Consider the following 89068-nt stretch of genomic DNA (forward strand, 5'->3'; position numbering starts at 1 on the left):
AGTTTACGCCCAGTTACGGCATGGTACTCAACTTGCTGCAAACGCATACCCTAGAGCAAACCAGGGAACTCATAGAGCGCAGTTTTGGGCAGTACATGGCGACCTTGCATTTAAGACCGGAATATGATGAGATTGCGGAACTACAAACACAATTAGCTCAACTACATGAACAAATCGCCGCAGTTGATGAAAATGAACTGGCTGTTTATGAGAAATTGCGGCAACGGCTGAAAGTGGAACGCCAGATATTGAAAACCTTGCAAGAGCAAGCACAAGAAGATCGACAAGAAGAATTGGTGATGATGTTGGGCTTTGCGGTGTCAGGAACTCTGTTGAGTCTCAAGGGTAAAAATATCACCGTGTCTTCACCCGTAACCGCAGTGTTAGTCGGAAAATCGCCTGGTTCTGGTCAAGCTCCTTACTTGGTATGCTTAGGGCATGATAACCGTTGGTATGTGGCAACTACAGGGGATGTAGTCGATTTGTATGCCGAACTGCCGCGAATTGAAGTGCCGCCTGATATGCTACCACCGCCAGAGATGCCCTTGAAACCAGGACAATCGCGCCGTGGTAATCAAGAAACATTTGCGATCGCATCGCGTATTCCCAATCCAATAGAATCTTTGCATCTGGCCCCAGAAGTAGCAGAACAACTCAGTCGCACTACCGCCGTCCAAGAGCAATTAGAAGCTCATCCCCTACATCAATCAGGCAATGCAGCAACGCTTTTCAAGCGTCGGGCCCGCTATGTCGAACTAGAAGCTGAACTCGAACAGTTGCAAGGGCAAGTCGAGCAACAGTCACAACGTCATTGGGAAGAGTTTATGAATTTAATCGCAATTCTGCAACACTTTGGCGCTTTAGATAACTTAGTTCCCACAGTATTAGGGCGAATCGCTGCCGCCATTCGGGGCGAGAATGAATTGTGGTTGGGTTTAGTATTCGCTAGTGGTGAATTGGACAACTTAGATCCACATCATTTAGCAGCAGCAGCAGCGGCTCTAGTGATGGAAACGCCCCGCCCAGATAGTAAGGTTAACTTTGACCTTAGCAATGAAGTGGCAGAAGCCTTAGCAAAATTGCGGGGAATTCGCCGCCAAATGTTCCAACTACAACGGCGGTATAACGTAGCGCTGCCTATATGGTTGGAATTTGAGTTAATTGCCATAGTAGAACAATGGGCATTAGGCATCGAGTGGACAGAACTTTGCGAGAACACCACTTTAGATGAAGGCGATGTGGTGAGAATTTTACGCCGGACATTGGATTTATTGTCGCAGATACCCCATGTCCCCCATTTGCCAGACTCTTTCCAGCGTAATGCCCATCGCGCGATGCAGCTGATTGATCGATTCCCTGTGAATGAAGTGGTTGAATAAACAGTACGCTCTTACGCACACAGAGTACTTGATAATTTCTGCGTCTTTTTCTCTCAGGACTTAAGCAAAACTAGACGCTGTAGAGGCAATTCATGAATTGCCCCTACAATGAATTTACATTTAACCAAATAATAGTAGTGGTACTTCGTTAAAAATGCTTTTTTGGTTTCGTATATCTTCTATACGTGATTAATCACGCGTATCTAAGCAAAAGTTATAGTCGCTATCAACGCTATTCAATCTTAGTACACCAAGTTTCCAGTACCCTGCAACTGACGCAAAGAATTTATACATAATGGACAGTCGCAGCCAAATAATTGAATTGCACGATCGCTTTCTGCTTCAGTAAAGTTCAACATGGCAACATTCTGATTTGATACTGATGTCACAATAGTTGAAGCACTTGTAGAGGTATACGGACGTTTTCTCTCTGAATCTCGAATGCACACAAAATCTTTTCCTCCATGTGGGTTAGTGATACAGGTACGACCGTCTTGTGTGTGCATTAATCGCTGTGTAATACTACCACTAGCATGGGCAGGATGAAATGCCACTAGCGTAGACATCATCGACACGAAAATTGAGGAAGTGGAAAGCAAATTCAGGAGAATTTTTTTGTTCATAGATTTCCTTGAGAAAATTGTCTACTAGCTTAGGGTATTCGATTCACTTTCAAACTTCAAGTGAATTTTTCCTGAGAATAGTTTTATTGACACTTATTACCTAAGAAAGTTCCATATTTACACAGTTGGATTGCTAATTAGGTAGGTATAAATAAACAATAATACTCAGAAGCAAGACCTTTCGCCAGAGGCCACGCTTGTATGTACTCAGCGATTACCTTTATGAAGCTAGCAGGTACTTAATCGATAAACTGGTCTAGCTAAATATTAGTACGTTAGTTATTGGCAAAAATGATAAATGGAAGCAAGAAATTGCTATATTTGATGGGAATAATCGAAGTTTTGTATAAGTACCTGCGGCAACCAGGGAAGGGGATGTTCTTGTTAGGTATGTATTGAAATTAACTAAGAACTGCTATTATAAACAAATTTACTGGAACATTAAGATTTTTTTACATAAACAATAGGAATATTGTTTATATAGATAGCCTCATCCCAATTATTAACTGGGTTTCAGCCATATCGCCTCCCCGAAAACCCGCAACAAACCTTATTTTTTCTTAGCCAGTAGGTTTGAGAAAATCAGAAACGATTTAATAATCAAGCACTTATAAGTAGATGGGCTGAATTAAATATAATAAGACCCCCTCCCTTTGCAATACTGCTCGGATAAGCAGGGGAGGCAGGGGAAGCAGGGGAGGCAAAACTCTTCCCCTGCCTCCATTTCTCCCCTGCTCCTCCTGCTTGCCTCAACTAAGAAATTCCAAAACCTACGCAGTATTGCCTCCCCTTGGCTTTAGTTTTACTCCCCTTCTCTGCCAACAGCACGGGGTGCGATGCCTACGGCGGTAAACTACGCACCGAAGGGGTTGGCGATCGGGTCTATCTTATATTTTTACGCCCACTTACTTAGTTATTTGAGTTGACAAGGGAAAACACAAACATGAAATTGGCTTACTGGATGTATGCTGGCCCAGCCCACATCGGCACTCTCCGAATCGCTAGTTCTTTTAAAAATGTTCATGCGATCATGCACGCTCCCATTGGCGATGACTACTTTAACGTCATGCGCTCCATGTTATCGCGGGAGAGAGATTTCACTCCAGTGACAACCAGCGTTGTCGATCGCAACGTTTTGGCACGCGGTTCTCAAGAGAAGGTAGTAGATAACATCACCCGTAAGGATGCCGAGGAACACCCAGATTTGATTGTGTTAACTCCCACCTGCACCTCTAGCATTTTGCAAGAGGATCTGCACAACTTTGTCGAACGGGCACAGTTGGAAGCAAAAGGAGATGTAATGCTGGCGGATGTAAACCACTACCGCTACAACGAATTGCAAGCCGCCGATCGCACTTTGGATCAAATTGTCCAATATTATATTGAAAAAGCCCGTAAGCGCGGCGAATTGCCTGAGGGCAAAACAGCAAAACCCTCAGTTAACATTATCGGTACTACCACCCTTGGTTTCCACAATAATCACGACTGCACCGAACTCAAACGGCTGATGGCTGACTTGGGGATTGAAGTAAATACTTTAATTCCCGAAGGTGCTTCGGTGAATGACTTGAAAAAGATGTCCCAAGCCTGGTTTAACCTGGTGCCTTACCGTGAACTCGGTTTGACTACAGCCCGTTACCTGGAAGAACAATTTGGCACACCTTATATAGACATTACTCCAATGGGTGTAGTGGAAACTGCCCGTTGTATTCGCAAGATTCAACAGGTAATTAACGCTCAAGGTGCAGAAGTTGACTATGAAAACTTCATCAATGAGCAAACCCTGTATGTATCTCAGGCTGCTTGGTTCTCCCGTTCCATTGACTGTCAAAACTTGACTGGCAAAAAAGCTGTGGTCTTTGGTGATAACACGCACGCCGCCGCCATTACCAAGATTCTGGCGCGAGAAATGGGGATTCACGTTGTTTGGGCTGGTACTTACTGTAAATATGATGCAGACTGGTTCCGCGAACAGGTGAGCGAGTATTGCGATGAAGTGCTAATCTCCGAAGATCATGGTGCAATTGGGGATGCGATCGCTCGTGTCGAACCCTCCGCGATTTTTGGCACTCAAATGGAACGCCATGTTGGTAAGCGCTTAGATATTCCTTGCGGTGTAATTGCTGCACCAATCCACGTCCAAAACTTCCCCATCGGTTACAAACCATTTATGGGTTATGAAGGAACGAATCAGATTACAGATTTGATCTACAATTCCTTCACTTTGGGAATGGAAGATCACCTGTTAGAAATCTTCGGTGGTCATGATACCAAAGAAGTGATTACTAGGGGGATTTCTGCTGATTCTGACCTCAACTGGACAAAAGATGGTCAAGCAGAATTGAATAAGATTCCGGGATTTGTTCGCGGTAAAGTGAAGCGGAATACTGAGAAATTTGCCCGCGATCGCGGTTTCAAGGAAATTAACGCTGAAGTGTTGTACGCCGCCAAGGAAGCTGTCGGGGCTTAGTTTAGAGTTGAATTGAGAAGATTGAGGGGTGAAGAGTCATGTATACTCTTTACCCCCATTTTTTGGAAATAATCCCGCCTCGTTACCATATTACGCAGGGAGATGCTACGCGAGCGATCGCAATGACGAAAATACCTTACCTTTACGTAAGTAAATCCTGAATGCTTTAAGAAAATCCCACAGAAATATATGAAGTTTTGTAACAAAATGCGTAATTATTACTAGCCAAGCTGATCTCATAATTATGAGAGTTCGCAAGAGCGTTAGAAACCTAATGTTTTCGTGCCACTCTAGACTCTGCATCATTGATTTCTTCGGTGCCAAACTGTACTAATCGAAGTCAGTTGAAATTAGTACATCACAAGATACGTTCACACATTTACCAGTCTGCAAGGAAAGTAAAATTCATGGAACCTCAAACTTCACAGCAAGCAGTTCTTGATTCTCAAAAACTAGAGCAGTTAAAAGATGAGATTAAGCAAGAAATAAGTGAGCTTTTGAACAAATCAAATCTTAGAAATATACTCGATAAACATGGTGTCTTAATAGAGAACATCCTGACAATTCAGTACACTATAGACCTATCTAAAGTTGAATCTAGTGATGTTGTTGTAGAGCCGCAACATCAGGGATTATTGCCAGAAGCTTTAGGTCAAAATCAATATAAATTGGAGTGCTGGGTGGTTAACGGAGGTTGTGTTACTTTTCCCTAGAAAGTCTATTCTCATGTCAGTAATTTCAGTAAATTTGTTTTTCATTTTCAATCAGCAAGCAAATGAGAGTATAAAAATACTGAATTTTGCACTTACTCGCACTGCTTTGCAGAAGTAAGAATTCAAAAGATTTTTATACTGTATCTATTGCTTTGTTTTGAATAGTATCCATATTTCTGCTGTGCTTTACTAGTTAGGTTATCTCTGGAACCTAACTAGTATCATTATCCTAATAGGGTTTTTGAATTTTTCGAGATAGATAGTGAAAGAATTGTCAGACACCGATTTTTCATAAAGCGACAAGTCTAGTAAACTATTGTTTTTTAGGGTGCAAATTCTCTAATGCTTCAAAGCCGAAGTGATTGGTACTGGAATTTAAGACTAGTGAGTGCTTTAGCAATTGTTGGAACACTTGCCTTTTCTGAAAGTTATGCCTTTGCCCAGATTATAGAAGATCGCACTCTCGGATCTGAAAGTTCAGTTGTTACACGTCAGCTAATAAATGGACAACCTACTGACAAAATTGATGGTGGAGCAATTCGTGGTACTAACTTATTCCACAGTTTTGAACAGTTTTCCATACTCACTGGAAGAACAGCGTACTTTAATAATGCGACAGATATTCAAAATATTATCAGTCGGGTAACAGGTCAGTCTGTTTCTAACATTGACGGCATTATTAAAGCTAATGGCCAAGCCAACCTATTTTTGATTAATCCCAATGGGATTATTTTTGGTCGCAATGCTTCTTTAAACATCAGGGGTTCATTTGTAGCGAGTACGGCGGCTAGTCTTAACTTTGCTGATGGTACTAAATTTAGCGCCACAGATCCCCAAACTACACCCCTGCTGAGAGTAAGTGTTCCCATTGGGTTACAATTCGGGGCAGATGCGAAGTCTATCCGCAATCAATCTCAAGCACCTAGTCCAGATGGCAAAACAACTAATGTCTTGGGGCAACCCCCAGGTTTACAAGTTTTGCAAGGCAAAACCTTGGCCCTTGTAGGTGGTGACATAATTTTAGAGGATGGAAATTTAACAGCACCGTCGGGAAGAATTGAGTTAGGAAGTGTTGCTGCCAATAGTTTGGTCAGTCTAAACTCAACAGACCAAGATTGGGTCTTGGGATATAAAGATGTCCAGGATTTCCAGAACATTCAACTGATCGCGCGAACTGTTGGTTCTGACCCTCCATCTATAGTAGATGTTAGTGGCGATCTTAGTGCTAATAATGGTAGCGATCGACATGGCGGTAGTATCCAGGTACAGGGGAAAACCGTGGAACTAATTCGTTCTCGCTTGGTAAGTCAAACTCAGGGTGAGGGAGATGGTGGTGACATAAACATTAACTCTAGAAAATTAATTCTTAGTGATGGCGCACAAGTACTAACTTCTACTCAGGGTAAGGGTGCGGCGGGGAATTTGAACGTATATGCCTCTGAGTCTGTGGATTTGACAGGTAGCTTTTTTACTACGCAAAATGGGACTTTTCATAGTGGATTAGTTAGTACAACTGGTGCTGCTGGAAAAGCGGGTGACATAACGATCAACACTAGTAAGTTGCGTATCCAAAATGGGGCACAGGTATCAACCGAGTCTACTGGAAGATTAGATATAGATAACTTCCAAGTGATACCAGCCACAGGAAAAGGAGGGAATTTAACTGTGAACGCCTCCGAATCGGTAGAGCTAACTGGAACTCTAGCAAAGGGTGTTTCTACTGGCTTGTTTGCCTCGACTAATGGTTCCGGGGATGCCGGACAAATAACAATCGCCACAGGACAATTGATTGTCAACGATGAAGCTCAAATCACAGTGAGCAGTGAAGTTGAGCCACTTCCACCGTTTTTAAGCTACCAAGGGGGGATACCCAATTTAGGATCGGCAGGCGCCCTCAAAGTAACCGCTAACTCTATACTTCTGGATCAAGGGACACTCACATCTAATAGTGAGTCAGGTAGGGGTGGTAACATTACGCTACAGGTACGGGACTTATTACTGATGCTCCACGACAGCCAAATATCCACTAATGCTGGGGGCGATAAAACTGGCGGTAATATCACCATCTATGCACCCAATGGCTTCCTTGTGGCCACTCCCTTTGGAAATAACGATATCACCGCCAACGCCAACCTTGGCTCTGGTGGTAAAATCACAATCACTGCTAAGAACATATTTGGTTTTGTGCCGCGCACCCGTACAGACCTAGAGAGGCTGTTAAACCCTAAAGATCCACTAGACCCAAGTAGGTTGCCAACAAGTGATATCACTGCATTCTCTCAGGAAAACCCTTCATTAAATGGTACTGTACAAATCAACTCACCAGATGCCGACCCCAGTAAAGGATTGGTAGAATTGCCCGTAAATCTGGTTGATGCTTCGCAGCAAATTGTTGCTAGTTGTAATTCTAGTGGAAGAATAGGAAGGAGTTCATTTATTACTACTGGGCGTGGAGGACTAGTAGCCGATCCCACGGAGCCATTGATCGCTGATGATGCGGTGCTGGCAGATTGGATCACAGTCTCTCCAGAACCTCAGAATCGTGCTGAGGGGATTCAGAAAAAAGTGGTTGCTCAGGTGCAACAAAATATAGAAGAAAAATCACAAAAAGTAAATTCTGTCAATGAACCTACTCAAATTGTGGAAGCCCAAGGGTGGATTATAGATGCTAATGGGAACGTAGTTCTGGTTTCTCAAGTACCCACGGCAATACCCCATAACTCATCGCCGACTGCTACATCTTGTGTTGCTCGTTAGAAGATGCTATGAGATGTGAGAGTCATCACCACTTTAGGGACTTCCAAAAGAACGTACTAAATAGACATCTCCGAAAATGAATGTAGAGACGTAGCACTGCTACGTCTCTACAAGGATTCTGGATAACGCATATTTAATTTCTGGAGATGTCTAATTTATCAAGAAAGGCTCCAGCGCTGAGGGCAGTCCCAATGAAAAAATTTCATTGGGACTGCCCTCAGCATAGATGCCTTCTTCAACCTTCCAACTTCTTTCGAGGCGATCGCCTGCCTGCCTATCTGACTTTTCACGGTAAGTGTTCAAGCCCCGAAAAAGCGTGGCTTTTTCCATAGTATAATTATCAATAGCTCTGAGCTAATGATAATGGTTAACAGAAAAATCAGGGCTTGGAAACCCTCAAAATGACCTTTCCCACATACCGTGAAAAGTCAGGCCTGCCTATAGACTAATCAAATCCACAAAATTAATGAACCAAACTACTATAATCTGTAGGATAGCAGTTGGGCAATTTGCTGATTAATAGTTGCAATATCAAAACGCAGACTAGCCGTAATCCTGGCATTATTAGCTATAGTTGCAGCTATTTCCGTCTCTTGAAGACAGGTAATAATTACTTGTGCAAGTTCTTCGGGTTCTCCTGGTGTGACTAGAAAACCATTAAGTCCATGTTCTACCAATTCCATTACACCCCCAGCTTTTGCTGCAACCACAGGTTTTCCGCATAGCATCGCCTCAACAATTACTCTACCAAAGGGTTCTGGGGAAGTGGAGGTATGTGCTACTAAGTTACAAGCTGCCATTAGCTGGGGAATATCAGAACGAAATCCTAAAAATTTGACGCGGTTTTCTAGTCCCATTTGGGCAACTTGTTGGTGTAACTTTTGGACATAATCTTGTTCGCCAAACAGTGCATCACCAACTAAAATCACTGTCACCTCTGGCGGACATTTAGCAAGGGCATCAATTAAAATATGCTGCCCTTTCCAAGGTGCAAGACGGCTAAAGTGTCCGACGATAAATTTTCCTTGCAATCCTAACTGTTGCTGTAATTTATTAATATCAGATTCATCAGTCTGATAAGTTTTTGGATTAAAGCCGTTATAGACAACTTCGATGAGATTTTGCCTTCCTCCTGCTTGCACAAAGGCTGTTTTACTAGCTTGAGAATTAGCAATTACTAATGATGCAAAACCATTAGCTAAGTTAACAGCAATGCCAAGATTAGTTTGGCTAAAATGTTCTTTGGAAAGAATATCATGTAAATGATAAACTAGAGGACGACGACTAAAAAAACTTGCTAATGCTCCTACAACTAATGCTTTTTGGGTGTTGGCATAGATTAAATCGTATTCACGCGCTTTTTTAACTACCTTAGTAATTAGAGGTGCAAGTTGTCCGAGACTCTTGAATCCTTGTAGAAAACTGCTTGATTTGCGAACTTGGATTGCTTGATTTGCGAGAACTTCTACCGGAATATGATTTTGCTGTAGTAAATCTTTAAATGGTCCATCTGCAAATAAACCAACTAAAGCGCGATTACCATAGGGTTTCGCAATATCTATTAAACATAATTCGGCACCGCCTGGCTTACCACTTTGATCTAAAAAAAGAATTTTCATAAAATATCCTTATAATATAATACGATTCAGTAAAATGTGAAATTTATCGGGAATTCGCCCCGTTGTACTAACACGTTTCTACAACAAAATACCGTCTCTACTTCTTTAATGTAATAAAACATTCCGTACTTGCTGGGCAATTTGATTCCAATCATAGTGTTTAGTAGCATACTGGCGACAGGCTTCTCGTGATGGTATGGGGATATTTCCCAAAAGTACTTGCTCTAATTTTTCTGCAATAGCTAAAGCTTCTGTTGAAGCAGTAATTAAATCAGGTGAAAATTCTGATAAAATTTCTGGCATTCCCCCAATTGGAGTACATAAAATAGGAGTACCACAGGCTAGAGACTCAACTATTACTAATCCGAATCCTTCAAAAGATTGACTAGGCATTATAGTCAATTCAGCAGCTTGGTAAGCTATAGGTAATTGCTCATCAGGGAGAAAACCTAAAAATTTAACGTTGTCGTCTAGTCCTAATTCTGTAGCCTGTTGTTGTAGTGCAGCTTGGATGTGACCACGACCTGCGATCGCTAGCCAAACATCTGGTATTCTGGGCTTAATTATAGCTAGTGCTTGCAATAATTTGTCAACTCCGGTTCGATGTACTAAGCGACGTGATGTAAATATAATCCGGCGATTAGTAGGCCAGCCTAGTTTTACACAAGCTTCCTGGGGTGATAAATTTGGTTGAAACCAATTAATATCAACTCCACCAGGAATAACATTAATTTTGCTCCACGGTACTTGATATTTTTGATGTAATATTTTACCAAATGCTTTACTCAAAACAATAAAGCGATCGCAGCGATTATAAGTGTTTTGTTCTATTAACCAGTGCTTGATCAAAAGACTAAGATTTTTATTAACTACTTCCTGCTGACTCTCAGAAGCCCAAGGTCCATGAAAGTTAAAAGTAACTGGCACTCCCTTTGGTAAAATATCTAAAAGAGGAAAGCTATATAATGCAAAGTGTAAATTAATCGCATCTGGTTTGCTAGTTCTTGTTTTCTGAAAATTAGTACGGATTGACCATAATCTTTGCCAAATAGCACTATCAGGAGAAGCCAAGTTAGTCAGCTTAATTGGTGAATTTAGTTCATCCTCTGGTAGACCAACTCCACATAATTCAACCTGGTCTTGATTTGCTGCTAATTTATGAGTTAGTTCATAAATATATCTTTCTAGTCCTCCAGGACTTTTGGGAAACCAACCTAATCCAAGGGTGAGAATAGATGCAGATGTTGAATTAAAACTTTTTTCTTTATTAATTTCCATCGAGATGTCTCCTATAAAATATATTAAAACATTAGAGGCAATTCATGAGTTACCAAACAAGGCAAAAGTAAAAAGTTAAAAGGCACTCATAAAGAAGTAATATCTATAGGGTAACAAGCCCCTTAATTTATTAATGAAAAAAAGCGTCCGCTTCAAATCCCCTAATTTTAATTATGGGGATTATCTTTTTACTTTTTACTTTTCACTTCTTAACCTTAGAGGATGTTTGAAAAGTTTTGGGCGAATATAATTCGCTACTACACTGGCGTTGTCCGCCTCCGCAGACTAACACAAAATCAAGTTCTTCAACCCACAGAGGTGGGTTTTGTCTGTATAGCCGCGATTTCTAATCGCCAGGGCTGGTATTAAATTAGACTTTTCAAACAGCCTCTTACAGTCTGTTGTATCTCAATCTCAACTACTAGAATTTACGAATACATATTAATAATAAAAGTTTTTTGTAGAACACCAATTTATAAACTATTTATATGTCAACGTCAACAAGGAACTAATATCTGTGTTCTTATTAACTAGATAACACTGACTATGGTAAATATTATACTTACTAATCAAGGAAGGTGAATGCTAGACAGTGAGAAGGATAAACCATTATAACTTAATATTTGTATTATTTTTGACTATCTTTGTTTAGAAATAAGTAACTATTAATACATTAGGAACTATTCTATATATTAAATAATCATGTTGTCTTTATAAATTTTATATAAATATTGCCTTTTAATCGTATTTATTTTTGATTCATGCATTATTCAGATTTTGTGTCTATATTTTATCCAGTTAAAAATAGTTATATTCCGTACTGATTTTATAAAAATTGATTGTATATAAATAATTAAAAGCTTAAAACCTATATGAAAAATAAATTATTGATCCAGTTAGGAAAGTTAAGTCAGCAGATCAAGAAATTATCTAAGACTAGATATTTACAAAGAAGTAAAACTTTCAATTTTTTACTCAGTCTGACTGTTGGAGTCATTGTTGCTACCCTGGGAATTACAACAGACTGGGCCACGACTAGAACACCCACGCTTACATACAAAACATCATGGATAAATAATATTACTGATAATAGAAATTTACTGGTACAAAACAATACTGCAACACCCACGCCTGCATACAAAACATCGTGGATAGGTAATACTTTTGGTAGCGGCAATCTGCGGGTACAAAACAATATTGAGGCAATGTATGTTGCTCCTGATGGCACAGTTTATACTAACAGTCATTGGGATGAGGCGGGAACAGAGGCAGGAATATATCAGGATGGTAAAGTTATTGGTGCCCTTGGTGATACTCATGGCTGGAGTCGTGGCGGTGGCATAGCTGTAACAGCAAATAGTAAATATGTTTACATGGCCATGACTCAAGGTTCTAGGGGTAAAACAAATGAAGATTACCCACCGGAAGGAACAACTTGGCATTGCGTTAGACGCTATGACTTGTCGGGAAAACCTACGCCGTTTCCTAATGGACGTGGTTGGGATAAAAGTATGTTGATTACCAGTACTAAAAGTGAAGTCACTGGATTAGCAACTGTGGAAAGCGAGTTATATGTGAGTGATGATGCTGCTAACCGGATTCGTGTCTATGATACTGATACGATGAAGGAACTCCGCAGCTTTACCGTTGCTAATCCAGGAGCAATAACTATTGATCCACAAAAAAATCTGTGGATTATCCAAAGTAAAAATGGTGGTAATTCTGCCAAAATTTTACATTATTCCCAGAGTGGAAAGCAATTACCCCAACAGATTGCAGACATTGTTGAACCAACAGCGCTCGCAATTGATCGTGAAGGTAAGCTGTTAGTGGCAGAAAATGGGCCACGTCAGCAAATGTTGATTTATGACATCAAAAGCCAGCCGGTGCAGGTGGGTAGTTTTGGCAGTAAAGGTGGTGTCTATGCAGGAGTTCCTGGTGAAGTTCGAGATTTGAAACTTTATGGACTTACTGGAGTCGGTACAGATACTTCAGGTAATATCTATATAAATAGTAATGGTTTCAACAAATCAGGAACAGATTTACGGAAATTTTCGCCATCGGGTAAGTTGATGTGGCGATCGCTGGGATTGATATTCGTTGATAATGCAGATGCCGATCCGAAAACTGATGGTGTAGATTTATTCACCAAACAAGAACACTATCTGATGGACTACAGTAAGCCTGCTGGTAAGCAATGGACTTACAAAGCCTACACCTTAAATGCTTTCAAATATCCTCAAGATCCACGGCTGCATACATCCCCAGATGGCACATTTGTTCGCCGCATTCAAGGGAAGCCATTTTTGTTCCTTACAGATATGTATAGCAGCTTTCTGCAAATATATCGTTTTAATCCAGCCAAAGATGGCCAAGTTGCCATACCAGCCGGAATGTTTGTCGGTACTAATGGCGCAGATAAACCATTTCTTAGCGGAAATTGGCCACCGCATCAGCCAGAACAAGGGGAATGGATCTGGCGCGATCGCAACGGTAATGGCACATTTGAAAAGAACGAATACGATCGCAGCAAAGATTATCCTTATATCGGCGGCTGGTGGGTAGACAGCAAAGGAGATGTTTGGAAAGCTTTGCGAACAAAAGATGGCATTCGACACTATCCTTTGCAGGGAATAGATCCTCAAGGCAACCCCATCTACAGCTATAGTTCGATGGAAAAGCAAACTACTCCCAGCATATTTAACGACTTGCGGCGGCTTGAATATTTCCCTCAAACAGATACGATGTATTTGTCAGGTTTTACAGTAGATCATCCCGCCTCTGGTGACGATACAGGAGTTGCGGGATCTGAGATTGCCCGTTTTGATCATTGGAGTCAAGGGAATCGTACTCCCAAGTGGCGAATTGTGATTCCTTACGACAGCACTGGTAAGCGGGAAGTATCTACGGCTGCAATCAGTGTGGCGGAAGATCGCGTATTTGCCGTGACAGTTAAAACCGCAGAGGTATATGTCTACAATGCCACGACGGGAGTGCAAGTACAAAAGTTAAAACCAGGCCCAGAAGTTGGCAGCGAAAGTGGCTGGATTGATATACCCTATGGTATCCGTGCTTTTCGGCGTTCCAATGGTGAGTATTTGGTATTTGTGGAAGAAAATTGGAAAGGAAAAGTGATTATCTATCGGCTAGCGAGTTGAGCGTTTACAGCAATTACGATACAACACAGTTTTGACTTTTTTAATTAAAAATTAAGAATAATTTTTAATTGGAGCGATCCCCACTCCCTTATCCCGGTTTATGATCCAAACGAGTCGCTTGCTCTAGGGCGGCTTTTTCTTTGGCTCGGCGCACATAAGGTTGTAATTGGGTGCGATCGCAACCTGTTAAAATACTCAGGTTTTCCAAGGTGATCCCCCGCATTAACATTTCGACGCGCCAGGTTTGTTGTGCCTGGGCGATCGCTGGCGTTTGTCCTTGGGGAGTTAATAGCCCCTCACTCCATACTTGCCAACGTGTCTCAAGCTCTGATTCTGAGATGGGTGTGCCTGTATCATTCAGAAACATGGCTGTTTGAGCATCTTTACGACTTTTCAGCCATTTGATTAAGGGATTATTGGTAAAAGAACCGTAGCGTTTGCCCAAAATCCACTGATTTACAGGCACTTGACGGACAAATCCTGGTATTGTAATTTGCAAGAAGTGCCCTTGAGGATCGTATATTTGGTGCGATCGCTCCAAGCTAATTATTTCTGTGGTAGATAATCCAGCCCCAAATAACACGTAAGCCAAGGCATGATCTCGGATTCCAAATTTCCGGGCTTGTTGTAGAATTTCGTTAACTAAACTAGCTGGTAAATCAGCTACTTCTGTGGTGATGAACCCTCCTTGTAAACAGTTGGTTGTTGATTCTGCTGAAGATGACATCGCTCCATGTAAAAACAACTCCACCAAATTTTCTAGAAAATCATCCCGATCTTCCCAAAGTTCGTGAAATTCGCTGGTGAACTCAATTACGGCATATCCCAAGATCATCCCATTCAGCAAACTGGCTAATTTTTCTGCGGGTAAATAGGTATTTAGGTGTCCTTGCTGGATTACAGTAGCTAAATACTGAGCTACATAGCGGTTTGCTTCTGTTACTCCCCTGCCTAGAGCGCGGCGATTTTCTGCCGGAAATTGGTCGGCCTCACCCACCACAGACCGGACGAACTCTGGCACTCGTTCTAATGCATGTAAGCTATCACTTGCATAATCTTTAAGAGCTTGGTAAACATTGCCGGGAGGCGTTGCCCGCCGCACCAGCGACTCACCTAAATCCTTGAAGGCTGCGGACTCTTCCAGCACAGCCAAAAGTAGTCCATGCTTATTGCCAAAATTCCGAAATAGAGTCACTTCGTTGACTTCGGCTTTTTCAGCAATTTGGCGGGTTGTCGTAGCGCTAACTCCCTGAGCAGAAAACAACTCAAGTGCAGCTTGAATCAGGCGTTGACGAGTGGAAATGAGTTGAGATGACATAGAGAAATGCAAGTGGCACTTGCACGGATATCAGAGTTCTGCTAGCATAACAAATGTAAGTGATACTTGCTTTACTCTACTGTAACTAACTGGTGACAGCGTGGGTAAATCCTTAGTGGGATTATGCCCAATAAAAAGTAAATCACTTCATCATCCATTAACAGGAATTTTTATGACCGCAAATTTTGGGGCGATCGCCCCTGAGAGAGGCAACTCACCTCAACTCAGTTGGACAAATGTGGTATTTTTTGCTGCATTTCATGCTTTAGCACTTCTGGCTCCTTGGTTTTTTTCCTGGTCAGCATTAGGTTTGCTAGTATTTCTGCACTGGTTATTCGGGAGCATTGGTATTTGCCTGGGATATCATCGGCTACTGAGCCATAAAAGTTTTCAGGTTCCTAAGTGGTTAGAGTATGCGATCGCCCTCATTGGAGCGCTGGCTTTGCAAGGCGGGCCAATTTTTTGGGTAGGTGGACATCGCCAGCATCACGCCCACACAGAAGATATCAATTTAGACCCCTACTCTGCTCAAAGAGGATTTTGGTGGAGCCATATATTGTGGATTTTCTACCCGCGTCCAGAATTTTTTGACTATGAAACCTATAAAAAATATGCCCCTGACTTAGCCAGACAACCCTTTTATTGCTGGCTAGATCGCTACTTCTTGCTGTTGCAGATACCCTTCGGGCTGCTGCTTTATGCCTTAGGAGGATGGTCTTTTGTATTCTACGGAGTGTTTCTCAGATGCGTCTTGCTTTGGCACTCAACCTGGTTTGTCAACTCAGCATCACACCTGTGGGGTTATCGCACCTTTGATGCCAATGATGGCGCTCGTAATCTTTGGTGGGTATCCCTCGTCACCTATGGAGAAGGATGGCACAACAACCATCATACTTATCCCCACATGGCGAAATCTGGGTTATCTTGGTGGGAAATTGATGTTACTTGGTGGAGCATCTTAGCTTTGCAGACTTTGGGTTTAGCCAAAAAAGTTGTCTCGCGTCCCCCTCAAGGTGCAACTCACGGCTAAATTGCAACTAAATTATCAGGAATTTGTTATGCCGATTGCTTCCCGCAGTCGGCTTACTATATGTATGCTGGGCACCAAAGATGCGTTGGTTTTGCAATTCTTGTTCTCAAATCCTATTGGTATTACTTTTATTTTGCACCTAGATGGAGTGAGTAGAGTCGATGGGGGCTATTAAGCCCCGCATCTCTCTGTTAGATCCGTGCGTACCCATTAGACATCTCCAGAAATTAAATATGCGTTATCCAGAATCCTTGTAGAGACGTAGCACTGCTACGTCTCTACATTCATTTTCACCAGATGTCTATTTCTGTGTACACGGCTCCCGATATTCTTGGCTTTCGCTTTTGCTCATGTGGATATAATTGTGACAAGATTCATGCACAGCGATCAGGTTTTTGAATTTCCAGTTGTTGTGATTTCCATCTATGTGGTGTAAGTGTACTCTTTCCTCACTTGTACACATTAAGCCACAGTAACCACACGTATGGTTTTGCCTTTTAAGAGCTTTAGAGGTTTCCCCGTCATAGAGCTTACTATTACGTTCGCTCCAGTACGTTAAGTCTCCGTCGTATGGTGATTTATTACCTTTAACATTGACGTGTTTGCTTTCGGAGTAAGAAACTTTTGGGAACGCTTTGTCTAGTAATTTCTTGCTAGTATAGCGGTTTTGTTTTGCTTCCTTGTTATGCGATCGCTAGGTTTAAAACTGTATCAATTGAAGAAGAGCTAAGGGAGCAGGGGGGACAGTTCAGATGGGAATTCGACCCCAACTGAACGAGAACCACTTTTCTCCTAAATTAATTTCAAGGTTCATCCTGTCGCGTAAACCGATCTCGGTTTTTACACGTATCTGATACTGTTGGCGAATGTAATACATTATTGTCTTATTAAGTATTACGCAAGCTCAAACCTTCAATCTGTAGTTGCGGCTTTGAGTTGTAACACTTTTGTCCGTGCGTTTGTAACACTTTCGCCAACAGTATCCGTGTCGGGTAAGGAGGCATACGTCGCCGTATCCTCCTCCCCTAAGAACCGGACAAGATTGTTACCAATCATCCGGCTCAAGCCTCGGCTTACCAGAACGTCTGCAATAATGTGTGGCTCTACGCACAACTTTCACGTCGCGCATCTCGGCTCAATACCTATGTCAGACACAGAATTGGTATCTTCTTCGGAAATAGCCCTGAGTTTTGTATAGTCACTAATTTGGATGAGAAACAATTCAACCATTTAGGTGAGGCAATTCAGGAAGCTAAGTTTTATAAATAAGTAGTATCTGTTAGTAGAGAAAATTGATTCGCGTGCGAGTAGCAATGGAACAGGAATGTACGTTAAGCCCAAGATGTTTGCTGTAATTGAGTTTGAGCCGTTGCCCGAAAAACTGTCTATTCCTGTGATAACAATCTTTATCACAGAAAAAATACGCTCAAAGCCTGAATTATCGGTCAGAATGAGGCATTGAAGAAGGTAAAATTTTTATCGTTATCACAGGAATCAGTGGTTAGCGTACATTTTTGTTCCAATGCTATTCGCACGCGAGCTACTAGCCAAAAAAACTTTTTCCTCAAAATTTCTAGAGTTACTCATGAAATTAGTATCATTGACAAACCTTTTAGTTACGGGTGTCGTCACGCTCCTTGCATCTGCAAGTATCAGCCAGCCTAGTCAAGCTCAAAATGGGCAAGGATTTTATTGTGACACCTCAAGAAACAATCCCGTAACAGTGTACGAAAACTACAGAGGGGACACTGAGCCTTGGATTCGCTGGACTTCCAATTACTTTAGAAATGCCGGCTACGATTCTCTGACGCGTTGTCAAGAGGTGAGCGAACGCTTGGAAAACTACCGCCGCAACAGAGATCTGCGGTTTGTTACTATCGGCCACTTGAACGGACAAAACGTGATTTGCACCGCTAACCAATTTAATGGACGGTGTGACGGGTTGATATTGACTCTCAAACCCAATGAAGATCCTGAGCGGGCTATCTCCAATCTCTTTGCTTGGCGGTCTACAGGTGCGCCCTATGCACGTGGAAGAGATAGAACACCTTACATTGATGTCAGAGAACATTTAGGAATTCCCAGAGATAGAACACCTGACCCTGACATCGATGTCAGAGAACATTTAGGAATTCCCAGAGAATAAAAGTCAAAACTGTAAGGTAGATACGTTGTAGCCAGATACTACTCAAGCTCAGGGTAATAGTTAACAGCTAATCCCTGGCTGATGACTCCCTAGTAAGATAGTCAGCCAGGGTTTTCAATTAGCCGCGTCTTTCCCTGTGTCCGATTAATTGGTAATGATATTTAAGGATAATGCCCTGACGAATGTCTTTTAGTTGTGCGGAATCGGGTTTAGGAGAAACGTTTCTCCTAAATTAATTTTCATGTGTCTCCTGTCGCTGTTCGGGCAAGAATCAAAGCAGCTTTTCAACTGGCACTACGCTTTGGCTCCCTTAAGTACACCAAAGCCAAAGCCATTGCCCAAATTCCCAAGTTGAATGAGCGCGTTGCCGAATTAGAACAAGCTATTGCCCCAAACTGGTCTTTAAGCGAAATCAAACAACGTATCAGTGAGAAGAAAGCCTCAATCTCTACTCCAAATACCGAATCTAACAATTACAAAGAGCGCTTTACTGCTACGACTACCAAACTAAGAAAGTCGCGTATTTGGTCAGACCCGAAGAAGCGCAAACAGATAGAGAAACTACTTGCCCAATTGGAGACGCTGACAAGTGTTGAGTAATTTTCACTCTTTTAATCAGGCAATTTCCCCGTTATAATACAATGCAGTATAAAGCATTATTTGAGATAAAGGTATGAGTACTACAAGTTTCAGGCTTGATGATGACCTTGAAGATCAGCTCGAAGTGACCGCAACGAAACTGCAACGGACGAAAGGCTGGATAATCAACGACGCTCTACGGCAGTACATTGCACGGGAGGAGCAAAAGCTTAGGATGCTTGAAGAGACACAAGAGGCGATCGCCGACATTGAAGCACAAAGGGTCGTTTCTGGTGATGAAGTTATGAAGTGGCTTGAAACCTGGGGAACCACTGTCGAAACTATTGCACCGAAGATATGAAGCTTCAGTTTTCTCTAAGCGCGGTGCAGGACTTAGTACGACTAAGAGAGTTCATTGCTGAAAACAAGCCGCAGGCGGCAGAGCGAGTGTCGCTTAGGCTTAGGCAGGCCATAGGAAAACTTGTACTTTATCCAGACATAGGCCGTCCTGTCTCGGGGCTAGAAAATGTGCGTGATCTGATCGCCGGAAACTACGTGGTTCGTTACCTTCGTGAAGAAGATACTATATTTGTCTTACGGGTATGGCACGGCAAGGAATTTCGTGATTTTTAAGTAGGCGCAGAAAATCCAAAGCAGAGATAGCGTTTTGTTTCTGCTTTTCGGTTACACCCAGATATCGCTCCAAAGCCTGTCTAATGCCGATGAAATACTTCAGAAATTAATAGTGCGTTTGACCTCAGAATCCCCCGAATTTAGCGGAGCGCATTCAGGGGAGTATATCAATTACGTTTTGCTGGAATCCCCCAAATCTTGATTTGTTGATCAAATCCACCACTGGCAAGGATTTTACCATTGGGACTAAAAGCGATCGCACTTACCCAGTCTTTATGTCCAATCAGGGTATTTATTAACTCCCCTGTAGTTAAATTCCACAATTTAATTCCATCTCTGCCGGCACTAGCAAGGGTTTGTCCATCGGGATTAATGGCGATCGCATTTACCCAGTTATTATGTCCTGTAAAGGTGCGGACTAATTCTCCAGTATTAATATTCCACTGTTTTATGGTGCGATCGCGGCTAGCACTAACTAATGTTTCTCCATCTGGTGTAAAGATGACGGCACTAACAGCATTAGAATGAGCTACTGATTCACGGATTAATTTACCAGTACTCAAATTCCACAGCTTGATTACACCCTTATTATCACCACTGGCTAAGGTCTGGCCATCAGGACTAATCGCCAGAGTATAAATCAAATTATCAAAGCTTACTAGAGTCCCTAGAGGGCGCTGCTGTAGTAAATCCCAGAGACGAATCCCATCCAAAGCTCCACTGATGAGAATTTTACTATCAGGAGACACCGCTAAAGATAATACGTTACTGGTATGTCCAACAAAAGAGCGGCTAAATCTAAAATTTTTCAGGCTCCAGAGGTTAATTGTATTGTCATCACTACAGCTAGCGAGGGTTTGACCATCTGGCGAAATCACTAAAGATTCTATGGCGGCTTTGTGTGCTTTGTTAATATCCGCCAACTTTTTGCCGTTTGTTGGATTCCACAGACGAATTACACCCTCGTTTTCTGCACCTCCACTCACAAGAATTCTGCTATCTGGACTGAAAGCGAGGGATTTGACAGTTCCGTTATGTCCTCTAAGTGTGTAAAGCAATTGGGCATTAGCAAAGCTGTTAGTAGCTTGGGAGTTTGGCGTTACTTCAATGGCAGCATGAGCCTGATGAATGTAAAATCCTTTCCAGATAGTCACTGGAAGAGCAACAGCTGCCATAAATGCCAAGATAATATACGGTTGCAGAAAATTACCGCCACCTCTTCCCTCACTACTCACTCTTTTTCCTCACTTTTATAGATACAGTTAAACCCAACAAATTTTGCAGAGTTATTTGGTAATAACTCTGCAAATTCTTAAAGAGGCGGTTTTTTCTTAGAAACGCTTAACATTGGTAAAGGCGTACTAGAAGAAGAACGAGAGGGCAAATAATGTTGCACTACAGGTTCCTCTGGTAAAGGACGACGCTGCTGTAAACGCCACAACTTAAAGCCTAGCGCTATCCCTGCCGTTCCCAAACCAAAAGCAAACAAAGACCAGCTATCATTCAATCCGCCAATCAGAGCATCCATAACGCCCATCGTCATCAATACACTGATTAGTGGCTCTTTTCGGTAGGTTGACTTCAAAAAACGAGGTAATACAGCATTCATCACAGCTTGGTTGGTTCCAGTTCACCTTTTGTGTATATTTACCAAGAATACCTCACCCGTAATTCGCCTTTCTCATCCAAGGCAGACACTAATTTATGATTTTCTTTAGTAGGGGAGGAAGTTTACTCATTAATCGCCTTGTATCAGCTAGTTGCAAGTTTATGATATTTCCATCAAAAATAGGTATTTCGATTCCTCTCTTGCTTACATTCTAGGGCAATTATTTATGAATAAGGAATAAGAGTTAAATAACATACAATGTATGTCCTTGGTTTACCTCACCCTCAACCCCTCTCCTGATAAAGAAGAGAGAAGCTAGAGACAGAATGAAGTTTTGCATCTTATTTAATCCACGTTCCTAAGTCTAATTAAAGTATCTAGGGCGAAGTACTCCGCTATCAATTTATAGAAGTCAAAACCAACTGGTTGTTCCAGCTGGTTGAAACTCTTTTGATTACTAGCTTACAACTTCAAAATTGTGCTTGTTGATGGCACTACTTTAGACCCAGCCATGATAGCACCCCTTGATTACTTGTATATTCAATCACCAGCATCAAAGCAAAGCCAATCATTGCTGCTCGACCATTCAAGCGTTCGGCATATTCGTTAAAGCCAAACTTAGGCTCTTCTAGTTTAGGTGTAATCGTTGGTTGTGTTTGTGTCATTTTTTTAGAAACCTTTTTTCGGCAAACGGGAATTGATATCAGACTTCTGGCAGAAGTCGGGGAAAGTGGGGTAAAGGTTAAAGGAATAGACTTGTTCTTTTACCCTACACTTGGTAGCTTATAAGACCGATTGCAGTGCTTGAACGCCAAGATAACTTGAGAAATTCAGCAAAAGCTTCCTAATCGGGAGCTATACAATCGCTCTTTTAATAAATTGTTACTATTCTTTATATATTGTATAAATACTGGGGCAATAGTCAAGGGTAAGAGTTTGCGGCTACTCAGATTTAATTGAGAAACTTAGAACACAGATTAATTATCTCTAATCCAGCTATCTGTAATAGGTCAGCAGCAAGAGGAAAGTAGCAAGCTGGAAATTGGCAGGCTACAGTTAAACAAAAAAAATTATCAGAGGCGATATATGGAAATTGGTGTTCCTAAGGAAAATAAAGATCAAGAGTTTCGGGTAGGGTTAAGTCCTTCTAGTGTGCGGGTGCTGCGAGAAAATGGTCATAGCATCTTTGTGCAGACACAAGCAGGTAATGGCGCTGGTTTCTCCGATGACGACTACAGAAGTGCTGGAGCCGAAATTGTCCCCACATCAGAAACGGCTTGGAATCGGGAATTAGTTGTTAAAGTCAAAGAGCCACTGACCTCTGAGTATAATTTTTTGCAGAAAGGGCAGATATTATTTACTTATTTACATTTAGCAGCCGATCGCAAGTTGACAGAGCATTTAATTGATTGTGGCACTTGTGCGATCGCTTACGAAACTGTAGAACAACCAGGCCCTAACAGATTACCCTTGCTCACCCCCATGAGCGTGATTGCCGGTCGGCTAGCAGTACAATTTGGGGCCAGATTCTTAGAACGCCAACAAGGTGGTAGAGGTGTTCTTTTAGGCGGTGTCCCTGGAGTGCAACCGGGCAAAGTCGTAATTTTAGGTGGCGGTGTTGTCGGCACAGAAGCAGCTAAAATTGCAGTGGGCGTGGGTGCGATCGTGCAGATTTTAGATGTAAGTGTCGAACGCTTATCTTATTTAGAAACTCTTTTTGGCTCTAGAGTCGAATTACTTTACAGCAACTCTGCTCATATTGAAGCCGCAGTCAAAGAAGCCGATTTGCTCGTCGGTGCAGTTTTAGTGTTAGGACGTAGAGCGCCAATACTAGTATCTCGTGAATTGGTCAAACAAATGCGTCCTGGTTCAGTAATAGTTGATGTAGCCGTTGACCAAGGTGGTTGTATAGAAACCTTACACCCCACATCCCACACAAATCCGGTATACGTTGAAGAGGGTGTGGTGCATTATGGCGTTCCCAATATGCCAGGAGCAGTACCTTGGACAGCAACTCAGGCACTTAATAACAGTACATTACCTTATGTTGTCCAGTTGGCGAATTTGGGAATTAAGGCACTGGAAGTTAACCCAGCATTAGCTAAGGGTGTGAATGTGCAGAATCATCACTTAGTACATCCGGCTGTGCAAGAGGTATTCCCTGACTTAGTAAATTAAGGTGTGCAAGTGTCAGGCGATCGCTTATTTTAATGGTGGTAGCGATCGCTAATTAGACTAATTTCCTTGCCTTATGCGCGGATGGATAGGTGTACAAAATGAGAAGGAGCAAAAAAGGCTGTACGCTCCATCTATACAAGGCTTTGAGGGCAATCATACCTTTAAACCATCCGCGCACCTTATAGGGACTGTGTTTCAGCGATTTGCATCTTGTGCTATGACTATTCCTTGTGTTATGATTTTCTTATTCGCGCAACCGAACCTTGAAAACCAAATACAGCAGTGCTTTCAGACACCAGCGATTGCAATTAACCTAAATCCCTATTAGGGATTGAAACTATATCTGCAATGCTAGGCATTATGATTCATCCGTATTGCAATTAACCTAAATCCCTATTAGGGATTGAAACAAATTTCGATGGTGTTGATACTCCAGGTATTGGATTGCAATTAACCTAAATCCCTATTAGGGATTGAAACTAATACCAGTGCATCTAGACCTTAAAATTTTAGCATTGCAATTAACCTAAATCCCTATTAGGGATTGAAACTACGCATCTGGACAGGTAACTGTGGGCGGCGTATTGCAATTAACCTAAATCCCTATTAGGGATTGAAACCCAGCCAAAAGGTGGCGCACTCAGACAGACATATATTGCAATTAACCTAAATCCCTATTAGGGATTGAAACAGCGGTAACGGCTACGCCCTTCAGGCGTTTAGCCGCATTGCAATTAACCTAAATCCCTATTAGGGATTGAAACGCTTCAACGTTGAAATCCCCATAGTCATCCATTATTATTGCAATTAACCTAAATCCCTATTAGGGATTGAAACTGTGCGATCGCACCGGGAAACCGACTGAACGCGAACATTGCAATTAACCTAAATCCCTATTAGGGATTGAAACTCTAACAACATCTCCGTTGGCTTGGATATCCCATATTGCAATTAACCTAAATCCCTATTAGGGATTGAAACTTTGCAGCTTGCGCGAAATCAATCGGGTATTGAATTGCAATTAACCTAAATCCCTATTAGGGATTGAAACCAGATACCGTCAAAATGCCATCTGTCATATTTTCTTCATTGCAATTAACCTAAATCCCTATTAGGGATTGAAACTTCGCCATACTCACCAATATCCATTTTGAGTACAATTGCAATTAACCTAAATCCCTATTAGGGATTGAAACAATCTCGATGATTTTGAAATTTAACTTACACACATTGCAATTAACCTAAATCCCTATTAGGGATTGAAACAAGATTTCCGATGGAGAAGTTGGTAAAATTTACATTGCAATTAACCTAAATCCCTATTAGGGATTGAAACATCTAATGTATATATTCAACTTTTATCTGGTAAATATAATTGCAATTAACCTAAATCCCTATTAGGGATTGAAACGTACTTATTTACTTTTTTGGTATCAGCGATCGCCAATTGCAATTAACCTAAATCCCTATTAGGGATTGAAACCAACCTCCTCTGGTTTGTATGCAGGAGCCTGAAATCATTGCAATTAACCTAAATCCCTATTAGGGATTGAAACCTGTGGTGGTTGCGGTAATCAATTGTCCAGAGGCGTTGGATTGCAATTAACCTAAATCCCTATTAGGGATTGAAACGTTACTAGCAATGAATGCTAGCGAAAGGAATAAGAGAATTGCAATTAACCTAAATCCCTATTAGGGATTGAAACTACTGTGGATACTGAAGGCTTGGATAAGTATACGTCAGATTGCAATTAACCTAAATCCCTATTAGGGATTGAAACACGGAAAAACCGCAGCCAAGGCTAGATCAATTCTTCGATTGCAATTAACCTAAATCCCTATTAGGGATTGAAACAGGACTAGCCAACGAAGCTGGAGAAGTATCAGGGATTGCAATTAACCTAAATCCCTATTAGGGATTGAAACAAACTCAACGCAAAAAGATGCTTGGAAATGGGATTATTGCAATTAACCTAAATCCCTATTAGGGATTGAAACGATACTGAGCAAAAACAACTGGCGGATAAATTAGCATTGCAATTAACCTAAATCCCTATTAGGGATTGAAACGAAAATCCGATCACTGAAAAAACAGCAATCACGAATTGCAATTAACCTAAATCCCTATTAGGGATTGAAACCAAAAGCAAATTGCAGTTATCAGCCAGGACACGGCGAATTGCAATTAACCTAAATCCCTATTAGGGATTGAAACACTCATCAGTACAAGGATTTGAGCCACCTTGCAGACTAGCATTGCAATTAACCTAAATCCCTATTAGGGATTGAAATTGGGAAGAACTGGACGCTAACAACAAATGTTCAGAAAGCGACCAATACCGAATGGCACTAAGAAAAGGTGAAACCTCGCCAGGGCAGGGTGTTGGGGGTAGGGTGTAGGGTGTAGGGTGTAGTGTTTCAGACAATTTCAATGCCAGTACGTCAAGGAGTTCAACATCTTCTTAATTCCCCACACCCTACACCCTACACCCCACACCCAAAAGCTAGGAATAGCAGGGATTTACGCTTTTCTTAGTGCCATTCCGACCAATACCAATTCCCAGTCCCGAATCCCCAGTCCCCAGTCCCTTTCACACAGGTTGGGGTTTGAGTAAATCTGTTTTGGTAACAAATTCACTGAATGTACTTGCAACTTGCTGCGGTAATGTGATGCCTGCGGCGGGCGTAGCCAACGCTGGCGTTTGCACTGGTAAGCGAGGAAACAGTAATTCTGCGACTCGATAGGCTTCTTCGAGATGAGGATAACCTGAGAAAACGAAGGTATCAATTCCTAAATCGGCATATTCCAGCATCCGTGCTGCAACTGTGTCTGGATCTCCGACTAAGGTAGTACCAGCACCTCCACGCACTAAGCCAACACCTGCCCATAAGTTGGGGCTAATTTCTAAGTTTTGGCGATTGCCGTTATGCAGTTGAGCCATACGGCGTTGTCCTTCTGATTCAGATTGAGCAAACTGCTGATGTGCAGCGGCTATGGTTTCATCATCGACATACTGAATCAGTTCATTAGCTGCATCCCAAGCTTGTTGCGTAGTTTCGCGGACTATAACGTGCATCCGAATTCCAAAACGTACCGTTCTACCTTGTTCTGCTGCTAATTGACGTACCTTGGCAATTTTTTGAGCAACTTGATCTGGTGGTTCACCCCAAGTTAAATATACATCAATGTGTTTGGCAGCAACTTGGATAGCGGCATCCGAAGAACCACCAAAATATAAGGTGGGATAAGGCTTTTGTACGGGAGGAAATTGAAGTTTAGCGCCTTTAACTTTTAGATGACGACCATTAAAGGTTACTTCGTCACCTTGCATGAGCGATCGCCAAATTGTCAAAAACTCATCTGTGAGTTCATAACGCTGATCGTGATCTAAGAAAATTCCATCTTTAGCAAGTTCTTTGGTGTCGCCACCTGTCACCACATTCAGAATAATTCGACCGTTAGAAATCTGGTCAAAGGTAGCAGCCATCCTGACTGCTAATGAAGGCGACATAATTGCCGGACGAAAGGCGACAAGAAACCGCAAGCGTTCTGTAACTGAAATTAAGGAAGTCGCAACAATCCAAGTATCTTGTTTTTGTCCAGTACCAATCAACATTCCACCATAGCCCAATTTATCAACAGCTTGGGCGATTTGCTGCATGTAGGGATAAGTGGCTGCTCGTCTGCCAATTGTAGTACCTAAATAACGTTCATCTCCCTGTGTCGGCAAATACCAAAAAACTTCCATATTCCTATCTCCTGACGCTATTTCTGACTGATGGTTTCTGGTGTGATGGCTGCATATTGTTCGCTAGTCAGCATCGCTTCCTTAATACTGATGGGTTTAGGAATCACTTTTTCTTTGGCAAACAAATCTGCAATCTTCTGTTGATTTTCCATGATTTCTGGCGTAATTGGTCTTAACCCATAAGTTCGCCTTTCAACCATTGTTGTTAAAATATCTTCATCAATTTTGAGGTGAGGAATAGTCAGTTTTACAACTTCTGCTCGGTTTTGCTCACCCCATTTACCTGTGTTATCGATTTCCTCAAGAACTAATCGCACTAATTTCGGATTTTCTGTGGCAAATTTTCGTGCAGCCATGTAATATCCGCCCTGAGTAGCAATACCACTAGCATCTCGCAAAACGCGAGCATTTGCCTTTTTTTGGGCCACAGCTAAATAAGGGTCCCAAGTTACCCAAGCATCAATTTTTCCTTGAATAAAAGCATCGCGGGCTTCTGAAGGAGGCAGGCTAATGGCTTGAATATCACTATATTTCAAACCAGCCTCTTCTAAAGCTTTGATCAATAAGTAATGTGAAGCAGAACCCTTTTGAAAAACGACTTTTTTACCTTTGAGGTCGGCTAAAGTGCGAATTGGTGAATTGTTTTGGACAATAATTCCACTGCCTTTACCAGTGCTAGGTTTATTGCTAGCAACATAGACTAAAGATGTACCAGCCGCTTGGGCAAAAATTGGGGGAGTTTCGCCGACAGAACCAATATCAACCCTACCAACATTCATCGCTTCCATTAGTTGTGGCCCTGCGGCAAACTGTGCCCATTCCACGGAAACACCTAAAGGCTTTAGACGTTTTTCAATCAATCCTTTCAGTCTGACGATATCCCCAGAACTTTGATATCCCATCCGCACAACTTTGGCTTTCAAACCAGTGGTTTGATTTTCTGAGTTTGGGGTTTGGACTGAGCAACTGATTAAGGTTGTTGAGATTGTTAATAACCCAGGTAATAGGAATAGTGAAAAACGTTGGAAAATCTTAACCCGTGGCTGTTTGAAGGCGATAATCATGGATGTGATACTTTGTTTTTATTTGGTTTTGACTATTTGGTTAATACTTGCCGATTTTCAATCGTAGAGGCGCACATTTGTGCGCCTCTAGCGAATAGCCCTGGCGAATAGAATTCGCGGCTACACTGGCATTGTCCGCCTCCGCGGACTAAGGTCAAATCAAGGTTTTGAAACCCAGGATCGGTAGCTTTTGTTTGTGTAGACGCGGTTTCTAACCGTCCGTTTCGGGTTAAGTTGACACTTTTTGAAGCTGAAGGTTCTTTTGGAACAATTCTTGAACGTTTTTCCAAGCATCGGCAGCAGCTTCGGCATTGTAGCTGGCGCGATGGTTGCAGAAAAAGCCATGTCCTGCTCCCGAATAGCGGAAGATGGCATGGGGAATTTGATGTTTCTTCAATTCGGCCTCAATTTGTTCTGTTTGTTCCAAGGGGATTCCCTGATCGTCAAGGCCAAAGAAGGCGTAAATGGGGCCTTTAATATCGGCAGTGCGGGTGATGGTTGGTTCTCCACCGCCGGGAGTTGAGTTGGGAATACCACCACCATAGAAAGAAGCTGTAACTTTAATATCTGGTAAAGTAGCAGCGAGATAAACGACGTGGCCGCCAAAGCAGAAACCAATGGAGCCGATCGCATCTCCTTGCACATTTGGTAGAGTTCTTAAGTAAGCGATCGCAGCTTTAATATCACTCAATATTTCCTCTGCTGTTGTTTGTTCCTTATAACCTCTCCCTTGCTGGACATCCTCAGGGGTGTATCCACCCTCAAAACCGGGGGCGGTGCGTTGAAATAAAGTCGGTGCGTAGGCGAAGCCCGTCGAAGACATCGCCACATACCCCTCTTTGGCAAATTTCTCAGCAACTTCCCGAATGTGAATATTCACCCCAAAAATTTCCTGAATCACGATCACGGCTGGGAAGGTTCCCTTTTGGGCTGGTTCAGCTAAGTAAGCATCAATCTGCAAATCTCCGTTAGGAACTTTAACTTGAGCGGTGCGAATTTCTGTGTTTGTCATCTTAGGGATTAGCCTTTAATTGCTTTAAGGACGAAATGTTTTATGGTAAACTTTCTAGGATACTACTTAAATAATACCGATTTCCCGTAGTTTTAAGAGTAGTATTTCACAAACAATGTCCAAAGGCAAGTCATTTGATTTAGATGTAGATGAATATAAGACCGTACCAAGAATCTGATGCTGAATCAGTCAGTGCGCTATGGGATGAGGTGTTTCCTAATAACCCATCGCATAGCAGCCCAAAATTGGTAATCAGTCAGAAGCTTGCTGTACAGCCTGAGTTGTTTTTCGTTGCTGAGATTAGCTCTGTAATTGTAGGTACTATCATGGCGGGATATGACGGACATCGCGGTTGGCTATTGTGACCATTTTGATTTTTCTTTATGAGTGCCTTTTAACCTTTTACTTTTGCCTTGTTCGGTCACATAAGCTTTTGGTGAGTTGGAACAGAAAAACTTTAGAAATACGCCAGTAATACTACAAAAGGTGATTGTAGCGTTACCAAATTTAACCCAAACTCGGAGAAAAATTTATGAAGCTTAATGCAGTTCATCATATTCAGGTAACTTATCCTCAAGAGGTGGAGGATGCAATGCTGTTTTTCTACAGCAAAGTTTTGGGATTGACTGAAATTCCCAGACCTGAAGTAATTAAAAACGATTCAGGAGCCTGGTATAAATTGGGAGATATTGAACTACACATTAGTACAGAGAAAAATACCAATAACCAAGCATCTAGACGACATCATTGTTTTCAAGTCGATAACTTGAACGCCTTTGAAGAACACCTAAAAAGACATGGGGTAGAAATTATTCCCGATCAACGACCACTACCAGGATGCGTAAGATTTTTCCTCCGCGATCCCGGTGGGAATCGTATAGAAATTGCAGAGTTTATCAAGAATACTTTTGGACAGCTACAAACAGAGGAGTTGCTATTAGAAATACATTCAGTAACATTGTCTTAGCTCGACTTTATCCAAAATTAAGAACTTGGTTTTATTTATCCGGCAAAAACCCTAGCTTTTTGGCAAATACTGTCCCATAAAGGTTTCAACGATAGCGATCGCGTCGCGTTGAAGAAGAATTCAGCTATTCTGAATTCAGGAGTCAGAATCAATCAGTGGGGGATTCAGACCCGCCACTGATTGAAGACCACTAAATCTTCGATTTAGTGGGGGTCTTAAACCCCTTGATTCATCCGCCAGTCGCACAAAAAACATTGCTGAATTCTGGCTCCTGACTCCTGAATTCTGTTTTGATAAAAATGGATAAAGTCGGGCTAACAAGCGATAAGTTTTGCGGTAGGGTTAAGAGGATGTTTGAAAAGTTTTGGGCGAATATAATTCGCTACTACACTAGCATTGTCCGCCTCCGCGGACTAACACAAAATTAAGTTTTCAAGTCTCGTGTAGCCGCGATTTCTAATCGCCAGGGCTAGTAATAAATTAGACTTTTCAAACAACCTCTAAAATCCCCATTGCAAAACTTAATCATGAATTGTGAATTAAATCATATATTTTTGTAAGTTTCACACTAAAGATAGAAGTATTTTCGGAATGAGCGTACACATCTGTATACTCATAAATGGTGAGATTAATTTAGAGGAAAATAACTTATGTCTGATTTAATTAACAAACAAATCATCCTTAAAAGTCGTCCAGTTGGCGAACCAAAAGAGAATGATTTTGCTCTAGTAGAAACACCAACTCCCGAACCGGGTGAAGGCGAAATTCTTAGTCGCACCATTTATCTATCTCTTGACCCTTATGTGCGCGGTAGTATTAGTGCAGGCAAGTCTTATGCTGCACCAGTAGAGTTGGGTTCAGTTATCATTGGTGGTACAGTCAGCCAAGTAATTAAATCAAATCATCCTCAATTTCAAGTAGGGGATTTTGTTCTTAACAGTAACGGTTGGCAAACTTATGCTCTATCTAAGGGTGATACACTGCGTAAACTTGATCCCACTCAGGCACCTTTATCCTATAGTTTAGGTGTACTGGGTATGCCTGGTCTGACTGCTTATGCTGCTCTGCTTGATATCGGTCAACCGAAAGAAGGTGAAACTGTTGTGGTTTCAGCTGCTTCTGGCGCTGTCGGTGCGGTAGTAGGTCAAATTGCCAAAATCAAAGGTGCGCGAGTAGTAGGAATTGTTGGGAGTGACGATAAGCGTGATTATATAGTCAAAGAATTAGGTTTTGATGTTGGCATTAATCGCAAAACTCAAGAACTTGATTCAGCCCTCAAAGAAGCTGCTCCTAATGGCATTGATGTTTACTATGACAATACCGCAGGTGTAATTTTAGAAGCTGTGTTGCAGCAGATCAACCTTGGGGCCAGAATTCCACTAGTAGGTTTGATTTCGGAGTATAACGCTACATCTACTCCACCAGGGCCTAATTTAAGACCACTGCTAGTCAAGCGAGCCTTGATTAAAGGTTTTTTAGTTCGTGATTACCAACATCGGTTTAATGATTTTTTACATGATGTTTCTGGGTGGTTACAGTCTGGTCAACTCAAGTATAAAGAAGATGTAGCTGATGGTTTAGAGAAGGCTCCTACTGCATTCATCGGTTTACTTCGAGGTGATAATTTTGGCAAGTTGATTGTTAAGGTCAATGATGACCCAACAACAGCTTAAAAAGATCCCCGACTTCTTGAAGAAGTCGGGGATCTGAATCTCTCAAATTATTTCCAGACGGGCGAAAATTTTGGCATACCAATGAATAAAGGGGAGCAAATTGTTGGAAATCAGCGTCAGGAGTAGATAATCCAACTAAAGTTTTAGGTGTAACTAGATGCACAATGGTTTTAGGAGTAAGCTGCCACTACTGCTGACATTCTGCTTATTTACTAGCTTTTTGCCTGCCTCTGGTTCAGTTTTATGTCCAGCCGTTGCCTCTGACGAATACTATAAAGTAGCCAGAAATTATCGCAGAGACGGACGCACAGGAACCGATGGGCGATCGGGTAGAGATGGTAGCAGCGGTGAAAACCAAAACATTTTTGTCAATGGTTCACCTGTAAATCTTGATTTGCCGGGTAAAGATGGTGAAGACGGGGAAGACGGAGAACATGGCGATCAACCTGATTGTGGTTCCCAACGCGAACGCGTCAGCCACGATATAAACGCCCCAAATGGTGGTAATGGCGGCAACGGTGGTAAAGGAGGAAATGGGGGAAATGGTGGTTCCCTAACAGTCTATTACAGCAACTTGGCAGATTTACGAAACATTTCCATTAGGGCAACTGGTGGAAAAGGCGGGCGTGGCGGTCGAGGTGGTAATGGTACGCAGGGTTGTAACTGTCACAGACGCAGTTGGGAAGTGAAAACATGTCAGGGAACTCCTGGTAGCCCTGATTACAAGTGTACTGAAAAGGTTTATCGATGTAGTGACGGTAGCGATGGGCGAGATGGCAGTGATGGTAGCGATGGTAGCCAAGGACGCTTAGGAACTTTGAGTATTGTCAATAGCAAGGAAGCTTTGGCAGTTGATAATCCAACTGTGCAGCTAGCAATTTCGCAACTGGTAAACAAACAGTTCAACCTCTCGAAGAACAAGTGGAATCAACGCATAGGGGCAGCTTCTCTACTTGCGCCTGGTGCTGCGATCGCTGATGATTATCGAGAGTTTGAACAACGACTAGAAGAGGCTTTTCAAATAGTTTGGCAAGAAAGACAGCCCATCAACAGCTTTGAGAATCAAGCTGTAACACTGAATTTAACTGATAACAAACAAGTAGAAATTACTTTTTCTGAGGAATTATGGGTTGAGGGTAGTAGCAAGAGTGAGGCTAACTTAACAACATTTACCGTTAACCATGCCATTCCCAAAAAAGATGTCACCCGGTTAGCTGTGGCAGAATTTGCCGATGCTGGACAAAACCTTAACTTAAAAATAGTGGATTTGGCAGCCAAGTCTGATGCTATTAATACTCAGTTTCGCGTGAAATTCCGCTCCCAGGATAGCTTACACGGTTTTTCTGGCTACAAAACTGAATACGAAGGGGATATTCCTAACGAACTTGTGACTCGTGACTACAATCGTTTTACTCTAGCTTTGGGCAAGCTGAAAATTCCTGACGAAGCTTTACGCCCTGGTGTCAATGTTGATATTGAAGTTATAGCAACTCGTTCATTGGGAATACGTTCTGCCAAGCAAACTATTAGCTGGCAAGGTGCAATCCGCAAGCCTAAATAAAGTTCAAGAAGATTTTTTCCCGTCTGAAACCATTTGCGAGAGAATATAGGCTGCGAAATCTAGTAACTGATCCAGCAAAAAACCAATAATCCCGATGTAGATGATTACCTGAATTATATAATCAGTATTGCCAGCTTTATAAGCTTCCCAAAGAGTAAAGCCAAGTCCTTTTGGGCCTGTTAACATTTCTGTGGCGATAACTATAAACCAGGCTACCCAAATGCTAACTTTCAAGGCATGAAATATATGAAAAATAGCTACTCGAAAGTTATTATTCTGTCTCTGAAAATGCCGCATACCTATTGCCATATTAATGATCATCGTCCAGAGAGTTCCTAGAAAAACTACTATAATAGCAGCCGAGTCACTCTCTTGAAACGCTATTAAGGCAATAGGTAGCAAAGCTATAGGAGGAATACTATGCGGTATCTGAAATATCAGCCTAAATAGCTGATAAATCATGCTATTCATACCGATTAAATATCCGATGAAACTACCCAATACAGCGGCTGGAATGTAACCGACAAATAACCGTTGTAGGCTAGCTAAAATGTCTAAAAACATATTATTTTCTCTGCCTCAGTTCTCATAGAAAACATTTGGGAAATACTGCGGCATCAACACAAAACAGCAGATAAAAAAGTGTATTTAATTACACACACTGATTTTTGATTGCTACAAGATTTTTTATATCTTCTCCTTATTAAGGACTAATTCAAAAACTAGGTATGATTACGATTTGCGAGGAGTAGTACAAAGAAGAGGTAAAGTTTGGCTTTACTAAACTTTATCAGAAAAGCAAATCCTGATTAGTAAATTCAATACAATTTCCAGAATTTACTTGCTTGATGATTACACTAAGTATGAATATCTACAATTTTTAATCCTAAATAAATAGCTAATTTTGTTACTAGCAATACAGAATATAGCGCAATATGGTTCAGTTAAGAAAAATTGTAGGTTTGGTGAAGCAAAATGCCACCCAACCAAGCCCTAGAAATGTTGGGTCTACGTTCCTCAACCCAACCTAGACAACTGAAGGTTTTTGAGACTAACTGAACGGTATCAACCTTAAAGTGAAATGGTATTAAGTAAGTCGGTGAGAAAAATTCAATGTATATGAAGAAATATAAATTAGCTGTCGGGTGTGTTATGCCTTATAGCAACGCACCTGAGATTGTTGACGGTGCGGCGCTTGGCGACAATACACCCGACATTAAAATTCCTTAACATAGCTGGAAATATTAGCACCGACTTACTTATACCAATTCTGTATGAAGATACAATAATACCCCCCTGTAGTCCTCCCAAGGCATCGGGGGTGAATTATATGCAGCTTCACAAAAAAATGGTATTAGGAGGGATAAATAAGTGCCTAAAATCACAGCCAATCACTTTTCAAGCAACCTCTAAGATTTAGTTAGGAGGAATCGATGGATCGCTTACTGGTGGATTGTCTTGTTTGGTTAAAAGGGGTGGTTCACATAACTTATCTTCTTTCGATGGAGATTCTGGATCTTTAGTCATACCATGCTGCTCTTGCCCTCTAAGTCCAAGATATGTTGCAGCACTGATTCCTTGCAATGTCAGAAGTGTATCATCAAATTCCGGCATTGCCAGATTTTTAATCACCTCCAAAACAAAGAATAGTCCGATCGCAACTGTCCAAATAAATGTTTGAAACCGATGAAAGTTTATTCCATTGATATCCGATAATATATCAGTGAAAAAACCTTCAGAAATGCCTTGACTACCTTTTCTATTTTCTTCATTACCCTGCCCATCAATTAAGGAAGTACCAAATGCAGTTACAGAGTTAATTCCTAATAAAATTAGTGATTGCCGAGTTAAAATGTTAGCATAATCCCCTGTTATGCCGTAGATAATCAAGTAAGAACCAAAAATTAGAAACGTCCAAAAAGCAAGTTGAGATATCGAGAGACTGAACGGGTTTTTGTTCAACTTTTTTCTACCAAGAAAAAACTGAGCAATTCGGCTCTTCCGAGTTTCCTTTTGAACTTCAAGCTTTTGTGGGATTAACAGTTCCTCGCCATCGATTACTTCTTTTTTAGAGTAAGCTCCTTCTATTCCAGGGCTACGAAGGGTGTTTCGGCAATACCTAATGAATATTAATGCAATAGCCAGAAGCAAAATCAGACACAGCCAAAATCGCCACGATAACAGAACTATTTTTAATTTAGGAGGTGATAGAGGATTGCTCACCGGAATCGCCAGTTTCTTGGGACAGCCTACTCCCGCGATCACGTTAATACTGTATCTGCTTCCTTGACCAAGAAGCGTATTCCATGCAGCTTGAGATGAGTTGGTACGTTTCAGGAGAAAGGCTAACCAATTATCATCAACAATTTTGCTTTTATCTTTATCCGGAACCATGACGGTGACTGGTTCTCCGTGGACATGCTCTAGTTCATAGCCATCTAGGTACAACACTAATTGACGAGGATCAAATGGATTTTTAGCCGTTGCATTTCTGGTTGCTGCTGCTAATCCTTCAACTCTTATCCTGATGCGATCGCCCATTGTAACTTGGCTGCGATCGTTGTCAGCAATAACTTGTTGAGTTTTAAGATTAGGAGGCACTGAACAGACTTGAGGCGATGCAAAATCCACAACAGGGACATCTGAACTATCTTGAGCAATTACTGCAAAGTTGATAGAAACAATCAACAGAAAAACCAATAGAAAAATAGCAGTAAATTTTTTAGCGTTTTTATACATCGCTCGCTATTCCACCAACAGTGATTACTATGTCGGTAGTGTAACCATACTTGAGTGATTCTGTATATTAAAAAACTTGTCATGCGATGTGCAACTTATCGGGAGCATCTCAATGAGTGTAAAAACACGCCTGCCCTGGCGAATGGAATTCGCGCGCTAGTTGCTCATGGGGGAAACCCCCTTGGCGCTAGCCTCTCCCTTTGGGAGAAGACCGCACTGGCTTGGCTATACAAACAAAACCCACCTCCGTGGGTTTCAAATTCTTTGAGTCCGCGTAGGCGGACGAAAGTTTGTGTAGCCGCGATTTCTAATCGCCTGGTATATTTGCTTGTCTTTATAACCCAATACCCTTGGGTTAAGGGTTATTGGTGTAGATAATTGGTCTAGAGAAGACGCGATAAATCGCGTCTCTACATCAGGGTTTTGTTGCTCTATCTGAACTGTATTGCATCCATAGGGGCAATACCCTGCGGGAAGCCGCAACTCTTGGAGACGCACTTGCGTTCGCGTCTACATGAATTGCCCTTACACCTTGCGATATAACGGAAATGTTATAGCACATCGTAGGAATTACTGGATTTTACTCTCTTATGGATAGCAAAAGGATACAGAAGCAAAGCAGGCTAAAAATTTTATTTTATTGATTTGTTAGGTAACTTTCACTATTTTAAATGTATAATCTATTATTTATTTATATTTGTCGAATGTATAATCTATCATTCAGTCTAATTTATATTCACCTCTATTACTTGTTTCTCGGTTGAGATTGTGGAAGATAAAGTATCTTCTTTGAAAACATAAGACAGTATCACCTAGTACTCATTTATTAACGGAGTTAGTAAAGCTGTAATTACCTGAATTTCTACTTCAAAAATCATGAGCCATTATATGGATAGTTAGCACGTTCCCGGCACTATCCAATGTCTCAAGACTTATTAAACTCCTTTCAAGAAGCATACAGCAATCTCGAACTATTTCCGTTGATGGAACAGAACGAAATGGAAAGATTTAGAGTCGAATATGGTGATGATTTAATTGCAGACCTGAACCAATTAGTGGAAGATAGTCCTAATGGAGATGGCAAAATTGTCTTTACAGGACATCGGGGATGTGGTAAGTCTACTTTGTTAGCTGAGTTTAGCAGACAAATTCAAGATAAATATTTTGTAGTTCTGTTTTCTATTGCTGACAAAATTGAAATGTCGGCTGTTAATCATATTAATATACTGTTTGCGATCGCAGTTAATTTAATGACAGAGGCAGAAGCACGCAAAGTTGATATTCCGCAATCTACGAAAGAAGCTCTTTATAAGTGGTTTGCTACCCGCACTCGTACTGAAGAATTAAATTTGCAAGCAGAAGCTAGTATAGGTTTTGACCTCTTAAAATTGATTAGCTCTAAATTAAAAGCTGATGCAAGCGTTCGAGATGAAATTAAGCAAGAGTTTGAACGCAAGTTATCAGATTTAGTTGCCAGAATTAATGAAATTGCGGCTCTAATTCAAGCTGCAACTAAACAAAATGTTTTAGTAATTATTGATGATTTAGATAAACTGGACTTAGGTAGAGTTAACGAAATCTATCGAGATAACATTAAAGCTCTTTGTCAACCTAACTTTCAAATTATCTACACTATCCCCATCGCAGTACTTCGGGAAACATTTATCAGCACAATAATTACCACTGAAACCAACGATCAAGTTGTAGCAATGCCTGTCTTAAAAATATTTGATAAAGGTAAGAATCGCTTCCCTAATGCCCAACCCCGCCCAGAAGCAACAAAGATTCTCGGTGAAGTTTTACAAAAGCGGATTTCCAGTGAATTAATCACGCCCGAAACTGCTGAAAAAATTGTGATTTACAGTGGTGGCGTATTGCGAGAGTTAATTCGGATTTCTAAAGAATGTTGCCGCATTTGTTTACGGATGATCCGGCGAAATCCCTCAGCAGAAGTTATCATTGATGATAAAATTCTCCTGCAAGCAATCAATAAAATTCGCAATGATTTTTCTATCCGTTTAGGAAAGGTTGATATAGATATTTTGCAGAGTGTTTATGAACAATTTATGCCCAATGACCCCAAACAAGCAGAGTTTTTAGATTTGCTACACGGGCTATATGTTCTAGAATATCGCACTGATGAAACTTGGTATGATGTTCATCCAATTATTATCGAAAGCTTGAGAAGACAGGGAGCTATTAATGTTAAATGAGGAATTATTAGATGATGAGGGAGAAAATCAAGATGCGTATGATGATTTAATTGTTTCTATTGAAGCTCAAAAGCGGGGACTAAATTTGCTGATTGCGGTTTGCGATGATGCTAGCTTTCGTGATGAGATTATTTCCCAATATGAGGCCGAACTACAACCCGCCTTCCGTCCATATCGAGTAACTTTAGCACGTCAGGAACCAAGCCTCAAAGCTGCTCTTAACCAACTGGTACAACAAGAAGAATATCTCCGTCAGCAGAATCCGACGGTAATCACTGTGACGGGTGCTGAACAACTTTATTTTCTCAGGTTGGGAAAAGAGCAATCAGAACAGGAGAAATTTTTTGGTTACTTACAGTGGACAAGGGAAGGATTGCGCGAATTTCCTTTTGCGATCGTGCTTTGGGTAACTAACCAAATTTTAGTTAGCTTGATTAAAAAAGCTCCCGATTTTTGGAGTTGGCGCAACGGTGTATTCCGGTTTGAATCTAAAAAGACCAATGCTATTCCTGGTAAAGAACTAGAAAATATCCGCTTTGTTTTTAGAGACACAGAATTAGTCAGTACAGATACTAATGAAACTAATCACTTTTTCTTACCCATCCAAGATTTACAAAGGCTAATTGAGAAAGTCGAACAAGAACAGGGAACTAAAGATCCTACGTTGGCTACTTTATATTCAAGATTGGGTGATATTTACCGCAGCAGATTAGAGCGGGGTGAATCTCAATATTACCAAGAAGAACAGGAATTAGCAATTAAATATTGGCGTCAGGCGAGTGAGTTACAAAATGAATTAGGTTTGCAGATAGACTTAGCCACTAGCCTCAACAATTTAGCAGGAATATATCGTGCAATCGGAAACTACAGCGAAGCCGAACCCTTATATAAACAAGCTTTAGAACTGAGAAAACGCCTGCTAGGAGACAACCATCCTTCTTTTGCGACTAGCCTAAATAATTTGGCAGGACTCTACAAATCTACTGGACAATATAATAAAGCGGAACTTTTATATCAACAAGCTTTAGAACTTAGGAAACGCCTGTTAGGAGAAAACCATGCTGATGTTGTCGCTAGTCTGAACAATTTGGCATTACTATATGATGAACAAGGACGTTATGACGAAGCAGAACCTCTATATCTGCAATCATTAGAACTTGAAAAACGTTTGCTGGGCGAAAATCATCCTTCTTTCGCTCTCATACTGAATAATTTAGCGCTACTTTATTATCATCAAGGACGTTACAGTGAAGCTGAACCGTTGTCGCAACAAGCAATAGAATTAGATAAGCGATTTTTGGGAGAAGAGAATCCTGATGTTGCAACAGATTTGCACAATTTAGGTTTAATATACCGCGCTCAAGGACGCTATGAGCAAGCTGAATCAGTGTTTTTGCAATCATTAGAACTCAAGCAGCGTTTATTGCAAAAGGCGCATCCGCTTTTAGCAGATACTATCTATGCTCTTGGTTATATGTACAGAGAACAAGGGCGCTACAATGAGGCGGAACTCTTATGTATAAAAGCCTTAGAACTTGATAAGCACCTATTGGGAGAAAATCATCCCAATGTTGCCGAAAGTCTCAACAATTTAGCAGAAATCTATCGTGCCACACAACGTTACAGCGAAGCTAAACCCCTTTATTTGCAAGCTTTAGATATTTGTGAGCGAGTCTGGGGTGTAAATCATCTCCGTAGTATCACTGTTCGTCAAAATTTAGAAAAACTTGCCGCAGCAATGCAGAATAATGGAGAGTGCGATCGCATAAAATAACCGTGTTGTAGAAAGTGCGATCGCATGAATTCATCAAGTTACGCAGAATACATAGCGCAAGAAATAATACGGACTTAATCATTTCCCCTGAATTTATTTATGGGGATTATCTTTTTACTGCGCTGCTTATACTCGTGCTAATCTGCTAGCGAACCCCGACAAAACCAGCTTGCTCAATTGCCCTTTGCCCTTGGTCAGTTAATAAAAGTTTGGCATAAGCATCCCCAATCTGCTGTTCCCGACCTTTATTCTGTTTAATAATTACAAACAAATTAGCAATTATGGGATAGCTGCCATTTTTGATCGCCTGAGTATTTAGCTGGTTGCGCTGACGTGGACACTGCTCAGGCGACACCATCGGTTCGCGATAGGGGGGAATTAGCTGATCAGAAGTGCTACCCAATGGCAAAGCCTTCACACTACATTGAAATACTACTGAACGAGCCGAAGCATAATACAAACCACCAGGGTTTTTACTGAGTTGGCGCACTGCCTCTGTAGTCGAGTAGACATACTGCACATTAGAGCCAAGTGCTTGCCCCTTCAAGTTGCTGTTACTAGGGAATATTACTGTATCTGCGTCCTCTGGCCGTTGAGAAAAAGCTGTGATGGCTAGGTTTGGCCCACCTACTTGATTCCAGTTCGTAATTTGCCCCAAATAAATTTGCTGCAATTGTTCAACAGTTAAACCCGATACCTTGAGTGATGGATTGACTACCACTGCTACCCCATCCATACCAATCTGACGTTGCTCAAGGGTGAAGCCTCGCTCTTTTGCGATCGCTTGTTCTTCATCTGTAAGAGGGCGGGAGGACTGAGCAAAGTCTAGTTTCCCATCAAGCAACATCCGAATGCCTGAGCTAGAACCAGGGCTACCATTAATAGGGTTTACGTAGCGTAATTGTAGTTCGGGGCGATCGCTCTGGATCTGAGAATCTACCAATTGCCGGATAGATGCCCAAGCTGTACTACCTCCATAGTTGAATGAAGCAGTGGGGACATCATCAACTGTCCCAAAAGTGGATGCATTACTAGAAACGGTTTTGAAACTTTGATTGGAGGAAGAATCAGCGCTGCTGCGGGACGATAAATTCGGCTTCAGTAACCACCAAAGCAATCCGCCAATAACCATAAGTGTCAGCACTTTACCAATAATCAAACCTCTGAGAAATAGTCCGATTTCAGCATTAATTAAAGCTTTTTTTTGATTTGTATTGTCCATTTTTTTAATTTAATATTGTTTATTGTATTTATCTTACAGGAATACCTAAGTATTTATTCTACAGTAATCTTTAAATATTTAGATTTAAAATAAATCTTTCATAAATAGTTAATATCTAGCTTTATCAAACAGAATACATGCGTCATTCGTCAGAATGGGCTAAACGCCCCGCTACCGCTAACAGAATGAATTCTGTATGAAGGGCGGATAGCGAAGCGTTAGCGAGTATTTTCGAGTCGCGTCTTGATTGCTGACTCCTGAATTCAGAATAGCTGAATTCTTCTTCAAGATTGCTACTAGATGATTAACTTTTTCTAATGTGGTGAGACTAAATTTGCTCTTTTTTAGTCTTTGTAATGGTTGCAATTGTTTTGAAAAACTCCTCTGTTAGCTGCTGATTTGTCTACTAGTACATCACGGCGGAAATAGACCTAACATCCTAAATGGGTAAAAAGCTTGCGGTATAAGTATTCTTTCTTTTTACTTTTTACTTTTTACTTTTGCCTTGTTGTACTAGGATATTCGTATTATTTAACGGTAACTCAACAAATTTTTCTAGAAATCTCTTTAGTTGAGTAGGTTGGTTCGGAAGCGATGTCCCCGTATGAATAAATGTATAGATTAAAACTATTACTATCAAACTAGTAGTAGCACCAAGACCTATACCCAGCAGCAAAATAAAGTTTCTATAAGTGAGCAAATAGCTATCATCAGCGTTTTGGTTGATGGCAGCATATTGTAAGGATTGTGATGACAGCAGAGCAGAATTAAGCGCTTGCAAAGCTTCTGTAGCAGACTGATAACGCTGGTTGTAGCGATCGCAAATCATTGTATCTAAAATATTTGCCAGAGTGTCACTTACCTGTGCTTTCTCGCGCCAGATAACTTCTCCACTATTGGGATCTTCTGGTAATTGTTCAGGTATCAAACCTGTCAAAGCTTGAATGGCAATCATCCCTACTGCATAGATATCACTGCAAAGTTTTGGCTTTCCTTTAGCCTGTTCGCTTGGCATATAGCCAGGAGTTCCAACAGCAATTGTTAAGCCTGTTCCCAAAGCACCAATTTTCTTAATACTCCCAAAGTCAATTACCACTATCTTCTGATCGGAGTGCCGCCGCATTAAGTTTTGAGGCTTAATATCTCGGTGAATAATATTGTGTTTGTGGACGAAGGCCAGCACTTCCAGGATGTCTTTTAATAAACTTAAGACAGCATTCTCGCTAAGACGCTGACCTGGCACAATTTCTTGAGTCAAGGCATGACCATCAATAAATTCCTGGACTAAATAAAAATCTCCATCTTCATCAAAATGGGCAAACAGTCTCGGAATTTGATCGTGGTTGTTGCCTAATTGGTATAAAACTTCCGCTTCCCGAGCAAATAGTTTTTTAGCAATGGGTAGAACAGCAGGATTGGAATCTTTTGGGTGGAAATGTTTGACGACACAATGGGGTTGTCCTGGTAAATCCAAGTCAACAGCTAAGTAGGTATCACCAGATCCTCCACTTCCTAAGTGTTTGACAATCTCAAAGCGATTCCGAAGTCTTTTTTTGGCGATAGAGTATCTATATCTATTACGTATAGCACCTCCTAACAAGTAAGTACTACCAGATCCTCCGCTTCCCATCAGTTTGACAGTCTCAAAGCGACTTCGGAGTGTTTTTCTGACTAAAGGGTTCTGGCTCATTTGGCGTATACTAGTTTTTAATTTACTGACCATTCAGAGCTTGGGTGAGGTTATGAATACCTGCGGCTAGATTTACTAGTATTTAAGGCATTCATCTGATTAGACGACCGATACTTTGGATCTGTTTGATGGTTAGCCGCTTGATTGGTTCATTCAACACCTTTAAAGGTATCTTAATATAAAATTTATTTTTGGAATAGTCTGCAATTTTATCACTTAAGTAAATCTAACACTAATCCACAGTATTTAGAACTGTGGGCAGAAGAGAATATTCAGGAGTCATGAAGCTTATTTATTTTAAGTGTTCAGTCTGATTACTGAACAAAACCCAGAAAAGTGGAATTTAAAGCACAAATACCCTTACAGTGTGCGCCACAATTTTGTTACCAGATTTTCATCATTACTAAAGGCGATCGCTTTGTCATATCAACCTGAGTTTGAAAAAACTAAAAAATAGCGGTCTTTGAAGACGCGATAAATCGCGTCTCTACAATAAGGGTTTTGGGCTTAACTGAACTGTATTGATATATAATACGTATCTGCTTGCAAAAAACACCACAATGAATGTATGAACTACTCAAACAATAAAGCAAAATGGCGAATTAGAATGCTTGTACTCTCTCTAAGAAGTTCAAATTTCCACTTTCATTAAGTAGAAAAAATATTAGGACTCTCTCCTTCAACAAAATCCGCATAACTTTGCGAACTTCATATTTTGGATATCAAGTTACAGCATTTTAACTGGTTGTTCAATATTTTCTATCAAATATCCTACCTTTCCAACTTTTCCTACCTTTTAGTTGGTAGTGCAAGAAATACAGGGTCCTTGTTAAATCCTCTAAATTTATTTATCGATATTCCTTCTAATACGTTTCGGTTAAGAATATTTGTAGGTTGGATGGAGCGGAGCGCAACCCAACCTATATCAGGATGTTGGCTTTGGCAAAGCCTCCAACGCCACTTGCTACAACGCTCTTAACCCGCGCAACGCAGTGGCTCCCCAACCTACAATTTTTTGCAACATTTTAGCCTGAACCCTATTGATATTCCTTCTTCCTCTCAGCACTGAGTATGGTAAAGGATAAAAAATTTTTATATGAAATAAAAAAGCCCCCACTAGGGGGCTTATTAAGTTGTCAGCGTGGATTGAACAACTAATTAATAAATACTCACAGTAGATACAGTAATCCGAACAAAATAATCCAAATTACGTCAACGAAGTGCCAGTAGATTTCGGCTGCTTCAATGCCAAAGTGCTTTTCGTTACTGTAGTGACCCGGAACGCGCGATCGCCACAACACAGCAACAATTGCCAAAACGCCGATGGTAACGTGCAATCCGTGGAAACCAGTCAAAACGTAAAATGCACTAGCAAATAAATTGGTAGTTAAACCAAATTCTAAATGGGTATATTCATATACTTGACCCACCAAGAAAGTAGCACCCATTGCAGCGGTAATTGCTAACCAGATTCGCGCACCTCGCGTATCATTCTTTTTAATAGCAGTGTCGGCATTGTGCATGACAAAACTACTAGAAATTAGATTGATGGTGTTGACTCCAGGTAGCAATAGTTCTAATTCTGGAGTACCTGCTGGCGGCCACACAGGTAAGGTGGCACGGAAAGCCAAATAGGCTCCGAACAGTCCCATAAAAATCATCCCTTCAGCAATGAGAAAGACAAACAGCCCAAACAGGCGATGGTCTGGATGTTCTTCGTGATGACCGACAGACGCTTCCGCCGCGTGGTGATGATTCAGTTCCGTTTTAGCTGGGTCAATAGTTTGACTTTGCATGAATTTTGATAAGTGGGGAATGGGGAGTTAAAAGTTAGGAGTTAGGAGTTAGGAGTTAAAAGTTAGGAGTTAAAAGTTAGGAGTTAGAAATTTTTAACTAACAACTTTATTAAACTCATCACTCCTAACTCTATTTCCGGTCTTCGGGATTGGCAGCAACCGCTGGGTCGGGTTCTGCTCTTAATACTGAGTTGGGGCCACCAGATAATAATGGATTGGGATCTGATAAAGGTACACCTTCATTAGCATTTTCCAAACCGTAGTCATAGGGGCCCGTAGCCAGTACTGGGGTTTGATCAAAATTTTCGATCGCAGGTGGTGAGGTTGTCATCCACTCTAAGGTAAGCGCCCTCCAAGGATTATTGCCAGCTTTCTCGCCATACAACCAACTCCAAACCGCATTGATGATGAAGGGGAATGTCGAAATTGCCAGTATGTAAGAACCATAAGTGCAGATTTCGTTCAATGTGGTGAATTTAGGGTCATATTGGGCAATTCGGCGATTCATGCCCATTAAACCCAGTTTGTGCATGGGTAAGAAGGTCATGTTTAGACCGACAATAGTCAAGGCAAAGTGAACCTTACCCCAAAATTCGTTTACCATCCGTCCCGTCATTTTTGGGAACCAGTGGTAAATGGCTGCAAAAATCCCTAGGACGCTACCACCAAATAGGACGTAGTGCAAGTGTGCCACTACAAAATAAGTGTCGTGAACGTGAATGTCAAAGGGCACTGCTGCCAACATCACGCCACTGATACCGCCGATTACAAAGGTGCCAACAAAGCCGATGGCAAACAACATGGCACTATTAAGCCGGATTTTTCCACCCCATAGAGTTGCTAACCAGCTAAATATCTTAATCCCTGTGGGTACGGCAATGATCATGGTGGTGATCATAAAGAACATCCGCAACCAGCCAGGGATACCGCTGGTAAACATGTGGTGCGCCCAAACAATTAGCCCCAAAAAGCTAATGGCAAGGGAGGAATAAGCGATCGCTTTATAGCCAAAAATCGGCTTGCGGGAATGAATGGGGATAATTTCTGAAATTGCGCCAAAGAAGGGCAAAATCATGATATAAACCGCTGGGTGGGAGTAAAACCAGAACATGTGCTGATATACTACTGGGTCGCCCCCGCCAGTCGGGTTAAAAAATGTTGTCCCGGCAATTAAATCAAAGGAAAGCAGAATCAAACCTGCTGCTAGAACTGGGGTTGATACCAAAACCAGTGATGAAGTGGCAAACATCGCCCAGCAGAACAAGGGCATTTTGTGAATGTCCATGCTGGGGATACGCATCTTCAGCAATGTCACCAGGAAATTTATCGACCCCAAAATTGAGGACGTACCCAGCAGCAGAACACTCATAATCCAAATGCCTTCACCCACTTGTCCTGTCACCAAACTCAGGGGAGGGTAGGAAGTCCAACCGGCATCTGGTGCATCGCCCACCACTAAACTGGCGATTAGTAACACACCCGCAGGGGGAATCATCCAAAAGGCAACAGCATTCAGCCGAGGAAATGCCATATCTTTTGCCCCAATCATCAGGGGAATTAGATAGTTAGCAAACCCTGCCCCGGCTGGCACGATCCAGAGGAAAATCATGATCGTGGCGTGCAGCGTGAACAGACTATTGTAGACTTCTGGGGTGACAAAATCTACCTCTGGGGTTCGTAACTCTGTGCGAACCAAGTCAGCCATGACGCCGCCAATGCAGTAGAAAATAAACGAAGTGACTAGGTATTGAATCCCAATCACCTTATGGTCGGTTTGAAAGCCAAAGAAGTCTTGCCATTTTCTGACCCCTGGTTCCTCAAGAAGGGCGGGGATATTGGCAGCTTCTTGCAACTGAGCTTGTGTCATAGTCGTTAGTTATCTTTTGTCATTTGTCCTTTGTCAGTTGTCCTTTGTCATTTGTCATTTATTTAGACCAATGACTAATGACTAATGACCAATGACCAATGACTAATGGTGAACTTGATGGAGGATTTCTGGTTTAATTCCCATGTCCTTGGTGTAAGGCGCGAGAAATTCATTTGGGGATAGATCCGCAGGGTTAACTGCGATCGCTTGATTGAGTGTTTCTTTGCTGGCAACTAGCTGTTCTTGCACCCATTTGTCAAAGGCTTCTTGTGGCTCAACAACTACTGTTGCTCTCATCGCACCGTGGTAGGGGCCACAAAGTTCAGCACAGATCAGGACATAATCTCCTACTGTTTTGGGGGTGAAACTAAACTCACTTTGTCTGCCAGGGATCGCATCTTGTTTCAGGCGGAACTCTGGCACCCAGAAGGCGTGGATGACATCGTTGGCGGTCATATTGATTTGCACTTTTCGCCCGATGGGGACGTGCATTTCACCTGTAGTTATCCCAGTTTCAGGATAGGTGAAAATCCAGGCATATTGTAGACCAGTGACGTTGACTTGTAATTCTGCTGGTTTGCTTTCTTCCTCAACATTCTGAGCAATGGTAACAGAATGCTGTTGAACCATTTGAGCATGATCCTGGTCAGATGCAGTATTTGCGGATGCATCGCTTAAAGTTGCCGCAATCGCTGCCCCTGGCATTTTCATCGATTCCTGATTCATCGGTGCTTCATGAATAGAATGGGGATCAAAGCCACCCATTTCGTTGTAAACATCAAAGCTGTAAACAGAAATACCGATAACGATAATTGCTGGGATCGCCGTCCAGAGAATTTCTAGAGGTATATTGCCCTCAACTGGTGGGCCGTCTTCATTGTCACCTGCACGCCGACGATACTTAAATGCAGAGTAAATTAAAATACCTTCAACGAGCAAAAATATCCCTGTGGAAACGATCATCATCGTGTTGAATAGACCATCCACCAAGACGGCTTCATCAGTGGCGGCTGTTGGCAACAGACCGTGATTTTGACCGTACCAAAGGCTGGCTAGCGTTAGCACGATGCCAATGAGTAATGTCCAGATGGAACTTGGAATCTTCACGGCTTACTTAATTGAATTTACTATGTTATCTCGAAGCTACTCACTTACTAAGGTAGTCTAGGCTGTCAAACATGGGGGAGGAAGGTCTGAAATTTTTATTAATTTTTTTGGCTATTTTAGTAATTTTGAGTATGAGTTTACTATCAGGAGGCAGGAGGTAGGAGGAGAAGTAAGCTAGATGCATTTAAAAGCGTGGCATTGAACGACTGGGTGGGTTTTATACCCCAAACTAAAGTTTTTATTCATAATTATTTCCTCCTGCCTTCTCCTAAAACCAGTGAAAAAATTTAAGGAAAAGTTTAGGATGTTTAAATTAATTGCCTAATCCTCAATCCCCAGTCCCCAGTTCAATCAATTTCTGACATCTTGAAAAATACCTAAAGCTTCGGGCAAAACATTGCTGGAGTGATTCAAAGTATAAGTGAGTGCTGATCTATAAACCCATAGCCGATACGCTAGGGTGGAGATGGGACACTAAAAGAAAATTGAAAATTTTAAGAGATCCACCAAGAGCGGGCAGAAGGTATCGTTCATGAGCGAATTTGTCCTACAACAACAAAATGAAGCGGTAGTTGAGCAGCAAAAGCCCAAAGAAATGATTCGGCGCTTGGTGTGGAAAATGTGCATAGCCACCTTAATTTTGATGGCCATAGGCAGTGCCACCCGCGTCATGAATGCTGGACTTGCTTGCCCAGACTGGCCCTTATGCTATGGCGAACTCGTGCCAGCCAAGCAAATGAATCTCCAAGTGTTTTTGGAGTGGTTTCACAGATTGGATGCAGCTTTAATTGGTTTAAGCGCGATCGCACTTTTTGGTTTGTCCTGGTGGCGTCGTCGCTTCTTACCCTCTTGGCTGCCTTGGGCATCCACATTCGCCCTGTTTCTAATCGTCTTTCAAGGTATCTTAGGGGGACTCACCGTTACCGAACTGTTGCGGTTTGATATCGTTACCGCTCATCTGGGAACGGCGCTGTTGTTTTTTACCACCCTCCTAATTATCGGCACAGCACTCACACCCTACCAGGGGAATGGAACCGTTGGTAAGTTGCCTTGGGTTGGTTTAACTGCTGCTGTTCTGGTTTACCTGCAAAGTATTCTAGGTGCTTTGGTAGGCTCTCGCTGGGCGCTACACCAATGCCTTGGCGGTTCTCAACTTTGTACTGTAATGTACAGTCATATTGCTGGTTTGGTGCCGCCAACAGTGGCAACCTTGGCAATGGTATTTATCTGTTGGCGGACACCAGCACTACATCCAGCCTTACGGCGACTGGCAAATATGGCTGGTGCGTTGTTAACCTTACAAATCTTGTTGGGATTCGCCACCTTCAAATTACACCTCCAAGTCGAGCCTCTCACCGTCTCTCACCAAGCTATAGGAGCTACTTTGCTAGGTACTTTGGTGGCTTTCACAGTTTTATCACTACGCGACTCGGTGAGTGCTGAGTAAGGAGTGGGGAGTGGGGGGAGATGAGGAAGATGAGGAAGATAACTCCTAACTCCTAACTCCTAACTCCTAACTCCTAACTCCCAACTCAGCACTCAGCACTGATAATGCGTCTATGTTTTTGTTTGCCTAAAAGAGCCAGCTTGAGCGGGGGCTGCATATACAGCGGATTTCAAGGAAAGTGAAGTACACAAGCTTGCGTCTCAAAGCCAGGTATAAAGCCTGTTTTACTTCTGTTAGCGCAGCGGGGCGCAGCCCATTCTGACTCCTGAATTCTGAATTCTGCTGTAAGTTGTTGAAAAATAAGGAACCAGAGCCAAAATGATTGAGACTAATGTCTCTCGCCACCACGAAACATTTTTACAGGTAGTTCAAAGCTACTACCAGCTAACCAAGCCTCGGATTATTCCGTTGCTTTTGATTACGACGGCTGGAAGTATGTGGATTGCTGCTAAGGGAGAAGTAGACCCATTGCTGTTGCTAGTAACTCTCACTGGTGGCACTTTGGCTGCTGCAAGCGCCCAGACGATTAACTGTGTCTATGACCGGGATATTGATTATGATATGGAGCGGACGCGCCATCGTCCGATACCTTCGGGTAAGGTGCAGCCACGTGATGCTCTAATTTTTGCGATCGCACTGGCGACGATTTCCTTTACACTCCTAGCAGTATTTGCCAACCTGTTAGCTGCCCTCTTAGCTTTCTCTGGTATCGTCTTTTATATTTTGGTCTATACCCACTGGCTAAAACGCCACACCACCCAAAATATCGTTGTTGGTGGGGCGGCTGGGGCAATTCCGGCATTAGTGGGTTGGGCTGCTGTCACGGGCACTTTAAGCTGGTCAGCGTGGTTAATTTTTGCCATCGTCTTTTTGTGGACACCACCCCATTTCTGGGCTTTAGCTCTGATGATTCGGGATGATTACGCAAAGGTGGGGATACCAATGCTACCTGTGGTTGAAGGTGATACGGCAACGGTGAAGCAAATTTGGTATTATACCCTGCTTACCGTAGTCGCAACCGTGTTATTGGTTTATCCTTTGGGCGCGAGTGGAATTCTTTATGGTGCGATCGCCGTCAGTTTGGGAGGATTATTTATCCACAAATCTTGGCGTTTGTTGCAAAATCCAGAGGATCGCACTGTTGCTAGAGAGTTGTTTCTCTATTCCATCTCCTACATGATGCTGTTGTGTCTGGGGATGGTAGTCGATAGCCTTCCCGTTACCCATAATCTAATTAGTGCGGCGATTAATCAGCTGCATTTTATCGGATAGGGGATGGAAAATTTAGCGATCGCGTTTGGTAAAGTGGCGCGATCGCATATCAACATTTCCATTCAGATTCAGGAATTTTCGCCCCTTGAAAGATACTCCGTAATGTACCGATAGGTAAAGTGCGGCCTCGATGTTCAGGGACAATTACTTGTAGTCCGAGGTCTTCACTTCTCCATTTGCGGTGGCTACCTTTTTGAGAAATCAATTGAAATCCATATTGTCTCAGGATAGTTTCAACTTCTCTAGATGTCATGCGCCGGATACGGTCGCTCATGAGACAATAATCTCTCGTGCGATCACACCAGGGGCTAACTCAATTGATTCCGGCTGTAAATATAACTGAATTGCTTCTTTAATATTTTCCAAAGCTTCTTCTTCAGTTTCTCCTGCTGAAGTACAACCAGGTAATTCTGGACACCATACAGCCCAATCGCCTGTTTCTAGGTCTGATTCAAGAATCACGCGCCATTTCATAGCTAATCCTCCGGGATGTAATTATTGTAAATTAGGAACAGCGATGTCTACGACGGTCACTGAGCTTTGTCGAATTGCGGGCTATTCGGCGTCCCATCTCTAAAACTTAAAATCCAAAACTTAAAATTTTTAATACCTTATTATTTAATTAAGATTCTTCGGGGACGATTTTCTTCATTAGGAAAATGGCAGTGAACCGCATCAACAACCATTTCCCGTAGTACTTCTATATCGTCAGCCTGAGTAAAAATGGACTCGGTTAGAGCTACTGCTGTATAACCACCATCTGGATCATCTTCAACGAGAAATACAATTTCATTCATGGCGGATCTTTCCTTAACTACTAAATTTTACAATTTACAAGTACTAACAAGAGATAAAAAATCTTCCCAAGCGCTTGAATAAGCAAATATTAACTTTCTTCCCTCTCCACCCCAAAAAGTGGTAAATGCTCCTTCTGGGGAATTTATACTAAATAGTAGTTCAGATATTCTTTCCAGTGATTAGACATCTGGTGAAAATGAATGTAGAGACGTAGCACTGCTACGTCTCTACAAGGATTCTGGATAACGCATATTTAATTTCTGGAGATATCTATTGTTTATATGCCAATCAATGGATCGCCTACTTTAATTCAATCACAGCCTAATTTTAACCAAATTTGTCTTTGGACACTAAACCCGGATTTCTCACCAGATTTATCAAACCGAAGTGCAGAGGTCGTAGGGGCGGGTTAAGCGAGACATTTATGAATGATCGATCATATCTGTTAACCCGCCCCTACTGCTTGTGAGAAATGCGGGTAAAGCCAAAACGCCCGTTGCTATACTTTAGCCAAAGTTCATTAATCTTGCTGATATCTTGGCAATGTTGACAAATTACATTCGTAGAGCAATGCACAAAGCAACTTATGAGTTGCTTGAAGATGGAATTTTTTATGGCGAAATCCCAGAATGTCAAGGAGTTTGGGCAAATGCTGCAACACTAGAAGCTTGCCGGGAAGATTTGCAAGATGCTCTTGAAGGATGGATTATTTTAGGATTGCGTTTGGGTCATACTCTACCGATACTTGATAGTATTGTCTATTAAGTTTTCCCATTTTCTGCTGACTCGGTTTCACGAGACTTAATATTTTTGAGCAGATTTACTTCTAGTGGCATCTACAGTCTCAACTTACTTTTGCTAGCGTAGTGATATAGAGTTTATCGCTTCCCAGTAAGCAGCTGAAAGCAAAAGGATTAATATGGCTCATTTAAATCAGCGTCGTCCCCAAAATGTCAACGGCGATTTTTATGTAGATACTACCTGTATTGATTGTGATACCTGTCGCTGGATGACTCCTGAAGTGTTTTCTCGTGTTGATGAACAGTCAGTGGTTTATCATCAACCAACCAATGAGACGGAAAGATTAGCCGCGCTAGAAGCACTTTTAGCTTGTCCTACTAGTTCTATTGGCACAGTTGAGAAACCAAAAGATATCAAAGTTGCTCAAGAAAAGTTTCCCATATTAGTAGCAGAAAACGTTTACCACTGTGGCTATCATTCTGAAAAATCTTACGGTGCTGCTAGCTATTTAATTCAACTTCCAGAAGGTAATATTTTGGTGGATTCTCCCCGATTTACGCCGCCTTTAGTGAAGCGTTTAGAAGAACTGGGGCCAATTCGTTATATGTACCTAACTCATAAAGATGATGTGGCAGATCATCAAAAATTTGCCGAGCATTTTCAGTGCGATCGCATCCTCCACACTGATGATATTACTGCGGATACTCGCAATGTAGAAATACAGCTAACTGGTTCTGAAGCATTTGCCTTGACTCCAGATTTATTAATTATCCCAGTTCCCGGTCACACCAAAGGACAAACAGTCCTACTTTATAAAAATAAGTTTCTCTTCACTGGCGACCATCTCGCTTGGTCAGAAAGCTTGCATCAACTGGCTGCATTCCACGGTTTCTGCTGGTATTCTTGGTCAGAACAGACTAAATCAATGCGAAATTTGGCTAATTACTCTTTTGAATGGGTGCTACCAGGTCATGGGCGAAGGTTTCATACTGATAGGGAAACTATGCGCCAGCAGATGCACAAGTGTATTGAGTTAATGGAATCTTTGGATTGACATTAAAAAATAACTGACTTTTCACGTCATCTAAAAAAACCTAACCTCCTTCCCGACGGGAAAAGCCGGACAAGTCAAAGTCTCTCTCCTTTTACGAGAGAGATTTAGAGAGAGGTTAAAATATATTGCATACAAACCAGCGATCGCTATAACCTGGGTTTTAGCACCCTTTTAACCAAACACGGATTATGAAAAAGCTGATCAACAAGCCGGAAGACTTTGTGCGGGAAAGTCTAGAAGGTATGGCGGCGGCTCATTCCGATTTAATTAAACTGAACTACGATCCGACTTTTGTCTATCGAGCCGATGCACCGATACAGGGTAAAGTAGCAATTATCTCTGGTGGTGGCAGTGGACATGAACCAATGCACGCTGGTTTCGTGGGCAAAGGAATGCTCGATGCAGCTTGTCCTGGTGAGGTTTTCACCTCACCGACTCCCGACCAAATGCTAGAAGCAGCCAAACAAGTAGATGGAGGTTCAGGTATCCTTTATATCGTCAAGAATTATAGTGGCGATGTGATGAACTTTGAGATCGCAACGGAGTTAGCCCGTGGTGAGGGCATTCGAGTGCTAAATATTTTGATTGATGACGATGTAGCAGTGAAAGATAGCCTCTATACCCAAGGACGGCGGGGTGTGGGAACAACAATCCTGGCGGAAAAAATTTGTGGTGCAGCAGCAGAGGTTGGGTATGATTTGCCACAAATAGCAAATTTATGTCGCCGAGTCAATCTGAATGGGCGGAGTATGGGAATTGCTCTAACATCTTGTACAGTGCCCGCTAATGGAACGCCGACATTTGAATTGAGCGATCGCGAAATCGAATTAGGCATCGGTATCCACGGTGAGCCAGGAACAGAGCGTACAGCCATAAAATCAGTAGATGAGATTACCGAAATTTTGACGCGATCGCTCCTTGAAGATGCAGCATACAGCCGCATACTCCGCGAGTGGGATGAAGACAAAGGAGAATGGGTAGATATAGAACTAACAAATCTCCCATTTGCCAAAGGCGATCGCTTATTAGCTTTTGTGAATAGTATGGGTGGAACCCCGATTTCCGAACTGTATCTTGTTTACCGCAAACTCGCCCAAATCTGCGAACAGCAAGGATTGCAAATTGTACGAAACTTGATCGGCCCTTACATCACATCTCTAGAAATGCAAGGTTGTTCCATTACCCTGCTGAAATTAGATGATGAGATGATCCGGCTCTGGGATGCACCAGTAAAAACACCAAGTTGGCGCTGGGGAATTTGATAATTACGTTAGCGTAGCGTTAGCGAGTATTCGAGCGTAATTACGAATTATTTTAATATGTTGAGTCAGACGCAGATATTGCAATGGTTGCAGGCTTATGCAACCGAGATAGAGCAGAATAAAGCATATTTGACAGAATTAGATGCTGCGATCGGAGATGCTGACCACGGGATCAATATGGATCGCGGCTTCAAAAAGGTAAGCGCTCAGTTACCAACTCTTATAGACAAAGACATCAGTAGCATTCTCAAAGCTGTGAGTATGACCTTGATTTCTTCCATTGGCGGTGCTAGTGGCCCTCTTTATGGCACCTGGTTTTTGCGAGCCAGTACAGCAGTAGTTGGTAAGCAAGAATTAACAGAACAAGATATTTTAGGACTACTCCAAGCAGGCTTAGACGGTGTGCTACAACGCGGCAAAGCGCAACTAGGAGACAAAACGATGATTGATGTGCTATCTCCGGCTGTAGCCGCTTTTAGGCAAGCTGTAGGAGAAAGTAAGGGGACACTAGAAACTATGCAAGAGGCTGTAGCAGCAGCCCAAAGGGGGTTGCAGGAAACTATACCAATGCAGGCGAAAAAGGGACGGGCTAGCTACCTGGGAGAACGGAGTATCGGACATCCAGATCCAGGAGGGACTTCTGCTTATTTGATGTTGAAAAGTTTACTAGGGGTGTTGGAAAGTTCTGGAGAATAACGCTGGCTGTCTCAAAGGGATAAATGGCTCACTACAAACGTTTCCACAAATTGCATTCGACTGCGGCGCGATCGCAGCAATATTTTTTAGTTTTGTTTGCATCCACATTAATAGTTGCATCGACAAATTACTACAAACCTTTCCACTAGCTAAGTCTGAGCAGATATCTTACGTAGTCGCGGCTATCTTCATGAAGACCGTCCAAGATAACCAGACAACCTTATACATTTCAACAAGACCAACAAACTAAATGTATCCTTAATACTCGGCTTAATCTTTAAATTAAACTCTTTCGTTTCCCCCCGCTCCCTGCCCCCAACCAAGAGCCTCTTCGTTGAAGAAGAATTCAGAATCCAGAGAAAACTCTCTTGCGCGGCTTCTGCCGCTCAGAAGTTCGGAGAATCAGAATCACTCTTCGTGGGGGATTGGGATCACCCACTTCGTCGTAGACATCACCTAAAAATTCCAACTTATCTAATTATCTGATTTACAACAGATGCACTCTGAATACGCCATTTACCTCCTTGTCGAATCAAATCATACCGAACTCGCAAATTCTCGTTAGCAGAGTTTTTAAACTGACCATTTTCATATAACTGCGTCGCTTCCTTCACCATAGCTACCACTGCGGCACGATCTGCAAATAACTCAATTTTCTCAACAGATTCCACTTTCAGGCTATGGTCATATTTGCGATAGCGGTTATCTGTCTTATCCTGTTGAGCAATCAGCCGCCATTGAGACAAAGCGGAACCAGTTAAAATATTCTCTAAATTATTAATCTTATGATTCGGCCCTAAAGCTTCGGCTTTGGTAGATAGCCAAGTCTGAATAACTTCTTCTGCCGTTGCATCTGTTAAAGGGCCATCTGTTGGTTGTGGTTTACTATTTGGAGGGGGAATAAGTGTTGGTGGTTGATTTATTTGTATAAACAACTGTGAAACAGGTGCAGTTCGTGTAGGAAAAAACAGATTTTTTAACCATCCAAAAGTTGTTGTGGCTAACACCCAGAAAACTAATAGACTCACCAAAGAAATAAATACTCTCCATACCAGCCGTGTTTTCCCTTCGATGGAGTTAGCAAAGGTTCGCCGCCGCCGGGGACGACGCGAATGAGGACGATTATCTGGTACACGCCCTCGGCTAGCAGATGGAGTCGGTTTTCTCCGGCGACGCTTTTGATTATGACTGGGTGCAGCACTTTTAGCTGAACCATTCAAGTGCTGATTAGTGCCTCTGCTCATCCGTTCGGCAGCAGGAACCTCTGATTTTACACTCCCTGATGAATTCCATATAGGTGGTGAGAAATTTGAATATTCAGGTGTTTCTTTTGTTGGTGTTTCTGGTAAATCTAGGTCAGGTATTCTGCTGTGATTAAATTTCCCTGAATTCCTAGTTGAATTATTAGGGAAAGGGGAGTTATTTGTCTGCGGCTTGGGAAAATATTGGGGGTTAATTACAGCCCATTCATTAGTTGTTTCTGCATCAGTTGGCAGTGCTTCTAAATAAGCTTGTACCTGTTGGTTAGCAAAGTAATCTTTTAGAAAAGCTTGCTGGTTAGCTAAATCTCGAAAATGGGGAAATACTTCGTGTTGCAACCACTGTTCTGCATATAGACACAGCCCTGGTAACAAATCTGGAGAGTCTTGAGATTTTTCCCGAATAAAAGCTAAAGCTTCGTACTCTTGACTAAGTTCTAAAACACGGGTTGCTTCTTCAGTTTGTCCCAAGAGTAAAGCACATAGCGACTGTTCTAAATGTACATCTTGACGCTTACCCAAACGTATGAGCATTTGCCTTGCTTGACGAATTAAAGCCGGTTGCCGTTGAGCAAATCCCCGTGCTATCAAGGCATAAACAGCTAAGTAAGTAGCAACAGCAGAATTACGTTTGCTTTGGGCTTCAAATAACTTGTGCTGTTCTGCGACTGTTAAGTGGTTGCGTAACTGCTGGATAAAACGCAGAAAGTCATCTATATTTAAACCAGAGTCATCATTGTTTGTGCCATCAATTCCGCCACGATCTTCTAAGAGATTTTGTAATAATTCTAAACCTTGGCTTCGTTCGGCAGTCTTTTCTTGAGGCAGTGCCAACAACTCCAAAATTCGATATGGCCGCAATTTGTAAAGATCCGCCTGAATTTCCGCCTGGACACTTGAGAATAACCCTTCGCGTACTAACAGTTCTTGACCAGTTTCTAAGGATATGGCGGCATTTTCGTAGTGACCTTGCTGCCACTGTTCGCGACCTAATTCTAGACACGCAAGAGCAACAGTGAGAACAACATCGGGATGTTCAGCACTTTCGTGTATTTCCTCGTCTGCTAAATTATTGCTTTTTCTTACACTTGTAGCACCATTTTTATTTACCAGGTACGGACGACCTAGTTTTAGTACAAGTTCGTATTCCCCCAACTCCTGCAAAATTAATAAAGCGCCAACTAATTCGTCTTGGGTAATTTCGATACCCAGACTTTGGATGTCAATACCCCGTTTGGTGCTTTCTGGACGATTTTCCAGTGCTACTGCGGCAGCAGCAAGGTTATCAGGGTCATAGGCGTGGGCAAGATAAAGCTGATCGTAGGTACTGCGTTGTTTTGGATCTGATAAAACCACGTAAGCTTCTTCTATGAGTTGTTTACGAGAAGAAATTGCTGCCTGAGAATACTCACGTCGTGGCAATTGTACAATGCGATCGCTGTATGCCTGCCGCAATTGTTCTTCACTTGCCGCTAACGGTAGTCCTAAAATTCGGTAGTAATCTAGCGGAATTCGCACAGCCTACTTCCCCTGCACCGTGATCAACATAATTCACCTAGAGCGTTCCAGGCCTGTAAAACCGTGCCATAACAGTGCCGTATAGAATTTACTCTACAAGTGTATATTGCAACAACTTGTTTTGTACCTTCCCGAAATTTTGAGTCACATTCTAGTACTAATTTTTTGTTTTTGCCTAGAAAGCCTCAATTTTTTGTCTTATTTCTTAGTATTTTTGTTTAACACAACTATTATCAGCCTTCGATACCACAAACCACAACTACCGCTTTTAATCACGGCATAAATGTTGTGGTTGCAAGAATCTATTTGATGATTGATTTTTTCGGGACTTTTCCAGTAGGAGGTAACAAAAATACCACTAATGGGGATTGACCCTGATAACAGGAGAAGCAAATCATATCATAATTAACCTTTAATTACAATTACCGATTTGAGTACAAAGACTTTTGCTTCCTTTTTTTTTAAATTGTTAATGGATATGCAGAAAGCAGCCTATCTTGATTGCTAGTCTATGAAGGAGAATTTAGGAGTGCTGAGTATTGAGTGCTGAGTAAGAAGTAATGATTGTGAATCTTTTCACTCAGTACTCACTAATCGGAAACTTGATGCCTAGTCGAACACTCGTTACTTGGAACTGTTTCAGTGAGAGAGAAAAACCCAAAGCGGTAAATATTACCGTTAGAGTAAAATCCTCACGGGGCATGGGCTGAAAAGTGAAAAATCAAAAATTAAAACTTCAGCTATTCCCTAAGACCCTTTTTTGGTGCATAAATAAAGTTTGATTGTTGAGTCTTGCAAACGCTAGCCTGTTAAAAGCCGAGGTGTTATCAGACCAACTTATTTAAGACCGTAACTTTAAGTTGTACAACAGGGATACTCAAAAATAATGGTTCAAGAGCGTACTTTACCCACTTTTAATCCTGCTACTACGCATATTACTAAGGAAGAAGGGTTACGGTTGTATGAGGATATGGTATTAGGGCGCTTGTTTGAAGACAAGTGCGCTGAAATGTACTACAGGGGCAAAATGTTTGGTTTTGTCCATTTGTACAACGGTCAAGAAGCTGTTTGCAGTGGTGTTGTCCAGTCCATGCGACCGGGTGAAGATTACGTTTGTAGTACGTACCGTGACCATGTTCATGCTCTGAGTGCGGGTGTACCAGCAAAAGAGGTAATGGCAGAATTATTTGGCAAAGCCACAGGTTGCAGCAAAGGGCGCGGTGGTTCCATGCACATGTTTTCTGCCGAACATCGCTTGCTTGGTGGCTATGCTTTTGTGGCAGAGGGAATTCCTGTAGCAGCTGGAGCGGCTTTTCAAAGCAAATACCGCCGCGAAGTGCTGGGAGATGAAAGTGCTGATCAAGTGACAGCTTGCTTTTTTGGCGACGGTGCAGCTAATAACGGTCAGTTTTTCGAGACACTAAATATGGCAGCCCTCTGGAAACTGCCAATTTTGTTTGTGGTCGAAAATAATAAGTGGGCCATTGGGATGTCTCACGAACGAGCCACTTCCCAGCCAGAGATTTATAAAAAAGCCAGTGTGTTTAACATGGTGGGCGTGGAAGTAGATGGGATGGATGTACTAGCAGTCCGAGCCGTCGCACAAGAAGCTGTAGCCCGTGCCCGTGCAGGTGAAGGCCCAACATTAATTGAAGCACTTACCTACCGCTTCCGGGGTCACTCCTTGGCAGATCCAGATGAAATGCGAAGCAAAGCGGAGAAAGAATTTTGGTTTGCCCGTGACCCAATTAAGAAGTTGGCAGCTTATTTGCTGGAGCAAAATCTAGCGGATGAGCAAGAGATTAAAGCCATTGACCGTAAAATTCAGGATGTAATCGACGAGGCCGTTAAGTTCGCCGAAAGCAGCCCTGAACCAGATCCTAGCGAGTTATATCGTTTCGTGTTTGCAGAAGACGAGTAACAAAGTTAGGAGTTTGGAGTTAGGAGTTTGGAGTTTGGAGTTTGGAGTTTGGAGTTTGGAGTTTGGAGTTTGGAGTTTGGAGTTAGGAATTTTTAACTTACAACTCCTAACTTACAACTCCTAACTTACAACCCCTAACTCACAACCCCTAACTCACAACCCCTAACTCACAACTCCTAACTCCTAACTATCCTTATACCCAGGACTAAAATTTGTGTTTAGCATTGCAGTTCAACAGCAACAGTACAAGACCTATATTCTTTCTGATGAAGCCGCTGGTTCTCAGTTAGAAGTGGTACCCGAACGCGGTGGTATCATCACCCATTGGCGCATTCAAGGGCAAGAAATTTTCTACTTGGATACTGAACGCTTTACTCATCCTGAGTTGAGTGTCAGAGGTGGGAATCCAATTTTGTTTCCTATTTGTGGCAATTTACCAGATAATACTTACACTCATAACGGTCAAAAATATACTCTCAAACAACACGGTTTTGCTCGTGAATTGCCGTGGTCAGCAACAGAACAAAAAACTAAAGCTCAAGCTAGTCTCACTGTTGTTCTGAATAGCAATGAGCAAACCAAGGCTGTTTATCCTTTTGATTTTCAGTTGGCTTTCACCTACGAACTTCAAGGTAATACCCTAGAAGTCCGTCAGCAGTATAAAAACTTGTCATCCACACCAATGCCCTTTTCGGCTGGTTTCCATCCCTACTTTTTGTGTGGTGATAAAACTCAGTTAGAGCTTGAAATTCCCTCTAAGCAGTATCAAGATAATCAAACTAAGGAAATTCACTCTTTTGACGGCAATTTTGACTTTAGTCGTGATGAAATTGATTTTGCCTTTGGACAGCTAACGAGTCAATCGGCCACTGCGATAGATCGCAGCCGGAAGTTAAAACTCACCTTGGATTATGATGATTTCTCTACCTACCTGGTATTTTGGACAGTCAAAGGTAAAGAATTCTACTGTCTAGAGCCGTGGAGTGCCACCCGTAACTCTCTGAACACTGGTGATAACCTGACTGTGTTAGCACCAGGAGCTAGCCACACAGCATCTGTAAGGTTGACTGCTAATTTTTTCTAAACCCCTTTACAAATCTACAGATGTTTGTGCTATGATGGCAAAGTTGCGAAATGCAGCGAAAGGGTCGCTAACTCAACGGTAGAGTACTCGGCTTTTAACCGATTAGTTCCGGGTTCGAATCCCGGGCGACCCATACAAAAAGTATATGAATGAGATAAAGGGCGATCGCTCCTCTTTTAATCCCAGAAATGAGCATTTTGGATACTGGGCTACCAAAGCTACTAGTTGTAGGGTAGCTAAATGTACAGCAATACAGAGCAAGTATGGGACATAGTACAGCTGTAGGGAGCGAAGATAGGACTTTTTTATAGTAACTATGACGTAAACTTTTTCAACATAGACACACGACACTAGTTATAATTTCCTATAAGTTGAAAAAACTCTTAAGATTTAGCGTAATCATTACGCTTCTCTCACACCAACTAGCTGACAACCACATTAGGAGGACTATCTATGGCGCTTGTACCACTGCGGCTGCTGTTGGATCACGCAGCTGAAAACGGTTACGGCATCCCAGCTTTCAACGTTAACAATTTGGAGCAGATTCAGGCGATTATGAAGGCTGCTGTCGAGACAGATAGCCCCGTAATTTTGCAAGCTTCACGCGGCGCTCGTAATTATGCAGGAGAAAACTTTCTCCGCCACCTGATTTTAGCAGCCGTAGAAACCTATCCTCAGATTCCCATTGTCATGCACCAAGATCATGGTAATGCCCCTTCTACCTGCTACTCAGCAATTAAGAACAACTTCACCAGCGTGATGATGGATGGTTCTTTAGAAGCTGATGCTAAGACCCCCGCTAGCTTCGAGTACAACGTTAATGTTACCCGCGAAGTTGTAAATGTAGCTCATGCTTTGGGTGTCAGCGTTGAAGGTGAACTCGGTTGTTTGGGTTCTCTAGAAACTGGTGCTGGCGAAGCTGAAGATGGTCACGGATTTGAAGGTACACTTGACCACTCTCAATTGCTAACCGACCCTGATGAAGCTGTTGACTTCGTAGAAGCAACCCAAGTAGATGCTTTGGCTGTTGCCATTGGCACTAGCCACGGTGCTTACAAGTTTACCCGCAAGCCGACAGGTGAAATTTTGGCTATCAGCCGTATTGAAGAAATTCACCGTCGTCTACCTAACACCCACTTGGTAATGCACGGTTCTTCTTCTGTACCGGAAGATTTGCTGGCATTGATTAACCAGTATGGCGGTGCAATTCCTGAAACCTACGGTGTACCTGTAGAAGAAATCCAAAAAGGTATTAAGAGTGGTGTACGGAAAGTAAATATCGACACCGACAACCGTTTGGCTATTACTGCTGCTGTCCGTGAAGCTTTAGCTAAAAAACCAGAGGAGTTTGACCCCCGTCACTTCCTCAAGCCTTCCATTACATACATGCAGAAGGTTTGTGCTGAACGCTATCAGCAATTTGGCACAGCTGGCAACGCCAGCAAGATTAAGCAAATTTCTTTGGAAGATTTTGCCGCTAAGTATGCTAAAGGTGAACTTAACGTTGTTACCAAAGCAGCGGCTAAAGTTTAATTTTGACGACAAATAAATGGGGGCATAACGCTGTTATGCTCCTAAAAAACTGAGTAGTTCACTGTTGTCAGAAACCGGGTAAACACCCGGTTTTTTGTTTTATTCATTCAGGTTTGGGCATTGGGAATTGGGCATTGGGCATTAGTTATTCTCATCCCCCTCATCCCCAGTCCCCAATCCCCAGTCCCCAATCCCCAATCCCCACAATCCCCAATCCCCAATCCCCAGTCCCCAATCCCCAGTCCCCAATCCCCAGTCCCTAGAACACCCGATGTTGTAAAGAGGGCATTTGACGGCGGACTTGTTCTAGCCTAGTAGGCTTGATTTCTGCGATCGCAATTCCCGGTTTTTCTCCAGCATCGGCTAAAATTACACCCCAAGGGTCAATAATGACCGCGTGGCCGTGGGTTAGACGACGGCTGTAGTTATTCCCCGTTTGGGCAGGAGCAATGACGTAGGCGGTATTTTCGATGGCTCTGGCTTGTAGTAGTACTTGCCAGTGGTCTTTGCCTGTAAAGGCGGTAAAGGCGGCGGGAATAAAGATAACATCGGCTCCCTTATCTGCCAGATGACGATACAGTTCCGGGAAGCGGACATCATAACAAATAGAAAGCCCTAGATTACCAAGTTTTTCTGAAAAATAGACGGGGGGTAGTTGCGTACCAGCCACAACTGTGCTGGATTCGCGATAGGTGTTGCCGTCGGGGACATCAACATCAAATAGGTGTACTTTGTAGTAGCGGGCAAGTTCTTCACCGCTGGGATCGATGAGTAGAGTAGTGTTATAAACTTTGCCTGTATTATCTACTGGAAGTGGAAAGCTGCCGCCCAAGATCGTAATTTGAAAGCGTTGGGCCATTTTTTTGAGAAATTTTTCACTTTCAAGAGCGATCGCATCTCCTTGTGCGAGTTTATCTTTTTCTTCTCCCATATAGGAAAAGTTTTCTGGCAAACCCACCAATTCAGCACCTTGACGCACGGCAAGCTCTATTAATTCTTCTGCCTGTGCCAAATTTTTCTGTAAATCGGGCACACTGGTCAATTGAATAGCGGCGGCTAAATAAGACTTCATAGATTCAACAACGAACAGTTGATTTATGGAAGATAGATTATCAAAATATATCGCTACTTCAACATCTCTGGAACTTAATTAGAAATACATCAGTGTTGCTTTTCTCTAACAGACTTGTTTTATTGCTGATTTTAATCTGCCTCTGGGTTCTAGCAAACTGAGCAAGATTGCAATTAGGTTGTGATCAAACCCTGATAAAAGCTGTCTGGTGTGAATATTTCTGTATTTACAGGGCAACTAAACACCATTTTGGATGGAAATCGTCTTGATGCCTCTGGCTTGGTGTGAATTCATCTGTCGCAATCATTTTTCAAATTAGTATAAATTTTTTATTTATGGGGATTGCTAATTTTGAATGTTGAATTCAAAGCGTACTCCTTCTCTGAAGCTAGCTACGCACAACGTAATTGTAGAAAAGCGAAGTAAGAGAACTCCAAGAAATAAATTATCCAATATTGTGGGGTGGGCATCTTGCCCGCATATAAGCGCCGTGTTGTACTAGCGTATAGAAATTGGTAGTGCAGAAATTAGGGAATTGTTTTTGAGGTAGAAGACTCCTAAAAATCTTCTGAAACTGTATACAAATGTAAACAAGTCTGGGAGACGAGAAATTGACGTCTCTCAAACTTGTTTATAAAAATTAACTTAAAGTTAGAAAAAAATGGATAACTCAAGAGGATTTTATTGCCGATTGAGTTTCAAAGATGCTTTTCGAGAGTGGAAGCTAATGTAGTTTTAGGCACGGCGCCGACCACCATATCGACTTTGTGTCCACCCTTAAAAATCATTAACGTGGGAATGCTGCGGATGCCGTACTGACTAGCAACATTAGGATTTTCATCTGTGTTGACTTTTACGACCTTTATTTGACCTTTGTACTGTTCGGAAATTTCATCGACAACAGGAGCTACCATACGGCATGGTCCGCACCAGGGTGCCCAAAAGTCCACTAAAACAGGTACATCGCTTTCGAGTACTTCTTGCTTGAAACTAGAATCGGTAACTTGTGCGGCTGCTGACATGCCTAAAACCTTCGCCAATAATATCTGAGCTTGGTGAAAATTCTACCATAGCAAAAACCTCAGCTTGGGAGTAGAGGATGTACATTTGCAAAGAAGCTCTAGAATTTATTTACAAACATAAGGAACCGCCCGAACAGTAGTCCGGGCGGAGTGTGGTGTGAGGAGTGAACGGAAACATGCGTCTCCGCTATCTCCATTGTAGGTGACATATCGGATTTTTCCAGCAATTGTTTGGGGGCTGGAAAAATTTATTCAAGAATTGGGGATTGACGTCTAATGTGAATTAAATAGGTTGGGACTGGAAAGTGAGAACATCAATAACTTTCTTTTGTCACTCCGGGGAGAGTAAAATCAGAAAAGAGGTCTGAAAGGCAGGATGGGACGATGACACAGCCCAGAGGTTCCAAACCAAGCACAAAATTTGTGGACGAATATTGTGCAATCTACCAAAATGTGACAGCCTATGGTGTGATTGAAGAAAGGTAAGCAAGTAGTCTATATTGACCAGTGGTATCCTTCTAGTAAAACTTGTTCCTGCTGCGGACACATTTTAGAAACTCTGGATTTGTCATGGGGGAAGTCTGAGTTGAAAAGCTGGTAACTTTTATCTTCTTACTTCTCCCGCCTTTTTTTCTAATTCACATTAGGCGTCATTTGTAAAAAGTCGCCTACTAAATAAAGGGAACCACACAAAACGATTAAATCGTCTGTGGTAGCGGCTTCTAGGGCTGTGAATAAATCTGGATGGATTTGGCGATCGCTTAATTCGGGACAGAGGTTGTAAGCTAAGTTTGATAAGTAGTCTAAATCGGCGGAAATTCTACCGGGGAAGGGTTCTACTGGTATTGGTACTAAAAAAAGGCGATCGCCTGGTCGCAGTAAAGCGGTAAAAATATCAGTATGATCCTTATCGGCAAACATTCCCATCACCCAATTGACTGGCTCATGAGTAACTGCGTCTAAGCTATCAATATACTGGCGGAGAACTTGGGCGGCGGCGGTATTATGAGCGCCATCAACTAATAATTTATGGTTTTTCCAAGTAGTCCATTGCATCCGCCCTGGCCATTTAGTTTTTGCCATGCCGTTAATTATGGCTTCTTCTGAAATCTGCCAACCTTGTTGCTGGAGAATTTCTAACGCAGCTAAAGCTAAAGCTGAATTAGTTAACTGAATTTGTCCCGCTAATGGCAAAGGATATTTAATTAACTTTGAATTTTGAATTGTTTCATACTCTGCCCATCCTGTAGCGATTTCATGGGCAGGTTGAGGCATAAAAAGCGGACATTGTAATTCTAAAGCACGCGATCGCACCACCTTGTCTGCCTCTGGTGGCAATGGCCCAACCACAACAGGACACCCAGGTTTGAGAATACCTGCTTTTTCTCTCGCAATGTCAGCAATGGTAGGGCCAAGTTGCTGCCAGTGTTCCCGGCTAATGGAAGTGATGATTGTAACTAAAGGTTCCAAACAGACATTTGTCGCATCTAAGCGCCCTCCTAGTCCAACTTCTACCACAGCTACATCAACTTGCTGCTGGGCAAAATATAACCAAGCAGCCGCCGTAATTACTTCAAACTGAGTTGCTGATTCTTCATCAGGGCGAATCACTGTTTGGACTTTTTCTAATAATTGACTTAGTTCCTCAGAGGAAATTGGCTGTTCATTCAAACAAATACGTTCCGTCCAATCAACTAAATGGGGGGAAGTGTAGCGTCCTGTCCGATAACCAGCCTCAGTAAGTACTGAGGAAAGATAGGCACAGACGGAACCTTTGCCATTAGTGCCAGCAACGTGAATTACCGAGACTTGATGATGAGGATTGTCAAGATTTGCCAATAGATTGACAATGCGATCGAGTCCGAGATGGACACCAAAGCGTTGCAGGGGTTGTATTACAGAATCGATATTCAAGAAGGGACTGGGGAGTGGGGACAAGGAGAATAACTATAGCAGTTTACGGTTGAGTCCAATACAGACCTAACCCCCAACCTCTTCCCTTGTAGGGCTATCCATTACCCGGATCTTTCTTAACATTTGCGAAAGTCTTGACTCAGGTTTTTATAACCCTGATTCGTTCGTTGTTCATTCTCAATAAAAACGCAGTTTTAGCGAGAAGATTAAAAGCGAATTTGTCAAGTATGCCTAAATTCTCAGTGTCTAAGATGGTTATAGGACATGGGTTTCAAGATTGTAAAGAAAGATGTGGGTAACGCATAGCCTAAAAGGAGAGAGGTCAAAACGGTACTGCAACCAAGCGATAAGCGCTATAACGCCTATGCCTCAATAAAATCGACTGCCTCTGTAAACAGAAACAGCCGATTGAAGAGTGATGATATTAAGCCTAATTTAGGCTTCCTTGTCCAAAAAGCCTTGAATTTGTCTTAAAGCGGCAGCGCCAATATTAAACACTGCCCAACCAGCGGCAATGGCAACTGGTGCTAAAACTATCGCTATACGGAAATCGATATCCATATCTGGAACCCCTCTCTTAAGTAGAAAGTGAACTACCCCAACCTAAGACGGACGGGGCTTCCCAATTCATCGGGAATAGCCATCAATTACTTCGTAGTTTTTTTTGGTCTTACATTCCCTCCTCTTGTCAGGAGTCCTGGTTCCCAAGACCCAAACTTTCTCTTGCAACATATACCTGTTAGCTTGGTTTTCGCTTATGGCATTGATGGTCAAGACAGTTTTTAGTTTACCAGAAAATTTTGGGGATTCGTCATACATCTGTAAGAAAGTTTTTACCAATTAAATTGTGGGGCATTGGGCATTGGGCATAGTTATTTCTCCCTTGTCCCCTTGTCCCTTCTACTCTCCACCCCCTAAGCCTTGCTAAAACCAATATCAGTACCCTTGCCAGCATGAACTAAAGCTAACTTTTGGTAACGTTTAGCGTGTTCAATCAGTTCTGCGGCTTCAACTTCTGTTACTTGACGTAATACTTTACCAGGAATACCGACAACTAGGGACAAAGGCGGTACATTTTTAGTTACAACTGCACCAGCACCGATAATGCTACCAGCGCCTACTCTTACCCCATCTAAAATCACTGCGCCAATGCCAATCAAACTTCCACGCTCAATGTAAGCAGAATGTACCACAGCCCGATGTCCTACGGTAATATAATCTTCTAAGATTGTCGGAAAACCAGGATCGCCATGTAAAATTGCACCATCTTGAATATTTGTGCATTCGCCAATTTCAATCCGTTCTACATCTCCCCTAATCACTGCTCCATACCAAATGCTCACTCCTGGTGCTATATTTACCGAACCCATAACAACAGCATTATCTGCAATGAAGGCAGCTTGAGAAAAATCAGGAGATGTCCAGTAAGAAGCGGTAGACACGATAGAATATGAATATGGTACTCAGGAACACTGGAAAAACTCCAACCTTTGAGGCTGGCTGCATAACCAGAATATCACAGCGTCAAACCTCTACGCTGAGGAAAACACTAGTGAATAATGTTCCTGCCGCAACACCGTGTCTATGCAGCAGTGAGCAAGTAACCCAAAGTGGTTGAGCCGAATTGTATAATCCAACCCACTAGTGCTGGTGAAGACAAAATTATGTTTGTATGCACTTCATGATGAATCCAGGTTTGCAGTACCCGATGTTTGGGCCGGAAATACAGTGTCCCCATTGTCGCCAGACTATTCCGGCGCTGACACTAACAGATACCTATTTGTGTCCTCGTCATGGCGCCTTTGAAGCTAATCCTAAAAATGGAGAGTTAATCCATTTGCAATCGGGGCGTCATTGGCGGAGGTGGAATAATGAATGGTACAGGCAGCATACTCATCCTGATGGTATTCGCTTTGAAATTCACGAAGCATTAGATAAGCTCTATACCCAAGGCTTTCGAGCAACACGAGTGATTATTGCTCGACGCTATCAGGAATTGATGAGTGGCTATTTAGAACGCAGCACGCCTTGGCGTTCTGGACAACCAGAAGCTACTGCTGCCCGTTTGTACGGCTTACCCGTAGAGTTTAGCCCCGATACCTCAGAAGATCCCTCTTGGGAAGTAATTAATTTTGACTTGGAAAAAGAGCCTGGCGTTCCTGTGCGCTACCCTTATTTCAGGTTGTTTGAGTAAAGTTAGGAGTTAGGAGTTAGGAGTTTGGAGTTAGGAGTTTGGAGTTAGGAGTTTGGAGTTAGGAGTTTGGAGTTTGGAGTTAGGAGTTAGGAGTTAGGAGTTTGGAGTTTGGAGTTTGGAGTTTGGAGTTTGGAGTTTGGAGTTTGGAGTTTGGAGTTAGGAGTTTGGAGTTTGGAGTTAGGAGTTTGGAGTTTGGAGTTAGGAGTTTGGAGTTTGGAGTTAGGAGTTTGGAGTTTGGAGTTTGGAGTTATACCGATTACATCTGAGGTTGCTCCCGAACAGTTTGCTCAAGCCCCTGTGTCACCAAGCTTTATTTTGTGCGGTTTCACAAAGAATTAGTATTAGGAGTTAAATTCAATTCATAACTCATAACTCCTAACTCCTAACTCATAACTCCTAACTCATAACTCCTAACTCCTAACTCATAACTCCTAACTCCTAACTCCTAACTCCTAACTCCTAACTCATAACTCCTAACTCCTAACTCCTAACTCCTAACTCCTAACTCCTAACTCCTAACTTTTGTTATGCACCACGCTTCTATTCGGACTGCGAATATTCATCGAGCGATCGCTTTCTACGAACATTTAGGGTTTACAATCTCGGAACGCTTTACCACAGGCTACACCCTAGCTTGCTGGATGGAAGGATTGGGCGGCAGAATTGAACTAATCCAAATTCCCGAACCAAAACCAGCCCCAGATGCTTTTGCTGATGAGCATTATGTGGGGTATTACCATCTCTCGTTCGATTTAACTGAGATGACACCAGATTTACCTAGCTGGTTGACAAATTTACAAGAACGTGTATTACTCGCTACTGAGAGTCAAACCCAAGAATTACAACCGTTGAAGATACTTTTAGAACCGACACAACAGCAAATAGGCGATCGCATTTACGAAGTAGCTTTCATCGCTGATACCGATGGCTTACCTCTGGAATTCATTCGGGTTTTAGCAAAAATCCCATAATTTAGCTTTTTATTACCTTTATTGTTAATATATTATTTTTCTGTATTGTTGCTGAGGTAAAAGATTTTTTTACCAGATAAAACTGTAGTCACTCCAAAAGCTATGTAGCTTATTTTACAGGCACATCTTCTAGATACATATATGGATTTTCCAAATTTTATAAGTAAGTCGGTGAGAAAAATTCAATGTATATGAAGAAATATAAATTAGCTGTAGGGTGTACGCACCTGAGATTGTTGACGGTGCGTTGCGCTTTGCGACAACACACCCTACATTAAAATTCGTTAACATAGCTGGAAATATTAGCACCGACTTACTTAGATATCCCTTGCCGTTATTAATTTTAAGCTTATGGCTACTAGCAGTTTTGTATTGAGCGATCAACCTGCTCATAGCCAACATTCAGTTATCTCTAACAAAGAAAAATATCAGTCAACCTTGCTAATAAAAAGAATAATGCCCTCAACACTGACAGAAAATGTCCGCAAGACAGTGCTAGAAAATGGTCTAACTGTCCTGACAAAGGAAGTGCATACTGCGCCAGTGGTGACGGTGCAAGTGTGGTACAAGGTTGGCTCACGTAACGAAGAACCGGGCGTGAATGGCATTGCCCACCAGTTAGAACACATGATGTTTAAAGGCACTCGAAATCGTCCGATTCAATTTGGACGTTTGTTTAGTGCTTTAGGTAGTGATTCCAATGCTTTTACCAGCTATGACCAAACTGCGTATTACGGTACTGTGGAACGAAACAAGCTAAAAGCGCTTTTAGTGCTAGAAGCAGACAGAATGCAAAATTCCCAGATTGAGCCAGAGCAACTAGCGAGTGAAAAGCGGGTAGTAATTTCCGAGTTGCAAGGTTACGAAAATAGTCCAGAATATCGTCTCAACCGCGCCGTCATGCAAGCGGTGTTTCCCAATCACGCTTATGGTTTGCCTGTAGGTGGTACCAAAGCTGATGTCGAGAAATTTGAAGTTGAGCAGGTAGAGAAATATTACCGCAATTTTTACAATCCCGATAATGCCGTCTTAGTAATTGTGGGAGATTTTCAAACTGCAAACACTCTAGAAACAATTAAAGAGACATTTGGCAAAATACCGAAGAGGCAGGAGCTAGTAGTTATTCCCCCCTCATCCCCCTCATCCCCCTCATCCCCCATAGTATTGCGAGAACCAGGAGTAGGACGACTGTTACAAGTTGTGTATCCGCTACCAGATGCAAATCAACCGGATGTGCCTGCGTTGGATGTGATGGATTACATCTTGACTGAGGGACGGAATTCTAGACTTTATCAGGCATTAGTGGAATCAGGTTTAGCGAGTGAAGTTACGGCATCCGTTACCAGTTTGCGAGAATCTGGCTGGTATGAGGTTTTGGTGACGGCTGGATCTAAACAAGATTTGAAAAAAATTGACTCAATGTTGAGTAGTGCGATCGCTAATGTAGCAGAAAAAGGCGTGACATCTGAGGAAGTTGAACAAGCCAAAACCCAATTAATCGCAGATGTAATTTTGAGTAACCGTGATATCACCTCTCAAGCCATGCGATTGGGTACTGATGAGACAACAGTCGGTGATTATCGCTACACAGACCGCTATTTGGCAGCTGTCCGGCTGGTGAAGCCGACAGATGTTGTGACTGTGATTAACAAATACCTCACAAAAGAAGTACGTACAGTAGGCTTTTTTGAACCAACTCAGAAGATGATCGCAGAAGTTGGCGACAAACCAGACTCAGCCCAAACTACAGAAAATTTCTCTCCTCTAGCACCTGTGCTTCCTTCTGAGGTGATGAAATACTTACCGCCTGTGGATTTGGCTACAGACGCAATCGCTCAAATATTACCACAGGAATTTAAATTTACTAACGGACTGCGGATATTACTGTTACCCGATCGTAGTACTCCCACCGTTACCCTAAGCGGCCACATTCAAGCTGGGACGGAATTTGATCCAGACAATAAAGCTGGATTGGCTGCTTTTGTATCAGAGAATTTGCTAAATGGCACTAATAACAAGGATGTCTTAACTATTGCCAAAGTCTTGGCAGAAAGAGGGGCGAGTTTAGACTTTCAAACCCACCGGGAAGGTGTGCATATCGAAGGTGATAGTTTGGCAGAGGATTTACCGATACTCCTGGAAGTATTGGCAGATGTTGTAAAAAATAGTACCTTTCCAGTCAAAGAATTGGAACTGCATCGCCAACAAACTCTAACCGATTTGCAATTGGAATTAGATGAGCCATCAGAAGTAGCTAGAAGGATATTTGTTCAGTCAATTTACCCGAAAAAACATCCCTTACATACCTTTCCCACAGAAGAGAGTTTACAGCAGATTCAGCGTCAGGATGTGATTGATTTCAAAGCTAAACATTATCGTCCAGATACGACAGTGCTAGCGCTGGTGGGAGATTTTGATCTGGACATTGTGCGATCGCTGATTAAAAATGAGTTTGGAGACTGGGAAGTTAGCGGCCAAGCACCCACATTAAAATATCCCACGGTATCAATGCCGGAGGAAATCGTGAGTGTCAACCCGGTTTTACCAGATAAAACCCAAGCTGTAACTTATATGGGTTACACAGGGATTAACCGTTACGATCCTCGGTTTCATGCCGCCTTAGTATTGAACCAGATTTTGGGAGGCGATACCTTATCTAGTAGACTGGGGGCAGAAGTGCGCGATCGCCAAGGTTTAAGCTATGGAATTTATAGCTACTTTCAAGCTGGGAAGAATGTGGGCACTTTTTTGATAGAAATGCAAACTAGTCCTGAAGATAGCAGTAAAGCGATCGCTAGTACCCGCGAAATCCTACAGCAAATCCATCAACAAGGCGTCACCGCACTGGAAGTCGAAACAGCTAAACGCACGCTTATCAGCAACTACAACGTTTCCCTGGCCAACCCAGAAGAATTAACAGATAGAATTCTGATGAATGAGGTGTATGGACTAGATAAAGTAGAATTGCACTCCTTCACTGATAAAATTCAGAAAGTCACTCTTGACCAAGTTAATCAAGCGGCTCGTGAGTTGCTCCACCCAGATAAAATTGTGGTTGTTACTGCTGGCCCATCTGTATTAGCAGAGAAAAACATGAGGTAAAAATGGGCATTGGGCATGGATAATGTGAATACTCTCGTAAATGTTAAGAAAGATCCGGGTAATGGATAGTTTATAAGGAGAGGGATTGAGGGTGAGGTAAACCAGGGACTTAACAATTCAAAATTCAAAATGACGCTCGATAGCGTAGCGTTAGCGAATCTTTGAGCGTCTGACTCGCTAACGCTGCGCTAACAAAATTAAAGACATTTCAGACGGGGATTTAAACCCTGACTGAAATGGTTGCTACATGTAGATTGCAGGTTCTTAAACCCCAATACGGTTCAGTTAAGGGCGACTGGCAAAAATTTTGGGTTTTCGAGACGCGATAAATCGCCGTCTCTACAAGTGTTTTGGTCTTATCTGAACTGTATTGTCTTAAACCCTTTAATTTACGATAAATTGTATGTTATTTAATTCTTATTCCTAATTGTTCCTACTCATCACCATTGCCTTTTGAGAACTACCGATGAAAATTTACAATCATTTATCCCAAATTGTAATTACATCTCTTACTTTTGCCGCTACTACTTTGTTACAAATATTACGGCGTAGCTACATTATATTTATGGTGCTTTTGGGACTAAATTTCATCGTTGCTACTCCCGCAATGGCGGCAAATTTGTCTGGCGATTTGCTCAAGCAACCAGCTACAGAAATTACAATTAGCTTGGGTAATTCGGCTAACGAACTGAAGTTTGAGCCAAATCATCTAGAATTACTGGCTGGCAAACGCTATCAACTAACGCTTACCAATCCCAGCCAATTGAAGCACTATTTTACTGCGAAAGATTTTGCCGATGGCATCTGGACACAAAAAGTCCAAGCAGGCAAAGTAGAAATCAAAGGAGCCATTCACGAACTAGAACTCAAGCCAGGTGCAGAGGCAGAATGGGTATTTGTGCCTCTGAAATCTGGTAATTATGGCTTACGTTGTACAATACCAGGACATACGGAAGCAGGTATGACTGGAGAGATTGCCATCAAGAATTAAAAAATCAAAATTATTAGACTCAGTATTTAGCAGCAGTCTAATGTTGCAATTAAAGATAATTGAGCTAAGTTTCGTAGTGTGCAGTGAAAAATAACTTAGGGCGCTTTTGATGCAACTCCAACACATTGGGAGTATGCGAATGTGTTATTCTATATACGTTAGCGCCTAAACTGGAAGAATCCCTATCAGGAATTAAAATAACTTAAATTATAGATATTATTTCTCAAGTAATCTAGAGAAAGCATTGATACTTTAGCAGCAAAGCCACCGTAATTATTAATTTCCTATGAACATTTTCAGTAACTTACTTTCTCAAACAACTCAGCCTACAACTGCGAAAAAACAGCGCCGAGGAATTGAAATTAAATCGCCGCGTGAAATTGAAATCATGCGGCAATCAGCATTAATTGTGGCAACTGTCCTAAAAGAAATTGCCGAGCTAGTAAAGCCAGGAATGACAACGGCTGATTTAGATACTTATGCAGAAAAACGCATCCGCGAAATGGGTGCAACACCGAGTTTTAAAGGATATCACGGTTTTCCCGGTTCTATTTGCTCTAGTATTAATAATGAAGCAGTACACGGTATTCCTAGTCCCAAAAAAGTGATTCGCGTCGGTGATGTATTAAAAGTAGATACGGGCGCTTATTACCAAGGCTTTCATGGTGATTCTTGCATTTCAATTGCCGTTGGTGAAGTGACACAAGAAGCTGCAAAATTAATTCGCGTAGCAGAAGAAGCTTTATATAAAGGCATTGAACAAGTAAAGGCTGGTGTATACCTGCTTGACTTAGCTGGAGCAATTGAAGACCATGTGAAAGCTAACGGTTTTAGTATAGTCGAAGAGTTCACTGGACACGGTGTCGGTCGTAATCTGCATGAAGAACCTTCAGTATTTAACTATCGTACCCGCGAGATGCCAAATGTTAAACTCCGTGCGGGGATGACGCTGGCAATTGAGCCAATTTTAAATGCAGGTTCTAGACACACACGGACATTATCTGACCGTTGGACAGCAGTCACTATGGATAATTCTTTGTCGGCTCAGTTTGAGCATACAGTTTTGGTGACAGAGACAGGTTATGAGATTTTGACTGACCGTTCTAAGGTGTAATTGTTATCTGATTTGTGAAAATTCACGGTGTCCAGAATCCCCGACTTCTTAAAGAAGTCGGGGATCTAATATCTAACGAATGATTTAGTACTGGTATATTTGACTGATAGCTGCATAGTTAGTTTTATAAATAGGAAGCATTTCTTTAGCCTGTATAGAGACAAATGTACTTTCTGGAATCGCTTTTAATAAATTTATTGCTTGCTGCCATTTATCTTGTGCTTGCTGCTGACTTAGTTGTGAATGAGGTGAATTTTTGACAAATAAATTAGCTTCTATTGCTAGTTTTTGGGCTGATTCTAAGTTTGCTAAAGCTTTCTTTTCAATTAACACTCTTTGACTGATAGATTTATAGTTAATCTGATAGTAAGCCAATTTCTTCTCTGCTTGGTCATAAACTGATGTCTTATTAGGAATGCTATCTAACAAGATTATTGCCTGATGCCATTTGTTTTGTGCTTGTTGCCAGACTTTTAGAGGATGTGGTGGCTTCTGAACCAGAGAAGCAGCCTCCATACCTAGTTTTTGAGCAGATTTAAAGTTAGCGATCGCTGCACCCGCGTCTGGGGCGATCGCACTTCCTTCTTGAGTTAAACTTAGACTTATCTGCTGTAATTGTGGACTTTGCTCTTGAATTTTCCAACCACAAAAACCCAAGATTAATAAACTTGAGGCTATGAGCAAAGCTGAACGTACTATTTTTGGCGTTGAAAACTTTGGAGCTATTTCTACTTTCTGGCTAATAATTGGTTCTTTATTAATTTTTTGTTCAATATTTTTTAGGGCTTGTTCTGCCTGTTCTATTAAAGTGTCACCCTGAATTATTAAAGTAGAAATTTGTTCTTGAAAAAAATCACAATCATTGAGAATATCTGTCAATTCTTGGAATTTTTCTTCACTCGATATAATTAATTCGTGGTCGTCGTCTAACCACTCTAAAGCGAAGCCAGATTTACCATAAAAAGCTGATACGCCTAATAAAATATTTAATAAGCTACGACTGTTTTTAATAGTATTAAAAATATAATTTAATTTTTCTTGTAACTGTAATAGTTGTTTTTGATAATTGCCAATCTGTTGAATTTGATGTCGTAAAACATGAGATTTTTTCAAGTCTAAGCTAATCTTTAAATTTTCAGCAAGTGTTTTAAATTCACTAGGTATGCTTGGATGAATAATATCAGAATTTAGTTGATTTACTAATTTAACGTCACTGAGAATATCAGCCGCTATTGCTTGCAAAAAATAACCCCATTCAATCCAGCTATCAATTTTTGATTGTAAATCAGTCAATGAAATTTTAGTTTCTGAATTCCCAAATTTTTCTATTATGACTGGATCTACTAATCCCAGACGAGGTATAAACAAAGTAGCTACTGTAATTAATCGAGGAAGTGTTGCGATCGCAGAATTTTTAAGGCGATCAAACTGCAACTCCTGAGTGATGATTTTTTTAATATTACGTAGTTTTTCTTGAGCATGATTGATGATGATAATTTGTTCCATGATTTCATTAGAATCGCCAATAGTCAGTTTTAGACTCTGAATTAGTGTTGGCAATTCACTAACAAGTATTTCTAGGTTAGCCATAAATACCCCTTAGGGATTTGTCGAAAGTTTATGCGAAACAATTAAAATGGCTTGAGTAAGAATATAACCACGCCTGTTGCATCTGAGCATCCTAGTTGAGTGCAAATCTTAGGTAGCTATAAAATGTATAATTCCCCTAAATCCTGCTAAAGTAACAATTTCAGTTTAAAAATCCCAGAGAAAGACAAAATTACCCATTCACTAACCTATGAATGAAGTTGATTTAGCATTTACCCCAGCACTAGAGTTGGCGCAATTAATTCGTCGCCGAGAAGTATCACCACTAGAGTTGGTAGAAATATATTTAGAACGGATTGGGCAGTTAAATCCTCAATTAGGAAGTTATTTTACGGTAACGGCAGAATTAGCGATCGCAGATGCCAAAGCCAAAACAGAATTATTGACAACTACCTCAGAATTATCGCCATTTTTTGGCGTGCCGATTTCTATTAAAGACCTCAATTCTGTAGCAGGTGTTACTTGTACTTACGGAAATCCGGCATTACTGAATAATATCCCTAACTATGATGATGGTGTCGTAACACGGATTAAGCAAGCTGGATTTACTATTCTCGGTAAAACAGCTACTTCCGAATTAGGTTCATTCCCTTACAGTGAACCTGCGGGTTTTCCTCCAGCCAGGAATCCGTGGAATTTAGAATACACCCCTGGCGGTTCCAGTGGTGGCGCGGCGGCGGCGGTAGCAGCGGCATTGTGTGCAATCGCTCAAGGTTCTGATGGCGGTGGTTCGATTCGGGGGCCTGCGGCTTGTTGTGGTTTGGTGGGACTCAAACCATCCAGAGGTAGGGTGAGTAAAGCACCCGTAGGCGAACGTCTGGCTGGAATTGCCGTCAACGGCCCCATCGCCCGAACTGTGGCTGATGCTGCTGCCCTTTTGGATGCCATCTCTGGCTATGTCACAGGCGATCCTTACTGGTTGCCCGATCCCGAACCATCATTTCTCGCCGCCACTCAGACAAAACCTGGTGCTTTGCGAATTGCCTTTGACACTAGCATTTCTCCGTTGGGAGAAGCTGACGCTAACTGTCAGCAAGGTGTCCGCCAAACCGTCCAGTTATTAGAACAACTCGGACACCACGTTGAACAGAAATCCCCAGATTTCAGTGCTTTAGTTGAACCATTTCAAATTGTCTGGCAAGCTGGGGTAGCGGCGGCGGGACTTCCGGTTGAAGCCTTGCAACCATTGAATCGCTGGCTATTTGCACGCACAGGTTCCGTTGCCCAGTACCTCCAAGCAGTTTCTCAAATGCAGGTAGTGGCACGGCAGATTGTGGCGTTTTTCGATACCGTGGATGTGCTGGTATTGCCAGTTTATCTACATTCACCGATCCGCATTGGGGAATGGGCTTCGTTGAGTCCAGAAGAGACATTCCAAAATATTATTGAGTGGGTTGCCCCTTGTCCGCCTGCAAATGCAACTGGACAACCTGCGATCGCAATTCCTGTAGGCTTTGACAGTAATGGTTTACCCATGAGTGTACAGCTAATTGGTAAACCTGCCGCTGAAGCCACAATCATTAGCCTAGCAGCACAACTAGAAGCCGCTAACCCTTGGATTCATCATCGTCCAGCCTTGGTAATATAGGGCAATATGGGGCGATCGCCTTCTTGTAAGGGGACAAAAAAGCCCCCTCAAATTGCTATACAGTTACTACCTTGGGGTGAGGTTTAGTGAATAACTCAGCTAAACAAAGCCCCATCGTTCCCAAAGATTGGCAACCAGTTGCAGATAATTTCCTTGAAAGCGCAATTGCACTTGGTTAGCAACAACAACAAATCGTCCTCCAGAACTGATTGCTAATTTCTCCGTCGAAAATTCAGAATTTGTACGTGGTAGAATTACAGAAATTTTTTCATCTCGCCAAGCGATATCCCAATACGGTTCAGTTAAGGCTAAAATCCTTTTTTTAACGTAGACGCGGAGCGGCTTGCCGCAGGCTACCGCAAAGGACGCAAAGGAAGAGAAGGAAGAGAAGCTTAACTGAACTGTATTGAGCGATATCCTCATAATTTGCATCAACTGTTCCCCATACTACGCGCCAGCTTGGGTTAGTCTTGATGAATTTGATACGCATCAAATAGCATGATAAATTTTTAACGCATAGTTTAAAACAGCCTTCAGATGAATATATTCCCACTTCTGCCAATTAGAGTTGCAATTGCCTTGACTAACTCCTCTGGTTCGATGGGTTTGGATAGATGCTTTTGAAACCCTGATTCGAGTGCTTGTTGCTGGTTAATTTCTCCGGCATAAGCAGTTAAGGCGATCGCGGGAATTTGTCTGGCTTGTTTTGCCTGCAATACCTTAACTTGGCGCATCAACATATAGCCATCTGTCTCTGGCATCCCAATATCACTGAGCAGAAAATCTGGTTCTGACTCTACCAAGACTTGCAATGCTTCTTTTGCTGATGTCACAGCAATTACCCTTGCTCCAGCCTGCTCTAGCACAAATGTGTGGAAGTCACGGGTATCATTGTCATCATCCACAACTAAGATTTGGATGCCTGCAAGGATTTCAGTCGCAGAAGCATTTAATGCCGCAATATTTATGTCTTGTTTTGGGGGTAAATCTTTCTTAATTAATGGTAGCCTGACCCGGAAAATAGCTCCTTGCCCTTCACCTAAACTTTCGGCTGAAATCGTGCCACCATGTAATTCTATTAAATGACGAACAATTGCTAACCCTAACCCCAAGCCACCAAACTTTCGGGTTGTCGTGCCATCAGCCTGACGAAAATATTCAAACACATAAGGGAGAAAGTCAGGGCTAATTCCTTTACCTGTGTCGCTGACGGTAATCTGAGCTTGAGTGTCAACGCGCTCCAGTTGAATATCAATTTTTCCTCCTTCAGGAGTGAATTTAACGGCATTCGATAAGAGATTCCAGATAACTTGTTGTAAACGACTAGAATCACCCAAAACTTGTCCGAAAGAAGTATCTAACATTGTCTGAATTTGAATATTTTTAGCTTCCGCTGCCAAACGCACTGTTTCCAATCCCCCTTCAATCACAAGCACTAGATTGACAGGAAACATCTTTAGGTTGAGTTTGCCTTGTAAGATCCGAGAAACATCGAGCAAATCTTCAATTAGTTGAGCTTGTAATTTAGCATTCCGCTCAATGGTTGCGATCGCTTTCTTCCTGGCTGTGGCGTCAAACTCACGAGTCTGCAAAAGTCTCGCCCAGCCAAGAATCGGATTGAGAGGCGATCGCAATTCATGGGAAAGCACTGCTAGAAACTCATCTTTAATCCGGTTGGCTCTTTCGGCTTCAGTTCTGGCAGCTTGCTCAAGTTCCAGGAGGCGATCGCGTTCGGCTTCTGCGACTTTGCGTTCTGTAATATCAATTACTGAGCCAATATAACCTTTAAACTCACCGTCCACCCCAAACCACGGGTTAGCGGCATCAATGCAGGAGCGATATTCGCCGTCTTTGCGTCGCAAGCGATACTCCATACGGAAAGCCGAATAACTGCTACTAGCTTCCAGAAAAACATTTCTAGCGTCATTGTAGTCATCTGGATGTACAGCATTTAACCAGCCAAATCCCAGACTAATTTCCTCGTTTTGATCTGTAAAGTCGTACCAACTTTGACTGAGATAGGTGCAACGGCTATCGCTGTCTGTCACCCAAACCATGAAGGGGGCATTGTCCGCCATGTTGCGGAATTTTTCTTCGCTTTCCCGAAGGGCTTTCTCTGCCTGTTTGCGATCGCTAATCTCTGTAGTAAAAATGCTTACTCCTTCTGCAAAGGGGTAGACGCGATTCTCAAACCAGCGCTGCCAAGTAGGATAAAAGTATTCAAACTGAACAACAGTTTGTTGTGCGTTCGCTCGATGAATCTGAGTATAAAACTCGCTGTTGACCACATCTGGAAAAACTTCCCAAAAGATCCTACCTAGCAAATCTTCCTTTTGGATACCAACAACTGCTGCTACCTGGTCATTGACAAAGCTATAACGCCACTCTCGATCCAATACATAAAACTGGTCTTGGATGCCAGCTAGGACAGTCTCTAGGTGTGCTTTCGCCACCTCAGCTTCAATTCGCAATCCTTGTTCGCGTTCCATTGCTTCCTGGCGGAGACGAGCCATTTTTAGGGCTGCCTCTACCCGCGCCAACAATTCACGGGCAGAGAAGGGTTTAATCAGATAATCATCGGCTCCCGCTTCTAACCCTTCTACCCGTGCCTCTTCCCCCGCCCGTGCCGACAACAGGATGATTGGAACTTTTTGCGTCTGCGGATCGGCTCTTAATTCTTGCAGCAGTCCAAAGCCATCTAATCCAGGCATCATCACGTCTGTCAGTATCAAGTCTGGGACACACCTACGAACAGAATCCAAAGCCGCTAAACCGTCCGACACTGATTCCACCTCATACTGCTGACTTAATAGCCGTTTGACATAATCGCGCATATCTGCGTTGTCATCAGCGAGGAGAATTCGGGGGATTAGGGAAGGTGGGGCCCCCTCTGGGGATAAGGGATAAGGGGTAATGGGGATTGGGGAAGGTGGGGCCCCCTCTGGGGATAAGGGGTAATGGGGATTGGGGAAGGTGGGGCCCCCTCTGGGGATAAGGGGTAATGGGGATTGGGAAAACTCTTGCCCAGTTTCCCATTTTCCCAGTTTCCTTTCCCCAGTCCCTAGTCCCCATTCCCCAGTCCCCTCTTCCGGTAGCCAACGCATGGCTTCTTCTAAATATGGGGTTGCACCTAATGCGGTTGAAGGCAAGGTTCTTGGGGCACTAATTCGGTCTGGAGGCAAATGAGCATATCCTGTGGGAATTGACACAGTAAAGCAACTACCTGCGCCTAGAACACTGGTAACATTAACTCTTCCACCATGCATTTGCACCAATTCTTGCACCAGTGATAATCCAATTCCCGATCCTTCAAAAGTGCGTCCTTGCGCCCCTTTAACGCGGTGGAATCGTTCAAAAAGGTGGGGGATTTCTTCTTCTGGGATGCCGATTCCTGTGTCTTTGACTGCAAACTCAATGTGGTCATTTGACCACTGTAAACTGACGGCAATTTCTCCAGTCATTGTGAACTTAAAGGCATTCGAGAGCAGGTTAAGAACAATCTTTTCCCACATCTCCCGATCTATATATACTTGTGCTGGCAGGGAAGGACAATTGACTAATAATTGCATTCCTGCTCGTTCTACTGCTGAACGAAATACACTAGCTAATTCTGCGGTGAAGGTGGCAAGATTGGTGGGTTCATAAGAGGCTTGAACCCGTCCGGCTTCTATGCGCGAGAAGTCTAACAAGCTGTTGACCAGTTTCAGTAGCCGGAGTCCGTTACGTTGTACCATTTCTAACTGCTCTCGTTCTTTGGCTGGAAGCAGAGTGGCACAATTAATTAAGGTTTCTTCTAATGGCCCCAGCATCAGGGTAAGTGGGGTACGGAATTCGTGGCTGACGTTACTAAAAAAGACGGTTTTCGCGCGATCAATTTCTGCCAAGGCTTCAGCGCGTTTGCGTTCTTCTTCGTAAGCTTGGGCGTTAGCAATGCTGGCTGCAATTTGAGCCGCAACTAAATCGATGAATCCTTGATAATTATCGTCAAATAGCCTAAAGGGGTTCAAACCAGCAATTAGTATACCAGCTTTTCCCGTTTGACCGGATGGGGCAATGGGTACTGCGATCGCTTGATGGGGCGATCGCTGCCAAACACCACAAGGTAGACTACTAAAAGACACTTCCAAATTGGAAATCAGTTTTGCCCGATGGGTTTTGATCACTTCTGCAAAGGGCCAAACCCCATCAGCATCAAGAGCCACTGTTTCTGGAACTGCTAGATGATTTTGATCGATGCAGCACGTTCCAGCTAAAAAAACTTCCTGCTTATCTGGATCAACCAGATAAATCATTGCAAAAGGGAGATCGTAAGAGTTGCTTTCCAAACAACTCGCACTCAGCGTACAGGCTTCATCGAATGTCCGCGCGTCTACTGTCCTCGCCGCTAGTTCGCGCAAAAGTGCCAACTGACGCTCACCGATAATTCGCTGCGTGTCGTCTGTGTTAGCGCAGATAATCCCACCTGTATCGCCCTGGTCATTCGGAACTGGGCTATATGAAAAAGTATAATAGGTTTCCTCTGGGTAGCCGTTACGCTCCATAATTAGCAGCAGCGCTTCGTCGTAAGTGCCCTCGTTCTTCAGCATCGCTGATTCGGCTCTAGGCCCGATCTGATCCCATATTTCCCGCCACACATAGGCAGCCGGTTGCCCAAGTGCTTCTGGATGTTTGCCGCCAATAATAGCCTTGTAGGCGTCATTGTAAAGATTAATCAGTTCCTCGCCCCACCAAACAAACATAGGTTGACGGGAAGTCAGCATAATCCGCACGGCAGTCTTCAAACTCTGCGGCCACTGCTGTGTTGGGCCAAGGGAAGTTTTTGACCAATCCAGTTCTCGCATCCTAGCACCCATTTCACCCCCGCCGAGAAGGAAATTTACGTCGGCGTTTCTGGCTGACGTTGACTCGTTCTTCATTAATTCCTCTCGATTGGTCATGCGTTGGTTACAAGCTACATTTGCGATCGTCTTTTGGGAAAATCCTCTAGAAATCAGACGTTTACGCTTCTAAACAGTCATTTTAGAGGATATTTAAGGGTATATACAGCGTGAAATACTAACTCTGTTGTGACTTTTCAAAGCATTGAAATAGTCTTTTTGGGGCAAGTTGCTGTTTTGGCTATTTTTATTGTCACCTTTATATCATCAATATTCGCAGTTACCAAGGGGGATTATCATTCAGAACTCACAAAACTATTCTCACAAGTATGTTGGCTAAATAATTTGACCATGTTCACCTGACTCATTGAGTAGGCTCCTAATTCGCAGTATTGCTAAAAGAGAAGGTGTTACATATCCATTTTTACAACGATTAATTGTTGCAAAGATGACACCAAACTCAGTAACAAAACTTTCTTTAGACAGATTGAACTCTTGCCGTCGGACATGAACTAGTTTGCCAATATTAAGTTGCTTCGCCGCAAGTAAATTTATACTCTGAGGCATATAGATCAAAGTTTATAAAGCACTAGTACAAGAAGGCAAAAGTAAAAAGAAAGAATGCTTATTTTGTAAGCTTTCTGGCTATTTTAAATGGGTGGTTTATTTACGCCGTGTTGTACTAGATGTAATCATTTTTTACGACAGAGTGTTCTTTTACGTCTATTATTCCTGAGATAGAGATTGTGATTAAGTCAGAACATCACAACTTTTATCATAAAATTAATTTATCGTTCCAAGAAAAAAGAATATTTGATTTTATTTATAAAGTAGCTTTATCCTAAAATCAGTAGAGATTTGAACTCAAGATTTGAGCTTTGAACAAATACAAGCTTGGTTTGCGATTAATAAAAATAATCAACAGGATAATATTTAAATGCTAGAGCAGCAGATTGATTACCCCACCAAACCTAAGACAAGTGCAATGATCATGAAACTTTTCCAAATCAGTCTAGTGGTCTTAGTACTTTTGATCAACTTAGTAGTTGCTTTTCCCACTTGGGCAGAAAGTAAGCCTTCTTTGCCTAGTAATCCTAACTACTTTGAAGTTGGGCAAAAAGTTATTTGGCTTTACAAGCCTCGCGCAGATTCTACCGATGTTCAAAGAATTCCCGCCGAAATAGTCAAGTTAAGTTCCAAGCAAGTGCAAATTAAGGTATATAAACATAACAATGAATTTGTCAATCGTTGGGTAAATCCCAACAAGCTTGAGAAGTCACAAAAAGTTAAAGAGTCGGTATTCTAAAATTTTGCCAGATGGAATTAAATCTTGGTCGATGAGTTAGTCTGCATCACAATAGCTCCGGTTGGATAACGGCTAGTTTCAGAGGATTCCAACGTCACGAATAATCCAGAGATACCTGTGTCATAAAAGTCGGCAGGCATCCAGAATTTATCTAACACCTTTCCCTGGGGATTAATTTTCACAGTGCCACAGGGAATTTTTTCGCCATCAGCGATCGCCCAAAGTCGATAGACCTTACCTGTGGGTGGAGCCACCAGATTTTGCACGACTAGAATTCCCTGCCGTTGTCCTAGATTCACAACAAAGCTACCCGCAGCAGTATTTGACGCATTCACAGCCTTGAGAGAGAAAAGTTGCGTCTGGGACTGTTGCAGTAAGGTATTGATGTTTTGAGCCATGCCCAAATCTTGTCGCAAGCGATAGTTATCTACTCCTAAACACAGAATCAGGAGTGCCGCGACACTACCCATGACGGTATACCAGAAGAGCCGAGGCTGTTTGTGTCGGGAGGTCAGTTGAGTGGTAGTAGCTGTTGCCAGGATGACAGACCGGAGATGGGGAGGGGGTTCAACGCTGTTTAAGTCACGAGCCACCTGGTCTAAGACCTCTCGCAACTGATTCACTTGTACCACCAATGCCGGATTTTCGATCAGCAGTTGCTCGAAAGCTGCGACTTCAGTGCGATCGAGGTCGCCCACTACATAGCCTGCTGCTAAGGTTTCGATTGCTTGAGGGGTGAGAGGTTCAGTCATAACCTTAGTCAATTGAGTCCCGTAAAAGTTGCTTCAGTTTCAGGAGTCCCTGGCGAGTCCAGCTTTTGACGCTTCCCAGGGGTTTATGCAGTTGTTGGGCAATTTCTGATTGGCTTAGTCCGGCATCATACGCCAGTTCGATCACCTGCCGTTGCCGATCGTTAAGCTGGGTCAATGCCTGCCGCACTTGCTGCGATCGCTCATTGAAAACAGCCTGCTCAACCGGAGTATGGGCGGGGGGTGCAGCAGTGACGTTCTGTCCCCAACGTTGCACCAAATTAAGGGTGCGACTGTGCGATCTCCGTTTGTCAATCGCCCGCGATCGAGTCATGACAATCAGGTAGCGCATCAAATGACCGTGTTTAGCAGAGTCAACCGGGCGCTGCCATAGCGATAGAAAAATTTCCTGAGTCAGGTCTTCTGCTTCCGGCTGGCTTTGCAACACTTTCAGCGCCACTCCATACACCACGCTGCCATAGCGATCATAGAGACACCCTAAGGCCGCTGGAAGATGTGCCTTCAAGTCATCCAAGAGTGCGGCATCACTCTTGGATGACGGTTCTGATGAACGGCGATCAGGAGAACTTAGATCCATAGATTCAGGTGAATAGACCGAGGCTAATTTAGGAGCAAAAATGCCTAATGCATCTTGCAACGTGAGTGCCAATCCTGATTTCACAACTTCTTTTGAGTATAGAGCAAACTTACTTTCATCTTTAAAACGATTGGTGAAGCTAATTGGATGAGCGTAGCCTCAAAATTTTGTAGAAGTGGGTTATTTTGTTTTGATTTCTTAAGATTAGCTCGCACCCCAAACCAAACGAACTGTGAACATCAGCCAGCGAGGGCATTTGAAGAATTTAAATCCAAAATTGATTCCCAATCGTCTTAAAGGTAGAGACAAGTAAGTAACCCAATTAGCATTCTTTTCAGGCATAAGTTGCAACTAAATTTCTGAAATCACGCTAATTGCTTACCTGCCCACTCCTACAGCTTTTAAAACTGGGCATTGCACTGCAATGTCCCAACGAAATTTATATCGTCAACCCGCAAAATTCTTCTTTAGCTTGTCATGATTTTGCACCTTTGGCAGTTTGGATTCAACCAATTTGCCTGAAAGTTTGTGCTGCATCCAAGCATTGAAGGTCAGTAAAACTGCTGTAGTCAAATAACCGATCCCAGAGGTAATTCTATGCGACGCTCTATTTCTACGATGTTAACAACACTGCTTCTGTGCGCTGCCATTTTACCTGCTGCGGCGCAGTCCCAAACCGCACTAACCAGCCTCAATCTCTATGCAGCAAATCAACATAGGGCAAACCAGATCAGACCTTTTAATCTGGCAACTCTTGCCTATCAAGGCTACTTAAAAGACCAAGGCATTCCCAGCAATGGTGCATTGATGTCAGCGATCGCATCTGGATCAATTACGGCTCAAGATATTATTCAAGCTGCTGTCAAAACGAATCGATTACCTGAGCAAACGCTAAACGATCAAGGCTATCGCCATAACCTTGAAGAGCAACTGAAAGGATTTACAGAAGACTAAAAAACTGGCGTTGCTGAATCACTCATGACTCAGGTGTGAAACAACGCCGCGATTCAAATCCTATGTATGGGAAAGCATTCGGGCATTCATTTTAGCGTCCTTTCCAGCACTTGATTACCCAATGCTTTACCTCTACCGATCAAATGTTGATGCCTTCTAGTACAACACGGCGTAAATAAACCAACCATTTAAAATAGCCAGAAAGCTTACAAAATAAGCATTCTTTCTTTTTACTTTTGCCTTCTTGTACTAGTAACATCCTTACAAGAATACTCAAACGATGAAAAACACACTTCGCAAGTACCATCGGCTAATTGCCACACTCTTTTGTTTGCCGTTACTCTTTACTGCTGTGACTGGCTGCTTCGTTGCCATCGCCGACAAATGGTTGCATCAAGAAGAGCTTGCTGCATTTTTAATCACTGTTCACACTTTCCAAATCTTCAAACTCGATGCCATTGTGCCAGTTTTGAATGGGCTAGGTCTGATTGGCTTAGTGGCTACCGGACTCTCGCTGACAGGACTGTTTCGTCATCAACCAAAGCGAATGGGAGGACGCTGATGAAATACATTTCTTATTTTTTCATAGCGATCGCCAGTGCCTTCTTGGTCATCCTGTTGTCGTTGTCATCCTGTAGTCCGAACCATAAGGCAACAACTAGCCAACCAATGGTGATGAAAGAGCAACCCCAAACTAGCCACCAAGCTGCCGATGCTACAGTCAAAATTCGTAATTTCAAATTTGAGCCAGCGAATTTGGCGCTTGCTGTTGGTAAAACTGTTCAATTTCTCAATGTCGATGAAGAACCCCACACGGCTACGGCGACAGATGGTACTTTCAACTCTAAAGCACTAGATACCAATCAAACCTGGAACTACACCGCTACTAAACCGGGTATCTATCCCTATATTTGCTCAGTTCATCCCTTTATGAAAGGGATGTTGACGGTAACACAAGAGAAAAATTAACCAGAGGAATACCAATGCAACGCAGAAAATTTATTGAACACGTAGGCTGGACAGGACTCGGCATTGTGTGGACTGTTGGCACAAATGGCTTATTGACTGCCTGTCAGGTAGGAGAACCAAATGCTCAAAAATCATCCACGGCTTTACCGTTTTCCTTCGTTCAAATTAGCGATACACACATCGGTTTCAAAAAACCTGCAAATGAACATGTAACCGATACGCTCCAGAAAACGATCAATGCAATCAATGCTTTACCCACTCCACCCGCCTTTGTCATTCACACCGGAGACATCTCCCATTTGTCTAAACCAGAAGAATTTGATCAGGCCAAACAACTGCTTTCTCAATTGAAAGTCCCACTGTTTACTCTACCAGGGGAACACGATACAATTGGCGATCGCGGCAAAGCCTACGAGGAAGCTTTTAACCGAAAGGATGTCAAAGAAGGCTTACAAGTTTGGGATCAAGCGGGAATACACTTTGTCTCCTTGACCAATGTGCTGGACTTTGGGGCAACCGGGACGGGCAAACTGGGTCAGGCGCAATTGGATTTGCTAGCAAAAGATTTGGCAGGGCAGAAAAAGGATACACCTCTAGTTGTTTTCAGCCATATTCCCCTATATGACCTTTATCCCAAATGGGGATGGGCAACTGCCGATTCGGCAAAGTTGCTCTCACTGCTATCTCGTTTTGCATCGGTTACAGTGTTAACGGGGCATATCCATCAAGTGATTGAACACAGCGAAGGCAATATTCGCTTCCACACCGCTGCGGCGACTGCCTATCCCCTTCCCGCTCCAGGTCACGGCGATCAACCTGCTCCCGTCAAACTGCCCGAAAATAATCTCTTAGCGGTACTCGGATTCCGCACAGTTGAAATAATTTCTCTTAAAGCTACTAGAGTTGACCAACATACTCTCTCGTAGAAATATACTTTACCCCTCTTCTGTCACTCTCCGAAAACATTTGCCATTTCTGGATTCTAGAGCTTTTGTATAGCAAGCGATGTCTACGACGGGCTATTCGGCGTCGCGCGATTCTTTTCTAATAACAAATACAAGACCCATTTTTTTCTAATAGTATAGCTTGTATTGATTGCCTCATCAGCCTTCTAGCGATCGCCCTCCCGGAGAGTGACCAAGCCCCTTCGGGGCGGGAACAGGGAAGAGGGAACAGGGAACAGTGCAAGAATTAGCCCCGAAGATTTAGGGTACAAGCCCCTAAATTTATTTATGAAAGAAATAAAAACATTTTTTAAGGGGACGCGTAGCGCAAGAAAAAATACGTCCTTGTACAAATCCCCTAATTTTAATTATGGGGATTTCCCTGTTCCCTGTTGCCCGTTCCCTGTTCCCTTTTAAAGAAGAGGGGTATATATAGCAATCCTAAATCATTCATCAGTGACGAGATACCCGACTTCTTGAAGAAGTAGGGTATGGTAACCGTTCACGGTGGAAATTAGGCTACCAGGAAAAATAAGTACAGAGAGATGGTAGATTAGAGGGCATGAAGAAAATCAGCCTCATCAGC

General features: G+C 42.3%; 74 protein-coding genes, 1 tRNA gene, 2 pseudogenes and 1 CRISPR repeat array (1 of these 78 only partly in view). Of the genes and pseudogenes, 41 read left to right on the forward strand and 36 right to left on the reverse strand.

Translation table 11 applies throughout. The features are described from left to right. A protein-coding gene (locus tag V7K67_RS12110) for a DEAD/DEAH box helicase (protein ID WP_335166712.1) crosses the window boundary here: on the forward strand, window positions 1–1379 show its 3' portion. Its footprint begins 1297 nt before the window's first position; the window shows 1379 of its 2676 coding nt (coding positions 1298–2676); its start codon lies beyond the left edge, outside the window; its stop codon occupies window positions 1377–1379. Between the two features lie 242 nt (window positions 1380–1621). On the opposite strand, the gene V7K67_RS12115 is transcribed toward V7K67_RS12110, so the two are convergent. Beyond that, a complete protein-coding gene (locus V7K67_RS12115) occupies window positions 1622–2002 on the reverse strand; it encodes a hypothetical protein (RefSeq protein ID WP_334708089.1) in 381 nt (126 codons plus the stop codon). Window positions 2003–2945: 943 nt separating this feature from the next. Between V7K67_RS12115 and bchB the strand changes: the two genes are divergently transcribed. The 3 genes from bchB (at window position 2946) to V7K67_RS12130 (ending at window position 7942) form a co-directional block, all read left to right on the forward strand. Next, the gene (gene bchB, locus V7K67_RS12120) at window positions 2946–4472 is read left to right on the forward strand and encodes a ferredoxin:protochlorophyllide reductase (ATP-dependent) subunit B (protein ID WP_334708090.1); all 1527 of its coding nucleotides are present in this window, start codon (window positions 2946–2948) and stop codon (window positions 4470–4472) included. A 407-nt stretch (window positions 4473–4879) separates the two neighbouring features. Then, window positions 4880–5185, forward strand: a complete 306-nt coding sequence (locus tag V7K67_RS12125) for a hypothetical protein (protein ID WP_334708091.1) — start codon at window positions 4880–4882, stop codon at window positions 5183–5185. 342 nt (window positions 5186–5527) lie between these two features. After that, entirely contained in the window at window positions 5528–7942 is a 2415-nt protein-coding gene (locus tag V7K67_RS12130; RefSeq protein WP_335166714.1) for a two-partner secretion domain-containing protein, read from the forward strand. 150 nt (window positions 7943–8092) lie between these two features. Here the strand turns inward: V7K67_RS12130 and V7K67_RS12135 are convergent, their stop codons facing one another. The 3 genes from V7K67_RS12135 to V7K67_RS12145 form a co-directional block, all read right to left on the reverse strand. After that, window positions 8093–8272, reverse strand: a complete 180-nt coding sequence (locus V7K67_RS12135) for a hypothetical protein (protein ID WP_334729354.1) — start codon at window positions 8270–8272, stop codon at window positions 8093–8095. A gap of 149 nt (window positions 8273–8421) precedes the next feature. After that, window positions 8422–9561 (reverse strand): glycosyltransferase family 4 protein, encoded by a 1140-nt coding sequence (locus V7K67_RS12140; protein ID WP_335166716.1) that lies wholly within the window; start codon window positions 9559–9561, stop codon window positions 8422–8424. A 105-nt stretch (window positions 9562–9666) separates the two neighbouring features. After that, on the reverse strand, window positions 9667–10839 hold the full coding sequence (locus tag V7K67_RS12145; RefSeq protein ID WP_335166718.1) for a glycosyltransferase family 4 protein: 1173 nt from the start codon (window positions 10837–10839) through the stop codon (window positions 9667–9669). A gap of 222 nt (window positions 10840–11061) precedes the next feature. Between V7K67_RS12145 and V7K67_RS12150 the strand changes: the two genes are divergently transcribed. Together V7K67_RS12150 and V7K67_RS12155 are read left to right on the forward strand one after the other, a co-directional pair. After that, a complete protein-coding gene (locus V7K67_RS12150) occupies window positions 11062–11208 on the forward strand; it encodes a hypothetical protein (RefSeq protein ID WP_334706544.1) in 147 nt (48 codons plus the stop codon). Between the two features lie 503 nt (window positions 11209–11711). Then, window positions 11712–13997: a hypothetical protein gene (locus V7K67_RS12155; protein WP_334729357.1), complete on the forward strand. Its 2286-nt coding sequence runs from the start codon at window positions 11712–11714 to the stop codon at window positions 13995–13997. Window positions 13998–14085: 88 nt separating this feature from the next. Here the strand turns inward: V7K67_RS12155 and V7K67_RS12160 are convergent, their stop codons facing one another. Next, window positions 14086–15315 carry a TetR family transcriptional regulator gene (locus V7K67_RS12160; RefSeq protein ID WP_334708099.1) on the reverse strand — a complete coding sequence of 410 codons (1230 nt, stop codon included), beginning with the start codon at window positions 15313–15315 and terminating at the stop codon, window positions 14086–14088. Window positions 15316–15487: 172 nt separating this feature from the next. On the opposite strand from V7K67_RS12160, the gene V7K67_RS12165 reads away from it, so the two are divergent. Beyond that, a complete protein-coding gene (locus V7K67_RS12165; RefSeq protein WP_334708100.1) occupies window positions 15488–16345 on the forward strand; it encodes an acyl-CoA desaturase in 858 nt (285 codons plus the stop codon). A 301-nt stretch (window positions 16346–16646) separates the two neighbouring features. Here V7K67_RS12165 and V7K67_RS12170 read toward each other — a convergent pair. Together V7K67_RS12170 and V7K67_RS12175 are read right to left on the reverse strand one after the other, a co-directional pair. Beyond that, window positions 16647–17030, reverse strand: a pseudogene (locus tag V7K67_RS12170) (HNH endonuclease); the annotation flags it as partial. A 227-nt stretch (window positions 17031–17257) separates the two neighbouring features. After that, the gene (locus tag V7K67_RS12175) at window positions 17258–17458 is read right to left on the reverse strand and encodes a hypothetical protein (protein WP_334729358.1); all 201 of its coding nucleotides are present in this window, start codon (window positions 17456–17458) and stop codon (window positions 17258–17260) included. 472 nt (window positions 17459–17930) lie between these two features. Between V7K67_RS12175 and V7K67_RS12180 the strand changes: the two genes are divergently transcribed. From V7K67_RS12180 to V7K67_RS12195, 4 genes are all read left to right on the forward strand, one after another. Further along, window positions 17931–18491: a COP23 domain-containing protein gene (locus V7K67_RS12180; protein WP_334729359.1), complete on the forward strand. Its 561-nt coding sequence runs from the start codon at window positions 17931–17933 to the stop codon at window positions 18489–18491. Between the two features lie 243 nt (window positions 18492–18734). After that, a complete protein-coding gene (locus V7K67_RS12185; RefSeq protein ID WP_334729360.1) occupies window positions 18735–19091 on the forward strand; it encodes a hypothetical protein in 357 nt (118 codons plus the stop codon). Window positions 19092–19215: 124 nt separating this feature from the next. Beyond that, window positions 19216–19431 carry a CopG family ribbon-helix-helix protein gene (locus tag V7K67_RS12190; RefSeq protein ID WP_442943815.1) on the forward strand — a complete coding sequence of 72 codons (216 nt, stop codon included), beginning with the start codon at window positions 19216–19218 and terminating at the stop codon, window positions 19429–19431. Beyond that, window positions 19428–19703, forward strand: coding sequence for a type II toxin-antitoxin system RelE/ParE family toxin (locus tag V7K67_RS12195; RefSeq protein ID WP_334729362.1), 276 nt, complete (start codon window positions 19428–19430; stop codon window positions 19701–19703). Before V7K67_RS12190 ends, V7K67_RS12195 begins: the two co-directional genes overlap by 4 nt. 167 nt (window positions 19704–19870) lie before the next feature. On the opposite strand, the gene V7K67_RS12200 is transcribed toward V7K67_RS12195, so the two are convergent. The 3 genes from V7K67_RS12200 to V7K67_RS12210 all read right to left on the reverse strand — a co-directional run bounded on the left by V7K67_RS12200 (window position 19871) and on the right by V7K67_RS12210 (window position 21977). After that, window positions 19871–20878, reverse strand: a complete 1008-nt coding sequence (locus V7K67_RS12200) for a WD40 repeat domain-containing protein (RefSeq protein ID WP_442943818.1) — start codon at window positions 20876–20878, stop codon at window positions 19871–19873. A gap of 137 nt (window positions 20879–21015) precedes the next feature. Continuing rightward, complete coding sequence (locus tag V7K67_RS12205) at window positions 21016–21312, reverse strand: hypothetical protein (RefSeq protein WP_334708679.1); 297 nt, start codon at window positions 21310–21312, stop codon at window positions 21016–21018. Between the two features lie 494 nt (window positions 21313–21806). Beyond that, window positions 21807–21977, reverse strand: a complete 171-nt coding sequence (locus V7K67_RS12210) for a chlorophyll a/b-binding protein (protein WP_322678521.1) — start codon at window positions 21975–21977, stop codon at window positions 21807–21809. A gap of 421 nt (window positions 21978–22398) precedes the next feature. Between V7K67_RS12210 and ald the strand changes: the two genes are divergently transcribed. Then, window positions 22399–23490 carry an alanine dehydrogenase gene (ald, locus tag V7K67_RS12215; protein WP_334729364.1) on the forward strand — a complete coding sequence of 364 codons (1092 nt, stop codon included), beginning with the start codon at window positions 22399–22401 and terminating at the stop codon, window positions 23488–23490. 301 nt (window positions 23491–23791) lie between these two features. Next, a CRISPR array of direct repeats spans window positions 23792–25782; the repeat unit is 37 nt; unit sequence ATTGCAATTAACCTAAATCCCTATTAGGGATTGAAAC. 299 nt (window positions 25783–26081) lie between these two features. Here ald and ssuD read toward each other — a convergent pair. From ssuD to V7K67_RS12230, 3 genes are all read right to left on the reverse strand, one after another. Beyond that, the gene (gene ssuD / locus V7K67_RS12220; protein WP_334729365.1) at window positions 26082–27239 is read right to left on the reverse strand and encodes an FMNH2-dependent alkanesulfonate monooxygenase; all 1158 of its coding nucleotides are present in this window, start codon (window positions 27237–27239) and stop codon (window positions 26082–26084) included. Between the two features lie 17 nt (window positions 27240–27256). Continuing rightward, on the reverse strand, window positions 27257–28303 hold the full coding sequence (locus tag V7K67_RS12225; RefSeq protein ID WP_335166725.1) for a sulfonate ABC transporter substrate-binding protein: 1047 nt from the start codon (window positions 28301–28303) through the stop codon (window positions 27257–27259). Between the two features lie 229 nt (window positions 28304–28532). After that, window positions 28533–29315 carry a dienelactone hydrolase family protein gene (locus V7K67_RS12230; protein ID WP_334731611.1) on the reverse strand — a complete coding sequence of 261 codons (783 nt, stop codon included), beginning with the start codon at window positions 29313–29315 and terminating at the stop codon, window positions 28533–28535. Window positions 29316–29464: 149 nt separating this feature from the next. Here V7K67_RS12230 and V7K67_RS12235 point away from each other — a divergent pair, with 149 nt between their 5' ends. The 4 genes from V7K67_RS12235 (at window position 29465) to V7K67_RS12250 (ending at window position 33516) form a co-directional block, all read left to right on the forward strand. Further along, window positions 29465–29680 carry a hypothetical protein gene (locus tag V7K67_RS12235; RefSeq protein ID WP_334711712.1) on the forward strand — a complete coding sequence of 72 codons (216 nt, stop codon included), beginning with the start codon at window positions 29465–29467 and terminating at the stop codon, window positions 29678–29680. Window positions 29681–29847: 167 nt separating this feature from the next. Then, window positions 29848–30282 (forward strand): VOC family protein, encoded by a 435-nt coding sequence (locus V7K67_RS12240; protein ID WP_335166727.1) that lies wholly within the window; start codon window positions 29848–29850, stop codon window positions 30280–30282. 650 nt (window positions 30283–30932) lie between these two features. Next, window positions 30933–31955, forward strand: coding sequence for an NADP-dependent oxidoreductase (locus tag V7K67_RS12245; RefSeq protein WP_334731609.1), 1023 nt, complete (start codon window positions 30933–30935; stop codon window positions 31953–31955). A 157-nt stretch (window positions 31956–32112) separates the two neighbouring features. Next, window positions 32113–33516, forward strand: a complete 1404-nt coding sequence (locus tag V7K67_RS12250; protein ID WP_335166729.1) for a collagen-like protein — start codon at window positions 32113–32115, stop codon at window positions 33514–33516. A gap of 3 nt (window positions 33517–33519) precedes the next feature. Here the strand turns inward: V7K67_RS12250 and V7K67_RS12255 are convergent, their stop codons facing one another. From V7K67_RS12255 to V7K67_RS12265, 3 genes are all read right to left on the reverse strand, one after another. Next, a complete protein-coding gene (locus V7K67_RS12255; RefSeq protein ID WP_334711716.1) occupies window positions 33520–34080 on the reverse strand; it encodes an ABC transporter permease in 561 nt (186 codons plus the stop codon). A gap of 852 nt (window positions 34081–34932) precedes the next feature. Further along, on the reverse strand, window positions 34933–36255 hold the full coding sequence (locus tag V7K67_RS12260; RefSeq protein ID WP_334731607.1) for a hypothetical protein: 1323 nt from the start codon (window positions 36253–36255) through the stop codon (window positions 34933–34935). A gap of 255 nt (window positions 36256–36510) precedes the next feature. Then, complete coding sequence (locus V7K67_RS12265; protein WP_334731606.1) at window positions 36511–36753, reverse strand: hypothetical protein; 243 nt, start codon at window positions 36751–36753, stop codon at window positions 36511–36513. A 422-nt stretch (window positions 36754–37175) separates the two neighbouring features. On the opposite strand from V7K67_RS12265, the gene V7K67_RS12270 reads away from it, so the two are divergent. Together V7K67_RS12270 and V7K67_RS12275 are read left to right on the forward strand one after the other, a co-directional pair. Then, window positions 37176–38468, forward strand: coding sequence for an ATP-binding protein (locus tag V7K67_RS12270; RefSeq protein ID WP_334731605.1), 1293 nt, complete (start codon window positions 37176–37178; stop codon window positions 38466–38468). After that, complete coding sequence (locus tag V7K67_RS12275) at window positions 38458–40242, forward strand: tetratricopeptide repeat protein (protein WP_335166731.1); 1785 nt, start codon at window positions 38458–38460, stop codon at window positions 40240–40242. The genes V7K67_RS12270 and V7K67_RS12275 overlap by 11 nt, the downstream gene beginning before the upstream one ends. Window positions 40243–40387: 145 nt before the next feature. Here the strand turns inward: V7K67_RS12275 and V7K67_RS12280 are convergent, their stop codons facing one another. The 5 genes from V7K67_RS12280 to V7K67_RS12300 form a co-directional block, all read right to left on the reverse strand. Continuing rightward, a complete protein-coding gene (locus tag V7K67_RS12280) occupies window positions 40388–41464 on the reverse strand; it encodes a PstS family phosphate ABC transporter substrate-binding protein (protein ID WP_335166733.1) in 1077 nt (358 codons plus the stop codon). A 487-nt stretch (window positions 41465–41951) separates the two neighbouring features. Continuing rightward, window positions 41952–43154, reverse strand: a complete 1203-nt coding sequence (locus V7K67_RS12285) for a serine/threonine-protein kinase (protein ID WP_334731602.1) — start codon at window positions 43152–43154, stop codon at window positions 41952–41954. 1169 nt (window positions 43155–44323) lie between these two features. Further along, on the reverse strand, window positions 44324–44950 hold the full coding sequence (locus tag V7K67_RS12290) for a cytochrome c oxidase subunit 3 (RefSeq protein ID WP_334731601.1): 627 nt from the start codon (window positions 44948–44950) through the stop codon (window positions 44324–44326). 130 nt (window positions 44951–45080) lie between these two features. Continuing rightward, window positions 45081–46817, reverse strand: coding sequence for a cytochrome c oxidase subunit I (gene ctaD / locus V7K67_RS12295; protein WP_334705999.1), 1737 nt, complete (start codon window positions 46815–46817; stop codon window positions 45081–45083). A 102-nt stretch (window positions 46818–46919) separates the two neighbouring features. Beyond that, on the reverse strand, window positions 46920–47924 hold the full coding sequence (locus V7K67_RS12300; protein ID WP_335166736.1) for a cytochrome c oxidase subunit II: 1005 nt from the start codon (window positions 47922–47924) through the stop codon (window positions 46920–46922). Between the two features lie 532 nt (window positions 47925–48456). Here V7K67_RS12300 and V7K67_RS12305 point away from each other — a divergent pair. Together V7K67_RS12305 and V7K67_RS12310 are read left to right on the forward strand one after the other, a co-directional pair. Beyond that, window positions 48457–49371 carry a COX15/CtaA family protein gene (locus tag V7K67_RS12305; protein ID WP_334731599.1) on the forward strand — a complete coding sequence of 305 codons (915 nt, stop codon included), beginning with the start codon at window positions 48457–48459 and terminating at the stop codon, window positions 49369–49371. Window positions 49372–49689: 318 nt separating this feature from the next. Beyond that, window positions 49690–50643 carry a heme o synthase gene (locus tag V7K67_RS12310; RefSeq protein ID WP_334706002.1) on the forward strand — a complete coding sequence of 318 codons (954 nt, stop codon included), beginning with the start codon at window positions 49690–49692 and terminating at the stop codon, window positions 50641–50643. 49 nt (window positions 50644–50692) lie between these two features. Here V7K67_RS12310 and V7K67_RS12315 read toward each other — a convergent pair whose 3' ends face one another. From V7K67_RS12315 to V7K67_RS12325, 3 genes are all read right to left on the reverse strand, one after another. After that, the gene (locus V7K67_RS12315) at window positions 50693–50917 is read right to left on the reverse strand and encodes a type II toxin-antitoxin system HicA family toxin (protein WP_229485461.1); all 225 of its coding nucleotides are present in this window, start codon (window positions 50915–50917) and stop codon (window positions 50693–50695) included. Beyond that, window positions 50914–51117, reverse strand: a complete 204-nt coding sequence (locus V7K67_RS12320) for a type II toxin-antitoxin system HicB family antitoxin (RefSeq protein ID WP_335166739.1) — start codon at window positions 51115–51117, stop codon at window positions 50914–50916. The genes V7K67_RS12315 and V7K67_RS12320 overlap by 4 nt, the downstream gene beginning before the upstream one ends. Window positions 51118–51257: 140 nt before the next feature. After that, window positions 51258–51440 (reverse strand): 2-oxoisovalerate dehydrogenase E1 subunit beta, encoded by a 183-nt coding sequence (locus tag V7K67_RS12325; RefSeq protein ID WP_334731597.1) that lies wholly within the window; start codon window positions 51438–51440, stop codon window positions 51258–51260. A 544-nt stretch (window positions 51441–51984) separates the two neighbouring features. Here V7K67_RS12325 and V7K67_RS12330 point away from each other — a divergent pair. The 4 genes from V7K67_RS12330 to dhaL all read left to right on the forward strand — a co-directional run bounded on the left by V7K67_RS12330 (window position 51985) and on the right by dhaL (window position 55194). Beyond that, complete coding sequence (locus V7K67_RS12330; protein ID WP_334731596.1) at window positions 51985–52206, forward strand: type II toxin-antitoxin system HicB family antitoxin; 222 nt, start codon at window positions 51985–51987, stop codon at window positions 52204–52206. Between the two features lie 154 nt (window positions 52207–52360). Then, complete coding sequence (locus V7K67_RS12335; protein WP_335166741.1) at window positions 52361–53236, forward strand: MBL fold metallo-hydrolase; 876 nt, start codon at window positions 52361–52363, stop codon at window positions 53234–53236. 188 nt (window positions 53237–53424) lie between these two features. Next, complete coding sequence (gene dhaK / locus V7K67_RS12340) at window positions 53425–54498, forward strand: dihydroxyacetone kinase subunit DhaK (RefSeq protein WP_334731594.1); 1074 nt, start codon at window positions 53425–53427, stop codon at window positions 54496–54498. A 57-nt stretch (window positions 54499–54555) separates the two neighbouring features. Beyond that, entirely contained in the window at window positions 54556–55194 is a 639-nt protein-coding gene (dhaL, locus tag V7K67_RS12345; protein ID WP_334731593.1) for a dihydroxyacetone kinase subunit DhaL, read from the forward strand. Between the two features lie 470 nt (window positions 55195–55664). On the opposite strand, the gene V7K67_RS12350 is transcribed toward dhaL, so the two are convergent. Then, a complete protein-coding gene (locus V7K67_RS12350) occupies window positions 55665–57971 on the reverse strand; it encodes an IMS domain-containing protein (protein WP_334731592.1) in 2307 nt (768 codons plus the stop codon). 886 nt (window positions 57972–58857) lie between these two features. Here V7K67_RS12350 and pdhA point away from each other — a divergent pair. From pdhA to fba, 4 genes are all read left to right on the forward strand, one after another. After that, window positions 58858–59892 (forward strand): pyruvate dehydrogenase (acetyl-transferring) E1 component subunit alpha, encoded by a 1035-nt coding sequence (gene pdhA, locus V7K67_RS12355; RefSeq protein ID WP_334731591.1) that lies wholly within the window; start codon window positions 58858–58860, stop codon window positions 59890–59892. A 214-nt stretch (window positions 59893–60106) separates the two neighbouring features. Beyond that, the gene (locus V7K67_RS12360) at window positions 60107–60976 is read left to right on the forward strand and encodes an aldose epimerase family protein (RefSeq protein WP_334731590.1); all 870 of its coding nucleotides are present in this window, start codon (window positions 60107–60109) and stop codon (window positions 60974–60976) included. 61 nt (window positions 60977–61037) lie between these two features. Continuing rightward, window positions 61038–61109, forward strand: a tRNA-Lys gene (locus V7K67_RS12365). A 320-nt stretch (window positions 61110–61429) separates the two neighbouring features. Then, the gene (fba, locus tag V7K67_RS12370) at window positions 61430–62509 is read left to right on the forward strand and encodes a class II fructose-bisphosphate aldolase (RefSeq protein WP_334706012.1); all 1080 of its coding nucleotides are present in this window, start codon (window positions 61430–61432) and stop codon (window positions 62507–62509) included. 259 nt (window positions 62510–62768) lie between these two features. Here the strand turns inward: fba and V7K67_RS12375 are convergent, their stop codons facing one another. Together V7K67_RS12375 and trxA are read right to left on the reverse strand one after the other, a co-directional pair. Continuing rightward, the gene (locus tag V7K67_RS12375; RefSeq protein WP_334698701.1) at window positions 62769–63581 is read right to left on the reverse strand and encodes a carbon-nitrogen hydrolase family protein; all 813 of its coding nucleotides are present in this window, start codon (window positions 63579–63581) and stop codon (window positions 62769–62771) included. A gap of 698 nt (window positions 63582–64279) precedes the next feature. After that, window positions 64280–64603 carry a thioredoxin gene (gene trxA / locus V7K67_RS12380; RefSeq protein WP_334706013.1) on the reverse strand — a complete coding sequence of 108 codons (324 nt, stop codon included), beginning with the start codon at window positions 64601–64603 and terminating at the stop codon, window positions 64280–64282. A gap of 475 nt (window positions 64604–65078) precedes the next feature. Here trxA and V7K67_RS12385 point away from each other — a divergent pair. Next, window positions 65079–65174: pseudogene (locus tag V7K67_RS12385) on the forward strand (zinc ribbon domain-containing protein); the annotation flags it as partial. A 62-nt stretch (window positions 65175–65236) separates the two neighbouring features. Here V7K67_RS12385 and V7K67_RS12390 read toward each other — a convergent pair. From V7K67_RS12390 to V7K67_RS12400, 3 genes are all read right to left on the reverse strand, one after another. After that, a complete protein-coding gene (locus V7K67_RS12390) occupies window positions 65237–66517 on the reverse strand; it encodes a bifunctional folylpolyglutamate synthase/dihydrofolate synthase (RefSeq protein WP_335166745.1) in 1281 nt (426 codons plus the stop codon). Window positions 66518–66952: 435 nt separating this feature from the next. Then, window positions 66953–67078: a photosystem II protein Y gene (locus V7K67_RS12395; protein ID WP_179067906.1), complete on the reverse strand. Its 126-nt coding sequence runs from the start codon at window positions 67076–67078 to the stop codon at window positions 66953–66955. A 353-nt stretch (window positions 67079–67431) separates the two neighbouring features. After that, window positions 67432–67959, reverse strand: coding sequence for a gamma carbonic anhydrase family protein (locus V7K67_RS12400; protein ID WP_334705841.1), 528 nt, complete (start codon window positions 67957–67959; stop codon window positions 67432–67434). 242 nt (window positions 67960–68201) lie between these two features. On the opposite strand from V7K67_RS12400, the gene V7K67_RS12405 reads away from it, so the two are divergent. From V7K67_RS12405 to map, 6 genes are all read left to right on the forward strand, one after another. After that, window positions 68202–68711: a TIGR02652 family protein gene (locus V7K67_RS12405; RefSeq protein WP_442936046.1), complete on the forward strand. Its 510-nt coding sequence runs from the start codon at window positions 68202–68204 to the stop codon at window positions 68709–68711. A gap of 108 nt (window positions 68712–68819) precedes the next feature. Then, the gene (locus tag V7K67_RS12410) at window positions 68820–69050 is read left to right on the forward strand and encodes a hypothetical protein (RefSeq protein WP_335166747.1); all 231 of its coding nucleotides are present in this window, start codon (window positions 68820–68822) and stop codon (window positions 69048–69050) included. A 188-nt stretch (window positions 69051–69238) separates the two neighbouring features. After that, complete coding sequence (locus V7K67_RS12415) at window positions 69239–69682, forward strand: VOC family protein (protein ID WP_334731429.1); 444 nt, start codon at window positions 69239–69241, stop codon at window positions 69680–69682. A 351-nt stretch (window positions 69683–70033) separates the two neighbouring features. Then, entirely contained in the window at window positions 70034–72784 is a 2751-nt protein-coding gene (locus V7K67_RS12420) for a M16 family metallopeptidase (RefSeq protein WP_442943816.1), read from the forward strand. A 565-nt stretch (window positions 72785–73349) separates the two neighbouring features. Continuing rightward, window positions 73350–73775, forward strand: a complete 426-nt coding sequence (locus tag V7K67_RS12425) for a cupredoxin domain-containing protein (RefSeq protein WP_334731468.1) — start codon at window positions 73350–73352, stop codon at window positions 73773–73775. A gap of 286 nt (window positions 73776–74061) precedes the next feature. After that, on the forward strand, window positions 74062–74889 hold the full coding sequence (map, locus tag V7K67_RS12430; protein ID WP_334705846.1) for a type I methionyl aminopeptidase: 828 nt from the start codon (window positions 74062–74064) through the stop codon (window positions 74887–74889). Between the two features lie 84 nt (window positions 74890–74973). On the opposite strand, the gene V7K67_RS12435 is transcribed toward map, so the two are convergent. Continuing rightward, window positions 74974–76479: a hypothetical protein gene (locus V7K67_RS12435; RefSeq protein WP_335166750.1), complete on the reverse strand. Its 1506-nt coding sequence runs from the start codon at window positions 76477–76479 to the stop codon at window positions 74974–74976. Between the two features lie 208 nt (window positions 76480–76687). Between V7K67_RS12435 and V7K67_RS12440 the strand changes: the two genes are divergently transcribed. Further along, window positions 76688–78085 carry an amidase gene (locus V7K67_RS12440; RefSeq protein ID WP_335166752.1) on the forward strand — a complete coding sequence of 466 codons (1398 nt, stop codon included), beginning with the start codon at window positions 76688–76690 and terminating at the stop codon, window positions 78083–78085. A 99-nt stretch (window positions 78086–78184) separates the two neighbouring features. Here the strand turns inward: V7K67_RS12440 and V7K67_RS12445 are convergent, their stop codons facing one another. The 3 genes from V7K67_RS12445 to V7K67_RS12455 all read right to left on the reverse strand — a co-directional run bounded on the left by V7K67_RS12445 (window position 78185) and on the right by V7K67_RS12455 (window position 83529). Next, complete coding sequence (locus V7K67_RS12445; protein ID WP_334731432.1) at window positions 78185–78517, reverse strand: hypothetical protein; 333 nt, start codon at window positions 78515–78517, stop codon at window positions 78185–78187. Between the two features lie 101 nt (window positions 78518–78618). Beyond that, window positions 78619–83001 carry an ATP-binding protein gene (locus V7K67_RS12450; protein ID WP_335166754.1) on the reverse strand — a complete coding sequence of 1461 codons (4383 nt, stop codon included), beginning with the start codon at window positions 82999–83001 and terminating at the stop codon, window positions 78619–78621. Between the two features lie 297 nt (window positions 83002–83298). Beyond that, window positions 83299–83529, reverse strand: coding sequence for a transcriptional regulator (locus V7K67_RS12455; RefSeq protein WP_334731434.1), 231 nt, complete (start codon window positions 83527–83529; stop codon window positions 83299–83301). 370 nt (window positions 83530–83899) lie between these two features. Between V7K67_RS12455 and V7K67_RS12460 the strand changes: the two genes are divergently transcribed. Next, complete coding sequence (locus V7K67_RS12460) at window positions 83900–84268, forward strand: hypothetical protein (RefSeq protein WP_334705852.1); 369 nt, start codon at window positions 83900–83902, stop codon at window positions 84266–84268. 17 nt (window positions 84269–84285) lie between these two features. On the opposite strand, the gene V7K67_RS12465 is transcribed toward V7K67_RS12460, so the two are convergent. Further along, window positions 84286–85020 carry an anti-sigma factor gene (locus V7K67_RS12465; RefSeq protein WP_334705853.1) on the reverse strand — a complete coding sequence of 245 codons (735 nt, stop codon included), beginning with the start codon at window positions 85018–85020 and terminating at the stop codon, window positions 84286–84288. A gap of 4 nt (window positions 85021–85024) precedes the next feature. Beyond that, entirely contained in the window at window positions 85025–85699 is a 675-nt protein-coding gene (locus V7K67_RS12470) for a sigma-70 family RNA polymerase sigma factor (RefSeq protein ID WP_334731437.1), read from the reverse strand. 513 nt (window positions 85700–86212) lie between these two features. Here V7K67_RS12470 and V7K67_RS12475 point away from each other — a divergent pair. From V7K67_RS12475 to V7K67_RS12490, 4 genes are all read left to right on the forward strand, one after another. Further along, entirely contained in the window at window positions 86213–86569 is a 357-nt protein-coding gene (locus V7K67_RS12475) for a hypothetical protein (protein WP_334731438.1), read from the forward strand. 280 nt (window positions 86570–86849) lie between these two features. Then, window positions 86850–87131 carry a peptidase gene (locus V7K67_RS12480; protein ID WP_334715503.1) on the forward strand — a complete coding sequence of 94 codons (282 nt, stop codon included), beginning with the start codon at window positions 86850–86852 and terminating at the stop codon, window positions 87129–87131. Beyond that, a complete protein-coding gene (locus V7K67_RS12485; RefSeq protein ID WP_334731439.1) occupies window positions 87131–87538 on the forward strand; it encodes a cupredoxin domain-containing protein in 408 nt (135 codons plus the stop codon). Before V7K67_RS12480 ends, V7K67_RS12485 begins: the two co-directional genes overlap by 1 nt. Before the next feature lie 14 nt (window positions 87539–87552). Then, a complete protein-coding gene (locus V7K67_RS12490; protein WP_334731440.1) occupies window positions 87553–88464 on the forward strand; it encodes a metallophosphoesterase family protein in 912 nt (303 codons plus the stop codon). Window positions 88465–89068: the final 604 nt, after the last annotated feature.

This window comes from Nostoc sp. (assembly GCF_036917155.1).
Classification (GTDB): domain Bacteria; phylum Cyanobacteriota; class Cyanobacteriia; order Cyanobacteriales; family Nostocaceae; genus Nostoc.

Coding starts and splice junctions, on each gene's coding strand:
- V7K67_RS12115 (WP_334708089.1), bottom strand. CDS start 2,002: ATGAACAAAAAAATTCTCCTGAATTTGCTTTCCACTTCCTCAATTTTC.
- bchB (WP_334708090.1), top strand. CDS start 2,946: ATGAAATTGGCTTACTGGATGTATGCTGGCCCAGCCCACATCGGCACT.
- V7K67_RS12125 (WP_334708091.1), top strand. CDS start 4,880: ATGGAACCTCAAACTTCACAGCAAGCAGTTCTTGATTCTCAAAAACTA.
- V7K67_RS12130 (WP_335166714.1), top strand. CDS start 5,528: ATGCTTCAAAGCCGAAGTGATTGGTACTGGAATTTAAGACTAGTGAGT.
- V7K67_RS12135 (WP_334729354.1), bottom strand. CDS start 8,272: ATGGAAAAAGCCACGCTTTTTCGGGGCTTGAACACTTACCGTGAAAAG.
- V7K67_RS12140 (WP_335166716.1), bottom strand. CDS start 9,561: ATGAAAATTCTTTTTTTAGATCAAAGTGGTAAGCCAGGCGGTGCCGAA.
- V7K67_RS12145 (WP_335166718.1), bottom strand. CDS start 10,839: ATGGAAATTAATAAAGAAAAAAGTTTTAATTCAACATCTGCATCTATT.
- V7K67_RS12150 (WP_334706544.1), top strand. CDS start 11,062: ATGTTTGAAAAGTTTTGGGCGAATATAATTCGCTACTACACTGGCGTT.
- V7K67_RS12155 (WP_334729357.1), top strand. CDS start 11,712: ATGAAAAATAAATTATTGATCCAGTTAGGAAAGTTAAGTCAGCAGATC.
- V7K67_RS12160 (WP_334708099.1), bottom strand. CDS start 15,315: ATGTCATCTCAACTCATTTCCACTCGTCAACGCCTGATTCAAGCTGCA.
- V7K67_RS12165 (WP_334708100.1), top strand. CDS start 15,488: ATGACCGCAAATTTTGGGGCGATCGCCCCTGAGAGAGGCAACTCACCT.
- V7K67_RS12180 (WP_334729359.1), top strand. CDS start 17,931: ATGAAATTAGTATCATTGACAAACCTTTTAGTTACGGGTGTCGTCACG.
- V7K67_RS12195 (WP_334729362.1), top strand. CDS start 19,428: ATGAAGCTTCAGTTTTCTCTAAGCGCGGTGCAGGACTTAGTACGACTA.
- V7K67_RS12200 (WP_442943818.1), bottom strand. CDS start 20,878: ATGGCAGCTGTTGCTCTTCCAGTGACTATCTGGAAAGGATTTTACATT.
- V7K67_RS12205 (WP_334708679.1), bottom strand. CDS start 21,312: ATGAATGCTGTATTACCTCGTTTTTTGAAGTCAACCTACCGAAAAGAG.
- V7K67_RS12210 (WP_322678521.1), bottom strand. CDS start 21,977: ATGACACAAACACAACCAACGATTACACCTAAACTAGAAGAGCCTAAG.
- ald (WP_334729364.1), top strand. CDS start 22,399: ATGGAAATTGGTGTTCCTAAGGAAAATAAAGATCAAGAGTTTCGGGTA.
- ssuD (WP_334729365.1), bottom strand. CDS start 27,239: ATGGAAGTTTTTTGGTATTTGCCGACACAGGGAGATGAACGTTATTTA.
- V7K67_RS12225 (WP_335166725.1), bottom strand. CDS start 28,303: ATGATTATCGCCTTCAAACAGCCACGGGTTAAGATTTTCCAACGTTTT.
- V7K67_RS12230 (WP_334731611.1), bottom strand. CDS start 29,315: ATGACAAACACAGAAATTCGCACCGCTCAAGTTAAAGTTCCTAACGGA.
- V7K67_RS12235 (WP_334711712.1), top strand. CDS start 29,465: ATGAATATAAGACCGTACCAAGAATCTGATGCTGAATCAGTCAGTGCG.
- V7K67_RS12240 (WP_335166727.1), top strand. CDS start 29,848: ATGAAGCTTAATGCAGTTCATCATATTCAGGTAACTTATCCTCAAGAG.
- V7K67_RS12245 (WP_334731609.1), top strand. CDS start 30,933: ATGTCTGATTTAATTAACAAACAAATCATCCTTAAAAGTCGTCCAGTT.
- V7K67_RS12250 (WP_335166729.1), top strand. CDS start 32,113: ATGCACAATGGTTTTAGGAGTAAGCTGCCACTACTGCTGACATTCTGC.
- V7K67_RS12255 (WP_334711716.1), bottom strand. CDS start 34,080: ATGTTTTTAGACATTTTAGCTAGCCTACAACGGTTATTTGTCGGTTAC.
- V7K67_RS12260 (WP_334731607.1), bottom strand. CDS start 36,255: ATGTATAAAAACGCTAAAAAATTTACTGCTATTTTTCTATTGGTTTTT.
- V7K67_RS12270 (WP_334731605.1), top strand. CDS start 37,176: ATGTCTCAAGACTTATTAAACTCCTTTCAAGAAGCATACAGCAATCTC.
- V7K67_RS12275 (WP_335166731.1), top strand. CDS start 38,458: ATGTTAAATGAGGAATTATTAGATGATGAGGGAGAAAATCAAGATGCG.
- V7K67_RS12280 (WP_335166733.1), bottom strand. CDS start 41,464: ATGGACAATACAAATCAAAAAAAAGCTTTAATTAATGCTGAAATCGGA.
- V7K67_RS12285 (WP_334731602.1), bottom strand. CDS start 43,154: ATGAGCCAGAACCCTTTAGTCAGAAAAACACTCCGAAGTCGCTTTGAG.
- V7K67_RS12290 (WP_334731601.1), bottom strand. CDS start 44,950: ATGCAAAGTCAAACTATTGACCCAGCTAAAACGGAACTGAATCATCAC.
- ctaD (WP_334705999.1), bottom strand. CDS start 46,817: ATGACACAAGCTCAGTTGCAAGAAGCTGCCAATATCCCCGCCCTTCTT.
- V7K67_RS12305 (WP_334731599.1), top strand. CDS start 48,457: ATGAGCGAATTTGTCCTACAACAACAAAATGAAGCGGTAGTTGAGCAG.
- V7K67_RS12310 (WP_334706002.1), top strand. CDS start 49,690: ATGATTGAGACTAATGTCTCTCGCCACCACGAAACATTTTTACAGGTA.
- V7K67_RS12315 (WP_229485461.1), bottom strand. CDS start 50,917: ATGAGCGACCGTATCCGGCGCATGACATCTAGAGAAGTTGAAACTATC.
- V7K67_RS12320 (WP_335166739.1), bottom strand. CDS start 51,117: ATGAAATGGCGCGTGATTCTTGAATCAGACCTAGAAACAGGCGATTGG.
- V7K67_RS12325 (WP_334731597.1), bottom strand. CDS start 51,440: ATGAATGAAATTGTATTTCTCGTTGAAGATGATCCAGATGGTGGTTAT.
- V7K67_RS12330 (WP_334731596.1), top strand. CDS start 51,985: ATGTTGACAAATTACATTCGTAGAGCAATGCACAAAGCAACTTATGAG.
- V7K67_RS12335 (WP_335166741.1), top strand. CDS start 52,361: ATGGCTCATTTAAATCAGCGTCGTCCCCAAAATGTCAACGGCGATTTT.
- dhaK (WP_334731594.1), top strand. CDS start 53,425: ATGAAAAAGCTGATCAACAAGCCGGAAGACTTTGTGCGGGAAAGTCTA.
- dhaL (WP_334731593.1), top strand. CDS start 54,556: ATGTTGAGTCAGACGCAGATATTGCAATGGTTGCAGGCTTATGCAACC.
- pdhA (WP_334731591.1), top strand. CDS start 58,858: ATGGTTCAAGAGCGTACTTTACCCACTTTTAATCCTGCTACTACGCAT.
- fba (WP_334706012.1), top strand. CDS start 61,430: ATGGCGCTTGTACCACTGCGGCTGCTGTTGGATCACGCAGCTGAAAAC.
- V7K67_RS12375 (WP_334698701.1), bottom strand. CDS start 63,581: ATGAAGTCTTATTTAGCCGCCGCTATTCAATTGACCAGTGTGCCCGAT.
- trxA (WP_334706013.1), bottom strand. CDS start 64,603: ATGTCAGCAGCCGCACAAGTTACCGATTCTAGTTTCAAGCAAGAAGTA.
- V7K67_RS12395 (WP_179067906.1), bottom strand. CDS start 67,078: ATGGATATCGATTTCCGTATAGCGATAGTTTTAGCACCAGTTGCCATT.
- V7K67_RS12405 (WP_442936046.1), top strand. CDS start 68,202: ATGAATCCAGGTTTGCAGTACCCGATGTTTGGGCCGGAAATACAGTGT.
- V7K67_RS12415 (WP_334731429.1), top strand. CDS start 69,239: ATGCACCACGCTTCTATTCGGACTGCGAATATTCATCGAGCGATCGCT.
- V7K67_RS12420 (WP_442943816.1), top strand. CDS start 70,034: ATGGCTACTAGCAGTTTTGTATTGAGCGATCAACCTGCTCATAGCCAA.
- V7K67_RS12425 (WP_334731468.1), top strand. CDS start 73,350: ATGGTGCTTTTGGGACTAAATTTCATCGTTGCTACTCCCGCAATGGCG.
- map (WP_334705846.1), top strand. CDS start 74,062: ATGAACATTTTCAGTAACTTACTTTCTCAAACAACTCAGCCTACAACT.
- V7K67_RS12435 (WP_335166750.1), bottom strand. CDS start 76,479: ATGGCTAACCTAGAAATACTTGTTAGTGAATTGCCAACACTAATTCAG.
- V7K67_RS12440 (WP_335166752.1), top strand. CDS start 76,688: ATGAATGAAGTTGATTTAGCATTTACCCCAGCACTAGAGTTGGCGCAA.
- V7K67_RS12445 (WP_334731432.1), bottom strand. CDS start 78,517: ATGCAAATTATGAGGATATCGCTCAATACAGTTCAGTTAAGCTTCTCT.
- V7K67_RS12450 (WP_335166754.1), bottom strand. CDS start 83,001: ATGAAGAACGAGTCAACGTCAGCCAGAAACGCCGACGTAAATTTCCTT.
- V7K67_RS12455 (WP_334731434.1), bottom strand. CDS start 83,529: ATGCCTCAGAGTATAAATTTACTTGCGGCGAAGCAACTTAATATTGGC.
- V7K67_RS12460 (WP_334705852.1), top strand. CDS start 83,900: ATGCTAGAGCAGCAGATTGATTACCCCACCAAACCTAAGACAAGTGCA.
- V7K67_RS12465 (WP_334705853.1), bottom strand. CDS start 85,020: ATGACTGAACCTCTCACCCCTCAAGCAATCGAAACCTTAGCAGCAGGC.
- V7K67_RS12475 (WP_334731438.1), top strand. CDS start 86,213: ATGCGACGCTCTATTTCTACGATGTTAACAACACTGCTTCTGTGCGCT.
- V7K67_RS12480 (WP_334715503.1), top strand. CDS start 86,850: ATGAAAAACACACTTCGCAAGTACCATCGGCTAATTGCCACACTCTTT.
- V7K67_RS12485 (WP_334731439.1), top strand. CDS start 87,131: ATGAAATACATTTCTTATTTTTTCATAGCGATCGCCAGTGCCTTCTTG.
- V7K67_RS12490 (WP_334731440.1), top strand. CDS start 87,553: ATGCAACGCAGAAAATTTATTGAACACGTAGGCTGGACAGGACTCGGC.